This is a genomic window from Mixta sp. Marseille-Q2659 (assembly GCF_940807255.1).
Lineage (GTDB): Bacteria > Pseudomonadota > Gammaproteobacteria > Enterobacterales > Enterobacteriaceae > Mixta.
Genome location: NZ_CALNWY010000001.1, coordinates 172529 through 287871 on the forward strand (window position 1 = coordinate 172529; position 115343 = coordinate 287871).

The following is a 115343-nucleotide window of genomic DNA, read 5'->3' on the forward strand; positions in this document are numbered from 1 at the left end:
ACGGTAATGTGAACTTCGCTTTCCGTTTCGGCCTGCGAAGAGGCGATAGAGTAAAGACGCGGCGTCAGCGGACGCAGCAGCGACAGCAGCTGTTCTGGATTCAGTTCGCCCGGCGCCTGACGCGCCATATCCACAATCGGCACCGTCTGCGCGTAATGCTGCAGCTGAGCTTTATCCGCCGCCAGCGCCAGCAGTTTCTCGTTGCGTACCAGTTTGGCGTACTGCTCAACGATCTGCGGCGTATTGACCGTCAGTTCGAAATGCTGCTGCAGCGCCTGCGCAAGCGGCAGGCTTTCGCCTTTCACTTCGACGATTTCGTCGCCGCGTAGCCAGAGCAGCTCGGTCAGCTCTTTCACCAGCGCCGGATCGTTTTCATACCAGACGCCAAGCGCGTCGCCAGGCTGATAACGCAGCCCGGCATCGCCTAAGTCGATTTCGATATGGCGCACATCTTTATCTGAGTTGCGACCGGTAATTTTTTGATTGACCGACAGCGTTGCCACCAGCGGCTCATCACGGGTGTAAGGCGTGGTAAAAACTTCATTAACGGTGCCGGTGGCGGTCGCCGCTGCCTGTGCTGGCGTTTCAGCCGGCACGCGCTTTTGCAGCAGCTCGACCACCGCCTTGCGCCACTGTTCGGCGGCGGCGGCGAACTCCACGTCGGCATCGACGCGTTCAAGCAGACGTTCAGCGCCCAGCTCCGCCAGACGGCTATCAAAATCTTTCCCAGCCTTGCTGAAAAATTCGTACGAGGTGTCGCCCAGGCCAAACACGGCAAACGCCGTATCTTTCAGCTGCGGTGCCTTTTTCGACATCAGGTATTTATGCAGCGCGACCGCCTCTTCCGGCGGATCGCCCTCGCCCTGCGTCGACGTTACGATCAGCAGCAGCTTTTCCTGGGCGATTTGTTTGAATTTGTAATCGCCGGCGTTGACCAGTTTGACGTTCAGCTTTGCCGCCAGCAGATCGTCACGCAGCTGTTCCGCGACCCGCCGCGCGTTGCCGGTTTGCGAAGCGGAAAGCAGCGTAATGACTGGCGCTTCGGCCACCGGCGCGGCGGCGCTCTGTACGGTTGCAGCGGCACCTGGCGACTGGTTAACCACTCCCCAAAAATAGCCGGAGATCCATGCCAGCTGCGTCGTTGATAAATCGTGGGTTGCCGCCTGCAAGCGGGCGAGCTGCTCCGGGTTAAGTGGGAGCAAAGAACCTGGGGGTGCCTGAGTCGTCATTGCCTTGATAATTCCAGTATCAGTGGTGCCAAACCGTTCAGAGACGGAAGATAGCGTAGAGGTTACCGAGTCGCATGTTAACCGGTAAATAAGGGTTCGAAATAATAAATAACCAAAATGACTAAACGCTTTTAATGGTAAAGCTTAACGCTTTAACTGTTTTTAAAATTTACTATTTATTAAACAGTTGCGTAAGTTTCGAGGCGTTAAAATAAACGAAAAGCGCGCCAGGCGGGGAAACGGATGCGAAATTTCTGTTTTTCCGGTAGACTTCGCCGGTTTTTGCAACAACTGAGATACCGATTATGGCAACTACGCTTTTTAAAGATTTCCAGTTCGAAGCCGCACACCGTCTGCCGCACGTGCCTGAAGGCCATAAGTGTGGTCGTCTGCACGGTCACTCATTCCTGGTGCGTCTTGAAATCACCGGCGATGTCGCCCCTCATACCGGCTGGATTATGGATTTCGCCGAGCTGAAGGCCGCGTTTAAACCGGTATACGATCGCCTCGATCACTATTATCTGAATGATATACCAGGCCTGGAAAATCCGACCAGCGAAGTACTGGCCGCATGGATTTGGCAGCAGATGAAGCCGGTTGTGCCGCTTCTGAGCGCGGTAATGATCAAAGAAACCTGCACCGCCGGCTGCGTTTACCGCGGCGAAACACCTTCCGCTTAACGCTCTTTGCGCCCCAGCCAGCGCTCTTTTTGCAGGGCGCTATTGATTGCAATATTCAGTACCGGCGAAGGGGGAAGCCAGTTGGCTTTGCCCAACGCCTGCATGTCAGCCAGCAGCGGATTATCTTTTTCACAGACATAATCCGCCAGCAACTCACCGGCAATCGTCTGTTTGGAAATGCCCGCGCCATTACAGCCGCCAGCGGTATAAAGAAACTTATTTATTTTCCCCCACTGCGGCGCGCCGTTGCGGGTGACGCTGATGGTGCCTGACCAGCAGTGGCTGAACGGCACATCTGCCAGCTGCGGATAGATTCTGTGAAAGAGCTGACGATGCAGCTGCGCCGCCTTTTGCGTCTGACGCGCGCTAACGCCGCCGCGCAACGCGGGGATCACATGCTGGCGAAACAGAAAACGGCGATCCGCCGTGAACCTGAGCGTAGCGCCCGCTATCGCATTGACCGGCGTTAAACCCCAACTTGCCATCGAGGGCAGCCGGGCCAGCTGTTGTTCGGTGAGCGGCGGCGTCAGGCTGGCAAAGGTCGCCATCGCGGCCTGCCTGCGTATGCCTGGCAGCAGAGCGTTCGAGAGCGCGTTAGTCGCCAGCATGACTTTTGGCGCCCGCACCATGCCCGCCGGCGTATAAACCGTGGCGTGACGGTCGTAATCAATTGCCAGTGCCGGGCTGTGATAGTAAAGGCTGACGTTTTCCGGCAGCGATTCTGCCAGGCCCGCCATCAGCAAAGCGGGATTCACTAATATCGTATCCGGCGTAAAGATAGCTTTGTGGTAAAAAGACGTACCCAGCCGCTCCTGAAGCGCTGCGTTGTCCAGCAGCTGATAGGGCTCTTCCATCTGATCCAGGCTGGTGCAGTAGGCTTGCAGAATTTTTTCCTGCCCGCTCGCCACCTGACAATGATATTTTCCGGCGACTTCCCAGCCGCAGCGAATCTGAAACGCATCGACGACGTTTTCCAGGTGCTGTATGCCAGCCTGCAGCAACTTTCGCCAGGCGTGCGCTTTTTCCAGCTCCGCCGTGGAACTGCCGATATTGTGCGGCAGGCCGATAATAAAGCCGGAGTTTCTGGCAGAAGCGTTGTCCCAGGCCGTGCCAGCTTCCAGTATCACAATTTTCAGCGCGGGATTATTAGCCGCCAGTCGCCGGGCAAAAGCCAGCCCGGCATAGCCTGCGCCAATCACGATCCAGTCGGCGTCGAGCGCGGTGGTGAGAGCGGGAAAAGCGGCGGGTTGCGGATGCTGGCTGAGCCAGCCGGATATATTTTGATTGAGCGGGAGATCTATCATAACCCTTCCTTTGGTGTGGTCACTCCGAAAGCAGAAGTGTATCACCTGTCGGCAAAGGCGTCGTTAGCGACTGACAGGCCGCAAATTATTCTGACCGGCGCGTGATGCCCTGCCAGGTGTCATTAACCGGCAGAGTATTCCGCAGAGAGAATCAGGCAATATTAAGATATTTGTGCGTCTGCATAGAGAGACGCCAGTTACGGGCGATGCAGGTGGCGATGCAAAGCCGGGTTGCATCCTCTTTCTGGCTGATCGGCTGCAGTGCAATAATGCGCGCTTTATCATCCTGCAAACGGGCCAGCAGTTCGTCCAGCGCATCAATATCACGCTGACGGGCAACCGGATGCTTAATCTCGTCGGCCCGTACCAGCGCCTGATCCAGCACATCATAGCCGCCGCGCATATTGACTTTGGGCGACACCGTTACCCAGGTTTCCGCCGTGCAACGCACCGGATGCGTTCCGCTGGTTTCAATCTGACAGCTGAAGCCCGCCTGCTGTAGCGCGGCGGTCAGCGGTGTAAGATCGTGAATGCAGGGCTCGCCGCCGGTGATTACCACGTGACGCGCGGTCCACTGCTGCTGTTCGATGGTCTGCAATAACGCTGCCGCATCCGCAGCGCCCCAGGCATCGCTTTCGACCGTTTTAAGCAGAATATCGCCCAGCGCGGTTTCCCGATCGGCCAGTTTGTCCCAGGTATGTTTGGTATCGCACCAGCTACAGCCCACCGGGCAGCCCTGCAGGCGGATAAAGATTGCCGGAACGCCGGTGTAATAACCTTCGCCCTGCAACGTCTGGAACATTTCATTAATCGGGTACTGCATGATGGTCTCGCGCTGGAAAAACAAGGGCGCAAATTATGGCAGATTGCTGACCGCACGCCAAACCAGATGGTGAAAAAAAGCCCGGATGCTTTAGCTTCAGATGCGGTAATAGCAGGAGGGAACGAGCTTCGCTTGTTATGTATGCTGACATTACGGCGATCTTCGTCAGAATGTAAAAAGCCCCGCCGAAGCGGGGCTTTTTTGCATAGCGGCGAACCTTGTCGCCGCCTGCCGGTCAATTACTGACCTTTAACTTCTTTCAGACCGTTGAACGGTGCTTTAGAACCCAGCGCTTCTTCGATACGAATCAGCTGGTTGTATTTAGCAACGCGGTCAGAACGGCTCATAGAACCAGTTTTGATCTGGCCAGCTGCAGTACCTACCGCCGTCAGCGATGGTTGCATCTTCAGTTTCGCCAGAACGGTGAGAGATAACGGCAGTGTAGCCCGCATCTTTTGCCATCTTGATTGCAGCCAGCGTTTCGCTCAGAGAGCCGATCTGGTTGAATTTGATCAGGATGGAGTTAGCGATACCTTTTTCGATACCTTCTTTCAGGATTTTGGTGTTGGTTACGAACAGGTCGTCACCAACCAGCTGGATTTTGTCGCCCAGCACTTTAGTCTGGTAAGCAAAGCCTTCCCAGTCAGATTCGTCCAGACCGTCTTCGATAGAAACGATCGGGTACTGTTTGGTCAGCTCTTCCAGGAAGTGAGTGAACTCTTCAGAAGTGAACGCTTTGTTGCCTTCGCCAGCCAGAACGTATTTGCCGTCTTTGTAGAATTCAGACGCTGCGCAGTCCATCGCCAGAGTGATGTCTTTGCCCAGTTCGTAGCCAGCTGCTTTTACCGCTTCTGCGATAACAGCCAGCGCTTCGGCGTTGGAACCCAGGTTCGGCGCATAACCACCTTCGTCACCTACCGCGGTGTTCATGCCTTTCGCTTTCAGCACTTTCGCCAGGTGATGGAACACTTCAGAACCCATACGGATCGCTTCTTTCACCGTCTTCGCGCCAACCGGCTGGATCATGAATTCCTGGATGTCGACGTTGTTGTCGGCGTGTTCACCACCATTGATGATGTTCATCATCGGCAGCGGCATAGAGAATTTGCCCGGCGTACCGTTCAGTTCAGCAATGTGTTCGTACAGCGGCATGCCTTTGGCAGCAGCGGCAGCTTTGGCGCTCGCCAGAGAAACGGCCAGAATCGCGTTAGCACCGAAGTTAGATTTGTTTTCGGTACCGTCCAGATCGATCATGATCTTGTCGATGTTCGCCTGATCTTTGGCGTCTTTACCCAGGATAGCTTCTGCAATCGGGCCGTTAACCGCTGCAACTGCTTTGGTTACGCCTTTACCCAGGAAACGAGATTTGTCACCGTCACGCAGTTCCAGCGCTTCGCGAGAGCCGGTAGAAGCGCCTGACGGCGCGGCAGCCATACCTACAAAACCGCCTTCCAGATGAACTTCAGCTTCAACAGTCGGGTTACCACGTGAGTCGATGATTTCACGACCGATGACTTTAACGATTTTGGACATTAGTTTTTCCTCAGTACAAGTTAAGCTAAAACTCAGACAAACAGCGCGCGGAAAGTTCGCGCGCTGTTATAAAAACTCTTACTTCACTTGATGCTTCTGGTACTCGCTCGCCGCCTTAACGAAACCAGCAAAGAGCGGGTGACCATCGCGGGGCGTTGAGGTGAATTCCGGGTGGAACTGACACGCAACAAACCACGGGTGGTTCGGATTTTCAATAATCTCAACCAGCTGATTATCCCCTGAGCGGCCCGCCACGCGCAGACCCGCCGCTTCGATAGGTTTCAGCAACATATTGTTGACTTCATAGCGATGGCGATGACGTTCAACGATGGTGTCAGAGCCGTACAGCTGGCGAACCAGGCTGTTTTCGGTCAGCTGGCACTGCTGGCTGCCGAGGCGCATGGTGCCGCCCAGATCGCTCTGTTCGCTACGCACTTCAACGTTACCATTTTCATCACGCCATTCGGTGATTAACGCCACCACCGGATATTTACAGTCTGGCACAAATTCAGTGGAGTTGGCATCAGCCATACCCGCAACGTTACGGGCGAATTCCATCAGCGCAACCTGCATTCCCAGGCAGATCCCTAAATAAGGGATGTTGTTTTCACGCGCATACTGTGCGGTGAGAATTTTGCCTTCGATACCGCGCGGACCAAAGCCGCCAGGCACCAGGATTGCATCCAGATCTTTCAGCACTTCAACACCGCGCGATTCCACATCCTGCGAGTCGATCAGCTTGATGTTTACCGTTACGCGATTTTTCAGGCCGCCGTGTTTCAGCGCTTCGATTACTGATTTGTAAGCGTCCGGCAGTTCGACATATTTGCCGACCATACCGATGGTCACTTCTCCGCCCGGATTCGACTCTTCGTAAATCACCTGCTCCCATTCAGAGAGGTTGGCTTCCGGGACGTTCAGGCTGAATCGTTTACAAATATAATCGTCCAGCCCCTGAGATTTCAACAGGCCAGGAATTTTATAGATGGAATCAACGTCTTTCAGAGAAATAACCGCTTTTTCCGGCACGTTACAGAACAGCGCGATTTTTGCACGTTCGTTGGCCGGTACAGCGCGATCGGAGCGGCAGATCAGCACGTCAGGCTGGATGCCGATAGAGAGCAACTCTTTAACGGAGTGCTGCGTCGGCTTAGTTTTCACTTCACCCGCCGCTGCCATGTAAGGCACTAACGTCAGGTGCATGTAGAGGGTATGCTCGCGTCCCACATCAACCGCCATCTGACGGATTGCTTCCAGGAAAGGCAGGGATTCGATATCGCCAACGGTACCGCCGATTTCGACCAGCACCACATCATGGCCTTCGCCGCCTTCGATGATGCGCTCTTTGATAGCGTTAGTAATGTGCGGAATAACCTGAATGGTGGCGCCAAGGTAATCACCACGACGCTCTTTGCGCAGCACCTCAGAATAGATGCGGCCAGTGGTAAAGTTATTGCGACGCGTCATCCGGGTACGAATAAAGCGTTCATAGTGACCTAAATCGAGATCGGTTTCGGCGCCGTCGTCGGTAACAAATACTTCACCGTGCTGCGTCGGGCTCATGGTACCTGGATCGACGTTAATATACGGGTCCAGTTTCATGATGGTCACGTTCAGGCCACGCGCCTCAAGAATGGCTGCGAGGGAGGCTGCGGCAATGCCTTTACCCAGAGAGGATACGACCCCGCCGGTCACAAAAATATAGTTCGTTGTCATGCTGAACCTGAGAGTTGAGGTTTAAAGACGGTGGAATAACCAGGACGGGAAAACAGTATACCTGATTCACCTCTTACCCACAATTGATCATTGCCGCCATCGCTGCTACCCGGTGACGGCCTACCTTAACCGGGTGATAAAGGGAAAGGGTTGATTTGGGTCATAGGCGACGCAAATTATTCGTAAAAGCTGAAACGAGTAAGCTTAGAGAAGTAGCCAGGCTTGTTTTTTAAACTTACAAACCGGCACTTAAGTCAGGGAAGCGGGGGAAAGGCCGCTTAATAAAGCCTCCGCGTCAGGAATGACAGGGAGGCTCCAGGGATGAATTGACGACGTCTTTATGAAGCGGCCTTTTCACCCACTTTTACCTGTTGCCAGGCGGCTTCCATCTGCTCCAGCGAGGCATCGCTCATATTCATGCCCTGGGCGGCGATAATCTGCTCTACCTGACGAAAGCGGCGTTCGAACTTCAGGTTGGCCTTCTGCAATGCCGTTTCCGCCTTCGTCCCTAAATGCCGCGCCAGATTAACAGTGGCGAACAGCAGATCGCCTACCTCTTCCTCCAGCTTCGCCTCATCGATTACCGCCTGCTGCGCTTCGTGCATCACCTCATCGATCTCTTCATGCACTTTATCGACCACTGGCCCCAGCGTCGTCCAGTCAAAACCCACGCTGTGACAACGCTTCTGAATTTTTTGCGCGCGCATCAGCGCAGGCAATGCCTGAGGAATATCGTCCAGCGCAGAGTGCTGCGACTTCTCAGCGCGCTCCTGCTGCTTAATCTGCTCCCAGTTCTGCAACACCTCTTCGCTATCTTTAACCTGCACGTCGGCGAAAATATGCGGATGGCGACGTTCCAGCTTATCGGCAATACCATGACAAATATCGTCAAAGGTAAACCGCCCCTCCTCGCGCGCCATCTGCGCGTAAAAAACGACCTGAAACAGCAGATCGCCTAACTCCCCACGCAGATCGTCATAATCTTCGCGCTGAATGGCATCGATCACCTCATAGGTCTCTTCCAGCGTATAAGGGGCGATAGTGGCGTAAGTTTGTTGACGATCCCAGGGGCAGCCGTGCTGCGGATCGCGCAGGGTCTGCATAATAGTCAGCAGACGATCAAGAGCAGTCATAACGATACCTTCATGAAAAGCGAGACCGGCATGGCGCATAAACGGCCATGCCGATTCAGAGAATTAGTGCAGACGCCGGGCGTCGATAATATCAGGAACCTGATTAAGGCGTGCCAGCACGCGTCCCAGCACCTGCTGATTGTAAATCTCAATATCCATATCAATGGTGGCCAGCTGCTTACGCGTATCGCTGCGGCTTGATACGCCAAGGACATTAACCTTCTCATTAGCAAGAATGGTGGTAATGTCGCGCAGCAGCCCGCTGCGATCGTTGGCGGTCACACGCACCACCAGCGAGTAACCGCTGGAGTAGCTCTCGCCCCACACCGCATCCACGATACGCTCCGGCGCATGCGACATCAGTTCCGCCAGCTGATCGCAGTCGGCGCGGTGAATAGAAATGCCACGCCCCTGAGTAATAAAGCCGACAATATCGTCGCCGGGAATCGGCTGACAGCAGCGAGCGATATGGTGCATTAAATTGCCGACGCCTTCGACCACCACGCGCCCGCTCTCTTTGCCAGAACGCTGCGGCGTATGGCTTTTCTGCGTCAGCTGACGCAGCGCCTCGCGATCTTCTTCCTCCGCGCTTGGCTTATTCAGCTTCGCCTGCAGGAAGTTCACCATTTGATTCAGGCGAATATCGCCGCCGCCAATGGCTGCCAGCAGCTCATCCAGCGTGCCGACGTTATAACGCGGCAGCAGCAGCTTCTCCGCCTCTTTCAGACTGATATCCAGCTGATTTAGCTCGTTATCCAGAATCTGGCGGCCTGCGATAATATTCTTATCGCGATCCTGCTTACGGAACCAGGCGTGGATTTTGGAGCGGCCACGGCTGGTGGTCACATAGCCGAGATTAGGATTCAGCCAGTCACGGCTGGGATTCGGCTGCTTCTGCGTAATGATTTCAATCTGATCGCCCATCTGCAGCTGATAGGTGAACGGCACAATGCGTCCGCCGATTTTCGCGCCGATGCAGCGATGACCAATATCGCTGTGAATATGGTAGGCAAAATCAAGCGGCGTCGAACCGGCAGGCAGATCGACCACGTCGCCTTTCGGCGTAAAGACATAGACGCGATCGTCAAAGACCTGGCTGCGTACCTCTTCCAGCAGCTCGCCGGTATCGGCCATCTCCTCCTGCCAGGCGATCAGCTTACGCAGCCAGGCGATGCGTTCTTCATGGCCCTGCGCGCCGCGCGCCTGTCCACCGGAGCCTTCCTTATATTTCCAGTGAGCGGCCACGCCCAGCTCGGCATCTTCATGCATCTGACGCGTGCGGATCTGTATCTCAACGGTTTTGCCGCCGGGGCCCAGCACGACCGTATGGATCGACTGATAGCCGTTGGGTTTCGGGTTCGCCACATAATCATCAAACTCATCCGGCAGATGGCGATACAGCGTATGCACAATGCCCAGCGCGCCGTAACAGTCCTGCAGTCGTTCCGCGACAATACGCACCGCGCGCACGTCAAACAGCTCATCAAACGCCAGCGATTTTTTCTGCATCTTGCGCCAGATGCTGTAGATATGTTTCGGGCGCCCGTAAACCTCCGCCTTGACGCCTTCGCGCGCCATCTCGGTACGCAGGCTCTCCACAAAGGTTTCAATATACTGCTCGCGGTCGATGCGGCGCTCATGCAGCAGTTTTGCGATGCGCTTATATTCTTCCGGGCGAAGATAGCGGAAGCAGAAATCTTCCAGCTCCCACTTAAGCTGACCGATACCAAGGCGGTTAGCTAACGGCGCGTAGATATTGGTACACTCTTTCGCCGCCAGCACGCGCTCGTCTTCCGGCGCATCCTTCATTTCGCGCAGATGCGCAATACGCTCGGCCAGCTTGATGACCACGCAGCGGAAATCTTCCACCATCGCCAGCAGCATACGGCGCACGTTATCGACCTGCTCAGAAGCCATGGAGTCGTTATGGATCGCCTTCAGCTGGCGAATCGCATCCATATCGCGCACGCCATGCACCAGCGAAACGATCGCTTTACCAAAGGTTTCTTCCAGCTTTTCTTCGGAAACGACATTGGCATCCGCCAGCGGAAAAACCAGCGCGGCGCGCAATGTGTCATTGTCCATGCTGAGCATCGACAGAATTTCGACCATCTCGATACCGCGCCACAGCAGCAGCGCCTGATCGGGATGCGATTGGGTGACCGCTTCACAATATCGCCAGGTATCGGCCAGTCGTTCACTTGATTGCGGGTTCACGATCCCCAAACTGGTGATCCATTGATCGAGCGCGAACTCACCCGCCGTATTCAAATGTGCGCTTCTTACCGCAACCATAACCTCTCCTGGCAACCTGTAAAGATACTTATGTTTTACTGAATAGCACCATGGATTCAAGATGACCGGTATGCGGGAACATATCGAGCATCGCGACCTTTGCTAACTGGTAACCGGCCGACAGCAGTATCTGGCTGTCGCGGGCAAGTGTAGTCGGGTTACAGGAAACGTAAACAATACGTTGCGGAGCAAGTTTAGCGATATGTTGCATCACGCCGCCTGCGCCCGCTCGTGCCGGATCCAGCAACACCTTATCAAACCCTTGCGCCGCCCAGGGCTGGCGCGTCACATCTTCTTCCAGGTTCTCATGAAAAAAGGTGACATTTTCAAGACCATTCAGCTTGGCATTATACGCACCTTGTGCAGTTAAAGCTGCTACGCCCTCCACACCGACAACATTTAAAACACTTTTCGCCAGGGGGAGCGTAAAATTTCCCATACCGCAAAACAGATCCAGCACGCGATCGGTCGGCTGCGGATCGAGCCATTCCAGCGCCTTCGCTACCATTTTTTGGTTTACCGCATCGTTCACCTGGATGAAATCACGCGGGCTGAAAGTTAACTTTAACTGATGTGACTGATAGTAAGGCGGCTCGCCGGTCACCTGCTCAAGCTGCTCGCTGTCGGGCGCTAAAAAGAGCGCCAGCCGATGCTCATGCGAAAAACGTTCCAGCTTTTGCCGATCGCCGTCGCTCAATGCATCAAGATGGCGCAAAACCAGCACCGGACCATTATCCGCCTGCACCAGCTCGACATGTCCGAGACGCCGCACCGTCTGTAACGAGGAGAGACAGGCTTTGAGCGGTGCCAGTAACGCATCAAGTTCGGGCTTTAAAATGGGGCAATGATCGATGGAAACCAGCTCGTTAGAGGCGGTTTTACGAAAACCCATCTGCAGCGTCTGCGTTTTCGGCTGATAGTGCAGACCCAGCCGTGCGCGGCGGCGATAGCCATAAGCGTTATCGCCGATGATTTCATCAACCGTCGCCTGCTGACCGGTTTCCCGCGTCAGCAAGTGAGCCAGCGCCCTGGCCTTGCTCTGCTGCTGCAGCGCCTGCGATGCATGCTGCTGCTGACAGCCGCCACACACCGTAAAATAAGGGCAGCGCGGCGTTACCCGTTCCGGGCTGGATTGTAAAATTCGTCGGGCGCGGCCGCGCGCGTACTGGCGCTTATCTTCCTGTAGCTCAACCTCAACCTGCTCGCCCGGCAAAGCGCCACTGACAAATAGCGTCTTGCCCTGGTGACGTGCTACGCCCTGGCCAAAAGCATCCAGATCATGAATAGTGACCGTAATTGTTTGTCGGGTCGTCACACGCCGTTTTGCGGAGTAGAATTGCGCCATAGTGGAATAGAATCTCTGAATAATTGCTATGCGAAGTGACGCCGGTTTACAGCGTTACCGCCCGGCGCGATTGTCTCATACCGGACTACCATGACCAAATACAGCCTGCGGGCAAGGATGATGATTTTAATACTGGCACCGACCCTGTTGATTGGTTTGCTGCTCAGTACTTTTTTTGTTGTACATCGCTATAACGAGCTACAGCGACAGCTGGTGGATGCCGGCGCGAATATTATCGAGCCGCTGGCGGTCTCCAGCGAATATGGTATGACCTTTCACAGCCGCGAATCGGTGCGGCAGCTGGTGAGCCTGCTGCATCGACGTCATTCTGACATCGTGCGCGCGATTACGGTTTTTGATGATAAAAACCAGATCTTTGTCACCTCGAACTATCACCTGAACCAGAATCTGTTACGCCTGCCCAGTATCGATAAAATGCCCAGCCTGACGGTGATTGAACGTCACGGCAATGTCATGGTGCTGCGCACGCCGATTGTTTCCGAAAGCTATTACCCGGATGAATCGCCAGGAGGTAAAGCCAAGCCGACCGGCAATCCGCTCGGCTATGTGGCGATTGAACTGGATTTGCAGTCGGTCAGGCTCCAGCAATATAAAGAGGTCTTTGTCTCCACGCTGCTGCTGCTGTTTTGCCTCTGCATTGCCATGATGTTCGCCTATCGGCTAATGCGTGACGTCACCGGACCGATTCGCAACATGGTCAGCACCGTAGACCGCATTCGACGCGGCCAGCTCGACAGCCGCGTTGAGGGCTATATGCTTGGCGAGCTGGATATGCTGAAGAACGGCATTAACGCCATGGCGATGTCTCTGACGGCTTACCATGAAGAGATGCAGCAGAATATCGATCAGGCGACCTCCGACCTGCGCGAAACGCTGGAGCAGATGGAAATACAGAACGTAGAGCTGGATCTGGCCAAACGCCGCGCGCAGGAGGCGGCGCGCATTAAGTCTGAATTCCTGGCCAATATGTCGCACGAACTACGCACGCCGCTTAATGGCGTAATCGGCTTTACGCGTCAGACGCTTAAAACGCCGCTCACCTCAACCCAGCGCGACTACCTGCATACCATTGAGCGATCGGCCAATAATCTGCTCAGTATTATCAATGATGTACTGGATTTCTCGAAGCTGGAAGCCGGTAAGCTGGTGCTGGAATCGATTCCGTTCCCGCTGCGCGCGACGCTGGATGAAACCCTGGTGCTGCTGGCGCCTTCCGCGCACGATAAAGGGCTGGAGCTGACGATTAACGTACAGGGCGAAGTGCCGGATAACGTGATTGGCGATCCGCTGCGCCTGCAACAGATTTTAACCAACCTGATCGGCAACGCGGTGAAATTCACCGAGCGCGGCAATATCGATATTCGCGTGGAAAAACGCGGCATAAGCAACAGCAGCGTCGAAATTGAGGTGCAGGTTCACGATACCGGGATCGGCATTGCGGAAAAACAGCAGTCGCAGCTGTTCCAGGCCTTCCGTCAGGCCGACGCCAGTATTTCCCGCCGCCACGGCGGCACCGGCCTGGGGCTGGTAATCACCCAGAAACTGGTAAAAGAGATGGGCGGCACCATCGCTTTCCATAGCCGCCTGGGACAGGGTTCAACCTTCTGGTTCCATATCAGTCTGGCGCTAAATCCGAATGCGGCCAGCGATCCGCGCGCGCTGGATGGGCTACGCGGCAAGCGTATTGCCTATGTCGAAGCCAACCCGGCGGCGGCGCAGGCCACGCTGGATATTTTGAGTTCGATGCCTCTGAAGGTGAGCTACAGTCTGACATTCGAAGGCATAACCGAGGCGCATTACGATATGTTGCTGGTCGGCCTGCCGGTTAACCTCAGCACCGACAATGTACTGTCGCAGGCGTTTATCAACAGCCTGACGACGCGCGCTGACAGCGTGATCCTTGCTCTGCCCAGCCAGATGCTGCTGCAGGCGGAACTGCTGAAAACGCGCGGCATTGCAGCCTGTCTGAGCAAGCCGGTAACGCGCACGCGGCTGCTGCCAGTGCTGCTCGATTTGCACGCGCGCAAACTATACGATCTGCCCAGCCGCGCCCGATTGCCGCTTTCGGTAATGGCGGTAGATGACAATCCGGCCAACCTGAAGCTGATTGGCGCCCTGCTGGAGGAGCAGGTTGAAAATATTGTGCTGTGCGACAGCGGCGAAAAAGCAATCGCCGTCGCGCGTGAGCAGGCGCTGGACATTATCTTAATGGATATTCAGATGCCGGAAATCGACGGCATTCGCGCCAGCGAACAGATCCGGGAACTGCCTCAGCATACCAATACGCCAATTATCGCCGTTACCGCGCATGCTATTGACGGCGAACGCGAACACTTAATTAAGGCGGGCATGAATGATTACCTTGCCAAGCCGATTGATGAGGTGAAACTCAGCCATTTGCTGGCGCGTTATTCGCCGACGCTTCCAGCCTCTGCACCGGAAACGCCGACCATTTCCCCTTCACTTGACTGGCAGCTCGCGCTACGTCAGGCGGCAAATAAGCCCGACCTGGCGCGCGATTTGCTAAGAATGCTGCTGGATTTTCTGCCTGAAGTCCGGGAAAAAGTCGAACAGAGCCTGGCGGAAAACCGGCAGAACGGCCTGCGGGAGATCATTCATAAGCTGCACGGCAGCGCCAGCTACAGCGGTGTGCCGCGTATGAAGCAGCTCTGTCTCCAGATTGAACACAACCTGCGGCTGGATGGCGATGTCACCGCTCTGGAGCCTGAACTGCTGGAACTGTTGGATGAAATGGATAATGTGGCGCGGGAAGCGCGCCACCTGTTGAGTCAGGAGTGATTAAAGGCCTGGCCAATTTTCAGGGTTGCGGCGATATTGCGTGCCGTCATACGTACGTTTTGCGCCGCGTTATCCAGCGCCTCCTCCAGCGTACAAATGGAATAAAGCACGCTGTACACCGCATCGATGCCGTGCTGATGCACGACGCCAACGTCCGCCGTCAGGCTGCCGGCAATCCCGATTACCGGTTTGTTATAGCGCCTGGCGACGTTCGCCACGCCAATCGGCACTTTACCGTGAATGGTTTGGCTGTCGATACGCCCTTCGCCGGTAATCACCAGCGTGGCGTCTTTTACCAGTTCGTCCAGCCCTAACGCTTCGGTGACAATTTCGATACCACGGCGCAGTTCTGCCTGACAAAAGGCGTGCAACGCCGCGCCCATGCCGCCTGCCGCACCGCCACCGGGAATATGCAGCACATCAATATCCAGATCGCGCTGAATAATGGTCGCGTAATGGGCCAGCGCGTTATCGAGCTGGGTCACTAACGCTGGCGTCGCCCCTTTTTGCGGACCGAAAACGGCCGAGGCGCCTTCATTGCCGGTCAGTGGATTCGTCACATCGCAGGCGACTTCAAAGCGACACTGGCGTAGACGTGGATCGAGCTGGCTAATATCGATTCGCGTCAGTGACGCCAACGCGCCGCCGCCGTAGCCGATCTGCTCGCCCTGCGCATCTAACAGCCGCGCACCCAGCGCCTGAACCATACCGGCGCCGCCGTCATTGGTCGCACTGCCGCCGATGCCGATAATAAAATGTTGAACGCCGCGATCCAGCGCATTGCCAATCAGTTCGCCGGTGCCCCAGGAAGTAGTAATCAATGGATCGCGCTGCGACGGTGGCACCAGTTCCAGCCCGCTGGCGGCGGCCATTTCAATAAATGCGCAGCTTTCATCGCCGGACAAACCATAAAATGCCTCAACCGGCTCGCCCAGCGGCCCGGTAACCCGTAACCTGACGATTTTTCCCTGCGTCGCCGCCACCATCGCCTCGACGGTGCCTTCGCCGCCATCCGCCACTGGCAGCTTGACATACTCCGCATCGGGAAAGATTGCACGAAAGCCGTTTTCAATCTCCGAAGCGACCTGCAGGGCGGACAAACTCTCTTTATACGAATCCGGTGCAATAACGATTTTCATAAATAGTCCGAGCGCTGTTGAGCTGGCCGCAGCCAGAAAACGAAGCCGGTCAGCCTGACCGGCTCAATAACCGGAGCGGCTGACTAGCGTGAAACTTCAACCTTCGCTAATTTTTCATAATAGCAGGCCAGCGCGCTGTGGTCGGATGTGCCCATGCCATCAGCTTTCAGCGCCTGCATCATTTCCATTACAGCAGCTGTGAGCGGCAGCTGCGCGCCAACGCCGTGCGACGTATCCAGCGCATTGCTGAGATCTTTGATATGCAGATCGATGCGGAAACCCGGCTTAAAGTTGCGGTCCATTACCATTGGCGCTTTAGCATCCAGCGCCGTGCTGCCCGCCAGGCCGCCGCGGATTGCCTGATAAACCAGATCCGGGTTAACGCCCGCTTTAGTGGCCAGCGTTAACGCTTCGGACATTGCCGCAATGTTCAGCGCTACGATCACCTGATTCGCCAGCTTGGTCACGTTACCTGCGCCGATCTCGCCGGTATGCACCACCGAACCAGCCATCGCTTTCATCAGATCGTAATATTTATCGAATACCGCTTTATCGCCGCCGACCATCACTGAAAGCGTACCGTCGATTGCTTTTGGCTCGCCACCGCTGACCGGCGCATCGAGCATTTTGACCCCTTTTTCCGTCAGCGCCTGATGGATTTCACGGCTGGCCAGCGGAGCAATAGAACTCATATCGATCAGCACCGTGCCCGGTTTCGCGCCTTCGATAATGCCGTTTTCGCCCAGCGCCACTTCTTTAACGTGCGGCGAGTTCGGCAGCATGGTAATGATCACGTCGCACTGTTCGGCGACCTCTTTCGGCGTTTTCGCCGTGGTAGCACCCAGCTCAACCAGTTCCGCTTCGTTCTGCGCGTTGAAATCGCGTACCACCAGCGAATAGCCCGCTTTCAGCAGGTTTTTACTCATCGGTTTGCCCATGATGCCCAGGCCAATAAATCCAACTTTCATGTCATTCCCCTTGTTAAGCTATTTTTTGAAACGATCGCACAGCGCCTGCGTCGCGTTACGGAAAACGCCCAGGTCACTGCCTACGGCGACGAAGGTTGCGCCCCACTCCAGGTAGCGACGTGCGTCGGCTTCTACCGGCGCGAGAATGCCGCTCGGCTTGCCCGCCGCTTTCGCGCGCGCAAAGATATGCTGGATCACTTTCAATACTTCAGGATGGGCAGGCTGCCCCAGATAACCGAGCGCGGCAGAGAGATCGCCCGGCCCAACGAAAATACCGTCAACGCCATCCACCTGAGCGATGCTGTCAAGATTGTCGACGCCCTGCTGGCTTTCAATCTGCACCAGCACGCTGACGTTGTTATTGATGTCGAGGTTATAATCCGGCACCGTGCCGTACATATTGCTGCGGTGCGATACCGACACGCCGCGGATCCCGGCTGGCGGATAGCGCGTTGAGGCGACGGCCTGCATGGCTTCTTCTTCGCTTTCCACAAAGGGGATCAGGAAGTTATAAAAACCGATATCCAGCAGGCGTTTGATGATGATCGGCTCATTGCAGGGTGGCCGAACCACTGCGGCGCTGGGGCTACCTTTCAGCGCCATCAACTGCGGCACGAAGGTGGTAATGTCGTTCGGCGCATGTTCGCCATCCAGTACCAGCCAGTCAAAACCCGCCAGGCCCAGCACCTCGGTGGTAATAGGGTTCGCCAGCGAACACCAGCTGCCGATCAGCGTTTCACCACTTAGCAGACGCTGACGAAAACGATTGGGATAGGACATTCTGTTTCCTCTCGGTTAAGCGCGCTTAGCGCACCAGGCACGGACGTTTGTTATTGAAGGTCCAGTCGGGGATCAGGAACTGCATTGCCTGCGCATCATCGCGCGCGCCCAGTCCGTGCTGCTGATAAAGTTCGTTGGCCTTCATCACCTGATCCATATCCAGCTCGACGCCCAGACCCGGCTTCTGCGGCACCTGCACCATGCCGCCTTTAATTTCCAGCGGCTCTTTCGTCAGGCGCTGATTGCCTTCCTGCCAGATCCAGTGGGTATCGATAGCGGTAATATTGCCAGGCGCGGCGGCGGCAACATGGGTAAACATCGCCAGCGAAATATCGAAATGGTTATTAGAATGGGAGCCCCAGGTCAGGCCAAATTCATGACACATCTGCGCGACGCGCACCGAACCCTGCATGGTCCAGAAGTGCGGATCGGCCAGCGGAATATCGACTGACTGCAGCGACAAGGTATGCCCCATCTGGCGCCAGTCGGTGGCGATCATATTGGTGGCGGTCGGCAAGCCGGTGGCGCGGCGGAACTCCGCCATCACTTCACGACCGGAGTAGCCTTGTTCGGCGCCACAGGGATCTTCGGCATAGGCCAGCACGTTGCGCAGCTGTTTGCCCAGCTTAATCGCCTCTTCCAGCGACCAGGCGCCGTTGGGATCGAGCGTAATGCGCGCATCCGGGAAACGCTGCGCCAGCGCGGTGACCGCTTCCGCTTCTTCGCTGCCGGCCAGTACGCCGCCCTTCAGTTTAAAATCGTTAAAGCCATATTTTTCATAGGCAGCTTCAGCCAGGCGCACCACGGTTTCAGGCGTCAGGGCCTCTTCATGGCGCAGGCGATACCAGTCGCAGCTGGCGTCCGGTTCGCTCTGGTAAGGCAGCGATGTTTTGCGACGGTCGCCAACGTAAAACAGATAGCCTAACATTTCGACACGATCGCGCTGCTGCCCTTCCCCCAGCAGACTGGCGACGTTAACGCCAAGGAACTGTCCCAGCAGATCGAGCAGCGCGGCCTCAATGCCGGTCACCACGTGAATAGTGGTGCGCAGGTCGAAGGTTTGCGTTCCGCGTCCGGCAGCATCGCGATCGGCAAAGGTGGTGAGCACCAGATTGAGCAGATTTTTATATTCGCCCAGCGTGTGGCCGATAATCAGCGCGGCTGCCTCTTCCAGCGTCTGACGAATTTTCTCCCCGCCCGGAATTTCACCGACGCCGGTATGGCCCGCGTTATCTTTGATGATCACAATGTTGCGGGTAAAAAACGGCGCGTGTGCCCCGCTCAGATTGAGCAGCATACTGTCGTAACCGGCAACCGGGATGACTTGCATTGCGGTAATTTTCGGCGTGGCGTTCTGTTGGCTCATGGTCGGTTCCTTATGCTTTTCTGCGCCCGAAAACCGGGCGTTTACGATCAAATGTCCAGCCGGGGATGAGATACTGCATTGCGGTAGCATCGTTACGTGCGCCGCCCGGCAAGGTTTTATAAAGTTCATGCGCCTGCTGCAGGCGATCCCAGTCCAGTTCGATGCCCAGTCCCGGCTTATCAGGCACGGCTATCTTGCCCTGGCGAATTTGCAGCGGTTCTTTTGTCAGAGATTGATCGCCTTCCTGCCAGATCCAGTGGGTATCAATGGCGGTCGGCTTGCCCGGCGCGGCGGCGCCGACGTGGGTAAACATCGCCAGCGAAATATCGAAGTGGTTATTGGAGTGACAGCCCCAGGTCAGGCCCCAGTCATCGCAGAGCTGGGCAACGCGCACCGCGCCGCTCAGCGTCCAGAAATGGGGATCGGCCAGCGGAATATCGACGGCGTTCAGCATGACTGCGTGCTGCATTTCACGCCAGTTGGTGGCGATCATATTAGTCGCGACCGGCAGGCCTGTGGCGCGACGAAACTCCGCCATCACCTCTCGTCCTGAATAGCCCTGTTCAGCACCGCAGGGATCTTCCGCGTAGCTCAGCACATCCTGCATGCCTTTACAGAGCGCGATTGCTTCGTCCAGCAGCCAGGCGCCGTTGGGATCGACGGTTATGCGCGCGTCGGGGAAGCGTTTTTTCAGCGCGCGCGCGGTTTCGATCTCATCTTCGCCCGGCAGCACGCCACCCTTCAGCTTGAAATCTTTAAAGCCGTAGCGATCCTGCGCGGCTTCCGCCAGGCGCACCACCGAGTCACTGTCCAGCGCCTGCTGATGACGCAGGTGATACCAGTCGTGCGTCGCCTGCGCGCCGCTGAGATAAGGCAGGTCGGTTTTCTGACGATCGCCGATATAAAACAGATAGCCCAGCACTGTGACTTCATCGCGCTGTTTGCCCGGACCAAGCAGCTCGGCCACCGGCACGTTCAGACACTGTCCCAGCAGATCGAGCAGTGCGGCCTCCAGCGCGGCAACCGCATTAACCCGCAATTCAAAGGTCCAGGCGCCTTTGCCGAAGGTATCGAAATCGGCATGCTGGTTGCCTTTATGCACCTGTTGCACCAGCCGATTCATACGGCCCACTTCCTGACCGATGACCTGTGGAATCGCTTCAATCAAGGTCTGCAGAATAGTTTCGCCGCCTGGCGCTTCGCCTAAGCCGGTATGACCAGCGTTATCGGTCAGCACCACGATATTGCGCGTGAAGTAAGCGCTGTGCGCGCCGCCGATATTAAGCAACATGCTGTCATAGCCAGCGACCGGAATAACTTTCATATCGGTAATGATGGGCGTTTGGGTACTCATCGCGGCTCCTTATACGGACTTTTTCAGTTCGATACGTTTGATGTCGCCCACCAGCACCAGATAGCTGAGGACAGCGACCAGGGCGTGAATACCAACGTAGATCAGCGCGCCGTTATAAGAGCCGGTGACCGCGATGATGTAGCCGATGGCGATCGGCGTCACGATGCCGGAAATATTACCGAACATGTTGAACAGACCACCGCTCAGGCCGCTGATCTCTTTCGGCGCGGTATCCGCCATCACTGCCCAGCCCAGCGCACCGATGCCTTTACCAAAGAAAGCGGTCGCCATAAAGAACACCACCACCCATTCGGTTTCAACGTAGTTACAGGTCACCATGGAAATGGAGAGCAGCATGCCGAGAACGATTGGCGTTTTACGGGCGATATTCAGTGAACCAGTTTTGCGCATCAGCCAGTCGGAAATGACGCCGCCAAGCACGCCGCCGAGGAAGCCGCAGATTGCGGGAATCGAAGCGATAAACCCCGCCTTCAGAATCGACATGCCACGCGCCTGCACCAGATAAACCGGGAACCAGGTAATAAAGAAGTAGGTTAAGGCGTTAATGCAGTACTGACCGAGGTAGATGCCAAGCATCATGCGCGAGGTGATCAGCTGGCGGATTTGACCCCATTTTTCCCGACCGCTGACTTTGGATTTCTCCTTTTTCGCATCCATATTGATCAGCGCGCCGCCCTGCTCCATATACTCCAGCTCGGCCCGGTTAACGCCCGGATGATCGTTAGGATCGTGGATCACTTTCAGCCAGATGAAACTGAGGATAATGCCCAGCCCGCCCATAAACCAGAAAACATGCGCCCAGCCGACCTGCGCCGTCAGCCAGCCCATAATCGGTGCGAAAATCACGGTCGCGAAATATTGCGCCGAGTTAAAAATCGCCACGGCGGTGCCGCGCTCTTGCGCCGGGAACCAGGCAGCGACGATCCGGCTATTGCCCGGGAAGGAAGGCGCTTCCGCCAGCCCGACCAGGAAGCGCAGCATGAACAGCGCCACGATCACGGTAAAGCCTTCGAAAATATCTACAAAGCCCTGCAACAGCGTAAACAGCGACCAAATAAAGATGCTCCAGAAGTAGACGCGCTTTGAACCGAAGCGGTCAAGCAGCCAGCCGCCGGGGATTTGGCCGATAACATAAGCCCATGAAAATGCAGAGAAGATATAGCCCATGCCGACTGGATCGAGGCCAATGTCTTTGGCCATCTGGGAACCGGCAATAGAAAGCGTGGCGCGGTCGCCATAGTTAAACGAGGTGACGATAAACAGCATCACGACGATCCAGTATCGTGCGTTAGTTCTTTTTTCCACGGCGCTCTCCGCCTGGCTGTATGAATTCATGATGCACTCCTGAAATATAGCGTTACGCTACTTTCCACTCTGACTGCATACACATCGCGTTGAGTATCAGAATGTGGTTGGGTTAAACACGGCGATTGTTATTCGTTAGCAAAAACATCTGTTACGCAGCGCGGCTGGCTCACCTGTCGTCAAACTTGAGGAAAAAGTATATGGAGCGCACCGGGGCAATTCACTGGAAGAAAGCCCTATATTTGACGGGTTATAGCGTATAGTTTGTGGCATTTGCATAATTGGCTGCGGCACGGCTCACGGAATTGTTTTTTTCAGGCCGATCGGCCGTGGATGCAGGCCGCAAGGGATGCAGTTTGTGAGAGGCTTCACTTGCGTTTGTTACGAAGCCTGAAAATAGCGGTAACGGAGGGCGCAAAATCGGACATCTGCATAATGCTCCTACCAATGACGCTCTTTATACTTTTTACAGCAAAAACTTAAAGACGCGGTTTTCACCAGCGCCGTCCCCTTTTCCAACTTTTTCCGTTTACTGGAAGCCAAAGCAATGAAAATGATCGTAGAGACGCCGCGCTATATTCGGGTACACGAGGACGATAATGTCGCCATCGTGGTAAATGATAATGGCCTGCCTGCGGGCACCGTTTTTCCCTGTGGGCTGCGTCTGACTGAGCATGTGCCCCAGGGCCACAAAGTCGCGCTTAGCGCTATTGCGCGCGGCGAAACCATTCGCCGCTATGGCGAAGTGATCGGTTACGCGCTGCGCGATATTGCGCAGGGAAGCTGGATTGAAGAGTCGCTGGTAGCATTGCCCGAAGCGCCGCCGCTGGAAAGCCTGCCGCTGGCAACGCGCGTGCCGCAAGCGCTGCCGCCGCTGGAAGGCTATACCTTTGAAGGCTATCGCAACGCCGACGGCAGCGTGGGAACGCGCAATCTGCTGGGGATTACCACCAGCGTTCACTGCGTGGCAGGCGTGGTGGATTACGTAGTGAATATTATTGAGCGCGAACTTTTACCGCGTTATCCCAACGTTGACGGCGTGGTGGCGCTGAATCACCTGTACGGCTGCGGCGTCGCAATTAACGCGCCTGCGGCAATTATCCCGATTCGTACTATTCATAATCTGGCGCTGAACGCCAACTTCGGTGGCGAGGTAATGGTTGTCAGCCTGGGCTGCGAGAAACTTCAGCCGGAGCGGCTGCTGGCAGCCAACGGTGACGATGTGCAGGCGATCTCGGTTGGCGATGAAGATATTGTGCGTTTGCAGGATGAGCGCCATGTCGGCTTTGAAGCGATGGTGCAGGAGATTTTGCGGGTAGCAGATCGCCATTTGCAGCGCCTCAACCAGCGCCAGCGTGAGACCTGCCCGGCCTCTGAGCTGATTGTCGGCATGCAGTGCGGCGGCAGCGATGCCTTCAGCGGAGTCACGGCCAATCCGGCGGTAGGCTTTGCATCTGATTTGCTGGTGCGCTGCGGCGCCACGGTGATGTTCTCTGAAGTGACCGAAGTGCGCGATGCGATCCATCTGTTAACGCCGCGCGTGGTAGATGAAGCAACCGGTAAACGGCTGCTGGAAGAGATGGCCTGGTATGATGAATATTTAAGCCAGGGGAAAACCGATCGCAGCGCCAATCCCTCGCCGGGCAATAAAAAAGGCGGGCTGGCCAACGTGGTGGAAAAAGCGCTGGGCTCCATCGCCAAATCGGGACGCAGCGCCATTGTTGAGGTGCTGTCGCCCGGTCAGCGCCCTACCAAACGTGGACTGATTTATGCTGCCACGCCCGCCAGTGATTTTGTCTGCGGCACCCAACAAATGGCCTCCGGTATTACCTTACAGGTGTTTACTACCGGACGCGGTACGCCCTACGGGCTGGCCGCCATTCCCGTCATCAAAATGGCGACGCGCACCGCGCTGGCAAACCGCTGGCACGATTTGATGGATATTAATGCGGGAACCATAGCGACCGGCGAAGAAACTATTGAGCAGGTAGGCTGGCGCCTGTTTGAGTTGATTCTGGATATCGCCAGCGGACGCCAGCAAACCTGGTCCGATCGTTGGGGAATTCGCAATGCACTGGCGGTGTTTAATCCGGCTCCGGTAACCTGACGCTCTCTACCGGAGCGGGAAGAGTTACAGCAGTTTGCCCCAGTTTTCTACCCAGGGCGAGGTGACGCTTTCCGGCTCCGGTGATTCCATCGCATCCACCAGCAGCACCTCGCCGATGCGCGTGGCGCCCTGCTCCTGTAGCTGAGCGTCAAAAGTTTTTCCGGCGCCGCAAAAGTGGTCGTAACTGCTGTCGCCCAGCGCGATAACGCCATAGCGCAGCTGAGGCTGGTGGCCCAGCTTGTCCTTAACATCGTGATAAAGCCCGGCGATGCTGTCGGGAAAATTTCCCTGCCCGGTGGTCGAGGTAACGATCAGCGCAACCTTGTCACTGTACTGCTGCCAGTCGCTGAAGCTCGGATCTTCAAAAATCGCTACCTGATGCCCCTGCTCCTGCAGGATCGGCTCAGCCTCTTCTGCAACCAGCAACGCGTTGCCATAAACCGTTCCGACGAAAATGCCTATCTGCGCCATAACCTTCTCCCTTATTGTGGTTCCCTATCCTCGCCTGGCGACGGATCAAACTCAACCCTGGGAAGCTCAGGGAGATAGTGCTGCCAGCCGAACTGCTGCATCAGGCACTGCCAGTGTTGATCGAGCCCGGCGCGGATCACCAAAGGCTCGCCGGTGACCGGATGATTTAACGCCAGGCTGCTGGCATGCAACATTAAGCGATCGCAGCCGAAATGCTGAGCCACGCCCCGATTCTGACGCAGATCGCCATGCGTGGTATCGCCAATAATCGGGTGGCGTAAGTGGGAAAGATGACGGCGCAATTGATGCTTGCGTCCGGTCGCGGGCTGTAACTCTATCAGGCTGTAACGTGAGGTGGGATAGCGACCAATGGCTACCGGCTGTTCGGTAATCGCCAAACCGCGCCAGTCGGTAACCGCAGGCTGCGGTCCTTTATCGGGCGAGGCATACTTATCAGCAATTTTATCCAGCTCTTCGGTTAGCGGGTAATCAAGCCGTTCCGCTCCCTGCAGCCAGCCGCGCACGACGGCATGATAGGTTTTCGCCATTTGATGCTGCTCAAACTGCTGCGACAGCAGGCGGCCTACCTCGCTGGAAAGCCCCATCAGCAGCACGCCGGAAGTAGGGCGATCGAGCCGGTGCGCGGTAAAGACATGCTGTCCAATCTGATCGCGCACCGTTTGCATGACCACTACTTTTTCTTTGCGATCCAGCCAGCTGCGATGGACCAGCCAGCCGGCCGGTTTGTTGACCGCAACCAGCCATTCGTCCTGATAGATAATGTCCAGCATCAGCGATCCGTTACGGTAAAAAGCGCGTCGAGCGACGCAAGGTGAAGCAGCAACTCGCGACGGCCCGGCGTTTCTGCCGCCAGCGCCACTTCATAATAGGGCGCAATGGCAAAGTTTTGCGGCAGCGCGGCGGCGGCATCGAGCAATGCGTGCATGCGGGGAATCAACACCCACTGCAACCACTCAAGCGGCTGCATGGTATCAAGAAAAAAGGGTTGCTCACTTTCAAAGGCGGCAGCAGCAGGCGCTTCGCTTTGCCATAGCGCATGTGTTTTTAACAAGGCTTCTACCGCCAGCAACCCCTGGCGAACCTGATGTTCACGCTGCATGGGCATCCTCACAACGGGTGAAATTTTAAGGGTGGCAAGCATAGCATTCGTGGGCGTACGGAAAAAAGCGCGGCATAAAAAAAGGGGACACTGTATTACAGTGTCCCCGGTTCGTTTGCAGCTATCCTGCTACTTTATTGCTCCCTGCTCATCCTTGAAAACTTTTCCTTGCTGTCTTCCTGACATTAACGCCTTCGTGGCGAAACTCCTTTGGCATCCCTTGCCCACCAGTTATCCTGTCTGGCTCTCATTCTCCGTCCTGGAGGTGTCCTTTTCTTCCATCCTGGAATTTACCGCTTCATCCTGAAGCTTTTCCTTAAAACGCATTGTCCTGTGCGAGCCAATCTTCCTGATGAACGCCTTCCATGACGTTATCCATTCCACGGCTTCCCTTTCGACGACATGCAGTTTGCCTGAGTTAGCGAAGGAAACAAGCTACCTTTTCCTTTAACAATTCGCACTGGTATAAATCTGAAAAGGGCTAATTCACTAAGTTTATGATTTACATTATTTTCACAAAATGAAGTGCTTTTTTTCTGCGTTTAATTCTGGCGATCTCTCACAGTCTATGTAAGAGATCTCTCACAGATTCGCAGGGCAATTGCTTAAAAAGAACTAATAACCGGTTGTAATCCATTGAGAAATATCCGAATGTCAGCGGCCAAAATTTCGCGTTCAGGCGTCCCGAGCTTTTCACGGATAACTTCCCCGGTCAAATTACATACAGAAATCACGTCTAAATCAGTTTCTGTCGTCGCGATAAATAATGTCGGCGTTTGTTTTAAACGCCTTTTCATCACTAAATGACCAATCAGGTTTTCCTGAACTCGCACAAAATCCGCTTCGCTCCACACCTGAAGCAAGGTGAGGGATTGTTGTTCAAAGTTCGCCTGCATATCTCCTGCATATTGCGTCGTATAATAGCTAACGATCGCAGGCTGCAGCTCCAGCTCCAGCGCCCGTTCCACCGCGGCAAGATGCGGTTCTGCGTCAAACGGCTGCGGCTGCCACAAAACGGCGTCGCCGCGATTTTCTACCGCACAGGGCGATGGGATGCCATACAGTTCTTCGCTGGCGGGCAAGTGGCCGTGCAGCTGCTGCCAGTGCTGGCAATAACGCTGGGTAAAATCCTGTAACGCGGCGGCAATATGATCATTCATTTTTTTTACTCCAGGCTGCTGAGTTACACTGACAGCCTTTATTTATTGTTTCTTTTTCGCAGGAAAAGACGCTACTCGCCTCTCCGGGCGGGTTTGAGGTTACGCTATGTCTTCTTATGAACAACATCAAGCGCTTGCCGGCCTGACGCTGGGCAAGCCGACCGCTTATCAGGATCGGTATGAGCCAGCGTTGCTGCAGGCCGTCCCGCGTTCACTTAACCGTGAGCCTTTAGGCCTTTATCCAAACAATCTGCCCTTTCACGGCGCCGATATCTGGACATTGTATGAACTCTCCTGGCTAAACGCTAAAGGCGTGCCGCAGGTAGCAGTCGGCGAAGTCGTGCTGCGCGCGGACAGTATTAACCTGATCGAATCAAAGAGTTTCAAGCTCTATCTTAACAGCTTCAATCAAACTCGTTTCGCCGACTGGGGCGAAGTGCGTCAAACGCTGGAGCGTGATCTTAGCGCCTGCGCGCAGGGCGACGTGAGCGTTGCGCTGTTTCGCCTTCAGGAAGTGGAAGGTCAGCCAATTGGCCAATTTGACGGCAGCTGTATAGATGAGCAGGACATCAGCATCGACGATTATCAATTTAATGCAGATTATCTGGCTGACGCAGCGGGCGAAGAGATAGTGGAAGAGACGCTGGTAAGCCATCTGCTTAAATCCAACTGTCTGATTACCCATCAGCCGGATTGGGGTTCCGTGCAAATTCGCTATCGCGGGCCGCGCATCAACCGGGAGGCCCTGCTACGTTACCTGGTCTCTTTCCGTCATCACAATGAATTTCATGAGCAGTGCGTAGAGCGTATTTTCAACGATCTGATGCGCTTCTGCCAGCCGGAAACCCTGTCAGTTTATGCGCGCTATACGCGACGCGGCGGGTTGGATATTAATCCCTGGCGCAGCAATGGCGATTTTTCACCCAGCCATTCACGTCTGGTACGCCAGTAAATTGCGTGGTGCCTCGCAGGACAACGTTCTGTTACAGGAATCGGTTGAGAAACCACAACGGAGAAGGCTACTCTGAGAAGCAGCGGTGGCGAGACACCACCGCTCAGGGATTTTCTCGTCATCGCGCAATCGGTAACGGCGCGGTGTCATTCGTCACCCTGGCGGGTGTAAAGGAGTTCACTTGATTACACATATCAGCCCACTTGGCTCGATGGATTTGCTTTCGCAGCTGGAAGTCGACATGCTGAAGCGCACGGCCAGCAGTGACCTTTACCAGCTGTTTCGTAACTGTTCTCTTGCCGTACTCAACTCTGGCAGCCAGACCGACAGCAGCCATGAACTGCTCTCCCGTTTTGAAAACTTTGATATTAACGTGCTGCGCCGTGAGCGCGGCGTGAAGCTGGAACTGATTAACCCTCCAGAGGAAGCCTTTGTTGACGGACGCATTATCCGTTCTTTGCAGGCTAACCTGTTCGCCGTTCTGCGTGACATTCTGTTCGTAACGGGTCAGCTGGCAGCTGCAAGCCGTGTCCAACAACCCGAACTACATAACTCCACGCATATTACCAATCAGGTATTTTCTATCCTGCGTAACGCCCGCGCGCTGCACGTCGGCGAATATCCCAATATGGTGGTGTGCTGGGGCGGCCACTCTATTAACGCCACGGAATATCAATACTGTCGCAACGTCGGCACGCAGCTTGGTCTGCGTGAACTGAATATCTGTACCGGCTGCGGGCCGGGCGTGATGGAAGCGCCGATGAAAGGCGCCGCCGTCGGTCATGCGCAGCAGCGCTATCGCGAAGGCCGTTTTATTGGCTTGACTGAGCCGTCGATCATTGCCGCTGAGCCGCCTAACCCACTGGTCAATGAGCTGATTATCATGCCGGACATTGAAAAACGTCTGGAAGCCTTTGTCCGTATCGCGCACGGCATTATCATTTTTCCTGGCGGCGTGGGCACGGCGGAAGAGCTGCTTTATCTGCTGGGCATTCTGATGAATCCGGAAAATAACGATCAGGTGCTGCCGCTAATCCTGACCGGCCCGAAAGAGAGCGCTGACTATTTCCGCGTGCTGGATGAATTTATCGTTAATACCGTGGGCGAGCAGGCGCGTCGCTTCTACACCATCATTATTGATGATGCGGCAGAAGTTGCGCGCCAGATGAAAAAAGCGATGCCGCAGGTTAAAGAAAACCGTCGTGAAAGCGGCGATGCCTACAGCTTTAACTGGTCGCTGCGCATTGAGCCGGATCTGCAGGTGCCCTTCCTGCCCACCCATGAAAATATGGCTAACCTCAATCTCTACCCTAATCAGTCGCCGGAGAAACTGGCGGCGGCGTTGCGGCGCGCGTTCTCCGGCATCGTGGCAGGCAACGTGAAAGAGATGGGAATCCGCGAAATTCGTCAAAAAGGTGTCTATAAGCTGCACGGCGATCCAGCCATTATGCATCGCATGGACGACCTGCTGCAGGGCTTTGTGGCTCAGCACCGCATGAAACTGCCGGGTACGGCGTATATTCCGTGCTACGAAATCATTAAATAACATCTCTACGGGCGGCATGACGCTGCCCGTCCTTAACTATGACTATTCATTTATTAATTGTTGATGCGCTGAATCTTATTCGCCGCGTTCATGCCGTGCAGGGAACGCCTTGTCAGGATCGCTGCGTAGCGGCATTACATCAGCTGCTGGCCCATACTCAGCCTACTCATGCCGTTGCGGTATTTGATGACGAACTACGCCGCGAAAGCTGGCGCCATCAGCTATTGCCGGAATATAAGGCGGGACGTCCGCCAATGCCGGAGGATTTGCAGCAGGAAATGCCGCTGTTGCAGACGGCCTTTCAGCAGGCGGGTGTGGCCTGTTGGTCTGCACAGGGCGATGAGGCTGACGATCTGGCCGCAACCCTGGCGGTAAAAGTGGCGCGAAGCGGTCACCAGGCCACGATTGTTTCTACAGATAAAGGTTATTGCCAGCTGTTAGCGCCTGAAATACGCATCCGGGATTATTTTCAGAAACGCTGGTTGGATTTGCCTTTTATTGAGCAGGAATTTGGCGTCCAGCCTGACAGGTTGCCTGATTTTTGGGGGCTGGCAGGAATTAGCAGCAGCAAAATACCCGGCGTCAGCGGAATTGGCCCCAAAAGCGCCAGTCAACTGTTACAGCAGTTCGGATCGCTGGAAGCGCTTTATCAACACTTAGATGCCGTGCCGGATAAGTGGCGAAAAAAATTAACAGAGCAGAGAGATATGGCTTTTATCAGCCAGCGCGTGGCCACATTGCGCACCGATCTTCACCTTAATGGCAATCTGAAAGATTTAAGGCTGCACCGATAACAGGTAATAAGCAATCCTGTTTAAAGCAACTTAATAGTTTGGTTGCGAATTATTTTTAATTCTGTTGAGCAAAAAAATGCTGGCCTTTACGGCCAGCATTGCTTAATCCTTCAGATATGGCTTATTTAGCTACCGGACCGCAGCCGCCAATGATTTTAGAGATAGAGATAGCCGGATGCAGCAGGTAATCGTAATCACAGTTTTTCTCTTTATTATAAACGCTACCGGTACAGCCAGTTAGCGTTGCCAGCACCGCTGTCAGAATTGCAACTTTCATCGTTTTTTTCATTATGAGTTCCTTTTAAAATAATATTCCATAAAAAACACGGTAATGCTGCCAACTTACTGATTTAGTGTATGATGGTGATTTTAAGGTGCTTGCGTGGCTTCCATTTCCATCAGATGTCCTTCCTGCTCCGCTACTGAAGGCGTGGTGCGTAACGGCAAAAGCACTGCCGGACATCAGCGCTATCTCTGCTCTCATTGCCGTAAAACATGGCAACTACAGTTCACTTACACCGCCTCTCAGCCCGGTACGCACCAGAAAATCATTGATATGGCCATGAATGGCGTCGGATGTCGCGCCAGTGCACGCATTATGGGCGTTGGCCTCAACACGGTTTTACGTCACTTAAAAAACTCAGGCCGCAGTCGGTAACCTCGCGCATACAACCGGGCAGTGATGTGATTGTCTGCGCTGAAATGGACGAACAGTGGGGCTACGTCGGTGCTAAATCACGTCAGCGCTGGCTGTTTTACGCGTATGACAGGATACGGAGGACGGTTGTGGCGCACGTCTTCGGTGAACGCACTCTGGCCACACTGGAGCGTCTTCTGAGCCTGCTGTCGGCCTTTGAGGTCGTGGTATGGATGACGGATGGCTGGCCGCTGTACGAATCACGCCTGAAGGGAAAGCTGCACGTTATCAGCAAGCGTTACACTCAGCGCATTGAGCGACATAACCTGAATCTGAGACAACATCTGGCAAGGCTGGGACGGAAGTCACTGTCGTTCTCAAAATCGGTGGAGCTGCATGACAAGGTCATCGGGCATTATCTGAACATAAAACACTATCAGTAAGTTGGAGTCATTACCGAAAATAAAGAGCTGGACGAATTTTTCTGACCGTAATGTTAAGATGTGAAAACATAACAGGATGAAATTAATAAGTCCTATAGACCGCTTAAAATATTAATGGTCAGGAAAGGTGAATAAGTGTATCAGAATAATAAACTCAGCAGCATTAATATTCATTCTTGCTCATTGAATATAAGTGTTAACAGGTAATGCCGGACTGGCGGCAATGCTTTGTCTGCCGTTTGGCGCAATACAGGCAGAGCAGAGACAGCCGGACGGCAGGCGTAAAAAAGCCTCCCGCAGGAGGCTATTAACTTTTACTCCGGTGCATCGCCGCTGCCCTGCTGCGATGGCCATTTCCAGTTGCGTACCTCCGGCACATCCTCGCCATGTTCGCGCACGTAGCGGTGATGTTCCGCAATCTTCTCGGCCAAATCATCGAGAATCGCATCCGCTTTGCCCGCCAGCGCCGGCACGCGCTGAATGGCATCCTGCGCCAGATGATAGCGATCCAGCTCGTTCATTACTGTCATATCAAACGGCGTGGTGGTGGTGCCTTCTTCCATAAAGCCATGAACATGGAAATTAACGTGGTTATTACGCTGATAGCTCAGGCGATGGATTAGCGTAGGGTAACCGTGGAAGGCGAAAATCACCGGTTTATCGCGCGTAAAGATGCGATCAAATTCCGCCTCCTCCATGCCGTGCGGGTGCTGCTCTTTGGTTTGCAGCGCCATTAAATCCACCACGTTGACCACGCGAATGCGCAGCTCCGGCAGATAGGCTTTCAGTAGATCCACCGCCGCCAGGGTTTCCATCGTCGGCACATCGCCTGCGCAGGCCATTACCACGTCCGGCTCGCCGCCATCCTGCTCGGTACCAGCCCATTCCCAAATGCCTAAGCCTGCCTCGCAGTGCTTAATCGCCTGATCCATTGTCAGCCACTGCGGCTCCGGCTGTTTGCCCGCCACAATCACGTTAATGCGATCCCAGGTTTTCAGGCAGTGATCGCCGACCCACAGCAGCGTATTGGCATCGGGCGGCAGATAAATGCGCACAATATCGGCCTTTTTATTGGCAACGTGGCCCATAAAGCCGGGATCCTGATGGCTGTAACCGTTGTGGTCCTGACGCCAGACGTGCGATGAAAGCAGATAATTCAGCGAAGAGACCGGCTTACGCCACGGCAGCTTGCGCGTCACCTTCAGCCATTTGGCGTGCTGGTTGAACATCGAATCGACAATATGAATAAAGGCTTCGTAGCAGTTAAACAGCCCGTGTCGGCCGGTAAGCAGGTAACCTTCCAGCCAGCCCTGACACTGATGCTCGCTCAGGATCTCCATCACCCGGCCATCGTGAGCTAACTGTTCATCATAAGGCGCGATCTCCTCCATCCAGGTGCGGTTGGTGACATCAAAAACATCGCTCAGGCGGTTGGAGGCGGTTTCATCCGGGCCGAACAGGCGGAAGTTATCTTTATTACGCTGGAAGATGCCGCTCAAATATTTGCCCAGCACCTCGGTGGACTGCACCTGCGGCTCGCCCGGCGTGGTGACTTCTACGGCGTAATCGCGGATATCGGGCGTATCCAGCTCGCGCCGCAGCAGGCCGCCGTTAGCGTAAGGCGAGGCGCCCATCCGCTTGTCGCCCTGCGGAGCCAGCGCCTTCAGCTCTGGCTTCAGTCGGCCCTGTTCATCAAACAGATCGTCCGGCTGATAGCTGCGCATCCAGTTTTCCAGAATCTGGCGATGCTCATCATTTTCTCGGCAGGAGGAGACCGGCACCTGATGCGCGCGCCAGAATCCTTCCACTTTTTTGCCGTCTACCGTTTTCGGGCCGGTCCAGCCTTTCGGGCTGCGCAAAATAATCATCGGCCAGCGCGGAATCGCGTCCTGGGCTTCGCCACGGCGCGCGCGCTGCTGATAGTCGCGGATTTTATCGAAGGCGTTATCCAGCGCGTCAGCCATCTGCTGATGCATTTTTTCCGGCTCGTCGCCGCAGACAAACAGCGGATCGTAGCCGTAGCCGCTAAACAGCTGCTGGAGATCCTCGTCGCTGCTGCGTCCAAGCAACGTTGGGTTGGCGATTTTATAGCCGTTCAGATGCAGAATCGGCAGCACCGCGCCGTCGCGGGCGGCGTTAAGGAATTTGCTGCCGTGCCAGCTGGAAGAGAGCGGGCCGGTTTCCGCCTCGCCGTCGCCAATCACGCAGGCGGCAATCAGATCGGGATAATCAAACACCGCGCCAAAGGCGTGCGACAGCGAATAGCCCAGCTCGCCGCCTTCGTTAATAGAGCCAGGGGTTTCCGGTGCGGCGTGGCTGGGGATGCCGCCTGGGAAAGAGAACTGCTTAAACAGCCGCTGCATACCGGTTTCGTCTTCGCTGATCTCCGGGTAGATTTCGCTGTAGCTGCCTTCCAGCCAGGTATTTGCCACCATACCCGGCCCGCCGTGGCCAGGCCCGCAGATATAGATCATATTCAGGTCGCGGTGGCGAATAATGCGGTTAAGGTGCGCATAGATAAAATTCAGACCGGGCGTGGTGCCCCAGTGTCCCAGCAGGCGTGGTTTAATATGTTCGGGCTGTAGCGGCTCGCGCAGCAGGGGATTGTTCATTAAATAAATCTGTCCGACAGACAGGTAGTTCGCGGCGCGCCAGTAGCGATCGAGCAGCGTCAGTTCTTCGTTGGATCCAGTTAGTGCATGCGTCATGCTTTCCTCCGGTGACGGCAATCACAAATACGGACATGGAGCGCTTTACCAGACCGTAATGAAATTCAATACTCTTTAACCCTAATAGAAGAAATCTTAATCAGCCAAAAAACAGGCGTTTTGGTTGTTCCGGCAAGGAGCTGTTCGTTGTTTTCTGACTCTCATCTTTGGCTGACCACGCTGGTGGTCACGGTCACCATTCTGCTGTGGGCCAGCGCGCGCCTGCCAGAATTCATCACCGCGCTGCTGTTTTTCGCCGCCGCCATGCTGCTGCATATCGCGCCGGCCGCCAGCGTCTTTGGCGGCTTCGCCTCATCTGCTTTCTGGCTGGTGCTGAGCGGTTTTATTCTCGGCGTGGCGATCCGCAAAGTGGGGCTGGCCGACCGGCTGGCGCATCTGCTGGCGCCAGTGCTGTCTGGCAGCTGGCCGCGGATGGTGGCGGGCGTAATTATCATCAGCTATCTGCTGGCGTTTGTGATGCCGTCCAATATGGGGCGCATTGCGCTGCTGATGCCGATCGTCGGCGCGCTGGCGCAGCGGGCGGGCATTAAAGAGGGCAGCCGCGGCTGGATCGGATTAGCGCTGGCGGTCGGCTTCGGCACCTTTCAGCTTTCCGCCAGCATTCTGCCTGCCAACGTGCCGAACCTGGTGCTGACCGGCGCGGCGGAAACCGCTTATCACCTGCATCCCGGCTATATGCCTTGGCTGTTTTTACAGGCGCCGGTGGTGGGATTGCTGAAAGGCGTGGTGCTGACGCTGGCTATTTGCTGGCTGTTTCCGGCGCGGCCTGACGCGGTTGCACGCGGCGCGGCGCTGCCGTCGCTCAGTCGCGAAGAGTGGCGGCTGCTGATCCTGCTGTTGCTGACGCTGCTGCTGTGGATGACCGACAGCCAGCACGGCATTTCGCCCGCCTGGATTGGCCTTTGCGCCGCCTGTTTTTGTCTGTTGCCGTGTGTCGGCTTTGTTTCCAGCGACGCCTTCGCCACCGGAGTTAATTTCCGTACCTGCTTATATGTCGCGGCGATTCTGGGCGTGACGGCGGTGGTGGTGGATTCCGGCCTCGGCAAGATGATTGCGGAGGGATTGTTGCGTATTACGCCGCTCGATCCCGCCACGCCGTTTACCAACTTTATTTCGCTGAGCGCCATCACGACCGCGCTGAATTTTGTGGTGACGGCGAACGGCGTGCCGGCGATGTTTACGCCGATGGCGCAAAGTTTTGCCACGGCGTCCGGCTTTCCCGTCGCCAGCGTGGTGATGTTGCAGGTGCTGGCTTACGCCACGCCGCTGCTGCCGTATCAGGCGTCGCCGATTGTGCTGGCGATGGGGCTGGGACGGGTGCCAGCGCGTGAGGGAATGAAGCTCTGCCTGCTGGTGGCGCTGGTCAGCGTGCTGCTGCTGTTGCCGCTCTATTACGGCTGGTTTCTGCTGCTGGGCTGGCTGTAGCGGAGGAACCGACGGCAGGAGGATGGGGATTTTCGGCGGCTGGCTTTGTTAAAAAGGTGATGGTGCTGGCGGCGTGAATAAAAAAATGGGCGGCACAGGCCGCCCGTGAGCGCTGAGGCGAGACGCCTTACAGCCTCAGCTTATTTACCCACAACCGCCGCGGTCTGTGCGGACTCATCGTTAGCGGCAATCGGCGTCATCGGCGTGTAATCCAGCTGCAGGATACGGCTGGTCTCCGCCAGCACCTGCTCGGTGGCACTGATATTGCCGTTCAGCTTCTGGCCGTAAGAAGGCACCAGCTCTTTCAGCTTCGCCTGCCATTCCGGCGTAGCGATTTTATCCTTAAAGACTTTCTGCAACAGATTCATGACGATCGGTGCCGCGGTAGAGGCGCCCGGCGAGGCGCCCAGCAGCGCGGAAACCGTACCATCCTGCGAGGCGACCACTTCGGTGCCCAGGCGCAGTACGCCGCCTTTCTGCGCATCTTTCTTGATGATCTGTACGCGCTGGCCCGCCTGAATCAGGTGCCAGTCTTCTTTCTTCGCCTGCGGGAAATAAGCTTTCAGCGCCGCATGACGATCGTCGTCGTTCAGCATCAGTTGGCCGATAAGGTATTTCACCAGATCAACGTTATCCATACCGACATGCACCATCGGCATTAAATTGCTGGTGGTGATGGAGCCGAACATATCCCACAGGGAGCCGTTTTTCAGGTATTTGGTGGAGAAGGTGGCGAACGGGCCAAACAGCAGCACCTGCTTGCCGTCCAGCACGCGCGTATCCAGGTGCGGCACCGACATCGGCGGCGCGCCAACGGAGGCTTTGCCGTAAACTTTCGCCAGATGGCGTTTCACCACTTCCTGATTTTCCGTCACCAGGAAGGAGCCGCCAACCGGGAAGCCCGCATAGTTTTTCGCTTCCGGGATACCGGTTTTTTGCAGTAGCGGCAGCGCCGCGCCGCCAGCACCGATAAAGACATACTTCGCCTTAATCACCTTTTGCGCGCCGTTATTTTTCATATCGGCGACAGTGACGTTCCAGCTGCCATCGTCGTTACGCTGAATATCGCGCACTTCATGACCGGTGCGCAGCGTGAAGTTCGGTTTTTTCGCCAGTGAAGCCACCAGCTGGCGCGTAATTTCGCCGAAGTTAACGTCAGTACCGATATTGATGCGCGTTGCGGCAACTTTCTGCTGCGGATCGCGGCCCTCCATCATCAGCGGCGCCCATTCGGCGATCAGCGCACGATCTTCTGAATATTCCATGCCGCGGAACAGCGTGCTTTTTTGCAGCGCCTCAAAACGCTTACGCAGGAAGTTGATATTGTCGTCGCCCCAGACAAGGCTCATATGCGGGGTGGGATTGATAAAGCTGCGCGGGTTTTGTAATACGCCTTTCTGTACCAGAGCGGCCCAGAACTGGCGAGAAATCTGAAAAGATTCGTTAATGTCGACCGCTTTGCTGATGTCGACAGAACCCTCTTTTTCTGGCGTATAGTTCATTTCCGCCAGCGCCGAGTGGCCAGTACCGGCATTATTCCAGCCGTTTGAACTCTCTTCTGCCACTTGATCCAGACGCTCTACCATTTCAATAGACCAGTCTGGCTCTAACTCCTGAAGATAAGTACCCAACGTGGCACTCATAATTCCTCCGCCGATAAGCAACACATCGACGTCTTTTTTCTCTCCTGCTACTGCATGCTTACTTAAGCCGAAAGCATTCATACACAGCGACAGAAGTAATGCTGTTTTGCGCATGAGGCAACCTCTCCGTCTGTTGATATTTCAACAGCTGATTGCAGGTGAAAGAGACCAGCTTCTGATGGCCGGATTAGGCTCTTACCTAAACCAAAAACTAACTCACCGGGTAACCACACAGAATATGTTGGTTAACTGCACGTTATACGTGCGACGAGAAATATAACATTCTCGCAATAAAATTGAATAATTTGTTTAAACTTTCAAAAGTGGTTAAGTTTTGCGCAGGCTGAAGCGATTAGGCTCACGCTTTTGAAGCAAGGAAATGTTAAATCTGGAACAGAAGGCAGCGGAAAAGGGCTGGCAGGTAAGCGTTCCCTCACATTTGCTGCAAGGGAACGGTAAACAGCGGGGAAATTAAAGCAGGTGCAGCTTTTTAACCTGGATCAGCACGCTGTTGCCATGACGCAGTAGCGTGCCGTTAACGGAAATCAGATCGTCCGGCTTTACTTCCTGTCCCTGCCAGACATCGGGGTTGATTTGTAGCTGCGCCGTACCTGCCTGGTCACGCAGTTCCCAGGTATTTTTACCGGTTTGCCGCAGAAGATTGCCCTGTAACGTTACCCAGGTTCCGGTAGAAAGATGAGCCAACTGGTTAGTAGCGGAAAGCTGTTGGTTATCCGTCACGGCGCGATAGCCATCTTTCTGATCTTTCGGCGGCGGTGCTTTGCCATCCGGGTTAAAGCCGCCATCGGCGGCCAGCGCGGGAGTAGCCAGCAACGCGGCCAGACACAGCGTCAGGATTTTATTCATGACATCCTCCTGCTTAACGCCGAATTACGGCTTTTCCACCTGTTCCACGTCAACCCAGCGGCGTTCGCCATCCTGACGTACGCGACCGTTCATGCGCACCTGATCTGTGGCATCGTAGGTTTTACCGTCGAAGGCTTTTTGTGGGATCACCACATCGATGAGGTCCTGAGTCTGATCGCGCAGCTGATAATGATTATCGCCTTTCTGCTTGATGATATAACCTTCCAGCGTTACCCAGGCGCCTTCGCGCATGGTTTTCACCAGCTTAATCGGAGCGGAGGTCGTATCTTCAGTACCTTTATAGCCGCTATCCTGCTTGGCAGGTGGCTGCTCACCGCTTTTATAGCCGCCAGCATCCTCAGCGAAGGCCGGCAGAGCAAACAGGGCGATCAGCGCGGCAATAGTCAATTTTTTAGCCATACATTCTCCTTAATAACTGTCCATTCGGGCCAGGCGAAAAACGCCTTTTCAGCTTATAAGCCTGGCACAGTCTGGTGAAGTCGGGAGAAAACGAGAGCCGGCGCCGTTGATAACGCACAGTTTTAAGATAATCGGCAGCAAAGCGGTAACGCTGTCCGCTTCGGCAACGACGCGCTTCAGCTGTCAGACCTGGCCGAAACGGCGCCAGAGAAAACGCAGCACAAAAAATTCAATGGTACCCAGCAGCAGAAACCACAGACACAGCACAATGGTATAGAGCTGATTAAGATCGCTGAAGTGAAACAGCGCCATCAGCCGGGCGGCCAGCTGTGGGCCGAGCGCCGGTGCGGGCAGCAGCAGCGCAGAGAGAAAGCCCAGCAGTAAAATGCTCATGGGCGCGAGCCAGTTTTCAAAAGTGGATTTCATCAGATTCAGGGCGTTAAAGAAAAGAGAGCGTTATTGTCCGTGAATCAGGAAATGGGTTCAATGCTGGCGCGGTAAAGCGCAGTTTGTGCAAGGGCCAACCGGGATAGCTTTTTCACGTCATTACGGCTCGCTTTTGTAGCGTCAGGTCGGTGTGACAAACTCATTCGCATATAAATCAATGTGATCCTTTCTTAAAAACTGTCTGAAACTGCAGGAATGCCTGCCTTGTTTAGGTTTTGTTTAAGTTTGGCTTTGCATAATCGCGCCAAATTTTGTGATCTGCTTCAAAAAACGTTGCTGCAAAAAACGGCTGTCGTTATAATTTTCGTTGTTTTTTTCAACAAAAGTTAAGCAGGTTACTCGTCATGAAAAAGTTCTTTCGGTATGTGTTCCGCACTTATGTGGAAACCTACAAGCATGTACCGCCAGGCGCGCGTTACTAACAGCAGCGCCGATCAGAAACCCTCGATAACTGCGGTCAGGGAACGACCGGTAGTTATCACATCTCTCCCGTTGTGCCTTTCCATCTTATAAATCTCCGCCCATTGGCGCTTTTTCCCATCTCGTCACTCTCTTTTTTTCCTAAATAGCGATAGTTGATAGCTGTCGCACACTTTTACCGGTCCTCTTTATCAGGCCGTCCGGCAGACAAGGCGAAGCGCCATTTAACGCCTAAACTTAGCGGGTACCCCTAACCTGAGAGCAACTGATGAAGAGAGCAACCCGGCGGCGCGGGCCAAATCACCGCGCACTTCTTCTCGGTATGGCCGCAGCAGTGGCTGGTTCGGCCCTGTTGGTGAAACAGTGGCGCAAATGGCAACAAACGCCGCCGGTCGGTATTCACAGCCATCAGGCTGGCCTGGCAGGTTACTATCAACAAATTGGGCCGTGGCGCATATTTACGCGGGCAACGCCGGAAACCCGCCCTGGATTGCCGGTGGTGCTGCTGCATGGCCTGGTGCTTTCAGGACGTGCGATGGAAGATTTGGCGCTGGCGCTCGGCTGGGAATATCGCGTGCTGGTGCCCGATCTGCCGGGTTTTGGCGGCAGCGCTTTTCCTGCCTCGCAACCGGTGCTGAGCGTTGAGCAGCAGGCGGAAGCGCTGTGGATGTGGATGCAGCAAAACCAGCTTTCCCGCGCTATTTTCGTCGGCACGTCATTTGGTTGCCAGGTGCTGGCGGCGCTGGCGGTTTCGCATCCTGAAGCCGTGGCCGGACTGGTGTTGCAGGGGCCGACGGTCGATCGCCATAACCGCACGCTGCCGCGCCAGATCTGGCGTGACTGGCGTAACCGCCGCCGCGAAGCGCATCGCTCGCCCGCCGCGCTCAGCCGTATTGATTACGCCAAAGCGGGCGTCTGGCGCATTATTGGCACCGTGCGCGCCATGATGCGCGATCGCATTGAACAACGTCTGCCGCATATTAAAGCGCCCACGCTGGTGGTGCGCGGCTCATACGATGTGGTGACGCCTGCGCGCTGGGCAGCGGAGATGGTGGCGCTGCTGCCGCGTGGCGAACTGCTGACGCTGCCGCAGGGTACCCACACGCTGCATTATGTCTATCCGTGGAGCTATGGCCGTGCGATTCGGCCCTTTATCGCTCGCGTGCAGAAGGAGCAGGAAAACCATGAGTAAACCACCAAAAGGTATTGCCCGCTTTGATTCTTCCGCCGCGATGGTCATGGCGCTCAGTAACGCGCTTCATCAGCGTCCTTTTGACAGCGCCAGCCAGGTATCAGGGGTGGATCGCGTGTTGCCTGCGCTTAGTTTGCTGCCTGAACGGATGCGTGAATGGGGACATGCGATCGGTGGCATGGCGGAAGGGATTTCGCTAAGCCAGGTACAGCAGTTGGATATTGAAGGTATCGCGCGTTGGGTAGCGAGCCAGTATCCGCAACAGCAGTATCAGGCGGCGTTTGTCGGTTCGACCAACGGCGCGATGGTGCATCTGGCGGCGGCGATGGGCGTGCCCTGGCTACCGCAAACCTTTTTGTGTCCGGTACGTTCGCTGCGCAACGATCCTGACGATGCGCAAAAAGGGCTGGCCGATGGTAAGCCGATCACCGATGCGCTGCTGGCCGCTTCGCCGCATCTGGCAGTGCATCAGATGCAGGATCCTAATCAGGATCGGCTGATGCTCGAGCAGATGTCCTATTTTCGCCTGAAGCACCGCAAGCTGCCGCTGGAGTACAACGAGTTTTTACTCAGCGCGTTGCCGCCGGGCAGCACGCTGATCGTCAATAACTGTACGCAGCAGTGGCCGGTCACGCGCACCAGCGACCGCTCGTTTTATCAGTTCGGCGCGTTAGGTGGCGCAACGGAGCAGGAATATTTTAACGGTGGGCCGCGGGTAATGGAGTTTCTGGCGCGCCACGGCATTGAGCAAGAGCAGTGGACGCCGCCGCCAACGGATGCCACCGTGCCAGAGGCGGAATGGGGTTTTGATGCGCATCTGATGGGCGAGCTAAAAAAACTGGCGAATACGCAGGGCTGGAAGCTGGTGGAATTACGTTATGAAAACCCGGAAGCGCTAAGTTTTGTGACGGCGGAGATTTATCGTGACTGGTATCTTTCTGCTGGCGTGATTGGCTCGCGGCTGGTGGTGGATAATTTTCTGCTGATGGATCCCTGGACTACCATGCAGCAGCATGCGATCCCCTTCTGGCTCTCTTTCTGTACCGAGCCGTCGGCGCACGCTTTGCAACGCTACCTTGACCGCCAGCCGCCGTTCCGCAATATCGATCTGCTGCTGTTTTCACACGGTACGGAGAGTATTGGCATGGCACCGATTGAGTGCTGGCAGCAGCTGCTTAATTACGCGATCGATGAAGGCGCTTTTGTTGGCGTCGATCCTGAGCGTTTCCCGCGTGATTTTAATTCGCTGGCGCGCTTCGATACGGAGTTGCAGCAGCGTGCGCCGCTGTTGCCGCCGCCAGCACCGCTTACGACTGAGAAATTTTTGATGGGCATTCAGCGCTACGGCCATAAGTTTCAGGTGGAGTGTTTACCGCACTGACGGCGCGAAACGTGAAAACTGCAGGGATCGAAAGGTATCAAAACGGCAGAAAAACACGATTGTGTCTGGACAGGGAAGTTGTGATTTTTGAAAAGAAGAAACGGGGCGCAGTTTGTTGCCTGAGAAGAAAACAGAGAACCAACCCATAGAGAAAGGTCAGGCCGGGCGGCCTGACCGTTTAATTCTTACTGCGTTTGCTCAGCGATAAGCGTTAATTTCTCATCGGTGGCTTTCTCTTCGTTCAGCGTTTCTTCCAGCAGACGCGCCGCTTCTTTATAGCCCAGCTTGATCGCCATTGCACGCAGCGTGCCATAGGTGGCGATTTCGTAGTGTTCTACTTTCTGTGCCGCACCAATCAGACCAGCATCGCGCACGACGCCTTTTTCCACAGAATCGATGATTTCCTGTGCTTCTTCTACCAGGCCTTCCAGCGCATGGCATTTCATACGTTTAATACGTACTTCCGGCGTGGCTTCCACCAGCTGATCAAGACGTTCGATTTGGCCCTGGGTTTCTTCCAAATGAGTTTTGAACGCTTCGATAAGTTTTTCGTCGCTGGCGGCACGCGCCATTTTTGGCAGCGCACGGCTAATTTGTTTCTCAGCGCTATAAACATCAGAGAGATCGTGAATAAACAGGTCTTCCAGCGTTTTAATACTCATAGTTATCTCCATAACCAAAGGATACAATTTATATTTCAGGGTGAATTGCCCCGTTAATTTCAGTATAGCCTGGAATAAACAAATGCAACGGCAAGAAACGGAGATTAGGATTCGTCCTGCTATTGCCGCTTCGCTTGTTTTAAATAACGTATGCTGCTTTCTTAATATAAATTGAAAAATGAATTTTTTATTAAAAGAAGAAACAACAGGGAATAAAAGGAAGGGAAAAAGGGCTGCCCGCAATACGCGCTGGCATATTGCGGGCTAAGCTAATTCATGCAGGCGGAACCCGCGTTACAAATTAGCTGCGACGGCTGTTCTGGCCGCCTTTTTTGCCTGCTTCTGAGGCTTTTTCACGGTCATTTTTAAAGTTGCCGCCGCTCTGCTGGCCGCCTTTTTTACCGGCTTCAGAGGCTTTCTGACGATCTTCCGCGAAATTACCTGAACCACCACGATGCTGAGTCATATTATTTCTCCTCGTGTGAGTTTACAGAATACATATATTTATCAGTGAGCCGATAAATATATGCGCATCCAACGTGTTTAAATCTAGCGGCTGGGGATGATATTGCAAGGAAACGGCAGATAAAAGTTTTTCTTATGACCGCAAAATAAGCGTTAAGTGCGCGCCACCAAACGGGTAAATGGAAATGTTATATTTTATTAATGAGCCTGAAAATAAACCGATGGCGCTGCGCTTGTTATTCTTCAAGGCGAAAACCTTTCCCGGAATATGGATTAAACAAGGTTTTTTCGGACCAGCAGAAAAGATAAGTTTCAACAGATCCGACCTCTGTAAAAAGAGAGGCCGTTTCGTTTTGTTTGGTCTTTAATTACTTAGCAACCTAATTTATACGGAGGAGATGACTGATGCAGACAACATGGTTACGATCCCGTGAGCTTCCCCAGTTGGGACCTTTTATCGTGTTGAAGAAAGGCAAAGTGGCGTGGTTGTTATTCCGTAACGGCGGCGCGATTTCGCGTTCAGCGCAGTGGCTGCGGCGTCATTGTCATACCTTCGAGCCGGTTGGCGCGTCCCGCGCCCGGTAATTCCTCAGGCGCCGCCTCGCGCGGCGCCTGGCATTATGCGCCGCGTAACGTGGTCAGGAAATGATGTTTTACCGCTTCCGCGTCCACCTCCAGGCAGATCCGCTGTTCCGTGCAATCGGCAAAGGCGTTATGGCGAGAGGCCAGATTCGTGAGCTGGCGCTGGGTTTGTCCGCTGGCGATGCCTTCCGTGATCACCCGCAGCGGCGAACGCACGCAACCAAACCAGGCGGGATTGACCAGCCAGCTAATCGTCAGCGTGTCGTGTAACGCCATCCCCTCAAAACGTTCTTTCTTCAGGCTGTAATCGAGGTAGCTACGCGAAATGGCTTCCAGCACTGGCTGCTGCAGCGCGCGTATCGCCTCGCCGCCGATTAAAACCTGATGCGTGACGTCCAGCGGCATTAATACAATCGGCAGCGCCGAACTAAGAACCTGATCGGCCGCGTGCGGATCCTTCCAGATATTAAATTCACTGAACGGCGTCACATTGCCGGCATGACCCTGGGTGCCGAACGCGCCGCCCATAATCACGATTTCTTTAACCCGTGCGATGATTTCCGGCGCCTGATTGATGGCGCTGGCGATATTGGTTAGCGGGCCGATAGCGACCAGGGTGATTTCGCCGGGATGGGCATTAACGCTGCGAATAATAAAATCGACGGCGTTGTCCGCCTCGCCGTTAAAAGGATTGGCAAACACGCCGCCGAGTCCATCGGAGCCATGTACCAGCGCGGCGGGCGAAGTGGGCGCCTGCGCCAGTGGCCTTGAGCAGCCGCGAAAGATGGGCGCGTCGATCTGCATTTTCTGGCAAAACAGACGCGCATTTTTTACCGCTTGCTCCACCGTTACGTTGCCGAAAACGGTGGTAATACCCAACAGCCGCTGCGTTCTGGCGGCGTAGGCCAGTGCAAAGGCGTCATCTACGCCAATATCAGTATCCAGAATAATATTTCGCACCCGCTTTTCTCCGCGCCAGTTCTGTAGCGCTTCAGCATCGGCGATAATTCACGCAGCGGCAAGGGCCGTTAAAAATATTTCAGCCAGCGAATGTCGCGCCGCTGCTGCTTCAAACGAGCAAAAGCGCGCACCGGCCACCAGAGCAGCAGCGCCAGTACCAGCGTACAAAGCCAGAGCTGCCAGACGGCATCGAAGCCGAACCAGTCGCCCTGATTTTTGCCCCAGCGCGCCACCGCAACCAGATAAAGCGCTTTCAATACATAAAGGTGCAGCAGATAGAAAAACATCGGCGCGCTGCCGAACACCGCCAGCCAGGCGATCAACGCGCTTTTGCCTTCAAACCGCTCGAACAGCGCCAGCAATGCGAGGCCAACAGCCAGCGTCAGGCAGATAAACAACAGGGAAGGCGGATATTTGGTGATATTAAAAAACGCCATCGCGCTTTCGCCCAGCGTATTGCCTGGCTGCCAGGGCTTTTCGCCATAGCCGTTGAGCAGGCGCAGCACTACAAACAGCCCCAGCAGTGCGGCGGAAGTGCCCAGCAAAATATTGCGTCTCGCCGCGCCCGACCAGGCTGGCTGCCAGAGCTGGCCCGCGCTGTAGCCCAGCGCAATCACGCCGATCCACGGCAATACCGGATAAGAGGTGCGCATGCGCAGGGAATCGCCGATCTCAATCCAGCCGCGATCGTGCAGGATGGCCCACGGCAGATGCCACGGCGAACCGGGCGCGGCATGCAGGTTATCCAGCAGATTATGGCCTGCCACCAGCACCACGCCGAGCGTTACGATGGCCCACAGCGGCAGCCAAAGCAGCGCGCCGAGCGCCAGCATACTCAGGCCGATCGCCCAAATGACCTGTAGATAAAGCACTTCCGGCGGGAAGCTAAAGGTCCAGGCGAAGTTAACCAGCGTCAGTTCCAGCGCAACCAGCACTAAACCGCGCTTGATTAAAAACAGCGACACCGCGCGGCGGCTCAGCTTCTTTTGTTGATAAAGCGCGGCGGAAAGCCCGGTGAGGAAAACAAAAACCGGCGCGCAGAGATGCGCCAGCGAACGGCTGATAAACAGCGCCGGATCGGTGTTCGCCACATCGATCGGATCGCCAAGCTGTTTATGGAGATAAAAGGTTTCACGGACATGATCCAGCAACATTAACAGGATCACCAGACCACGCAGCGCATCAATACCCTGCAGACGTTGAACAAGCTTATCGGACATTTCCTTTTCCCAAAGGTATAAAAAGAAATGTTATATCATAACAAATAAGGCTGGCTCAAGACTGGGCGGTTGGCGAACGCTACGGTACTGGTGTCCAAATGAAAGACCTGTAACAAAAAGGCTCCTGCTCAGAAAGCACTAAAAAACGCCCGATAATTTTAAATGGCGTTTTTTAGGGTTGCTGTACCTGAGAAGGGTTTAGCGTGACGCCAGTTCCCGGAAAAAGGCCGGATTTGCCTGAATGGTGGCCAGGACTTTCGCTGCCAGACCCGTTGGGTTGCGCCTTTTGCTTTCCCAGCTTTTAATCATATCAACGCTGGTTCCCAGCGCTTGCGCTGCAACCTGCTATTGTCTGGCGTTAGCGCGGCCGCTACACTAGCCGCCGGGTGATGGCGTTCCACCTTTCCCAACCGCTTCTCTTCTTTTGAGAGCTGATGACGCCTGACACGACGCTTTCTTTCGGGGAAGGTGTACGCATGTCAGGATGTCTGCTTCTCCTTCGTGCGACACACCTTTGTGCATCAACATCAACACGGATACGACAATGTTGAAATCAATGCTGGCAGTCATGCTGGGTGGCGCCGCAGGCTGTACGCTGCGCTGGCTTATCTCTTTACGCTTTAACGCGCTGTTTCCCAATCTGCCGCCGGGCACGCTGCTGGTTAATCTGGCCGGCGGCTTTATCATCGGTATGGCGACCGCCTGGTTTATGAAAAATCCGCAGCTTTCCCCGGAGTGGAAACTGCTGATCGTGACCGGTTTATGCGGCGGCCTGACCACCTTTTCCACCTTCTCCGCTGAAATCATGCTGCTGATGCAGAGCGGTAAATACCTGTGGGCGATGGGCCACGTGATGATTCACGTCATTGGCTCGCTACTGATGACCTTTGCCGGGTTTGCGCTGGTCAATCTGCTGGGCTGAGCCGAATACCTTCTACAGTTAAACAGGGCGGCGCGATCGACCGCGCCGGACGTCCCGTTAAACAAGGAGAAAAGATGACACTTAACCGTACATTTTTAAATTTGGTATTGCTGGACGGCGAGCCGCTGACGCTGCTGCAGGCGGCGAAGCAGGCCGGTTTTGATGAGGTGGAAATCTGGCAGGAGAACGTCGAGGCAGCGGAGGGCGGTGCGGCGGCCGTACGCGCTCAGGCGCAGCAGTTGGGGCTGGGTTTTACCAACTGCCAGGTGCTGCGCGATTTTGCGGGCGCGCCGCTCAGTTTGCGTAAGGAAAAACGTCAGCAGGCGCAGCAGTTCTTCCGGCTGGCGCAGGCGCTTGGCTGCCAGACGGTGCAGGCGCCCGCCTGTACGCGAGACGATTGCCAGGCGGAGCTGATTGATGAGGACTTACGCTGGCTTTCTACCGAGGCGGCGCGCCATGATTTACGCGTTATGTATGAGCCGATGGCCTGGAGCAGCATTGATAATCGCCTGCTGCCGACCTGGCAGCGGCTGCAGCGGCTCGATCTGCCTAACGTCGGGCTGGTGGTGGATCTGTTTCATATCGCCGCGCGCGGCGATGACGCCAGCGTACTGGAAAACATCCCGCCAGAGCGGATTTACGAAGTACAGCTGTGCGATATGGCCGAAGCGGTGACGCCGGAGAATATGGCGCGGCTGCTCGATACCGCGCGTCATCATCGGCTGCTGCCCGGCGATGGCATATTGCCGGTAGCGGAGTATGTTTCCGTTCTGAAGCGTCAGGGCTATCGCGGTCCGGTAGGCATCGAAGTGTTTAACGATGAACTGAAACAGCAGTCGCCGCAGATCGCTGCAGAGCAGGCATTTGCCGCGCTGCGCCGTTGCTGGGTATAAGCGGCGGTTATGCGCCGTCGCCGTTAAAGCAGCGGCTGATAAAATTGACCGCGCGCTGGGCGCCGGAGCCGGAAATAGTATGGCCGACGCCCATCTCATACAACGTTTCCACCGGCACGCCCGCCGCCTTCAGCCGCAGCGCGGCGGATTCGGTCTCCTCCCACGGGATAACCGGATCGGCTCTGCCGTGAACCAACAGCACCGGCGCATGGGGCACCGGCATTAACGGATCGGGCGTCGCCAGACGACCGGAAAAGGCTACCACGCCCGCCAGCGGCCAGCGACCGGAAGCCAGCGCATCCAGCGCCATAATCGATCCCTGTGAAAACCCGACCAGCAGCACCTTTTCCGGCTGCGTGATTTGATGCGCGCTCAGCAGGCCATGCAGCATTTTATCGAAGGCGGCGCGCGCCTCTTTAACCCGTTCGGCACGGTTTTGCGCCGTTACGCCGTCAAGACTGAACCACTGAAAGCCAGGGCCGTGATCGAAACGAAAGGGCGCATCGGGCGCGGCGAATGCGGTTGCGGGCAACAGCGGCGCCCAGTGCGGGCCAAGTCCGGCCAAATCGTCGCCATTACTGCCAACGCCGTGCAGAAAAATCACCAGTTTTTTTGTCATCGTTGCCTCCACGCTGAAAGTTTTAGCATGCGCTTTTAGATTCCGCAGTTAAACCCCCGTGGCAATATGCACTAAGCTCAGTAGTCTGTCGGTTAAAAAGTGAGCGTGCGTATGCTGTTTCGCCGTTTCGAACGTTATATCAATATTTTCCAGGATGCACCCGGCGACGCCCCGCCGGATACGGTCGGGGCCTTCTATCGTTATTTTCTCCGGCAGGTATGGCGCAGTTTCGCGGCGCTGCTGGCTGTTGGCCTGATTGCCTCGCTGATTGAGGTGGCGCTCTATCGCTATCTGAGCCAGCTTATTGATATGGTCAACGCCTCAACGCCTGCCAACTTTTTCCAGGAACACTGGGGGGCGCTGCTGTGGATGGCGGCGGTGGCGATGGTACTGCGACCCTTGTTTATCGGGCTGCACGATCTGCTGATTCACCAAAGCATCGGCCCCAGCCTGGGCAGCCTGATTTTGTGGCAAAACCACAGCTATGTTTTGCGCCAGAGCCTGAAGTTTTTCCAGAACGATTTTTCCGGACGTATCGCCCAGCGGATTATGCAGACCGGTAATGCGCTGCGCGATTCGGCAGTACAGATTGTCGATGCCATCTGGCACGTCTCGATTTATGCCATTACTTCGCTGGTGCTGTTTGCCGAGGCGGACTGGCGTCTGATGCTGCCCCTGATTATCTGGATCGTCGCTTACGCCGCCACGCTGCGCTTCTTTGTGCCGCGCATTAAGGCGCGCTCGGTGATCTCCTCTGAGGCGCGCTCGAAGCTGATGGGCTGCATCGTTGATGGCTACACCAACATCACCACGCTGAAGCTGTTTGCCCATACCGATCTGGAGCAGCGCTACGCGCAGGAGGCGATCGGTGAGCAAACCGAGAAAACCCAGCGCGCCAGCCGCATGCTGACCAGTATGGACGTCACGCTCTCTACGCTGAATGGTCTGCTGATTGGCAGCACCTGTGGACTGGCGCTGTGGCTGTGGAGCGAGTCGCTGATTACCGTCGGCGCGATTGCGCTGGTCACCGGCCTGGTGATCCGTATTGTGAATATGTCCGGCTGGATTATGTGGGTGGTCAACGGCATTTTTGACAACATCGGGACGGTGCAGGATGGATTAAGCACCATCGCCCAGCCGCTGAGCGTTACCGATGCGCCAAACGCGCAGCCGCTGCGCGTCAACCAGGGCGCGATTCGCTTTGAGCATGTGCGCTTTGATTACGGTGGCGGCCGCCAGGTGATTAACGACCTCAACCTGGAGATTAAACCCGGCGAGAAAATTGGGCTGATCGGTCCGTCGGGCGCCGGGAAATCAACGCTGGTCAACCTGTTACTGCGGCTGTATGACCTGAACGGCGGCAGCATCAGCATTGACGGGCAGAATATTAATCAGGTAACCCAGACCAGCCTGCGCGCGCAGATCGGCATGATTACCCAGGACACCTCGCTGCTGCACCGTTCCATTCGTGACAATCTGCTGTATGGCCGCCCGGATGCGACAGAGGAGGAGCTGTGGACGGCGATCCGCCGCGCGCGCGCCGACGAGTTTATTCCACTGCTCTCCGATAATCAGGGGCGCACCGGACTTGATGCGCACCTCGGCGAGCGCGGCGTAAAGCTTTCCGGCGGTCAGCGTCAACGCATCGCCATTGCCCGCGTGCTGCTGAAAGATGCGCCGATTTTGATTATGGATGAGGCCACCTCGGCGCTGGATTCAGAAGTGGAGGCGGCGATTCAGGAGAGCCTGGATACCCTGATGGAAGGCAAAACGGTGATCGCCATTGCCCACCGGCTTTCCACCATCGCCCGCCTGGATCGACTGGTGGTGTTGCAGCAGGGCAAAATTATCGAAATCGGCAATCATCAACAGCTGCTGGCACATAACGGCCTGTATGCGCGCCTCTGGCGTCACCAGACCGGCAACTTCGTCGGCGATCATTAAGCCTGTTCTCCCCGGCGGTAGGGCAGCGCACGGCGCGCTTCCTCCGCCCATTGCTGAATACCCGCCCGTTCCTGCTGTAAAAAATCGCCGACCGCCTCGCGCAATCCCTCATGGCGCAGATAGTGCCAGGAGTGCGTGATAATCGGTTCGAAGCCGCGCACCAGCTTGTGTTCACCCTGCGCGCCCGCGTCGAAATGGCGCAGGCCGTGGGCGATGGCGAACTCCATGCCCTGCCAGAAACAGGTTTCAAAGTGCAAACGGTCGAACTCCGCCAGGCAGCCCCAGTAACGACCATAAAGCGTATCGTCACTGACCAGACTGAAGGCCATCGCCACCGGCTGCGCTTCGCGCTGGGCGAAAACCACGCGGATCGCGTCGGGCATCCGCTCCGCCAGCAGGCTGAAAAAATCCCGCGTCAAATAGGGCAGCTGGCCGCGCACCGCATAGGTATTGGCGTAGCAGGTATAAACAAAATCCCACTGCGCTTCGCTCAGTTCGCCGCCGCTCAGCCAGTGAAAAGTGATGCCATTGGCGGCGACCTGCTCGCGCTCCTTGCGGATCTGTTTGCGCTTGCGCGACATCAGCGTATCCAAAAAGTCCTGAAAATCGCGGTAGCCGGGATTGTGCCAGTGATACTGACAGCCGAGGCGCGGCAGCCAGCCGGATTGCGTGGCCAGCAGGTCATCGCTGTGCCGATCGGTAAAATTGATATGCGCGCCGGAAAGCCCACGCTGCGCCAGCGCGTCAGGCAAGGCCCCAAGCAACGCCTTCAGCGCTGAGGTTTCGCCCAGCAGGCGCGGCCCGCTGACCGGCGTAAACGGCACCGCGCCCAGCCATTTGGGGTAATAGCGGATACCGGCGCGATGGCAGGCATCCGCCCAGCTGTGATCGAACACATATTCGCCCCAGGAGTGATTTTTCAGGTAGCCTGGCAGCGCGGCGCGCAAGTGTCCCTGTTCCTGCCAGACCAGATGCTGCGGCTGCCAGCCGCTTTCTGCGCCAACGCTGCCGCTCTCTTCCAGCGAGTGCAGAAAAGCGTGACGTAAAAAAGGCGCCTTATCCGGCAGCAGCGCATCCCAGTCGGCGGCGGAGACGGCGGCAAGCGAAGAGAGAAAGGAGAGCGACATCAACAAACTCCGGCAAAGAGCGGGCGCGCTAATTTGCCCGCCCGCGAGTGAAATTTCACCTTAGCATATTCTTCCGGCGCGGCGGGCTAGTCGCTGTCTTCGCGCATATTTAATGCCAGCGCGCTGGCAGGATCGAACAGCGACAGGCTTTCGATCTGATCGAGCAGGATCACTTTGCGGAAATCGAGCGCTGACTGCGGCTCGGAGGTCAACGTAATGTCATGTCTGGCGTACCAGGCGCTGTAATTATGTTCCACCACCAGATCGAGGGAGTTCTTGTCGCGATAGCCGCTCAGCATCGGAATCAACACCAGGTTATTGGCATCGGAGCTGTCAAATGAGGAGGACATAATCATCCCGATATAGATGCGGTGCGAGGTAAGGGTAATCCAGGCCAGATCGCCGCTTTCCATACATTGATAAAGCAGATGCTCCACGCCGTTGGCGCGCGTCAGTGAGTTATAGAGTTCACGCCGACCACGACCATCAAGACGCGCACTGCCCGCCCAGTTAGAACGATAGAGGCAAAACAGCACGGCAAAGGTCAACATAATAACGACCGGCGCCTGAATGCCGAGGAAGCTCCAGTTCATAAATTCAATATGGTAACGATGATGCTCGGTACCGAAATATTGCGGCAGCTCGTTCATGACTGCTGAAGCGCCCAATAATGTCAGCCAGACAAGCGCCGTGGCAATCACGCCCTGAATAACGAAAATACAGCCGTAAAGCGCGACCAGGAAATAAACGTCCCAGCCAAAAGTGCGTTTGAATTTAAAGCGAGTGGAGAGATCGCGGCTGCTGTACCAGTAGCCGCACACCATCAGCACCATAAATATCGCGGTTCCCATCTTATGCCCTCTTTAGCGCATCGACATGGCGGGCAAAATCGTTCTGCACCTCCCTGCTGTGAATATTGACCATCGCGCTGCCATTTTCATCGATAACGATACGATCGCCATCTTCAATGGAATCCTGCACATCATCTTGTGACATTACCTGTAAGAGCTTTTCCGGGCTGGTGAACAATGAACGAATCAGTTTTAACATCACTTTCCTCCTTTGCCAGTAAGTGTAGGAAGGGATGGCGGCTTTGGGGGAAGATCTGTCTGAATCAGAGAACGAAACGGTAAAAAAGACGGGGTCGCGTGGCGAGGGTAGCATTGGGTGTATAACTGCGCCCTTTGGTCAGGGAGCGGAGTTCGGCGCAGGCCTTAAAGGTTACAGGAGTGGTAACAGAGGCGCTGATTCTGGTTACAGAGCCCGGTGCTGGAAGTAGACGGCGGCTTCTACATCGTTTCGGATGCTCTATTTTGTTGGTCCCTGGTATCCGGCTTCTTTTTGGTGACGGATTGTAATGATCACTACTCGATCTGTTTCCCGATCGTGTCGATAGAGCATCACATAACCACTATCACCAAACCGATGACCCGTTCCTGATATTCCAGCGGGAGATACGGGACTGGACGGCCTCTTCGTATTTACTACCACGCTGGTAAACGACCAACTGCTATTGTTACCGCCGCTTTCCTCGCCATTTTTATACTTTTTTTACACCGCGCCCCGCGAATTTAACGCCAATTTTATACGCCGATATCTACCCTTGCGGCTAACTGAAATGCGCCGTGGAGGTGGCTGTGAGTATGGGAATTGTGGCCGGTATCGTGCTGCTGTTTTTACTGTTGGGCTATTTGTTTTACGCCCTGATCAATGCGGAGGCTTTCTGATGATCGCCTCCGCATTTTTACTGGTCGCCAGCTATCTGGTGGTGTTACTGCTGCTGGCGCATCCGCTTGGCAAAGCGCTGGCAGGCATGGTGCGCGACAGGCCGTTGTTGCCCGCGCTGGAGGATATTCTGTGGCGCGTCGGCGGCGTGGATAAAAAAAGCATGGGCTGGCTGCACTATCTGCTGGCGATATTGCTGTTTAACGCGCTGGGTTTGCTGTTGCTAATGGTGATTCTGATGACGCAGCAGGCGCTGCCGCTCAATCCGCAGCAGCTGCCTAACCTGAGCTGGCATCTGGCGCTGAACACCGCCGTCAGCTTTGTTACCAACACCAACTGGCAATCCTACGCCGGCGAAACCACCCTGAGCAATCTCAGCCAGATGGTGTGCCTGACGGTACAGAACTTCCTGTCGGCGGCAACCGGCATCGCCGTAGCGTTCGCCTTAATACGCGGTTTCGCCAGTAAATCGCTGGCGACGCTCGGCAATGCCTGGCGCGATCTGGCGCGCATCACACTGTTTGTGCTGCTACCGCTGAGCCTGATTATCGCGCTGCTGCTGGTGAGCCAGGGTGTGGTGCAGACGCTGAGCGCCAGCGTCGATCTGCAAACGCTGGAAGGCGCAAAGCAGACGCTGGCGCTGGGCCCGGTCGCCTCGCAGGAAGCGATTAAAATGCTCGGCACCAACGGCGGCGGCTTCTTTAACGTTAACTCCGCGCATCCGTTTGAAAACCCCACCGCCATCAGCAACTTCATCGAAATGCTGGCGATTTTCCTGATCCCCGCCGCGCTCTGCTTCACCTTTGGCGAAGTGGTCAGCGATCGGCGTCAGGGACACGCGCTGCTCTGGAGCATGACCATCATGTTTGTTGCCGCGGTTGCGGTGGTGATGTGGGCTGAACTGCGCGGCAACCCGCACTTTCTTACGCTCGGCGCCGACAGCGCCATCAATATGGAAGGCAAAGAGACGCGCTTCGGCATTCTGAATTCCAGCCTGTTCGCGGTGATAACCACGGCGGCCTCCTGCGGCGCGGTAAACGCCATGCACGACTCCTTTACTGCGTTGGGCGGCATGATCCCGATGTGGCTGATGCAGCTGGGCGAAGTGGTGTTCGGCGGCGTCGGCGCAGGGCTGTATGGGATGCTGCTGTTTGTGGTGCTGGCGGTGTTTATTGCCGGGCTGATGATTGGCCGCACGCCCGAATACCTCGGCAAAAAAATCGACGTGCGCGAAATGAAGCTGACCGCGCTGGCGATTCTGGTGACGCCGATGCTGGTGCTGCTCGGCAGCGCGCTGGCGATGATGACCGACGCCGGACGCGCAGGCATGGCGAATCCGGGCACGCACGGCTTCAGCGAAGTGCTGTACGCCGTCTCCTCGGCAGCCAACAACAATGGCAGCGCCTTCGCCGGACTGAGCGCCAATACGCCGTTCTGGAACCTGCTGCTGGCGTTTTGCATGTTGGTCGGGCGCTTCGGCATCATCATTCCGGTGATGGCGATTGCCGGTTCGCTGGCGGCCAAGCGCATCCAGCCGGTCAGCAGCGGCACCTTGCCGACGCACGGCCCGCTGTTTGTCTGCCTGCTGATCGGCACCGTGTTGCTGGTCGGTGCGCTGACCTTTATTCCTGCGCTGGCACTGGGGCCGGTGGCAGAACATTTACAACTGATTTCGCGTTAACGGGCGGAGAAGCTGATGAGTCGTCAACAACAGGCGCTGTTTGATGCAGCGCTGATGCGCGCCGCAATCGTCGATGCGGTCAAAAAACTGCATCCGCGCGTGCAGTTTCGTAATCCGGTGATGTTTTTGGTGTATCTCGGCAGCGTGCTGACCACGCTGCTGGCGGCGGCGATGGTCGCCGGACAGGCAGAGGGCGACGCAGGCTTTACCGGCGCGATCGCGCTGTGGCTCTGGTTTACCGTGCTGTTTGCCAACTTTGCCGAGGCGCTGGCGGAAGGGCGCAGCAAGGCGCAGGCCAACAGTCTGAAAGGGGTGAAAAAAACCAGCTTCGCGAAAAAGCTCCCGGCGGCGCGTCACGATGCGGCCTGGCAACAGGTGGCGGCGGAAACGCTACGCAAGGGAGACTGGGTGCTGGTGGAAGCGGGCGATATTATCCCGTGCGACGGCGAGGTGGTGGAAGGCGGTGCGTCGGTGGATGAAAGCGCGATAACCGGCGAATCGGCGCCGGTTATCCGTGAATCGGGCGGCGACTTCGCCTCCGTCACCGGCGGCACGCGCATCCTCTCCGACTGGCTGGTGATCCAGTGCAGCGTCAATCCGGGCGAAACCTTTCTCGATCGAATGATCGCGATGGTGGAAGGGGCGAAGCGCCGTAAAACGCCGAATGAAATCGCGCTGAGCATTCTGCTGATCTCGCTGACCATCGTCTTTCTGCTGGCGACCGCCACGCTGTGGCCATTCTCCGCCTGGGGCGGCCATGCGGTCAGCGTCACGGTGCTGGTGGCGCTGCTGGTCTGCCTGATCCCGACCACCATCGGCGGGCTGCTCTCCGCCATTGGCGTAGCGGGCATGAGCCGGATGCTGGGCGCAAACGTGATCGCCACCAGCGGACGCGCTGTCGAGGCGGCGGGTGATGTGGACGTGCTGCTGTTGGATAAAACCGGCACCATTACGCTCGGCAACCGCCAGGCGACCCGCTTTATGCCCGCGCCGGGCGTCAGCGAACAGCAGCTGGCAGATGCGGCGCAGCTCGCGTCGCTGGCGGACGAAACGCCGGAAGGGCGTAGCATCGTGGTGCTGGCGAAGCAGAAATTCAATTTGCGCGAGCGCGACCTGCAAAGCATGGATGCCACCTTTATTCCCTTCTCGGCGCAAACGCGCATGAGCGGCGTCAATGTGCAGGATCGCAGCATTCGCAAAGGGGCGGTGGACGCGGTGCGCAAGCATATCGCCGCCAATCACGGCGTGTTCCCGCCGCAGGTGGAGGCACTGGTGGAAGAGGTGGCGCGCAGCGGCGGCACGCCGCTGGTGGTCGCGGAAAACGAACGGGTGATGGGCGTGGTGGCGCTGAAGGATATTGTGAAGGGCGGCATCCGCGAACGCTTCGCCGAACTGCGCAAAATGGGCATCAAGACCGTGATGATCACCGGCGACAACCCGTTAACTGCGGCGGCGATTGCGGCAGAGGCGGGCGTGGACGATTTTCTTTCTGAGGCGACGCCGGAAGCGAAGCTGGCGCTGATCCGCCAGTATCAGGCGGAAGGCCGACTGGTGGCGATGACCGGCGACGGCACCAACGACGCGCCCGCGCTGGCGCAGGCGGACGTCGCGGTAGCGATGAACTCCGGTACCCAGGCGGCGAAAGAGGCGGGCAACATGGTCGATCTCGACTCTAACCCGACCAAGCTGCTGGAAGTGGTGCATATCGGCAAACAGATGCTGATGACGCGCGGCTCGCTGACCACTTTCAGTATCGCTAACGACGTGGCGAAATATTTCGCCATCATTCCGGCAGCTTTTGCCGCTACCTACCCGCAGCTCAACATGCTCAACGTGATGCAGCTCCATTCGCCCAACTCCGCCATTCTGTCGGCGGTGATTTTTAACGCGCTGGTGATTGTGTTTCTGATCCCGCTGGCGTTGAAAGGCGTCAGCTATCGCCCGCTGGCGGCGGCGGCGCTGCTGCGTCGTAACCTGTGGCTCTACGGCGTGGGCGGCCTGCTGGTGCCTTTCGTCGGCATTAAGCTGATTGATATTGCGCTCACCCTGTTGGGCTGGGCCTGAGGAGAATGCTATGACGCTTTTACGTCCTGCTCTGACACTGTTTATTCTGCTGGCGCTGCTGACCGGCGGCGTTTATCCGCTGGTCACAACGCAGCTGGCTCAGCGAATTTTTCCGGCGCAGGCCAACGGTTCACTACTGCCGGAGGAGAGCAGCGTGCGCGGTTCGGCGCTGATCGGCCAGGTCTTTACGCGGATGGATTATTTCTGGGGCCGCCCGTCGGCAACGGCGGAAACGCCTTATAACGCGGCGGCCTCGTCGGGCAGCAACCTGGCCGCCAGCAATCCGGCGCTGGACAAGGCGGTGAGCGAACGGGTCGCGATGCTGCGCGCCGCGAACCCGCAGGCCAGCAGCGCGGTGCCGGTCGATCTGGTTACCGCCTCCGCCAGCGGGCTGGACCCGCAAATTTCGCCCGCCGCCGCCGAATGGCAGGCGGCACGCGTGGCGCAGGCGCGCCAGCTGCCGCTCGACACCGTGCAGCGGCTGATTGCCGAAAATACCGATCGTCCGCTGCTGAAATTTCTTGGCGAGCCGGGGGTGAATGTGGTGAAACTAAATATGGCCCTGGATGCGCTGACTACCGCGCGCTGATCGCACCTCTACCTGTTGGAAAGTCATGAACGACGAGAGAGTCCGCCCCGATCCTGACGCCCTGCTGCTGCAGGAGACGCATCGCGGCAAGCTAAAAATCTACTTTGGCGCCTGCGCGGGCGTGGGCAAAACCTTTGCCATGCTGCAGGAGGCGCGGCGGCTGCGCGCTCAGGGGCTGGATGTGCTGGTGGGCATTGTCGAAACGCACGGGCGCGAGGAGACGGCGCGGCTGCTGGAGGGATTAGCGATCCTGCCGCGTCGGGCCACTGGCCGCTCGCGCTATGAGGAGTTCGATCTCGATGCGGCGCTGGCGCGGCGTCCGGCAGTGATCCTGATGGACGAGCTGGCGCACAGCAACGTGCCCGGCTCGCGTCATCCCAAACGCTGGCAGGATATTGATGAGCTGCTGGAAGCGGGCATTGATGTGATGACCACCGTGAACGTTCAGCATCTGGAAAGCCTGAACGACGTGGTGGGCGGCATTACCGGCATTCAGGTGCGCGAGACGGTACCCGATCCCTTTTTCGATAAGGCCGATGAAGTGGTGCTGGTGGATTTGCCGCCGGACGATCTGCGTCAGCGCCTGAAAGAGGGCAAAGTTTACGTTGGCGATCGCGCGGAGCGGGCGATTGAGAACTTTTTTCGCAAAGGCAATCTGTTCGCGCTGCGCGAGCTGGCGCTGCGGCGCACCGCCGATCGGGTGGACGATCAGATGCGCGCCTGGCGCGATGTGCAGGGACGGGAAAAGGTCTGGCATACGCGCGATGCCATTCTGCTCTGCATCGGCGACCATACCGGCAGCGAAAAGCTGGTGCGTACCGCCGCGCGGCTGGCCTCACGGCTCGGCAGCGTCTGGCATGCGGTTTATGTGGAGACGCCGCGGCTTTATCGTCTTTCCGAAGCGCGGCGGCGCGGCATTCTCGCCACGCTGCGGCTGGCGCAGGAGCTGGGCGCGGAAACGGCGGCCCTGACAGAGGGCGACGAAGCACAGGCAGTGCTGCGTTACGCACGCGAGCATAATCTCGGCAAAATTGTGATCGGTCGGCGTCCGACGCGGCGCTGGCGGCGCGACAGCTTTGCCGATCGCCTCGGCAAGCTGGGGCCGGATCTTGATTTAGTGGTGGTGGCGCTGGATGAGACGCCGCGCGAGGCGCCCGGCCAGCTTAATGACACGCGCAGCGTTGGCGAAAAGTGGGCGACACAGCTGCGCGGCATGGCGGCGGCGCTGGTGCTGTGCGGCCTGATTACCGCCATCGGCCAGTTCTGGCTGACCGGCTTCGATACCGCCAACGGCGTAATGATTTACCTGCTGGGCGTGGTGATTATCGCGCTGCGCTATGGCCGCTGGCCGTCGGTGGCGGCGACGGTGATGAACATTCTCGCCTTCGACCTGTTCTTTGTCGCGCCGACCGGCACCATGGCGGTCTCCGATTTACAGTATCTGGTGACCTTTGCGGTGATGCTGGCGGTGGGCGTGATCGTCGGCAACCTGACGGCGGGCGTGCGCTACCAGGCGCGGGTGGCGCGCCACCGCGAACAGCGGGCGCGCTATCTGTATGAAATGGCGCGATCGCTAAGCAGCGCGCTGCGCTATGAGGATATTGCCGCCGCCGGACAGCGCAGCCTGCACGCCACGCTGCAGGCGCGTAGCGCGTTACTGTTGCCGAACCAAAACGGCGAGCTGGCGGTGGTCGGCAGCAGCAGCCTGACGCTGCCGCCCGACGACGCTATCGCCCGCTGGAGCTTCAGCAAAGGGCAGCCCGCCGGGGCCGGAACCGATACGCTGCCCGCCATGCCCTGGCAGATGCTGGTATTGAAAACCCATGACAAAAACTGGGGCTTGCTGGTGATTGAGCCGGATAATCTGCGTCAGTTAATGATCCCGGAACAGCAGCGGCTGCTGGAAACCTACAGCGTCCTGTTGGCGAACGCGCTGGAACGTGTCGCGCTGGCGCGCAGCGAGGCGGCCTCGCGGCTGGCGGCGGAGCGTGAACAGTTGCGTAACGCGCTGCTGTCGGCGCTGTCGCACGATCTACGCACGCCGCTGACGGTGCTGTTCGGCCAGGCGGAAATGCTGATGCTCGATCTCGCCGGAGAGAACTCGAAATTCGCGCCACAGGCCAGTCAGATCCGCGAGCAAACCCTCAGCACCATTCGGCTGGTGAGCAATATGCTCGATATGGCGCGCATCCAGTCGGGCGGCCTGAACCTGCAACAGGAGTGGCTGGCGCTGGAGGAAATTGTCGGCAGCGCGTTAACGCAGCTGGCGACGCTATTGCCGCACGATAATGTTCAGCTGGCGCTGCCGGATCGGCTGATCTGGCTGCACGGCGACAGCACGCTGCTGGAGCGGGTGTTTATCAATCTGCTGGAAAACAGTGTGAAATATGCTGGCGCGCAGACGCCGCGCGGCATTCGTGCTGAGGAACAACACGGTCGACTGGAGATTGAGGTTTGGGACAGCGGGCCGGGCATTCCCGCCGGCGAGGAGGAGAAGATCTTCGACAAGTTTTTCCGGGGCGATAAAGAGTCCGCGGTACCCGGCGTCGGGCTGGGCTGGCGATCTGCAAAGCGATTATTGAAATGCACCACGGTGAAATCAGCGCGCACCCACGGTCAGCGGGCGGCGTCAGCTTCCTGATTTCACTGCCGCAAACGGCACCGCCCGCGCTGCCTGATAGTGTCAACGAAGCGTTGAAATAACTTCACAAACCTTCGGTTATACTTAGCCTCTTTGTTAATTAAATCGACTGGATGTTATGGAACGCTTTACTGAAAATTTGATGTACGCTTCGCGCTGGCTGCTGGCGCCGGTCTATATCGGCCTGTCGCTGGGATTGCTGGCGCTGACCATTAAGTTTTTCCAGGAAATCATTCATCTGCTGCCCAATATTCTGGAGATTGCAGAGAACGACCTGATCCTGATGCTGCTGTCGCTGGTGGATATGACGCTGGTTGGCGGCCTGCTGGTGATGGTGATGCTCTCCGGCTACGAGAACTTCGTTTCTAAACTGGATATTGACGATCATAAAGAGAAGCTGAGCTGGTTAGGCAAAATGGACTCCGGCTCGCTGAAAAACAAAGTGGCGGCCTCGATTGTAGCGATTTCATCGATTCACCTGCTGCGGGTGTTTATGGAAGCGCGCCATGTCGCTAACGATAAGCTGATGTGGTACGTGATTATCCATCTGACCTTCGTGTTCTCGGCCTTTGTGATGGGCTGGCTCGACGCGCTGTCGCGGCAGGAGAAAAAACAGTAACTGTCTGGCGGCCCGTCGCTGAACGAAAAACCCCCGCGTTTAATATTGTGACTGCGGGTTACTGAACGTTATAAGGTCAGCGGAGTGAAACAGAGACACGACGGTGAAAAGCCATGCTCACCGGCATGGCTTTTTTATTGCCTGACAGACAGTTGTCGCTTTGCGCTCCCCTTCGCTAAACCGCTTTCCGTGCGCGCCCGCGTTTCGGTCAATACGGTTTTCCCCGCCGCCGTCATGGATATATGCCAGGCTTAATCCATTCAGATTGCAACTATCACGGGAGAAATATGGATTTCCTTGCCTGGACCGCCATCTGCGGCGGGTTATTACTGATTATGTCGTTAGCCTCGGGCTGGATACATCGCGGCCCGGTGACGACCTTTGGCCTGTTTTTGTTGATTGGCATTCTTTTTGGCCCCTGGGCACTCAATTTTATCTCTCTCGATCTGCTAAGCCATCCCGAACTGACCGCGCATATTACAGAAATTACCATGGCGGCCTCGCTGTTTATTACCGGCCTGAAGCTGCGTCTGCCGCTAAAATTCGCCAGCTGGCGCGATGGCCTGCTGTTAGCGTTTCCGGCAATGCTGCTGACGGTGCTGGGTATGATGGTGGTGGTTCATCTGATTACCGGTTTTTCCTGGCCGCTGTCGCTGGCCTTCGCCGCCATCGTTGCGCCGACCGATCCGGTGCTGGCGAGTCTGATCTCCGTCAGCCATGCGGGCGATGATGATGCGCTGCGCGTGGCGCTCTCCAGCGAGGCGGGCATGAACGACGGCTCGGCGCTGCCGTTGCTGATGCTGGCGTTGCTGCTGTTTCACAACACCGAACCACTCTCCGCCGATCTGTTCGGTCACTGGCTGGCGAAAGATGTGCTGTGGGCCATCGGTATGGGCACGCTGATTGGTTATAGCTTTGGCCGTCTGATCGGCATTATAGCGACCAAGCTGCGTAGCGTGAACAACGATAATGCCCCGAACGATTTTCTGGCGCTGGCGCTGATCGCCATCGCCTATGCTTCCGCGCAGGCCGTCGAGGCGTCGGGCTTTCTGGCAACCTTCGCGGCGGGCATCGGGCTACGCCGCGCCGAAATTTATGTGGTGCGCACCTATCCGCCGGAGCAGCAATCAGAAGACGAACGCCTGGCACCCGCAGAGGCGCTGGTAAACCCTAACCAGCGTCATAAGCAGGAAAATTACGGCCCGGCGCACACGGTCGGGCTGGTGGTCGGCGATGCGCTGTCGTTTGGCGATACGGTCGAGCGCCTGCTGGCGGCGCTGATGGTGGTGGTGTTGGGCGTCACGCTGGCGCTGCACTGGAACAGCACCGGCCTGCTGCTGGCCGCCATTCTGTTTCTGGTGATCCGCCCGCTGGCGGTGTGGATTGCAACCATTAAAACCGGCATTCCTTTCTGGCGGCGTATGCTTATCGGCTGGTTGGGCATTCGCGGCATCGGCAGTCTTAACTATGCCGCCTACGCCTTGATGCATGGCATGTCCGGGGCGCAGGCCAATGCGATGGCGAATATGGCGTTAACACTGGTGATGGCGAGCGTAATCGTCCACGGCATCACGGTCACGCCGCTGCTTAAACGTCGTCAGGCGTGGCAACAGGCGCGGCAAGAGGAGGAAGAGAAAAAGCGGCGAGAGGAACAGGAAGCACAGCGGCGCCAGCAATCAGCGAAGGCAAAATAGCTTGACGGAAATCACATTTTTCGCGCTAAGATAGGCGTCACGGCGCTGTTCAGCGTCGGTCTTGCAAGGCAGCTTCCAGCATTGTTATCGATCCGCGTTATTCAGCGCGGATTGCGCTGCCCGTTGTCCTGTTACTCGCGGGTTTTAACGTTAAAGTTTGACGGAATTGAGCATGATTAGTCGTCGGCGTTTTCTTCTGGGAGCCGGTGCCGGTTTGTTTTCGATAAAAACCGGCAACCTGTTCGCCCGACAGAACGTAATCCCGCTGTGGCCTGACGCGCCGCCGGGCGGCGGCGGCCCAACGGGCGCGCTGCATATTAACAAGTCTGGCTCCTGGTCTAATATCGTCTGTCCCTCGATTCAACGCTTTCAGCCGGAATCGCCTAACGGCGAAGCGGTGCTGATCGCTGCGGGCGGCGGCTATAACTGGATTGGCATGGGACGCGAAGCCTGGCCGGTGGCGCACTGGCTGAACAGTTTCGGCTATACCGCCTATGTGCTGAGCTACCGGCTGCCGGGCGAGAAGTGGCATGCGGGCGCGCTGGCGGCGTTGCAGGATGCGCAGCGCGCGATTCGGCTGGTGCGGGCGATGGAAGGGCGCGTACATGCGCTGGGCTTTTCTGCTGGCGCGCATCTGCTCGGCATGGCGGCGGCGCGATCGGGATTTGCCAGCTATCCGCCGCAGGATGAACTGGACGCTACCGCGCCGGTCATCGACAGCATTGGCCTGATCTATCCGGTGATTACGCTGGAAGCGCCTTATAACCACACCACGACCCATCGCATTCTGACCGGCAGGCACGCCACGCCGCAGGAAGAGGCGGAGTGGTCGATTGAAAATTATGTTACCGCCGCCTATCCGCCGACCTTTTTGGCGCAGGCCGAGGACGATCGCGTTTCGCCGCCGCAAAACTCAACCATTATGCGCGAGGCCTGTCGTCGGGTAGGCGTGCCGGTGGAATGGGTGCAGATCAGTGGCGGCGGCCACGGTTTTGGTTTGGGGAAAGCGGGAACGCCAGCGGCAATCTGGGACCAGGCGTATGTTAGCTGGCTGCAGTCGCGCCGCCATCAACGCCGACCGCTGCGCACTGAAATGATTTAAGCACGCCTGCGTGATATGTACGTACTGAGATAATTTAAATATACACGGCGCAATAAGTACGCGTACTAAAATGAGTTACCTCTTCCCGGCGCGACAACGCGCGCCGGGCGTGTCGTTTATTTCATGGCGAAATCGATCACCATACGACCGACAATCTTACCTTCTTCCATTTCGTGCAGAATATCGTTGATCTCTTCGATGGCGCGGCGCTGTACCTTCGGTACCACTTTGCCTTCGGCGGCGAACTGGAACGCCTCGGCCAGATCTTCACGCGTCCCGACCAGTGAACCGACCACCTCAATGCCATCCAGCACCAGACGTGGAATATTCAGGCTCATCGACTCCGGCGGCAGGCCGACGGCGACGATACGGCCACCGGCGCGCATGGCGTCCACTGCCGAGTTAAAGGCTGCTTTCGCCACGGCGGTCACCACCGCAGCATGGGCGCCGCCGACGCGTTCCTGAATGATTTTCGCCGCGTCTTCGTTGCGCGAATTGATCACCATATCGGCGCCCAGCTCTTTGGCAAATGCCAGCTGGTTGTCATTAATATCCACGGCGATAACTTTGGCGTTAAAGACGTTTTTCGCATACTGCAGCGCCAGGTTGCCGAGGCCGCCAAGGCCGTAAATCACGATCCATTTGCCCGGACGAATGCCGGAAATTTTCACCGCTTTATAGGTGGTGACGCCCGCGCAGGTGACGCTGCTGGCCGCCGCCGGATCGAGTCCATCCGGGACTTTTACCGCATAATCGGCCACTACGATGCACTCTTCCGCCATGCCGCCATCCACGCTGTAGCCTGCATTTTTCACCTCGCGGCAGAGCGTTTCGTTGCCGCTGTTGCAGTATTCGCAGTGGCCGCAGCCCTGATAAAACCAGGCCACGCTGGCGCGGTCGCCCGGCTTCAGCGAGGTAACGCCAGGGCCGACCTCTTCCACGATGCCGATGCCTTCATGGCCCAGCGTTATGCCGGTGGTATCGCCAAAATCCCCGTTTTTTACGTGCAGATCGGTATGGCAAACGCCGCAGCACTCCATTTTCAGGCGCGCTTCGCCATGCTGCAGCGCGCGCAGCGTTTTCTCTACCACATCCACGCGATGATCTTTGGTGACAACAGCTGCTTTCATGTTGGTCTCTCCTTTGATGGGATAACAATAAATCCTGCGTTCGGCTGAACAGAAAATGGTTTTTCACAGGCGCAAAACGCTCGCTGCATAGTGTCTTATGCTAACCATTTAGAGGTAGTTTTGGGAAGCTGATGAGCAGAAGTGTGACAACGATCGTCGGTGTACTACGCTTAACATTAACGGCCAGCGCAGCGCGGGAAAGGAGCCAGAATCGTCGCGCTTCTCTCTGAAACCTCTCTTACTGCGGTTTCGCCCGCCATTCAGATAAGGAAACATCGTCTGTGGAAAATATGACGTATCAATCGCCCGCTCGTCAGCAAGGTTACGCCGGACTGGGCGACTATGCCGCGATAGGTGAAGGCCGATCGGTAGCGTTGATTGCGCCTGACGGCGCCATCGACTGGTGGTGCGCGCCCAATCTCGATTCGCCGCCGCTGTTCGATCGCCTGCTTGATGCCGACACGGGCGGCTTTTTTCAGGTCGTGCCCGCCGGTGAATGGCGGATGCAGCGCAGCTATCGTGAAAACAGCAATGTGCTGGAGACGCGTTATCAAACCGAAGCAGGCGAAGTGCTGATCACGGAATCGCTGAACAGTACGCTGGCCGGACGATTGCCGTGGAATGAGCTGGCGCGGCGTGTGGAAGGCGTCAGCGGCGAAGTGAAGATGCAGGTGGTTTTCCAGCCGGGTACGCGGGCGGAAACCCGTTCACCCTGGCAGAAACAGATTAACGGCCATCCGGTTTATCACGTGGGCGAGCTGATGGCGATGCTGCGCCTGACCGACGATGTGCAGATTAACGAATGCGAAGATGAACGCTTTACCGCGACCTTTACCGCCACGCCGGGCTCGCGCACGCTGGTGGCGCTGGTGACCACTGAACGCGAGCCGCTGGCGATCCCGCCGCCGGAAAAGATTGATGAGCGCATTGAAACCAGTCATACCGCATGGCGCGACTGGGCGGATGGGCTAAGCTGGAACGGGCCTTACGACAGCCACGTGCGGCGATCGGCGCTGGCGCTGAAGTTTCTCTGGTATTCGCCGACCGGCGCGCTGGCCGCCGCCGCCACCACTTCGCTGCCGGAGAAGCTCGGCAACGATAAAAACTACGACTACCGCTACGCCTGGATCCGCGACGCCTGCTTAATCATTAAAGCCTTTGTTTACCTGGGCTCAATGGAGGATTGCAAAGCGGCGTTTTCCTGGCTGTCGCACACTATCCGACAGCACGATAGCGGGCTGCGCGCCTGCTATACGCTGGAAGGCGGCCAGGTGCCGGAAGAGCGTTATCCGCCGCTGGCGGGCTATCAGGGAACGCAGCCGGTGCGCGTCGGCAATAACGCGCGTGAACAGGTTCAGCTCAGCATGTATGGCGATATGCTGGCGACGGCGCGGTTGTTTATCGAGGCTGGACATGTTCTGGATCTTTCGACATCGCGTCTGTTGGGCAAGCTTGCCAATCACTGTGCTGATAGCTGGCGGCAAAAGGATTCCGGTATCTGGGAACTGCCGGAAGAACAGCACTATACCCATTCCAAAATGGCCTGCTGGCTGGCGCTCGATCAGGCGGTGGCGCTGGCGCAGGATAGCCATATCGAACCGACCTGGATGAAGCGCTGGGAGCGTGAGCGGGATCGCATCCGCGACTGGATCGAAACGCACTGCTGGTCGGAACAGCGTCAGGCCTATACCTTTTATGCCGGTACCGATCGCCTGGATGCGGCGGTAGCGCTGACGCACTATTACGGCAGCAAGGTCAACCCGCAGCGGATGCTGTCAACGCTGACGCAGATACGCGAGGAGCTGGGCCACGGCGGCGTGATGCTGTACCGCTATTCAAACATCGAGCAAGAGGAAGCGACCTTTGTCGCCTGTTCATTCTGGCTGGTGGAGGCGCTGGCGGAGCTGGGCGAGCGCGAGGCGGCGCTGCGGATAATGGATGAGATTCTGGAGCAGCTGTGCCAGCGCGGCAATGTGGAGATCTTTAATGAGATGTTCGATACCCGCACGCAAAGCTGGCTGGGCAATATGCCGCAGGGGTTGAGTCATCTGTCGCTGGTTTGCGCCGCCAATGCGCTGGCGGACGACAATCCGGGTCATCGCGTATAGCCCGTTCTTATTTGAAGGCTGGCGCCGTACCTGAAATTTTCGCACGGCACCAGTCTGAGCCAGTAAACGATGCCGTTATCCCTTAACCTGAAGCGCAACCAGCTTAGTTATAAACCAGCACAAAGGTGGCCATACTGTTGGCCGTACCGGCCGAGACGCGATCTTCCGTCTGCACGTACTGCGCCTGAAATTTGATATTTTCGACGTGGTCGGTGTTGTTCGCCGTGATTTGCTTCAGCACGGGCAAATCACTGACCTCGTTAATTTTTACCTCTTTTCCGGCGGGGGCCGCCGCCGAGCCGTTGTCGCCGTAGCTCAGCTTCACGCCTACGCCGCTGGCCGCATTGGCCTCCTGGGTTAACGCCAGCGTATCGCCGCTGCCGGTATCGGCGGCAACGCCGAAAAAGCCAATCCTGACATCCGTTGCGGCAGAACAGGTAACCGGTATATCAAATGTCTGCATGTTGCCTGCGGTCAGGGATTTGCCTCTGAATTCAGAACGGCTGACGGTTCCCAAATTGACGTTAATGTCCGATTTAGTCACCTGACAGCTGCCGCTGGCGCCAATATTGACGTTCAACGCGGCCAGATCGAGCATCACAGACGATTTGTTTCCGCTGCCTGTATCGATATAGAGCATACCGACTTGCGGCTGCGGTCCTGCGTAGGCGTGGTTGTTGCTGATCAGCGAGACCTGGCCGGTTTTATAAAACGTGATGTAAGGCTTTACGATAATTTCCTTTTCAGTCAGCAGATCAGGGATCTCCTCGCTATCGCATACCGTTACGGATTCGCTGCCGTCAGGGGCGTTGTTGCCGTTAATGTAGCGAACAGCGCCGCCCGCGCACTGGAAGCCGAGCGAATAGCCGATCCCGTCAATTTTTGTGGCGAACACATGATGGCCATTAATACTGATGCCGCCGCCTGATTTGTCGCGCTGTTGATAAACAATGCGTTTCCGGGCCGTTTTTGGCGGCTGCAAATCGCAGTTAAAGCGGATCCCGCTGCCGTTATCCGGCATCTGATTGGTCATTTGGGTATTCACTGGCAGCGTGGGCAGATAGGTAATGTTATTTATGTTGATGGTCATTTGTGCCGTGCTGGCATTGCAGGTTTCCGCCCAGCTGCTTTGGCACCAGCATCCCGTCAGAATTAAAAGCAAAACATATACCGCGTGCAAAACGTTACGCATACAGATCTCTTAATTTACTGGCAGATCCCGTCGATGATTTTTACCGGGTTCTGCTGTTGATTAGCGGGAATATGGAAATGCACCACGCATTTCCGCGAAATATTGTCGCTGTCCCAGCTGGCTTCGAGTGCGCCCTGTTGTGGGACGCCGCTCAAATAGGCCTGGCCCTCATCGGCCACCATGGCGCTGGAGGTGGCGCCATTCTGATCCTGACCAATAAGGCGCACGCTGGCGCCGAAAGGTAACGGCCCTTCGTGATTACGCAGGGTGAACAGCACCCGATTACCGATATGCGTTTGATAATCGGCTTCCACCACCGCACCGCCGCCGGGAATGACGGCTTCTGCCTCCAGATCAATATCTGTATCGTTGCTCATCGTTTCCGTATCAAGATTGATAAAGTTTTTACGATAGGCGGTCAGGTTGGGAACGACGGCATAACCGCGCCAGTCGGTGTGGACATTGCTGCCGTTCTGCACGGTTACATTCGCAGCGCCCGGCGCGCGGACAATAGCGAAGGTGTCGCCGGTGGACTGGCCCAGCGTGACGCCGTGCGGATGCGCCACCACCGAACCTGAAGCGCCCCAGGTGATTTGGTTGTTGATTTTATCCTGGCGGTAGCCGAGCTGCGCCGTGCCGTAGCCGCCGTGATAATCCAGCGAGACGCCGCTGTTGGCACCTTGCCCTTTATTATCATAACCCTGCTGAAAGCTGTAATAGAGGTTATGGCTATCCAGAACCGATCCGTAGAGCGAAACCTGTTGGGAGGTATAACCGTTACTGTCAGAGACCGTGCTGTAGCTGACGGAATGATCCGGCAGCCAGCGGCTCAGCGGAATGGAGATATTGAACGAAATGGAGCGATCCATATTATTTCGCGTTGAAGATTTGGTTAAGTAGTAGCCTACGCCCCAACTGATCCCTTTCCAGCCGCTATAGAGACCGAAATGCGCCGTTTCGTCGCGCCCGCCGGCATGCCAGTATTCCTGCGAATAGTATGAGACGGCGAGGCTGGCGGCATCGCCCAGCGTTTGTGAAACCGACAACTCCTCACGGCTACGTTTGTTCTGTATCAGGCCATAATGACTCTCCAGCGCGTTGGCTTCGCTGAAGTCGTAATAGCCGCTGGAGGAGTAGCGATAGCTGGCCAGGCTGAAGGTGGTGCCCGTCTGGTTAAAATCCTTTTGGTACTTGACCCGCAGTGCGTGCCCGCTGTAACGCTTATGGGAAGGCGTGGTGGTTTTTGACAGCGTCGCATCGATGCCAAGCGCTCCTAATTCGCCAAAACCGCGTCCAATACCTGCCGCGCCGGATTGATAATTTTCCGCCAGCTGCAGGCCGCCAGAAAACGTAAAGGCGCGGGGCAGGCCATAAAGCAGCGTTGCCTGCACAAACTGCGGCGTGCGCGTCTGTTGGACGCCTGAACGATAGCGCCCCGCACTGATGCTGAACTTGCTGCGCCCTTCGCGCAGCATAAAAGGAACGGCGGAGTAGGGCTGGGTAAAGATACGTACGTTGCCGTTACTCTCTTTAACTTTCACCTCAAGATCGCCGCTTTGCGCGGTAGGATAGAGATCTCTTAAGACAAACGGCCCCGGCGCAACGTAGGTTTCATAGATGACATAGCCGTGCTGCGAAACGGTCACTTTGGCATTGCTGTGCGCCATGCCGCGTATCACCGGCGCAAAGCCCCGCATACTGTCTGGCAGCATCTCCTCTTCCGATTTCAGCTGGATGCCGCGAAACTGGATGCTGTCGAAAATATCGCCACTGGTATAGATGTCGCCAATTTGCAGCACGCTTTGCAAGGGTTTCACATCATGCTGTAGCCAGGTGGTTTGCGACTGCCAGCGACTGTTTTGGTTATAGGTCATGGACGAAACGTTACGTAAACGCCAGCCTACCAGGTTAATCCCACTACGTAAATTCAGATAGTTAGAGTGGGTTTCTCCTTCTTCGCCGCGAGATTGCGATCCGCTAAGGCTGTAATTGACGAAGGCGGCTGGAATGCCGTCATCCCAGAGCGACGGATCGACGTAGCCACGGCTTTTTACATTCATCGCCGCCTGCGGAATGCTCAAATATAACCGCTGTTCCTGAAAATTAAATTGCGTGCTGGCATCGGGAATATAGCGACCAATGCGGGTGATCTTCTCACCTTCGCGCAGTTTGCTCAGGGAAGAAAAGGCGCTGACGTTAACGCCATATTGCGCAAGCTGTGCGACGGTCAATTGCGGTTGCAGCGTACCGCGATCGTCAACGAAAGCGATCGTTTCCTGCGCAACCGGCTGGTTGTTCACGATGATGCTAACCGGATAGGTGCCCGGCAGCTGGCCGCCCGCTTTGGAGAAATAACTCAGGTTGACCGTTTTTTGCTGTGGATTGGCGAACTCCAGCGCCGCCGGATCGAAATAGTCGTCAGCCAGCGACAGCGAACTGTGGCACAGCAGAAAAAGCGCCGTGGGAATGGTCGCCAGCCATACGGCGGTGCCCGACGGAAGCAGACAAAGCGTTCTCGCCCGCGCGCGTGCTGGAGTTATTTTTTTCACGATCGCGTCACTGGAAAGGTTTACTGCTGGGCGTAATCAGTGACGCCGCCAAGATCGTTAATAGCGCGCCATTTAATGGTGCCTGCCGTGGTAACCGGCCACGATTTGGTTTCCCCTGGGTCGATCATGCCCGGTTCGTGAATCTCTTTACCGGCCACGCTGATGGAGAAAAAGGAGACGTAATAGGGCGTTGGGTTTTGCGCGATTAACTGATTGCCGACAACGCGAAATTTCAATTTCTTCCAGGCATCGTCAGGATCACCCACCAGCCCACTGGGCCGATAGAAAATTTTAAATTGAGATTTGATATTAATTTGTAATTTATTTGTTTCTTCTTTACGCGTTGGCGCAATACTTTTCACATTTAGCCAAAAAACCGATTCACGATCTTTAGGCAATGCCGCGCCGATAAAATTAATGCGCAGAATATTTTTCTGACCGGCATCGAGACGAAACAGCGGCGGCGTAACAATAAATGGCACCCGGCTTTTATCGGCTTTTGAATAATTCTCTACCCACGACTGAATAAGATAGGGCGTATGGGAATCTTCATTGGTAACTGAAATCGAGGCTTCGCGCTTCCCTTCCTGATAAATGACGCGGGTTCCACCCACAATAACGCCAGCCTGGACCGAGGTTGATAACATTAAAAATGCAATAGCAATGCCAGTAATGAAATGTTTCATAAGCAGCAACCATCAGGTAGGGAAATAACGTTGGGAAAAGGAGCAGGGAAATCCCTGCTCTTTTATGACTTAGTTGTAAATCATATTGAAGTTGGCAACGGCATTCGCTTCGCCGACACCGACGCTGTCGGTAGTCGCTTTATAATTCGCGTAGAAGGTCAGATCGGCGCTGCCGGTCTCATCATCATGACCCCGATCGACCGGATACTGCCGGGTTATCTCGCCGACTTCAATTGGTGTGGTTTGATCGCTTTCCAGTAACTGAATAGCTACGCCGCTAGCCGCGCCTTCACCGGAGTTGATTGCCAACAGCCCTTGATCGGTGGCGTCATGGTTGCCATCAAAGAGTACCGCAACGCTTTTAACGGAGTCGGGGCAATCTTTCACTTTGATATGGAACGGTGTTTTGGTGGTTTCTGTGCCCGGCCCGTTAAAGTAGCTGCTTGCCCATTTACCCAGATCGACTTCCTGATTGGCGCTGTTGGTATCGATGTTACAAGAGGTATCGGTGATGGAACCGGTAAAATTGACGTGTCCGCCGGTGCCTTGCGTACCGGCTTCAGAGCCAGGGTTTACGGTAACGCCTGAGGGGCCTGAGATGGCCGCATTAGAAGCCATGACGGATAAAACTAAAGCCATCATACGGAATGGTGTTTTCATTGCTACTCTCTTTTTCAGTTTGTTTCTGTAACGGTTCAGGCAACAGGCCTAAAAAAAACGGACGCACCGCTACCGCCAGTTTCTCTCCCTGCTAAAGTGATGTAGTTCCGTCTAAAAATATAGAATGCGTTATTCGCTCATTGTTGTTTATGCATGAGTCATAGTTAACAACTGTCGAATATTTACTGGGCGTTGATGGGGGCGTATAAATAATTACAGGCAGATATTAATCATTGAAAAATAATATGCAATACCCAGGAGAAGATAAAAGCATTTAATCAACCAATTGTGAAAAAGGATAATTTATTTTAAATGCATTATTTAAAGGTGAGTTATATTGAGTTTGATAAGTGGTGCGGAAATTTGACTTAAGTTTTAACTTTTAATTTATTATTTTAACCTTATGGGTATAATTTAATTAATTATTAACCTGTATTGCCGTGGGGCGATAATGATTTAATTATCGATAGAAATTAACAGGTAATACGGCAGGGATAATTACCTGCGTGATTAACTTAAGTGTTTGCCTGGATGAGAGAAATCCGAAACCGGGCGCAAGAAATAGTTAATAACCTAAAAAAATCAGGGTTATTTCCTGAGATGAATTTCTGGCAGATATAAAAAAGCTGGCTGAATAAATATATATTCAGCCAGCTAATATGTTTCCAGAAAATCCAGAGATAATATCGCCAGGCGATATTATCATCTCATAGTGACGAACTCTTCCGCTGCGGTTGGGTGAATCGCCACGGTATTATCAAAGTCCTTCTTGGTGGCGCCCATTTTCAGCGCTACCGCAAAGCCTTGCAGCATCTCATCCATGCCGAAGCCGATACCGTGAATACCGACGATTTTTTCCTCTTTGCCAACGCAGACCAGCTTCATACGGCACGGCTGGCGATGCTGCGTCACGGCGGTATACATCGCGGTAAAAGACGACTTATAAACTTTCACCGCGTCGTCGCCGTACTGCGCGCGCGCCTGCGGCTCGCTCAGGCCAACGGTGCCGATTGGCGGATGGCTGAAGACCACGGTCGGAATATTGCTGTAGTCCAGATGTTCTTCCGGCTTGTTGTTAAACAGGCGTTCGGAGAGGCGACGGCCTGCGGCCACTGCGACCGGCGTCAGCTCAACCGCGCCGGTGTTGTCGCCCACGGCGTAGATACCGGCCACGCTGGTGTTCTGGAACTTATCAACCTGAATGTAGCCTTTCTCAGTCAGCGCTACGCCGGTTACGCCCAGGTTCAGGTTGTCCGTCGCCGGTTCGCGACCAATCGCCCAGATCAGGCAGTCAACGGTCTGCTCTTTGCCATTTTCCAGCTGCAGCGTCAGGCTGCCGTCGCTGTTTTTCACCACCGCTTTCGGCACGGACTGCGTGTGCAGCGTCGGGCCTTCGGCATTCATCACTTCAACCAGCGTTTCGCTCAGTAACGGATCGAACTGGCGCAGCGGGGCATCTTTACGCACGAACAGATGGGTTTCCGATCCCAGCGCATTCAGCACGCCAGCGATTTCCACTGCAATGTAACCCGCGCCGACAACCGCCGTACGTTTCGGCAGCGCGTCCAGCGCAAAAAAGCCGTCGGAGTCGATACCATATTCGGCGCCCGGAATGCCCGGATGTACCGGACGTCCGCCGGTGGCGATCAGAATATGATCGGCGGTGATTTTCTCGCCGTTAACTTCCACGGTATGGGCATCAACAAAGCGGGCAAAGCCTTTGATCACGTCAACATTGTTTTTGCCCAGTACGGTTTCGTAAGAGGTATGAATACGATCGATATAGGCGGTGCGGTTTTTCACCATGGTCTGCCAGCTGAACTGGTTAACGGTGGTGTCAAAACCATAATCGGGGCCGTAATTATGGATCGCTTCAGCAACCTGAGCAGCATGCCACATCACTTTTTTCGGCACGCAGCCGACGTTAACGCAGGTGCCGCCCAGCTCTTTCGCTTCGATCAGGGCGCATTTCTGGCCGTACATCGCCGCACGGTTGATGGATGCGATACCGCCGCTGCCGCCGCCAATAGCGAGATAATCATAATGTCGGGTCATTGAGCGAACTCCAAAAGTAAGAAAAGAAAACTGGCGTAAGTGTACCGTTACTCGGAGATTTCCCGCAAAGTTTGCGCCTATGATTGTAACAGGAGCCGTCTTTTTGGCCGATTGAGATGCCGTCTGTGGTTGTTAAGCGTGCCGCGCCCGGCCTCATCTCATACTGATGCTGCCCGTTAGCCTTTTACGCAGACCACCTGGCGCAGCGTATGCACAATTTCCACCAGCGACGACTGCGCCGCCATCACCGCATCAATGTCTTTATAAGCCATCGGAATCTCATCGATCACATCGCTGTCTTTGCGGCACTCTACGTGCGCCGTGGCGCGCTTTTGATCGGCGACGGTAAAGCGTTTTTTCGCGGCGGCGCGGCTCATGGTACGGCCTGCGCCGTGACTGCAGGAGCAGAAGCTCTCTTCATTACCCAGTCCACGTACGATAAAACTTTTCGCGCCCATCGAGCCGGGAATGATCCCCATTTCGCCGCGCTGCGCCGAGACCGCGCCTTTGCGTGTGACCAGTACCTGCTCGCCAAAGTGGCGCTCGCGCTGAACATAGTTATGATGGCAGTTAACCGCCTCCGCTGTAGCGCTGAAGGGCTTGCTGATCTCCTGCGACAGCGCCGCCAGCACATGCTGCATCATGATTTCGCGATTATGGCGCGCATAATCCTGTGCCCAGCCGACCGCCTCCATATAGTCGTTAAAGTGGCGGCTGCCTTCTTCAAAATAGGCCAGATCGCGATCCGGCAGATTCGCGATATGCTGGCGCATATCCTGCTGCGCCAGGTTGATAAATAGCGTACCGATGGCGTTGCCGACACCGCGCGATCCGCTGTGCAACATCACCCAAACGCGATCCGCTTCATCAAGGCACAGCTCGATAAAATGGTTGCCGGTGCCGAGCGTGCCAAGATGGGCATAGTTGTTGGTTTTCAACAGCGCCGGATATTTATCGGTAATCCGTTTGAAGCCCGATTGCAGCGTGGCCCAGTGCTGCTTTACCTTATCCGACGCTCGCTGCCAGGCACCCTTGTCATTGCCGGAGCGGTTGCTGGTGCGTCCGTGCGGCACCGCGCGTTCAATGGCGCTGCGGATGTTGTGCAGGTTATCCGGCAGATCGCGGGCCGTCAGCGATGTGCGCACCGCGATCATGCCACAGCCGATATCAACGCCGACCGACGCCGGAATAATCGCGCCGCGCGTTGGGATCACGCTGCCGATGGTGGATCCTTTGCCTAAATGCACATCCGGCATCACCGCCAGATGTTTAAAAATAAAGGGCATTTTAGCGGTATTCAGCAGCTGGTGTTGTGCTTCCGGCTCAACCGGTACGCCGTGAGTCCACATCTTTATCGGCGCGCTGTTGGGCGCGGACAGCAGTTGCCAGGGCGATTTCATCGGGCGTTTCCTCTACTCTGTTTCGGCCAGCTTTCATCGGAAAAGGCGGCCAGTCGCTGTAACCGGACTGACGGCGCGTATCCATTAAGTATACTGGCAGAAGCCAGAGCGCGGCGTTTCAACAACAGCGGCCCGGCTGAGCAGCCGAAAGGCGATTTAACTTAAACAAGAGTAATGCTATGCAACTGACTTTTCTCGGTACCTGCGCCGGAACGCCAAGCCTGCAACGTAATGTCAGCGCCATTGCGCTGACGCTCTCCCGGCGGGGCAACTACTGGCTTTTTGACTGCGGCGAGGCTACGCAGCATCAGTTTATGCGCAGCGCGCTGAAGCCCGGCAAGCTGGAAAAAATCTTTATTACCCATCTGCACGGCGATCATATTTTCGGCCTGCCAGGGCTGCTGACCAGCCGCTCAATGGGCGGCATCAGCGAGCCGTTGACGATCTACGGCCCAACGGGACTGAAAACGTTTGTCGAGACGACGCTGAGCCTGAGCGGCTCCTTTGTGACCTATCCGCTGGAGATTATTGAAATCGAGGCGGGCGAGGTGTTCGACGATGGCAAAATCAGCGTGACCGCGTATCCGTTAAATCACGTTTTGCCGTGCTTCGGCTATCGCATTGAAGAGCATGATAAACCCGGCTTTCTTGATGCAGCACGCCTTAAGGCGGAGAACGTACCGCGTGGCCCGTGGTTTCAGCAGTTGAAGCAGGGCGCAACCGTCACGCTGGAAGATGGGCGGGTGATTAACGGCAGCGACTATCTTGGCCCGGCCACACCGGGGAAAAAGCTGGCGATTTTTGGCGATACCGCGCCAACGCCGACGGCGCTGGCGCTGGCGGCAGAGGTGGATGTGATGGTGCATGAAACTACGCTGGAGGCGGCGATGGAGGAGAAGGCCAACGGTCGCGGCCATTCCACGACTGTGCAGGCGGCCACCGTAGCTAAAGCGGCACGCGCGAAACGCTTAATCGCCACGCACTTTAGTTCGCGTTATCGCTTTGAGGATATGCCGCGCCTGCTGGCTGAGTGTCAGGCGATATTTCCTGCCACCGAGCTGGCGCGGGATTTCGCTACCTTTGATATTTAAAAACGGGCAGCTTTGCCCGTTAGCTTATTCCGGTACGATCCAGTTGACGCTGGTGTGGCCGGTGCCAGCCGGCACCAGCACGCGGTGCAGCCAGGGCAGCAGGTCGCGCATCTGCTGTTCCAGTTTCCACGGCGGGTTAATGACGATCATGCCGGATCCGGTCATGCCGAAACGATCGCTGTCGGGCAGTACTGACAGCTCGATTTGCAGAATACGGCGGATGCCGGTGGCTTCCAGATCGTTAATCATGCGCTTAATCTGCTGGCGCAGCACCACCGGATACCAGAGCGCGAACACACCGGTTCCGAAACGGCGATAACCTTCCTGAATGCCTTTTACCACCGCCTGATAATCGCTTTTCATCTCATAAGGCGGATCGATCAGAATCAGACCACGACGCGAAGGCGGCGGCAGTTTTGCTTTTAGCTGTTGATAACCGTCGGCGCGCGCCAGGCGGGCACGGCTGTCTTTCTGAAACTCGCTGCGCAACAGCGGAAAATCGCTGGAATGCAGCTCCGTCAGCTCCAGCTTATCGTCTTCACGCAGCAGGTGACGGGCGATCAGCGGCGAGCCTGGATAATAGCGCAGATTCGGGCCGTGATTCAGTGCCTTAACGCAGCTGATATAGGGCGCCAGCTCTGCCGGCAGATCGTCCTGCTGCCAGACGCGGGCGATCCCTTCCAGATATTCACCGGTACGCTCCGCATGTTCGCCGCTCAGCAAATAACGGCCTGCGCCAGCATGCGTATCCAGGTAAAGAAAGGGTTTTTCTTTCTCTTTTAGCGCGGTGATGATCAGGCTTTGTACGGTGTGCTTCAGCACATCCGCATGGTTGCCAGCGTGAAAACTGTGACGGTAACTAAGCATATAAACAATGTATCCGGTGATGCCTGATGAAATGAGGCCGGGGCAGGAACGCCCCGGCGGAAACTGTCGCTAGTATAGCTGGACGCCGCTGAAAATACCCGATTAGCGTTGCAGCACCGGATAAGTGAATAGCAGCAGATGCGTCAGGTTAAAGGCGAAATGGATTAGCGTGGCAACCCACAGCCGTCCGCTCCATTGCCAGGCGAGACCGTAAACCAGTCCGGCCAGCGTAGCGAAGAAGATCAGCAGCGGGCCGCCCGCGAAGTGCGCCAGGCCGAAAAGCAGGGCGGCGATCGCAAGGCCAGGCCAGCGTCCCAGCCACTGGCTCAGCCGCTGCTGAAGCCAGGCGCGAAACAGCGCTTCTTCCGCCAGCGAAACGAAAAACAGGTTCGCCAGCATAAACTCGCCCAGCCAGGCGGGTGCGTGCGGCTCGATGCGCAGCCCGCCCGCCAGCGTTGCCAGCAGCAACAGCGCCGGAATCGCGGCGATTAATGCAGGCCAGGCCAGTTTTGAGCGCGGCGGCGAAGCGGGCGCCTGCACCAGCGTCGGCAGGCAGGCCAGCAAGATGAAAGGCACCAGCGCTTTATCCAGGTTGTAGTAGAAGGTAAACGGCGCGCTGAGCGGGCCTGCCTGCTCTTTGATTACAATTGGCAGGTTATGAAAGCCGGGCGCGAGGTGCAGCGTTAACGCCACGGCGCCAGCAACCAGCACCGCTTCCAGCAGCGGCATCAGGCGAGCATGATGCGCGTAATGGCTGCGCATCAGCGCCGCCAGCGCCAGCACGGCTAACAGTAATAAACCGGGCCACAATAGCGTCTGTTGCCAGAGCGCCAGCGCGAGAGCGACCAGTAATAACGGTTTCGCCGCCGGTCGGAAAAAGAGCAGCGACAGCAGCGCTGCCGCCAGTAAATACCACATAATGTTTTCTTCCTTAAACCTCAGAAATCAACAGGCTGCGGATCATAGCAAACCCGTCAAAGCAGATCAGTATCGCGAAAGCGCTGTGCGTCCCCATTGATTTTCGGGCTGCTTAACCGCATGTTAGTGAGATTGCGCCCGTGCGCGCCCACATCAAACTTAAAGGACTGCGCGATGACCAATCCATTATTAACGCCATTTACTCTTCCTCCTTTCTCCGCCATTCAGCCGGAACACGTGGTGCCCGCCGTTGAGCAGGCGTTGAAGGCGTGTCGTGAGACGGTAGAAAAGGTGGTGGCGCAGGGCGCCCCTCACAGCTGGGACAATCTGTGCCAGCCACTGGCGGAGGTGGACGATCGCCTGGGCCGTATTTTCTCGCCGGTCAGCCACCTGAACTCGGTAAAAAACAGCCCGGAACTGCGTCAGGCTTATGAGCAGACGCTGCCGTTGCTGTCGGAATACAGTACCTGGGTGGGCCAGCATGAAGGGCTGTATCAGGCCTATCGCAACCTGAAAGAGGGCGATAATTACGCGCAGCTGAGCCTGGCGCAGAAAAAAGCAGTGGATAACGCGCTGCGTGATTTCGAGCTATCGGGCATCGGCCTGCCGAAAGAAAAACAGCAGCGCTACGGTGAAATCGCCGCGCGCCTGTCTGAGCTGGGCTCAACCTACAGCAACAACGTGCTGGACGCCACCATGGGCTGGAGCAAGCTGATCGCCGACGAAAACGAGCTGGCCGGTATGCCGGAAAGCGCGCTGGCGGCGGCAAAAGCTCAGGCGGAAGCCAAAGGTCAGGAAGGCTGGCTGTTAACGCTGGATATTCCCAGCTATCTGCCGGTAATGACCTACTGCGATAACCAGGCGCTGCGCGAAGAGATGTATCGTGCTTACTCAACGCGCGCCTCCGATCAGGGACCGAACGCCGGTAAATGGGATAACGGCCCGATCATGGCCGAGGAGCTGGCGCTGCGTCATGAGCTGGCGCAACTACTGGGCTTCGATTCGTATGCCCATAAATCGCTGGCGACCAAAATGGCGCAAAGCCCGTCTCAGGTGATCGACTTCCTGACCGATCTGGCGCAGCGCGCCCGTCCGCAGGCGGAAAAAGAGCTGGAGCGTTTGCGCGCCTTTGCCAAACAGCAGCACGGCGTGGATGAGCTGCAGCCCTGGGATATTACTTACTACGGCGAAAAGCAGAAGCAGCATCTGTACGCCATCAGCGATGAGCAGCTGCGCCCATACTTCCCGGAAGAGCGCGCGGTTAACGGCCTGTTTGAAGTAGTAAAACGCATTTACGGCATCAGCGCCAAAGAGCGGAAAGATGTTGATGTCTGGCATCCCGAGGTGCGCTTCTTCGATCTGTATGACGAAAGCGGCGAACTGCGCGGCAGCTTCTATCTGGATCTTTACGCGCGTGAAAACAAACGCGGCGGCGCCTGGATGGATGACTGCGTCGGCATGATGCGCAAAGCGGACGGCAGCCTGCAAAAACCGGTCGCCTACCTGACCTGTAACTTTAACCGTCCGGTGAACGGCAAACCGGCGCTGTTTACCCATGACGAAGTGACCACGCTGTTCCATGAATTCGGTCACGGCCTGCATCATATGCTGACGCGCGTCGATGTTCCGGGCGTATCCGGCATCAGCGGTGTGCCGTGGGATGCGGTCGAGCTGCCGAGTCAGTTTATGGAAAACTGGTGCTGGGAGCCGGAAGCGCTGGCGTTTATCTCTGGTCACTACGAGACCGGCGAGCCGCTACCGCAGGAGCTGCTGGATAAAATGCTGGCGGCGAAAAACTATCAGGCGGCGTTGTTTATCCTGCGTCAGCTGGAGTTTGGCCTGTTCGATTTCCGTCTGCACACCGAGTTCGATCCTGCCAAAGGCGCGCAGATTCTGGAACCCTCGCCGAGGTGAAAAAGCTGGTCGCCGTGGTGCCGAGTCCGTCCTGGGGCCGTTTTCCGCACGCCTTCAGCCATATTTTCGCGGGCGGCTATGCGGCGGGCTACTACAGCTATCTGTGGGCCGATGTGCTGGCAGCGGATGCGTACTCCCGCTTTGAAGAGGAAGGGATTTTCAACCGCGAAACCGGGCAGTCCTTCCTCGATAACATCCTGACGCGCGGCGGTTCCGAAGAGCCGATGGAGCTGTTTAAACGCTTCCGTGGCCGTGAGCCGCAGCTGGATGCGATGCTGGAACACTACGGTATTCAGGGATAACGGCAGGCGTGAAAATAGCGTTAGTTGATGAATCAGGCACCGGAGACGGTGCCTTATCTGTTTTAGCCGCCCGCTGGGGGCTGGAGCAAAATGAACAGTCGGTGATGGCGCTGGTGATGACGCCAACGCATCTGGAATTGCGTAAGCGCGATGAGCCGAAGCTGGGCGGAATCTGGGTCGATTTTGTTGGCGGCGCGATGGCGCACCGGCGTCGTTTCGGCGGCGGGCGCGGCGAAGCGGTAGCCAAAGCGGTCGGCATTAAGAGCGGTTATCTGCCTGACGTGGTGGATGCAACCGCCGGGCTGGGGCGCGATGCCTTTGTACTGGCGGCGATTGGCTGCCGCGTACGGATGCTGGAACGGCACCCGGTGGTGGCGGCACTGCTGGATGACGGACTGCAGCGCGGCTATCAGGATGCGGAGATTGGCGGCTGGCTACGTGAACGTCTGACGCTGCTGCACGCCTCCAGCCTGACGGCGCTGGAGTCGATTGCGCCCGCGCCGGACGTGGTTTATCTCGATCCGATGTATCCGCATCGTCAGAAAAGCGCGCTGGTTAAGAAAGAGATGCGGGTGTTTCAGTCGCTGGTGGGCGCGGATATGGATGCGGACGGGCTGCTGCTGCCTGCGCGCAGACTGGCGAAAAAACGGGTGGTGGTGAAGCGCCCGGACTATGCGCCGCCGCTGGCGGATGTGGCGACGCAGTCAGCGGTCACAACCAAAAGCCATCGCTTCGATATCTATCCGCCGCTGTCGGCCTGAGAGCATAAATGTCATATTTGCCAGGGGAAACCGTCTTCCAACGTGCCCTGGCAAAATAGCTCTCCATTTAAAGTCAACCGACTGAAAACTCTACTCTTACCCTGGCAACAGTTTCCCAGCCCAAAGAGCAACTAGCTGAAGAACGTCACTCTTTATTCTGACAAACGGACTCTCAACGTAAAGCGCAGGGTGTGCAGGCAGAAGAGTAAAGCGGCCCGCGCCAGGGATGGCGCGGGCCGAGCTGCCAGGGATGGCATGTTTTGCGTCTTTACGATCGGCCTGCACTCCCTGCGCAGGCACCGTGTTGTTAACTCAGAACTTGCTGACAACGCCTGACGCCTTTGCCTGCACGTCCGGCGCTTTTAGCGTTTCCTGTTGCCGCTTTTAGCTTTTTCCGTTGCCCGCAACCCGGCACGTTCTAAGCTGACCAGCGCTTTGCGTCAGACGTTACTCTTCATCCTCATCGCGCAGCGGCACAATCAGCATATCGATATGCACCGTATTGATTAGCTGGCGAGCTGACGACATCAGCTTGCTCCAGAAATCCTGATGATGACCGCACACCACCAAATCCACGTCATACTTCTTAATCGCTTCAACCAGCACCTGTGCCAGGTCGCCGCTGCCGCTCAGCGTTTCGCTAACCGGATAGCCCGCGCCCTGCGACAGTTCGGTCAGCGCATGGTGCGTTTCCTCGGAAATGCGCTTCTGCATATCGCCGAGGTTAACGTCAATCAGGCCGGTATAGAGATCGGAATAATTCACGTCGACATGAATCAACGAAATTTTGGCATCGTAAGGACGCGCCAGCGAAACCGCTTTTTCAACCAGCAGTTTACTTTCCGGCGAAAGATCAACGGCAATCAGAATATGTTTATAAGCCATGACGGAACTCCTTCCATGTGTCACACAGTGTCAGTATAGCGCCAGTTGTTAACAAATGGGCCTCCGGCAAGCCCGCTTTGCGAGCCGGATCAAGGAGTGTTTTACCCGCTTTTCGTCCGTAATGAAAATTGAAGCTGGAAAAAATTTAAACACATCTCCTACACTAAATCGTAACGATCCCGCTTTGACGGGACGCCGCCCGTTTTTATGCAAAAATAATTCAGACCGGTTCTGTAGTGGTGAGCGAGCCATCGTGGGGCGCATTCAGCGTAACCCCGCCGGGCGCGCTGCTGCGGCCGTCAGCCGGGAGGAGACATATGATTAGCACCATCGCGCTTTTCTGGGCTTTATGTGTGGTTTGTTTGGTAAATATGGCGCGTTATTTTTCATCGCTGCGGGCGTTATTGATCGTGCTACGCGGATGCGATCCCTTGCTCTATCAATATGTCGACGGCGCTGGATTTTTTACTGCGCACGGCCAGCCGAGTAAACAGGTCAGGCTGGTTCGCTATATCTGGAAACGGTACTACCTGGATCATCATGACGAGGAATTTATCCGCCGCTGTGAGCGTGTGCGCGGACAGTTTGTTCTGACCAGCGCGTTATGTGGCATGGTGGTAATCAGTCTGGTGGGGCTGGCGATCTGGCATTAAGCGCTAAAAAAACGGGCCGGTATTACCCGGCCCGTAGCGACATCAGATCAGCTGTAGCGCTACCCAGTAGAGGCAGCCGGAGAGCAGAATGGAAATCGGCAGCGTAAAGATCCAGGCCAGCGCGATGCTTTTAATCGTGCGGCTCTGAACGCCGCCGCCATCGACCAGCATGGTGCCGGCCACCGATGACGACAGGATATGCGTCGTGGAAACCGGCATGCCGGTATAGCTGGCAACGCCAATCGATACGGCAGCAGTGACCTGCGCCGACATGCCCTGCGCATAGGTCATGCCTTTCTTACCGATCTTCTCGCCGATAGTAGTAGCGACACGACGCCAGCCCACCATGGTACCGAGCGACAGCGCCAGCGCCACGGCAATGATAATCCAGACCGGCGCATACTCGACGGTATTCAGCAGATCGCTTTTCAGCTCGCCGAGGAAACGCTTATCTTCATTGCTGGTATCCGGCATTTTGGCCGCTTTCTCAGCGGTGTCGGAGATGCAGAGCAGCAAACGACGCAGGTGGCTGCGCTGTTCCACGCTCAGCGCGTCGTAACCGGAAAGGTTATTCAGCATCTGCTGCGCATGGTTAATGGCGATTAGCGCGCGCGAACTGTCGCAGTGAAACTCTTTCGGCGCGGAAGCCACTTCATCCGGCGTCGGCAGCGCCGGTGGTGCCAGCTCAACCACCTGCTGTAGCGTCTTACCATGCTGGCTGTAATACTGCTCCAGATGGTTAACCGCATCACGCGTACGGGTAATGTCGTAGCCGGAGGCGTTCATATTAATCACGAAGCCTGCGGGCGCGACGCCGATCAGCACCAGCATAATCAGACCGATGCCTTTCTGGCCATCGTTCGCACCGTGGGAATAGCTAACGCCGATAGCGGAAACAATCAGCGCGATACGCGTCCAGAACGGCGGCTTTTTCTTGCCGTCTTCTTTTTCACGATCGGCAGGCGTCATATGAATACGACGGCGCTTTTTGGTGCCGCTCCAGTAGCGACGCAGCAGGAAGATCAAGCCGCCCGCGACCACCAGGCCGATAATCGGCGACAGAATCAGCGAAGCGAAGATGCTGATCATTTTCGGGATATTGAGCGCATCGACGACAGAGGTGCCGTTAACCAAAGCATTGGTCAGGCCGATACCGATAATCGCGCCGATAAGCGTATGGGAGCTGGACGCGGGTAAACCAAAATACCAGGTTCCCAGGTTCCAGATAATAGCGGCGAGCAGCATGGAGAAGACCATGGCTAACCCGTGCGCCGATCCGACATTCAACAGCAGGTCGGTAGGAAGCAAATGGACAATGGCATAAGCAACGCTTAAACCACCTAACAGCACACCAAAAAAGTTAAACACCCCGGCCATCACGACGGCCAGTTGCGCACGCATCGCACGCGTATAAATCACGGTTGCTACCGCATTCGCCGTATCGTGGAAGCCGTTAATCGCTTCGTAGAACAGGACAAATAGCAGAGCAAGTACTAATAACAGGCCGGTATGAAAGTCGAGACCAGCAAACAGATGTAGCATAAGCGTTACGCCATTTTCGGGGACATGAACGCGGCGCATTATCAGCGACAAACCGCGCCGGGGGAAAGAAAAATATAGACTTTTTTTGCCTTAAAAGTGTAAAACGCGCGTCATCAGACAGGAAAAAAGCCAATAAATCCGTTAGTTACATTATGTTACTTTCCCACTAATCTTGTTACGCTGGCTTGCCTCTGAACGCCCTGGTACAATCGCGGTTTTTGCCCCGTCGGCAGGAGTGAGCAGTGGAAAAGTATGACGTTATCATTATTGGCGCAGGCGCCGCCGGGCTGTTTTGCGCGGCTCAGGCTGGTCAACGCGGAAAACGCGTTCTGCTGCTGGATAACGGCAAGAAACCGGGCCGCAAAATCCTGATGTCCGGCGGCGGGCGCTGTAACTTCACCAATCTTTATACCGAACCGGCAGCTTACCTTTCGCATAATCCGCATTTTTGTAAGTCGGCGCTGGCGCGCTATACCCAGTGGGACTTCATCGGGCTGGTCAATCAGTATGGCATCGCGTATCACGAGAAAACCCTCGGCCAGCTGTTTTGTGATGAGTCGGCGCAGCAAATTGTCGATCTGCTGATGGCGGAGTGTGAGAAAGGGCAGGTAACGCTGCGGCTGCGCAGCGAAGTGCTGGCGGTCAGTCGTGAAGAGGCGGGCTGGCTGGTAAAACTGAACGGCGCAGAGGTGCTGGCGGAAAAACTGGTTATCGCCAGCGGTGGACTATCGATGCCGGGCCTGGGCGCATCGCCGTTCGGCTATCGCCTGGCGGAACAGTTTGGCCTGCGGGTTTATCCGACGCGTGCGGCGCTGGTGCCCTTTACGCTGCATAAGCCGCTGCTGGAACAGCTGCAAACGCTGTCCGGCGTTTCGCTGCCAACGGTAATTGAAGCGGAGAACGGTAAGCGCTTCAAAGAGGCGATGCTGTTTACCCATCGTGGCTTGTCCGGGCCGTCGGTGCTGCAAATCTCCAGCTACTGGCAACCGGGCGAGTTTGTCACCATCGACCTGTCGCCGGAGTTGGATCTGGAAGCCTTTATTAATGAAGAGCGCCAGGCTCGCCCGAACCAGAGCCTGAAAAATACCCTGGCGAAGCCGCTGCCGAAACGGCTGGTGGAGGTGCTGCAGGCCTTAGGTCTGGTGCCGGAAGTGACGCTCAAACAGCTTAACAGCAAGCAGCAGCGCGAGCTGACCGACACGCTGCATCGCTGGCGCGTACAGCCCAACGGCACCGAAGGTTACCGCACCGCGGAAGTCACGCTGGGCGGCGTCGATACCACGCAGCTTTCGTCAAAAACGATGGAAGCGCGCGATGTGCCCGGCCTCTATTTTATCGGCGAAGTGGTGGACGTGACCGGCTGGCTGGGCGGCTATAACTTCCAGTGGGCCTGGAGTTCCGCCTGGGCCTGTGCGCAGGCGCTCTAAACCTTTCAGGGCGAGCCCTCTCTCGCCTTGTTAATGCCGCCAAACCTTCTCGTTGTGCATGATAAAAACGCGCCGTACGCTGATTGCCGGTGAAAGTATTCTGCCGCCTGTTGGCGGTACGCACTTTTTTTCTTCTACGCTTTCTGTTTACCAACGGACTGAAGGAGAAACACCATGACAATCAAAGGTATTGAACATATCGGCCTGACCGTGTCCGATCTTAACGCTGCGGAGCAGTTCTTTATTAAGGCGCTGGATGCCAGCGTGTTGTATCGCATCGTACCGTCGGACAAGCCAGAAAAGGCGATTGATGGGGATAGCATGACGCCGGTAAATGGGTTTCCGCCGGAAATGAAAGTGGTTGGATTGAGCATGCTGCGTTTGCAGAATGGCTGTAACGTTGAGCTGTTTCAGCTGCAGCCGGAGATTGCGCCGCACAGCGATTCTATTGGTCAGCCCGGCATCACCCATTTTTCAGTGTATGTCGATGATATTCACCAGGCTGGTGAAAGAATGAAGCAACACGGCGCAGAGATGTTCGACGGGCCGAATGATTGTTTCGCTCAGGAAGAAGGCAAGGGAAACCAGACCTGGTTTTGCCGTACTCCATTTGGCGTGCTGATTGAGCTGATCACGTTGCCGTCCGCCATTCGTTATGATGCTGGCGCGTCGGCCACGCGCTGGTTGCCGCACGATTAAGCTAGCGCTTGCCAGAGCGAGGCTGGTCATTGTAACTACGCAGAGAATAAAAAGCAGACTCCGTTACGGCGCACGCTGGCGGAGCCTGAAAAGGTCAGTCTGGCCGATTACGTCAGCGCCAGTCATCGTCCGCGTTCAGCTAAGGCGTTAGCTTTCCGCACAAACCAAAACGGGATGGTCATCGTTCATAAAAATATAATCCCCGCTGCCATTATGATAAATAGCGTATTGAGCAGGCTGGTTAGCCTTAATATAAAAACCATCAATCAGACGTGAAAGCGCCCGATCGTCGGTTTCATCAAACGCTGCGGGAATAATCGCTATTGAAGTTAATAAATATTTGTCTTTGTTCACCTGAAAGTCGAACAGCACTTTCCAGCTTAATACTTTATGATGGCCCGCTTCATTAATAAATTCGCCGTTGAGCATTACAAAGCCGGACGTATCATCAAAATGAAAGCGCATCAGCATATTCGCCCTGACGCCGTCGTTATGAGCGTGATATTGCGTCAGGCAGGAAAAGTGACGCTTATCTCTGGTTAATGAGGAGTAAATTACGCCGGCGCTGATAACGGACAGCGGTAATGCTGCCAACTTACTGATTTAGTGTATGATGGTGATTTTAAGGTGCTTGCGTGGCTTCCATTTCCATCAGATGTCCTTCCTGCTCCGCTACTGAAGGCGTGGTGCGTAACGGCAAAAGCACTGCCGGACATCAGCGCTATCTCTGCTCTCATTGCCGTAAAACATGGCAACTACAGTTCACTTACACCGCCTCTCAGCCCGGTACGCACCAGAAAATCATTGATATGGCCATGAATGGCGTCGGATGTCGCGCCAGTGCACGCATTATGGGCGTTGGCCTCAACACGGTTTTACGTCACTTAAAAAACTCAGGCCGCAGTCGGTAACCTCGCGCATACAACCGGGCAGTGATGTGATTGTCTGCGCTGAAATGGACGAACAGTGGGGCTACGTCGGTGCTAAATCACGTCAGCGCTGGCTGTTTTACGCGTATGACAGGATACGGAGGACGGTTGTGGCGCACGTCTTCGGTGAACGCACTCTGGCCACACTGGAGCGTCTTCTGAGCCTGCTGTCGGCCTTTGAGGTCGTGGTATGGATGACGGATGGCTGGCCGCTGTACGAATCACACCTGAAGGGAAAGCTGCACGTTATCAGCAAGCGTTACACTCAGCGCATTGAGCGACATAACCTGAATCTGAGACAACATCTGGCAAGGCTGGGACGGAAGTCACTGTCGTTCTCAAAATCGGTGGAGCTGCATGACAAGGTCATCGGGCATTATCTGAACATAAAACACTATCAGTAAGTTGGAGTCATTACCCAAAAAAGCACCTTTTCTCGGCTTTTTACTTGCGCAATCCCGGTCAGATACTAAATTTTAATTAATAAATTCCCTGGTGTTGGCGCAGATGCGCACCCCGCATTACGCGGGTTTTTTTTACATTGCCCCCATCAGGAGATCCTCATCTCATTTGTTCCCCAGCCTGGAGAAAGGCAATGAAAGCATTGACTTATCATGGCCCTCATCGCGTCAAAGTTGATAACGTTCCCGATCCGGGACTGGAAGCAGCCGACGACATTATCCTGCGTGTCACCGCTACGGCGATTTGCGGTTCCGATCTGCACCTTTATCGCGGCAAAATTCCCGGTACGTCTCACGGCGATATTTTTGGTCATGAGTTTATGGGAGAAGTGGTGGAAGCGGGACGGGACGTCACCGCCGTACAGAAGGGCGACCGCGTGGTCATTCCTTTTGTTATCGCCTGCGGCGACTGCTTTTTCTGCCGCCTGCAGGAGTATGCCGCCTGCGAAACCACCAACCCCGGACGCGGCGCTATTTTGAATAAAAAGCAGATTACCTCGCCCGCCGCGCTGTTTGGCTTCAGCAAGCTGTATGGCGGCGTGCCGGGCGGTCAGGCGGAATATGTGCGCGTGCCGAAAGCTAACACTGGGCCGTTTAAGGTGCCGCAGGTGCTGGCCGATGATCAGGTTCTGTTTCTGTCCGATATTCTGCCCACTGCGTGGCAGGCGGTAAAAAATGCACAGGTGACGAAAGGCAGCAGTCTGGCGATTTTCGGCGCCGGTCCGGTGGGTTTGTTAACCGCTGCCTGCGCACGTCTGCAAGGGGCAGAAAAAATCTTTATGGTTGATCACCATCCCTACCGCCTGGCGTTTGCCCAGGAGCGTTACGACGTGATCCCGATTAACTTTGATGAAAATGACGATCCAGCCGCTTTTATTATTGAAAATACCGCCAATCACCGCGGCGTCGATGCGGTAATTGACGCGGTAGGCTTTGAGGCGAAAGGCAGCTTAACCGAAACCGTGATGACTAACCTGAAGCTGGAAGGCAGCAGCGGTAAAGCCCTGCGACAGTGTATTGCAGCCGTGCGGCGCGGCGGGATCGTCAGCGTGCCTGGCGTTTACGCCGGATTTATTCACGGTTTCCTGTTCGGCGACGCCTTTGATAAGGGGCTGACTTTCCGTATGGGCCAGACGCACGTTCAGGCTTATCTGCCGGAATTATTGAATTTAATCGAGCAGGGCTTAATCCGGCCGGAAGAGATCGTTACGCATCATATGCCGCTGGATCAGGCGGAAGAGGCCTATAAGATTTTTGAAAAGCGCGAGGAGGAGTGCCGCAAGGTGATCCTGGTGCCTGGCCTTACCGAAACGCTGCGTCACGTTTAATCGTTGCCGCCCAGGAAGAATAGGGATGCGCCACAGCAGTGGCGCGCCTTAATCCCTTACTATCGCTTTTCGCTTACTCCTTTGTCTCTTTCAGCAGCGCCGTCAGGCGAGTTAGCGCAAACAGCGCCGCCTGGTTAATGACGGATTCGCTGTCGCCGGTAAAGTGCTTCAGTTCCGCCCGGACGGTGCCGTCCGGCAAACCCCAGCCAAACCAGATCGTGCCTGCCGGCGTACCGTCAGGGCCATCGTCAGGACCGGCATAGCCGGTTACCGACAGACTTACCGCTTCGCCCGACTGCGCTTTAGCGCCCGCCGCCATCTCTCGCGCCGTTGGCTGGCTGACGGCGGTAAATTTTTCCAGCGTCCGTTGATCTACGTCCAGCAAACGCATTTTGGCCTCATTGGTATAGGTGACAAAGCCGCTACTGAAATAATCGGCGCTGCTGCTGGCGGAACACATCGACATGCTGACCAGACCACCGGTACAGGATTCCGCCGTCGCCAGCTTCACCCTGGCGGAGGTCAGCCATTCTCCCAGTTCGGAAGCCGCCTGGCGCAATTGCTCATTCATTATTCTTCTCCTTGTTCTGGTTAATAAGTTAAGTGTAGAAGAACTGCTTAATTCCGGCGGCAATAAATCGATAAAATGAATCAGCTATTTTTTGTTCTGAACCCCGTTTCGCTTACCTGCTGAATTAAGAAAATTTCTTTTTTAAATTTCTGCATAAAATAAATGACAGGGCTGTTGTAATATTTTTTTCGGCGGGTTAATAAAATAATAACTTTCGATAAGGTTGTTAATTTAATACCGATGCTACGTTTTTAGGGATGCCTTTCACTATTTTTCTGTGCAATGAAATGCGGGTGGGTATTTATTTTCGGTGCGCATTGCGGGAATGAATTATTTCAATTGCAGAAGAGCATGACGCTTAAGGAGAAACGGATGTCAGTAAAGGTTCCTGGTAATGCTGCCAACTTACTGATTTAGTGTATGATGGTGATTTTAAGGTGCTTGCGTGGCTTCCATTTCCATCAGATGTCCTTCCTGCTCCGCTACTGAAGGCGTGGTGCGTAACGGCAAAAGCACTGCCGGACATCAGCGCTATCTCTGCTCTCATTGCCGTAAAACATGGCAACTACAGTTCACTTACACCGCCTCTCAGCCCGGTACGCACCAGAAAATCATTGATATGGCCATGAATGGCGTCGGATGTCGCGCCAGTGCACGCATTATGGGCGTTGGCCTCAACACGGTTTTACGTCACTTAAAAAACTCAGGCCGCAGTCGGTAACCTCGCGCATACAACCGGGCAGTGATGTGATTGTCTGCGCTGAAATGGACGAACAGTGGGGCTACGTCGGTGCTAAATCACGTCAGCGCTGGCTGTTTTACGCGTATGACAGGATACGGAGGACGGTTGTGGCGCACGTCTTCGGTGAACGCACTCTGGCCACACTGGAGCGTCTTCTGAGCCTGCTGTCGGCCTTTGAGGTCGTGGTATGGATGACGGATGGCTGGCCGCTGTACGAATCACACCTGAAGGGAAAGCTGCACGTTATCAGCAAGCGTTACACTCAGCGCATTGAGCGACATAACCTGAATCTGAGACAACATCTGGCAAGGCTGGGACGGAAGTCACTGTCGTTCTCAAAATCGGTGGAGCTGCATGACAAGGTCATCGGGCATTATCTGAACATAAAACACTATCAGTAAGTTGGAGTCATTACCAAGGTTCCTTTATTGAAACTCACGCCTTTAACCTGTTTTATACGGCGGCTGGTTACCTTGGCCGGCACGCTGTCGCTAACTCTGGCGTTCTTCAGCCCGGCAGCCTGCGCTGCCGATATTCTGGAGGCGATTACCGTAAAGAAGGGCAGCACGCTGACGCTAAACGATGGCGATACTATTACGGTTACGGGCGGCGAAAATAATCTTTGCGCCATTTGTAACAGCATAAACGACAGCGATAGCACGCCGGCGTTGGGAAAAACGTAACTATTCATGTTGATGGCCCGCTTGCTGGCGGCATTATGCTGAAAGGTAATAATGCCGTTTTAAATGCGCAACAGTTAACGGTGGAAATTAATGGTCGTTATGGCATTGAAGTGGATGCAAACAACGCCAGTCTGGATTTAGGCAGCGGCAGTAAAATAGCCTTAACCAGTAATTCAATGATGGCGAATGGGATCTATCAGAGCCATGCCACGTCGTTACGTGCTGCTGCGCTGACCATTATTACGCAAGGTTTAGGCAGCGGCCTTTATATTACCGATACGGGAACGTGGGCGGATCTTGGCACAAATTCGCTGATTCAAACGCAGGGGGAACAGGCGACCGGCATCTATATTTTTGGCCGTGATAGCGGTACGGAGAAAGCGCCCGCCAGCCTGAAGGCGAACCGTCTTGCGAGCAATACGACGGGTGATTATGCCTACGGCATTAATATCCAACCTGATTCTGAGGTTGATTTAGGCCAACAAAGCGCCATCGAAACGCATGGCGAAGGGGCCGTCTGCATCTGGGCGCTGGGCGGCGGCTATGTGCAGGGCGATAACCTCTCCATTACCGGGAATGACGGCAGCATAGGCGTCTATGCTATGACCGCCAGCGACATTGATTTAACCGGAAAGACCGTTATTAACATGGCTTCGCCGCTGGAGACGGCTATCGGTACGCAACATAACGAAGGCTATCGCGCCAGCCGTATCAACCTGAGCGGCCAGGCGGATATTTTTGGCAGCTTGCCGCCGTCGCAGAGGAACCCGCGCCGACGCCACCGGAATCCGCACCGGTGATCGAACCGGAGCCGGAGGAAAAGCCCGTGCCGACACCGCCAGAATCGGCACCGGTAACCGAGCCAGAGACGGTGGAGAAGCCAGCCTCCGTACCGGAAACATCGCTAAAGCCTGCGCCCGCTAAACCGGAGATCTCCAGCAGCGCCGATGCTGGCGCTAACTTCCTCAACATCAACTATCTGATTAACTATGCGGAAACCCAGACGCTGCTTCAGCGCTTTGGCGATCTGCGGCAGAAAAACAGCCTCGGCGATGGCTGGATCCGCGGCATCGGCGGACGCGTTGACGATTTCGCCAGCGGCAAGCTGAGCCGCTTCAGCCTGAGCTATTCCGGCATGCAGTTTGGCGTGGATAAACAGATCGTGCCGGAGACGCCGGTATTGCTGGGCGCGTTTATGGGCATCACCCACGGCAACGCGCATTATGCTTCCGGCAGCGGCGATCTAAACGCCAGCCATGTGGGTTTATATATCAGCGCGCAAATCGCCGGCCATCATGTTGTCTATCTTGAAGGCGACACCAGCACCGGCCAGCAATTTAACCAGCGCCAGTTTAACGCGGGTTATCGCTTTAGCTTTTGATTCAGCGTCTTTACCTGCTTTTACCTGAATAAGGCTTCCGGCCAGCCCGTTTATGCTTATATTTTGCCGTACTGGTTGTTTCTTGCCGCTTCCGGCGGCTTACATTCCACAGGAGCAAAATAATGAACAAGCTAACGTCCATGGCCGGCGCGATTGCACTGATGCTGGCGGCGGGCAACGCTGCCGCCGCCTCGTATGGCGAGCAGCTGGAAGGCTTTCCGATGCCTTATCCGCTACAGCATTTCTCCTTTTCCTCTCAGCAGCAACCGCTCAGCATGGGCTATATGGATGTTAAGCCCGTCGGCAACGCCAATGGTCACGTAGTGGTGCTGATGCACGGCAAAAACTTCTGCGGCGCTACCTGGGAAAGCACCATCCGCGCGCTGAGCCAGCAGGGTTATCGGGTTATCGCGCCGGATCAGATTGGCTTCTGTACCTCGACCAAACCGGCAAACTACCAGTACAGCTTCCAGCAGTTGGCTAACAATACGCATCAGCTACTGCAAAGCCTCGGCGTGAATAAAGCCATTATCATCGGCCACTCGACCGGCGGCATGCTGGCGACGCGCTACGCGCTGATGTATCCGCAGCAGACGGAAAAGCTGGTGATGGTCAACCCGATCGGCCTGGAAGACTGGAAAGCGAAGGGTGCGCCCTGGCGTTCGGTCGATCAATGGTACGAGCGCGAGCTGAAGCTGTCGGCGGAAGGCATTAAAAAGTATGAGCAGCAAACCTACTATTCGGGTCAGTGGAAGCCGGAATATGACAAGTGGGTGGATATGCTGGCCGGGCTGAACAGCGGGCCGGGACATAAAAAAGTCGCCTGGAACTCGGCGCTGATCTACGACATGATCTTTACCCAGCCGGTTTACTATGAGTTGTCGGAACTGCGCGTGCCTACCACGCTGTTTATCGGCACCGCGGATACCACCGCCATCGGCAGCGACATCGCCTCGCCGGAGGTGAAAGCGAAGCTGGGTCACTATGAAGTTCTGGGTAAAGATGCGGCCAAACGCATTCCTGGCGCCCGGCTGGTCGAGTTTGACGGCATGGGACACGCGCCGCAAATGGAGGAGCCGGAGAAATTCAATCAGGCGTTGATTGACGACCTGGCTACGTTAAACTGATCGTTCCCCGTACTGAAAGGCGAGAAAACGTCGTTTGACTGATCGTTTTCCGTTCTGAAGAACAAGGAAATGTCATTTAACGGCACGCTTCTCATTCAGAAAGGCGGAAAACTCTCTCGCCGCCATCATGCTTAACGGCCGCGCTGCCGTTAAGCATTCAGGTTTAGGCTATCGGTTAATTCCATGATAAATGCAGGAAAATTTTTTGATGGCCACAACGATCTGTTGCTGCGCCTGTGGGTCAATCATGCCGACGATCCGGTAACGCCGTTTTTTGCCGGTCGGGAGCAGGGCCATCTCGACTTCCCGCGTATGCGCCAGGGCGGTTTTGCCGGCGGCCTGTTTGCGGTGTTTGTACCGCCGGTCGCCTGGGTCGCGGGTGAGCGCAAACTGGAAGTCTCCAGCCTTGAGGCGCAGCACGACGCGCTGGCGATCGCCGAGGCGCAAATCGCCATTCTGCACCGGCTGGCGGACGAATCGGCCGGACGCGCGCGCGTCTGCCGTACGGCCACGGATATTGAACAGTGCCTGCAACAGGATGTGCTGGCGCTGGTGATGCATATTGAGGGCGCTGAGATGCTCGATGCGGAGCTGACGCTGCTGGATCGCTTTTATCAGCAGGGGTTACGCAGCATAGGCCCGTTCTGGAATCTGCCGAACCGCTTCGGCGTCGGCGTCAACGGCAGCTTTCCCGGCTCACCCGATACTGGCGACGGCATGACGGCGGCGGGCAAGGCGCTGATCCGCGCCTGTAATGAAAAGCGGCTGCTGATCGATCTCTCGCATATGAATGAAAAAAGCTTCTGGCAAACCGCAGAGCTAAGCGATGCACCGCTGGTCGCCACCCATTCCAACGCCCATGCGCTGTGCGCTCAGCCGCGCAATCTGACCAATGCGCAGCTGGACGCCATCGCCGCCAGCGACGGCTTTGTTGGCGTCAACTTCGGCAACGCCTTTTTACGTGCCGACGGCCAGCGCAACGCCGACACATCCCTTAACGAGATTGTTAAACATTTGTGTTTCCTGCTTGATAAATTAGGCGAGGAGCGAGTTGGTTTCGGATCCGACTTTGATGGCATCAGCGTGCCGGAGAGTTTAGGAGACGTAACGGGCATGCCCGCGCTGTTCGCGGCGTTGGCCGCAGCGGGCATTGACGATGCGCTGCAGGAGAAGCTCGCCTGGCGCAACTGGCTGCGGGTGCTGAAGCGCACGTGGGGTCAATAGAAAAGTTGCGATCCAGGTCACATTAGAGCAACATCTGCGCTGCCAAATTTTCATATTTGACAAGTTGCGGGTTGCCTGCCGCAATTAATGGTGACAATCCGTCGTTTTCACACCAAGAGGAGAAGCCCTATGTCCGCATGGATCAAACCTGCATTTGAAGATATTCGTCTGGGTCTGGAAGTTACGCTGTACATTTCCAACCGTTAATCCCTGTGCCCGCGTGCTTCGCGGGCCTGTTTCCTTCCTTTCCCGGTTATCACATGCAGATCAAAGTTCTCGGCTCCGCAGCTGGCGGAGGGTTCCCGCAATGGAACTGTAACTGTAAAAACTGCCAGGGCGTGCGTAACGGCACCATGAAAACCTCCCGGCGCACACAATCCTCCATCGCCATCAGCGATAACGGCAAAGATTGGGTGCTGTGCAATGTATCGCCCGATATTTGCCATCAGCTGCTGGCTTCGCCTGAATTGAATAATCCCGACGTGCTGCGCGGCACCGGCATTGGCGCCATTATCCTCACCGACAGCCAAATCGATCACAGCGCGGGCTTACTCAATTTACGTGAAGGCTGTCCGCACCACGTCTGGTGTACGCATGAGGTTCATCAGGATCTCACCACCGGCTTCCCGGTCTTTACCATGCTCTCTCACTGGAATGGTGGCCTGATCCACCACAAGATTGTGCCGGAAGAGAGTTTTAGCGTCAGCGTTTGCCAGAGCCTGCGCTTTACCGCCATTCCGCTGCTCAGCAACGCGCCGCCTTATTCGCAGTACCGCAACCGTCCGCTGCCGGGCCACAACGTGGCGCTGTTCGTTGAAGACGGTAACAGCGGTAAAAGCCTGCTTTATGCGCCGGGGCTGGGCGAGCCGGACAGCGCGTTAATGCCGTGGCTGCAAAAGGCGGACTGCTTGCTGATCGACGGCACGCTGTGGCGCGATAACGAACTGGCGGCGACCGGCGTCGGCCAGAATACCGGAAAAGATATGGGCCACCTGGCGCTTGCCGAAGAGCAAGGCCTGGCCGCGCTGCTGGCGGGCTTACCGGCGGAGCGCAAAATTTTGATTCATATTAACAACACCAATCCCATCCTGGATGAAGAGTCCGCCGAGCGCCAAAGCCTGACGCGAGAGGGCATCGAAGTGAGCTGGGATGGCATGTTAATCGAGGTATAACCATGACGCAGGCACAGCCGCTTTCACCGCAGGCTTTTGAACAGGCGCTACGCGCCAAAGGCGCTTACTACCATATTCATCATCCGTATCACATTGCGATGCACAACGGCCGTGCGACGCGTGAACAGATTCAGGGCTGGGTCGCTAACCGCTTCTATTATCAGACCAATATTCCGCTGAAGGATGCCGCCATTATGGCGAACTGTCCGCATCCGGAGGTGCGCCGCAAATGGGTGCGGCGCATTCTCGATCACGACGGCTTCGGCGGCAGCGAAGGCGGCATTGAAGCCTGGCTGCGGCTGGGCGAGGCAGTTGGTCTGAAGCGCGAAGTGGTCGAGTCGGAAGCGCTGGTGCTGCCGGGCGTGCGCTTCGCCGTTGACGCCTACGTTAACTTCGCCCGTCGCGCCAACTGGCAGGAAGCGGCCTGTAGTTCGCTTACCGAACTGTTTGCGCCGCAGATCCACCAGGCGCGCCTCGACAGCTGGCCGCAGCACTATCCGTGGATCGAGGCGGAAGGCTACGACTATTTCCGCAGCCGCCTGAGCCAGGCGAACCGCGATGTGGAACATGGGCTGCAGCTGGCGCTGGAATATTGCGACACGGTAGAGAAGCAGCAGCGCATGCTGGAGATCCTGCAGTTTAAACTGGACATCCTGTGGAGCATGCTCGATTCAATGACAATGGCTTACGAGCTGAAACGTCCGCCTTATCACACGGTAACGGCGGATCTCGCCTGGCATAAAACGAGACTGGTGTAATGGAAATCAACGCTTCACAAACTCCGCAGTTCCGCCGGGGCTTTCGCCTGCAGTGGGAAGAGGCGCAAAACTGCCACGTAATGCTGTACCCGGAAGGCATGGCAAAACTGAACGGCAGCGCGGCGGAGATCCTGCTGCTGGTAGACGGCAAGCGCACGCTGGGCGAGATTATCGCCGAGCTGAATATGCGCTTTCCCGGCGTGCCCGATCTGGGTAACGACGTAACCGAATTTTTTGGCCAGGCCTATGAACAGAAGTGGATTATCTTCCGTGACTGAACGGAAACCGGCGGTCAATCCGCCGCTGTGGCTGCTGGCGGAGCTGACCTATCGTTGCCCGCTGCAGTGTCCTTATTGCTCCAACCCGCTCGACTTTGCCCAGCAGGATAAAGAGTTGACCACCGAACAGTGGATCGAGGTCTTTCGCCAGGCGCGTGCGATGGGCAGCGTGCAGATTGGCTTCTCCGGCGGCGAGCCGCTGGTGCGCAAAGATCTGCCGGAGCTGATCGCTGCGGCGCGCAATCTGGGCTTTTATACCAACCTGATTACCTCCGGCATCGGCCTGACCGAGAAGAAGCTGGACAGCTTCGCCGAGGCCGGACTGGATCATATCCAGATCAGCTTCCAGGCGAGCGATGAAACGCTGAACGCGGCGCTGGCCGGTTCGGAAAAAGCGTTTCGCCAGAAGCTGGAGATGGCGCGGGCGGTGAAAAAGCACGGCTATCCGATGGTGCTGAACTTTGTGCTGCATCGCCACAATATCGACCAGATCGACCGCATTATCGAACTCTGCATCGAACTGGAAGCGGACGACGTTGAGCTGGCGACCTGTCAGTTCTACGGCTGGGCGCAGCTGAACCGCGAAGGCCTGCTGCCGACGCGCGACCAGATCGAGCGCGCCGAGCAGGTGGTGAAGCAGTACCGCGAACGCATGGCGGAAAGCGGCAACCTGACCAACCTGCTGTTTGTCACGCCCGATTACTATGAAGAGCGACCGAAAGGCTGCATGGGCGGCTGGGGCGCGATTTTCCTCAGCGTAACGCCAGAAGGCACCGCGCTGCCGTGCCATAGTGCGCGCCAGCTGCCGGTAGAGTTCCCGTCGGTGCTGGAACATGACTTGCAGCATATCTGGTATGAATCTTTCGGTTTTAACCGCTATCGCGGCTTTGACTGGATGCCGGAACCCTGCCGCTCCTGTGATGAAAAAGAGAAGGATTTCGGCGGCTGTCGCTGTCAGGCCTTTATGCTAACCGGCAATGCGGACAACGCCGATCCGGTCTGCGCCAAATCGCCGCATCATGGCAAAATCCTGGCGGCGCGTGAGCAGGCCAACTGTACGCAAATGCAGATCGGTCAGCTTCAGTTCCGTAACCGCGTAAACTCCCAGCTGATTTTCAAGGCGAATGCCTGATGTCGCAGGCGGCCACGTTACGGCTGGATAACGGCCTGACGGTGCGGCTGCGGCATGATGCGCAGGCGCAGGAGGCCGCCGCGCTGTTGCAGGTTGCCTGCGGCAGCGACGATGAGCCCGCTTGCTGGCCCGGCCTGGCGCACCTGCTTGAGCATCTGCTGTTTACCGGCAGCGTCCGCTATACCGGCACGCAGCGGCTAATGAGCTGGGTGCCCGCGCAGGGCGGACGTCTTAACGCCACCACGCATACCGATCGCACCGCCTTTTTCTTCAGCCTGCCCGCCAGCGAGCTGGAGGCAGGGCTGGCGCGGCTGGTGGATATGCTGGCGGCCCCGCTGTTTACGCCGGAAGCCGTTGCGCAGGAAGTGGAGGTGATTGACGCCGAATACCACCTGCTGCAGCACGATGCGCAGACGCTACGCGGCGTGGCGCAGCGGCATTTTTTTCACGGCCCGCTGGCGATGCAGCGTTTTCACGTCGGCAGCCGCGCCAGCTTTGGCGCGGATCTTTCCCGGCTGCGTCTGGCGCTACAGGATTTCCATCGCCAGCGCTATGAAGCTGGCGCGATGACGCTCTGGCTTTCCGGCCCGCAATCAACAGAGGAATTGGCTTCAATCGCTAAGCGCTGCGGCGCGCTATTGCCGTCTTGCGCATTCTCTTCTGAGCCTGTGTTGCCGCCCGTCCGCCTGTCGGCGCGCGGCGATGCGATCGTGCGTCTTTCCGGTGCCACGCAGTTAACGCTGACTTTTGCGCTTAATCGCTGGCGGGAGAGCGATGCGGGCTGCTGCGCGCTGCTTCAGCAACTGCTGCTGGATGAGGCGGAAGGCAGTCTGCTGGCCTGGTTGCGCGCCCGCGAAATCTGCGACGGCGTCAGTGTGCAGGAGGTCTGGCGCGGCGGCGGCGCGGCGCTGCTGGCGATCGGTTTTCTTCCGGTGCAGTCACGTCCTGAACTGACCGCGCTGCTGGAAAAGGCGCTGCGTCAGTGGTTTTCCAGGCTTGCGCTCTTAACCGCTGAACAGCTTACGCATTACCTGCAGCTGGCGCAGCGCCAGTTTGCGGCTAAAAGCGCGCTTGACCGCTTACGCGAACAGGCTTTCGGCTTTGCGCCGCCGGAAGCGCTGGATATAACGGCATGGCGGTGCTGGCTGGCGCAGCTTCAGGCGGCAGACGTCAGCCGCATTTGGTTTGATGAAACGGCCTGCGGCGATACGGTCACCTCGGCAGGCTTTCAGTTTATCAGCGCGCCTTTTACTGGTGCGGCAACGGCGGCAGGGTCAGCCACCTCTGCCGATCTCGCGCCTCTGCCACTACGCTTCTGGCCGTTTCCGCCGCTGCCTGAACCGTCGGACTTACCCGACACGTCGGTGCCGTTGCTGCATTTGTCGGGCCATCAGCCCGCGGTATTGATCCTGCGTCCCACGCTGGATGCGCCGATTAGCGATACGCTGGGTTACGCATTACAAGCGGCGCTGCGAGCGCTGTCAGCCAGCCTGGCGCATCAGGGCGGAATATTAAACGTAGCGCAGCAGCAGGGGATCTGGCAGATCCAGCTGAGCGGCAAGCCAGAGGTGATGCGATCGGCGCTGGCGGCCACGATCGCGCGGCTGCAGACGTTAACCTCTTTAGAGCAGGGCGCGCGCGCCTGGCTGCGGCAACAGCAAAAAGATCTGGGCGAGATCCCGGTGCGTCGTCTGCTTAATCAGCTACCGCGCTGGCTGTTGGCGCTATCGCCTGAGTGCGATGCGCTGAATAAAATAAGCTGGCAGGCGGCGCTGGTGGGCGGTAATGCGGCGCTGCATCAGCAGCTGGCCCGGCTACTGAGCCGGTTGCCGGGTTGCGTGCAGGCGACAACGGGCTGGCAGCGTTACGATCCTCTGGCGGCGCAGCGGCATTGCCTCAGCCAGGTGGCGGGCGATACGGCGCTGCTGCTGTTTTGTCCGCTGACGCAGCCCGATCTGGAAGCTCAGCTGGCGTGGCGTCTGCTGGCGCTGATTTATCAGCCCGCGTTTTTCCAGCGCCTGCGCGTTGAGCAGCAGGTAGGCTATGTAGTGAGCAGTAGCTTCCATCAGGTTGCCGATCGCACGGGCGTGCTGTTCGCCTTGCAGTCACCGCAGCTGTCGGCGGACGCGCTGTTGCAGCATATTCAGGATTTTCTGGCGGCGATGGAAGGTGAGATCGGCAACATAACCGCGGATGAACTGGCGGAGAAGCGCGAGCGGTTATGGCAGCGGCTACAACCGGAGGGCGAGGTGTCAGAACAGGCGCGTCAGACGCTGGCTTTTCCCGATCTCGCCTCGCCAGCCGCCTTTGCTCAACTACAGCAACTGGATGTTACCAGGCTGCTGGCCTGGCATCGCACGCTCTGTAATCCTGCGCACTGGTGGCAGTGCGCGACGGAAAACGCAGCAGCGGTTTAACGCTGCTGACGACGCGCTTTTTTATGCTGATACATAATGCTGTCGCTTTGATTTAACAGCGCGGTTAACGGCTGCGGCTGTGCCGGATCAAACTCCACCATGCCCACCGAAAAATCGAGGCGGTAGCGGCGATCCAGCGGCTGCATATAGCGGTTCAGCTCAAGGCGAAACGCATCCAGCCGTTCATTTGCCTGCTGCTGATCCATATCGATAAACAGCACCACAAACTCATCGCCGCCCAGACGCGCAAACAGCGCCGACTGACGAAAGCTGATTTTCAGGGCATCGGCAAAATCCATCAGCGCACGATCGCCTTCACGATGACCAAAGTTGTCGTTGATTTCTTTAAACTTATCCAGGTCGAAAAAGGCCAGGCAGGCGAAGCAGTGGCGCAGCGTACACTCCTTCAGCAGCATCTGTCCCAGCGTCATAAAGCCCCGGCGGTTAGAGATCTGCGTCAGCTCATCGGAGGTGGCCGCCTGGAAATTCACCAGCTCCGCCTCCGCCATCGAAGCGAGATCGCGCAGAGCATGTGCATCATCGGCGTCAAAGACGCGGGCCTGGCTGTCAAGAATACAGAGCGTGCCGACTTTCGCCCCGTTTGGCGCGCGCAGCGGACAGCCGGCATAAAAACGAATATGCGGCTCGCCGGTTACCAGCGGATTATCGTAAAAACGCGGATCTTCACAGGCATCTTCCACCACCATCACATCATCTTGCAGAATCGCGTGGCCGCAGAAAGAGATGTCGCGCGTCGTGTGGCTGGCAGTTATGCCGTCACCCGACTTAAACCATTGATGCTCCGCATCCAGCAGGCTTACTACCGATGCCGAGACGTTAAACAGACGTTTTGCCAGGCGCGTCAGACGGTCGAAACGCTCCTCGGCAGGTGTATTTAATATTTTTAGCGCATGAAGCTCGCTCAGGCGCTGAGACTCATCTGCAGGGATTTTTGGTGTTTTCATAAAGGGGCCTTTCAAATTTTATAGTTATTTACTGTCCGTGACAGTATCGGTCAGAAAAGGCGCAACTTAAGCGGGAAAGCGCGCTGACCACTAACAACAATAAAAAACGTTAAGGGTTACCTTAGTTTGTGGGACGGGAAGAGTAAAATCTGAGGGAAAAATAAAGGTAAGTAAAAAATGCAGGCAGCCGCCAGGCTGCCTGTTGGCCATTACAGCAGGTTACGCTCCGCCAGATCGAGCGCGAAATAGCTGAAAATAATATCCGCGCCGGCACGCTTAATAGCGCCGAGACTCTCAAGGATCACCGCATCTTCATTGATCGCGCCTGCCTGAGCGGCAAACTTGATCATCGCGTATTCGCCGCTGACCTGATACGCCGCCAGCGGCAGCTCGGTGCGCTGGCGAATATCGCGCAAAATATCAAGATAGGCGCCCGCCGGTTTCACCATTAGCGAATCTGCACCTTCAGCTGCATCGATTAATGATTCACGGATCGCTTCGCGACGGTTCATCGGGTTCATCTGGTAGGTTTTACGATCGCCTTTCAACGCGGTGCCGGCGGCTTCGCGGAACGGGCCGTAGAACGATGAAGCGAATTTGGTGGAGTAGGACATAATCGCGGTGTCGGTAAAGCCCGCTTCATCCAGCGCCCGGCGGATCGCCGCCACCTGGCCATCCATCGCCGCCGAAGGCGCGATAAAGTCTGCACCCGCCTGCGCCGCGACCACCGCCTGCTTGCCAAGGTTAATCAGCGTGGCATCGTTGTCCACGCCGTGATCGCACAGGACGCCGCAGTGGCCGTGCGAAGTGTATTCGCAGAAGCAGGTATCGGACATCACGATCATTTCCGGCACCGCATCTTTGCAGATGCGCGACATACGCGCCACCAGACCATTTTCCTGCCAGGCATCGCTGCCGGTGGCGTCGGTATGATGGGAAATGCCGAATGTCATCACTGAGCGAATGCCCGCTTTGGCAATACGTTCAATTTCATACGCCAGACGTTTTTCTGGAATGCGCATCACGCCCGGCATCGCTTCGATAGCTTTGTAATCATCCACGCCTTCTTCCACAAAGATCGGCAGGGCCAGATCGTTGCGGCTCAGGGAGGTTTCCTGGAACATATCGCGCAGCGCGGCGCTTTTACGTAATCTGCGGGGACGATTAATCAGGGAAATATCAGACATAGTTATTTGCTGTACAGGTGAAAAAGTCATCATAGTGTACGCGCTTTTATATTTACGGGCGAAACTTCCTGTGCTGACTTTTATCGCGCCATTAATGTTATGGTGGCCTGCAGGCTTATATTTAACAGCCAGGTAACATTGTGCCGCTTAATATTCCACCCGGATCTGAAGGATGATTTTTAATATAAAAAATCATTATTTTTAAGGGCGCTTGAAAAGCCCGCGAGCGCACATAAATAACGCATCGGGAAGGCTGCTTCCCCACATGTTTAAGCTTTTGATGGCTCAAGACGAGATTTCAGGAGGTTATCATGGCATTCAAATCACTCTCACTGTTCCCCGATGTGACAGACAGTCTGTTCTCCGATCGTTTTAACCGCATCGATCGACTGTTTAGCCAGCTGACCGGGGATGCGCCGCTGGCCACCGCACCCGCGTGCGATATTAAACGCCAGGACGAGAGCCATTATTCCATTACGCTCAGCGTGCCGGGCTGGAAAGAAGATGAGCTGGAAATTAGCGCGACGGGCGGCCAGCTGACCGTTAGCGGTAAACGCGCGGAAGAGCAGAACCAGCAGGATGAAAAAAGTGGCTGGCTGCATCGCGGCATCAGCCGACATAACTTCAGCGTCAGCTATTCGCTGCCGCAGCACGTTAAGGTGGAACGCGCGCGCCTGGAACATGGCCTGCTGGAGATCTCGTTGTATCAGGAGATTCCCGAGAGCGAAAAACCGCGCAAAATTGCGATTGAAAGCCAACAGCGGGTTATTGAACACAACGCCTGATAATCAGACCCCGGCCAGCGCCGGGGTTTTTTTATGGCCGCAGCGCCTGCATTCTTTCCAGCTCTTTGGCATCGTGGCTGCAAAACAGCGTGATATTTTCCTGCTGATTAAGCGATAGCGCCCGCAGCCGCTGCTGGTTTTCGCGCCGCGCCGCATTATCTGCCGCCATCATCCATTGATAGAAGCGTAGCCCCGGCGTACAGTGGCGCTGCGACTGATACATCTCTCCGCGATAAAACCAGGCATCGCCGCCGTGCAGCAGCCAGCCGTCGCGCTGCTGAATCGCAACGCCTGCGTGGCCCGGCGTATGGCCCGGCAGCGGGATCAGTAGAATTTCCGGCGGCAAACCGGCCAGCGCCTTAACGGCGGTAAATCCCTGCCAGCTCTCTCCCTGCGGCTGGTAAGCCTGCCACTGTGTATCACCAGGCCACTGCGCCGGACGATAGCGTCGCTGTTGCAGCCAGCTGTCGCGATGGCGAATGGTTTCCAGCTCCTGCTGCATCAGGTGAACGCGCGCGTGCGGGAAATCGGTTAAGCCGCCTGCGTGATCGAAATCGAGATGCGTCAGCACGATATGGCGTACGTCCTGCGCCTGAAAGCCGAGGCGCCGCACCTGCGCCAGCGCACTAAGGGCAGGCTGACGCTGAATATTGTTAAACACGCGGAAGAAGGGCGCGATACGCGAGCCGTGGCGCTGAAGATCCTGTTCGCCAAAGCCGGTATCCACTAATACCAGGCCGTCGCGATCGGTTTCGATAAGTAAGCAGTGACAAACCAGATGGGCGTGCAGCCCTTTGCTAAAACCATCATAGAGCGCGCCGCCGAAAGGGCACATTGAACCACAGCTCAGGTGGTGAATCCGCATAGCCTTCCTCCTTAAGGTAAAGCTTAAGTGTGGGCGCGAATGCGGCAGCAAGCCAAACGGCAGCCCACTGGCAGGATAATAAAAAGCGGCGGCTCAGGTGCCGCTGCGCCTGTTTTACCCCTGAATTGCTCCTACACTTAGGGGGCTTGGGCGATCAACAGGAGAGCCCGCCAGATTAGTACACGTAGACCAGGAGGTAATGTGAAAGCTCTCGTTTGGCATGATGTGGGCGATATTCGCCTGGATGACGTACCGGAACCGCGCATTGAGCAGCCGGATGATGCGGTAATCAGGCTGACCGCATCGGCAATCTGCGGTACGGATTTACATTTTATTCGTGGCACGTTCAGTAATATGCAGCAAGGCACCATCCTGGGCCACGAGGGTGTCGGGATTGTTGAAGCGCTGGGCGATAACGTACGTAATTTTGATATTGGCGATCGGGTGGTGGTCTGTTCCACCGTTTCCTGTGGCTATTGTCAGCCCTGCCGCGACGGTAATACCGCGCAGTGCGATAATGCTAATCCGAATGGCCCTGAAGCGGGAACCTGCTTCTTTGGCGGCCCGCAAGCGACCGGTCCGGTAAATGGTTTACAGGCGGAAAAAGCGCGGATTCCTTTTGCGGCCAATACGCTAATAAAAGTACCGCCTGAGGTTAGCGACGATCAGGCTATTCTGATTAGCGATATATTTCCTACCGCCTGGTTTGGTGCAGAAATAGCAAATATTCAGCGCGGTAATATCGTAACGGTATTCGGTGCCGGGCCGGTTGGACAGTTTGTCGTTGCCAGTGCCTTATTAATGGGCGCAGCGCGCGTAATCATGGTTGACTGTCATGAGGATCGGCTGGCGATGGCGCGCCGTCAGGGCGCATTCACCGTTAACTTTGAAGAAGAAGATCCGGTGGCGATGATTAAAAAACTGACCGGTGGCGTTGGCGCTGATTGCGCTATTGATGCCGTAGGCGTGGACAGCCAACACGCCCACTATGGGCCGGCTGCTGCGCAGGCCAGCCAGCAGAGCGAGAAGTTTCGTCAGGAAGTTGAGGAGGTTGCCCCGGATAATGCCGCGCATCAACATGTTCATAATGGCAACTGGGTGCCGGGCGATGCACCTACACAGGCGCTGGAGTGGGCAATTGCTTCCCTGAAAAAAGCCGGAACGTTGAGCATTATTGGCGTTTACCCACCGCAGGCAGAAACGTTCCCGATAGGTAAGGCAATGAATAAAAACCTGACCATGAAAATGGGGAACTGTAACCATCATTCCATCATCCCGCATTTACTGGAGCTGGTGCGTATGGGCGCTATCGATCCGGTCGAGATACTTACGCAGGTTGAGCCGCTTAGCGATGTTGTCTCTGCTTACCAGGCCTTCGATAAGCGCGAGCCGGGTTGGATAAAAACCGAATTGAAACCACAAAGTTAAGCAGAACTGGCAGGTATGATTGCCCAGAAAAAAGCCCCTTATAGCAGGGGCTTTATTTAGAGAACATTCTGCAGGTTAAGTATCACATCACCTTTGTTGGTGAGGATCATTAACAGCACCGTTACTCGTTAATGCGCGGATGCTGTTGGATCAGGTTCTTACGTTTTTCCTCCAGCTTCGCAATCTCTTCGGTAATATCTTCAATTTTCTGTTCGATATTATCGTGATGCTCCTGCAGGATTTCACGCGCTTCCTGAATATCAGAGGCCGCAGGCGTCGCGCCTTTCAGCGGCTTGTTGGCGGTTTCCTTCATCGTAATGCCGGTAATTAAGCCGATAATCGCGATAACCATCAGGTAGTAAGCAGGCATATAAAGATCGTTGCTGGCTTCTACCAGCCAGGCCGCTACGGTCGGCGTCAGACCCGCGATCAATACCGAAATATTGAAGGCGCTGGCCAGCGCGCTATAGCGAATATGAGTTGGGAACATCGCTGGCAGCGTTGAGGCCATAACGCCGGTAAAGCAGTTCAGGATCACCGCCAGCATCAGCAGACCGGCAAAAATCAGGCCCAGCACATTGCTGTTAATCAGCATAAAGGCCGGAATAGCCAACAGCAGCAGCGCAATACTGCCGACAATCACAAACGGACGACGACCGATGCGGTCGCTCAGCAAACCGATAATCGGCTGTACAAACAGCATGCCGATCATAATGGCGATAATGATCAGTACGCCGTGATCTTCCGGGTAGTGCAGGTTATGCGACAGATAGCTCGGCATATAGGTCAGCAGCATGTAATAGGTCACGTTGGTGGAGATCACCAGACCTACGCAGGCCAGCAGGCTTTTCCAGTGCTTGGTGGCAATTTCACGGAACGAGACTTTCGGCCCTTCGCGCAAACCTTCACGATCGCCCTGTTCCAGCTTCTCCACATGCTGTTGAAACGCTGGCGTCTCTTCCAGCGCGTGGCGCAGGTAGAGACCAATAATGCCCAGCGGCAGCGCCAGGAAGAACGGCAGACGCCAGCCCCATGACAGGAAGTTCTCTTCGCCGACAATGGTGGAAATCAGCACCACCAGACCCGCGCCCAGCACAAAGCCCGCAATGGAGCCGAAATCGAGCCAGCTACCCATAAAGCCGCGTTTGCGGTCAGGTGAATATTCCGCCACGAAGATCGACGCGCCGGTATATTCGCCGCCTACGGAGAAGCCCTGCGCCATTTTCGCCAGTAGCAGCAGTATCGGTGCCCAGATACCGATAGAGGCATACGAGGGGATCAGCCCGATACAGAAAGTACTGAGCGACATAATAATAATGGTGATGGAAAGAATTTTCTGACGCCCATACTTATCGCCCAGCATGCCGAAAAACAGCCCGCCCAGCGGTCGGATCAGAAAGGGAACGGAAAAGGTGGCCAGCGCGGCGATCATCTGGACGCCGGGATCGGCGCCGGGAAAGAAGACCTTACCTAAGGCATAGGCCACAAAGCCATAGACACCAAAATCGAACCACTCCATCGCATTGCCTAACGATGCCGCGGTAATCGCCTTACGTAAACGCGCATCATCGATGATGGTTACGTCACCAAGCGCAATAGGTTTGACACGCTTCCTACGTAGTTTCATATCATTCGCCCTGTGTTTGCTTATTAGTCTTAATATTCTCAACGGCGCGAACCGGAGGCTGAAACGTGTCAGATCGCGGCGTTGAGAAAATCGTTTCTCTGGCGCAAAGCCAGTTCAGTTAGTAATCAATCGCAATAATAACTTAACGCAATGATTACGTTCTGATTTCACAGTATATCGTCTGAAAGCGGAAAATGTCATATCTGCGCTGTCAGCATCGGCTATCGGCGTATAAAAAGTAACCATAAGCGAAGCAGGCAGCAGAGTCTGCTGTAACAAATTTATTACTTAAAACGTAGCAGTAAAAAACGGGGTTTTCCGCTGTGAAACGCGCGAAAAAAGAAAAATGCGAAGATGCGCCGGAAGACGGGATAAAGGAGGGCGATGCAGTGGACAAAAAGCGGGCGGCGGCTTCTGATAAGCCGCTGCCGTTCCAGATTAGTTACTCAGAAAAGAAGCACTGTTTTAACGCCAGCTCGACGCCGCGCAGCTCCGCCAGCCCTTTCAGGCGGCCAATGGCGGAATAGCCTGGATTTGTTTTCTTATGCAAGTCGTCCAGCATTTGGTGACCATGATCGGGACGCATCGGAATGGCGCGCGTGCTGCCAGCGCGACGGCGGCGCTGCTCCTCCTCCAGAATCACCTTAATTACGCCGACCATATCCACATCGCCAGCCAGATGCTCAGCTTCGTGAAAACTGTCGGGATTTTCTTCGCGCTGCGTGGCGCGCAGATGGATAAAATGAATGCGGTCGGCGTAGGTTTGCGCCATACGTACCAGGTTGTTATCGGCCCGCACGCCGTAAGAACCGGTACAGAACGTAAAGCCGTTATGCAGGCTGTTTACCGTCTCGGTTAACCACTGCATATCTTCTTCGGTAGAGATAATGCGCGGCAGGCCGAGGATCGGACGCGGCGGATCGTCAGGATGTACCGCCAGCATAATGCCGACCTCTTCCGCGACCGGCACAATGGCGCGCAGAAAAGTCGCCATATTTTCCCGCAGGCGCGCTTTATCAATGCCGTCATACTGCGAGAGCTGCGCCTGGAACTGCTCCAGCGTATAGCCTTCTTCCGCGCCGGGCAGCCCGGCAATAATGTTGCGCGTCAGCGTGGCGATCGCCTCCGGCGTCATGGCGGCAAAATAGTCTGCTGCCTGTCGCTGCTCCTCGTCGCTGTAGGTTTCACGCGCGCCGGGCCGCTGCAAAATATGCAACTCAAACGCGGCGAAGGCGACCGCGTCAAAACGCAGCGCCCGCGCGCCGTTAGGCAACTGCCAGCCTAAATCGGTACGCGTCCAGTCCAGCACCGGCATAAAGTTATAACAGACGGTATCGATACCGCAGGCGGCGAGATTACGCAGCGATTGCTGATAGTTAGCGATATAGCGCTGCCAGTCGCCGCGCTGGGTTTTTATCGCTTCGTGGACCGGAACGCTTTCCACCACCGACCAGTACAGCCCTTTTTCCGCCAGCAGCGCCTGCCGCGCTTTGATCTCGTCTGTGGTCCAGATTTCGCCATTAGGAATATGATGCAGCGCAGTCACAATACCGGTGGCGCCCGCCTGACGGGCATCATCGAGCGTGACGGGATCGTTAGGGCCATACCAGCGCCAGGTGTGTTCCATAAGGTCTCCTGTTTAAAATGGGGTTCAGAGCGGTTCGACCGTTCGGGTAAAAAAGGCCATTGGTCAGGCCGCTGGGCCAGAATAGGGAAGTTTTTGCTTAAAAAGAGTGATATCTATCGCATTATCGGGCGCGTCAGCCGATAAAACCGCGCGGGCGCGGCAAAATAGACGGCTGCCAGAGAGCGTAAACAGGTGAGCGTGATGACCCTTCCCCCCGTCAAAGCCGAGCGGCTTTATCGTCAAATTTCAACGCTGCTGAGCGCTGCGATAGCGCGCGGCGAATTTGCCCCTGGCAGCTTGCTGCCGCCGGAGCGCGAGCTGGCCAGACAGCTGAACGTCAGCCGTTCATCGGTGCGTGAAGCGTTGATCGCGCTGGAAGTGACCGGCTGGGTGGAAATCCGTAGCGGTAATGGCGTGCTGGTAGCGAATCCGTTGCCGAGCCAGCCGACCGAACCTGAAGATACGTTCAGCCTGCGCGATCTGATTAAAGCGCGTCAGGCCTTTGAAGCGATGACCGCTGAGCTGGCGGCGCGCTTCGGTACGGAAGCGCAGCGGCGCGAACTGCTGGAGGTAGCCGCTCAGCTGGCCGGGCATCCGATAAATGATGAAGGGTTTCTGCAACAGGATAAGCGCTTTCACCTGCTTATCAGCGAAATGACCGGCAACGAGGTGCTGCGCGAGATGATGGAGCAGCTATGGAACCGGCGTAAAAGTCAGCGCTTTGTGCGGTTAGAAAGCCACTTCGCCGATCGGGATTTCCCGCAGGCACTAAATCACGACCATCAGTTGATCGCCCGCGCCATTGCAGAACAGAATCCGCCGCTCGCGCGCGACAGCATGGCGCTGCATCTCCAGCGCGTCTACGACCATCTGTTTGAAACCTAACTTAGCGTTTTGTCGGCGGGATCGGCGGGCGGCCGTTGCCCAGTAAAATAGCCAGCTTGCTGCCGCCTGGCGTGGTTTCCATCAGGATTTTACAGACGCTGGTCAGCGGTACCGATAACAGCATGCCGACCGGGCCAAGTAGCCAGCCCCAGAAGATCAACGAAAGAAAGACCACCAGCGTTGATAAACCGAGGCCGCGCCCCATCACGCGCGGCTCCAGCATATTGCCGAACACCATATGGATGGCGCTGAACAGCGCGGCCACCAGCAGCGCATCGTAAAAATCGTTCAGCACCAGCGCCTGAATAAAAGGCGGAACGCCAGCAATAATAGGCCCGATATTGGGGATAAAGTTCAGTACAAAAGCGACCACGCCCCAGAACAGCGCAAACTTGACGTCCAGCAACAGCAGCGACAGCCAGACGGCCACGCCGGTAATCAGGCTAATCAGGGTTTTTAACGCCAGATAATGGGTGACGCCTTTCAGCGCCTTGTGCAGACCGGCGATGCGAATCTGAGGATTGACCAGCGCGTTGCGCAGTTTATAAGGCAGATGGCGTACTTCAAACAGCATAAAAATGACGGTCATGATCAGCAGGATAAAGTTGCTCATCGCGCCGGAAAACTGCGTCAGGACGGTGGTCGCCACATTCATAATAGCGTTGGGATCGAGTTGCTCAGCCAGCGCGCGCGTGGAAACCGGAATATTCAACCGGCCCGCATAATGCTGAATGATGGTCAGTTTTTGCTCAAGGATGGCGCGGATCTGCGGATAAACCAGGGAGAATTCATTTACCGAACTGGCCAGCATCGCCACCAGCATCAGAATAACCATCAGCACCACTACCATGACCAGCGTAATCGCCCAGGTACGACGGAGCCCGCGGCGCATCAAAATATTGACCAGCGGGTTAAGCACAATCGCCAGAAAGATAGCCAGTAAAAAGGGAACGATAATATCTGACGCCGCACGTATCCCTGCCAAAATAACCACCAGCGTTGCCATCTTCAGCAACATATTCTGTCCCATTTTTTCCTGTTGCGGCGCGATCATAGTTTCCCCGGTAAACAATCCTGGCACAGCAAGTGTAGACGTTAACGCGCCTAACGGACTGATAATTTGCGCTAACCTGCGTATAGTAATCGCTTAGCCTGTTAATGATTATCGGTAACGAGCCAACATTATGCCTGGACAGCCTGCGCCGGAAACGCCACAGAGCGCTTTCCGTCTGAATCAGCGAATTCTTTCCGTAGTGATTTTCAATTTCGCCAGTTACCTGACCATCGGATTGCCGCTGGCGGTCTTGCCTGGCTATGTTCATGACGTAATGGGCTACAGCGCGTTCTGGGCGGGCCTGGTGATCAGTCTGCAATATCTTTCTACGCTGCTCAGCCGACCACATGCGGGACGCTACGCCGATCTGTGGGGGCCGAAAAAAGTGGTGGTGTTTGGCCTGTGCGGCTGCCTGCTAAGTGGTGTCTGTTATGCGTTGGCCGCCCTGAGCTACAGCTGGCCGCTGATAAGCCTGGCGTTGCTCTGTATTGGACGGCTGGCGTTAGGCATCGGCCAAAGTTTTGCGGGAACCGGCTCTACGCTGTGGGGCGTCGGTGTTGTCGGCTCAGCGCATATAGGTCGGGTGATTTCGTGGAACGGGGTTTGTACCTATGGCGCGATGGCGCTGGGCGCGCCGCTCGGCGCACTGATTTATCATCTGGGCGGGATTCTGCTGCTGGCGGCGGTCATTGTGCTGATCACGCTCACTGCTGTTCTGCTGGCGCTGCCGCGTCCGGCGGTCAAAGGCAGTAAAGGCAAGCCGCTGCCGTTTCGCGCGGTGCTGGGAAAAATCTGGCCGTTTGGCCTGCTGCTGGCGATGGCGTCAGCGGGATTTGGCGTGATCGCCACCTTTATTACGCTGTTTTATCAGGCGAAAGGCTGGCCGGGCGCCGCGTTTTCGTTGACCTTATTCAGCCTGGCTTTTGTCGGCGCGCGGCTGCTGTTTCCCAACAGCATTAACCGCCACGGCGGCTTACGAGTAGCCATCATCTGCTTTAGCGTAGAGGCGCTGGGGCTGTTTATCGTCTGGCTCTCTTTTACGCCCTGGCTGGCGAATCTCGGTGCGCTGCTGACCGGCGCGGGCTTTTCACTGGTGTTTCCGGCGCTGGGCGTGGTGGCGGTCAAAGCGGTGCCTGCGCAAAATCAGGGCAGCGCGCTGGCGACCTTTACGGCATTTATGGATCTGGCGTTGGGGATTACCGGGCCGGTAGCCGGATTTATTATGAGTTACGCGGGCGTACCGGTTATCTATCTGCTGAGCGGCCTGCTGGTGTGTCTGGCGCTGTTGATGACCTGGCGAATGCAGCAACGTCAGCCCACTGACACGCAATAAAAAAGGCCTCGGAGCGAGGCCAGAAACAGCAAAGACACAAATAACAGATAACTTCGGTATAACGCTGCTGACATCAGGCCTGCAGCAGTTCAATACTTTGGCGGATTTCACGCTCAATATCCGCCTCGCGCCAGTTTGCTAACGTAGAGGCGAAAGGCTCAAACGCATAGACGCCGCGATAACCCATCTGCTCCAGACGCTGCACCTGCGCCACGCTGTTCAGCACGTCGTCGCGGCTGAGCATAATGCGTTCCTCATCGGTCAGCTCGGCGGTCGGGCGTGTATCCTCAACGCCGGAAAGGTGTACCAGCCCAATACGATCGATATCGATACCCGTAGCGAACTCCTGCTCGGCCTGTTCATACAAATGATGGTGGAAGGTATCGATCAGCACATGGAAGGGCACCTGCGCATCGCGAATCAGCGCTTGCGTTTGTACCGCAGAACGCAGCGAGCTTTGCGGGAAACCCAGCGGTTCGACTAATCCTTCGATGCCGTATTGCGCAAACAGCGGCGCCAGCTTTTGCATGGCGGCAATGGTTTTCTCCGCGGTAATCGGCTGGCCGTCGTTTAGCGGACACAGCACCAGCGCGCGCGCGCCGATCGCCTGCGCCTCTTTCAATAGCGCTTCTGCGCGCGCCAGCAGTTCATCATCCATGCGGTTAAAAGGATAGAGCGCATTGATGGTAATAATTTCCATGCCGTACTGCTGCGCCAGCGCTTTAACCTGCTCATGGCTCAGATTATCGGTTACCTTGCCGCTGGGCATGTCGTTGCGCAATTCCACCTTATGCAGGCCAAGCCGCTGAACCAGTTTGAAAAAAGATTCAATGCTAAGGTTGGGGGCGATTTTGCGATTAATACAGAAACGCGTGGGATCGATGGCCATGATTTGCTCCTGCAAAGATAAGGTAAAGCCGACAGCGCGACCTGTCGGCGGCTGGCACAAAGAGAATATTTATTTCAAAAATATAAAATAATGGAATGCTGGTTTTTGGATCTGTCTCGCAAAAATTTCATTTTTCATCTATGAAAGCAGCACCTGCCCTTTAACGTCCGCGCCGTTTTCACGCTTTGTTAATGGCTATTCATCAAGCAGTATCAGCTTGTCCCGCTGAAAATCCGCCGCCGCGTTTGCTAAAAAAATGCGATCCATCCCGCTAAAAATGAATCTTCCAATCTGAACTATTTGAAAAATTTATTTCAATATAATAGGGTCAACAGACTGAAACGGGGTACATCCCGCTCGCCGACGGTGCTGTAAAACTGACCGAGCGGTAGGGAACCAACACATCAATGAGGCTGAACATGAATATCGTTGGAAACTTTATTGGCGGCAAAATCACCCATAGCGCCAGCAATGAAACGATTCCGGTTTACGATCCTGCTACCGGCAAAGTGGTGCGCGAGCTGACGCAAAGCACGGCGGATGAGGTCGCGCAGGCGATTGAAGTTGCGCATAACGCCTTCCCGGAGTGGTCGAAAACGTCTCCGTTGCGTCGCGCGCGCATCATGTTCAACTTTAAGATGCTGCTGGAAAAGCACCGCGACGAGCTGGCAGAGCTGATTGTTAGTGAACACGGGAAAGTCTGGTCAGATGCGCAGGGCGAGCTGACGCGCGGCATGGAAGTGGTGGAGTTTGCCTGCGGCATTCCTCATCTGATTAAAGGCGAGTATTCGCCTAACGTCGGCACCGGCGTCGATAGCTATTCGCTGATGCAGCCGCTGGGCGTGGTGGCCGGCATTACTCCATTTAACTTCCCGGCGATGGTGCCGATGTGGATGTTCCCTATCGCGTTGGCCTGCGGCAATACCTTTGTGCTGAAGCCGCCTGCGCTGGATCCTTCCGCTGCTGTGCGCATGGCCGAACTGTTGAGCGAAGCCGGGCTGCCGGAGGGCGTCTTTAATGTGGTGCATTGTTCGAATGAAGATGCCGAACAGCTCTACACCGACAGCCGCGTACAGGCGGTAAGCTTTGTAGGATCCTCCGGCGTGGCGGAGCATATCTATAAAACCGCCAGCGCTTACGGTAAGCGTGTACAGGCATTCGGTGCGGCGAAAAACCACGCCATCGTGATGCCGGATGCCGATCTGGATGCCACAGTAAATGCCATTATGGGCGGCGCTTACGGTTCTGCGGGCGAACGCTGCATGGCGCTGCCGGTGGTGGTGGCGGTCGGCGATGATACGGCGGATAAGCTGATTGCGCGCCTGACGCCGCTGGTAAAAGCGCTACGCGTCGGGCCTGGTATCCAGAAAGGCGGCGAAGAAAACGAGATGGGGCCGGTGGTATCCGCTGCTCATCAGAAAAAGGTGCTGGGTTATATCGATAAGGGCGTAGAAGAAGGCGCGACGCTGGTGGTTGATGGTCGTAATTTCCAGGTGCCGGGCCACGCGGAAGGCTATTACGTCGGCGGCACGCTGTTTGATAAGGTCACTAACGATATGGTGATCTGGCGTGAAGAGATCTTTGGGCCGGTACTGGGCATTATGCGTGCGCCTGACTACCAGAGCGCGCTGGCGCTGGTTAACAGCCACGAGTTTGGCAACGGCAGCGCCATTTTCACCAGCAACGGCCATACCGCGCGCGATTTTGTACAGAACGTCGAGGCAGGGATGGTTGGCGTTAATGTGCCGGTGCCGGTACCGATGGCATTCCACAGCTTCGGCGGCTGGAAACGCTCTGTCTTTGGCGCGCTTAACGTACATGGGCCAGACGGCGTGCGTTTCTATACGCGCATGAAAACCGCCACGGCGCGCTGGCCGAGCGGTCAGCAAACGGTATCTGAATTTAGTATGCCGACGCTGGGCTAACCATCTTACAAGGAGGAGCGCATGTCTTTGCTTGCTAAACGACAGCAGCCGGACGCCAACGGGCGTATCCAGCACATCACGCCGGAAAGCGCTGGCTGGCGCTTTGTTGGCTTCGATGTTTATTTGCTGAAAAAGGGGCAAACCCTGACGCTGGAGAGCGAGGAGAAAGAACTTTGCCTGGTGCTGGTGGCCGGGCTGGCCTCGGTTAAAACGCGTAACGCGGAGTTTCCCGGCATTGGTCAACGTCAGTCGCCTTTTGAGCGCACACCGCCTTACTCGGTATATGTGCCGCATCACGATCGCGTTGAGGTGGTGGCTGATTCCGATCTGGAACTGGCGGTATGCAGCGCGCCGGGCCATGGCGACCTGCCAGCACGGTTGATCGCGCCGCATGATGTGGGCGTTGAACATCGCGGCAAGGGCCGTAACAAGCGTCTGGTTCATAACATTCTGCCGGATGATAAGCGCGCCGACAGCCTGCTGGTGGTGGAGGTTTATACCGACGAAGGCGATACCAGCTCGTATCCCAGCCATAAGCACGATCAGGAAAATTCACCGGACGAAACCTATCTGGAAGAAACCTACTATCATCGCTTTCAGCCGGAGCAGGGCTTTGCCATGCAGCGGGTTTATACCGACGACCGCTCACTGGATGAA

The 115343-nt window shown here is 56.1% G+C and carries 98 protein-coding genes, 5 pseudogenes and 1 riboswitch (2 of these 104 running past the window's edge); of the genes and pseudogenes, 49 read left to right on the top strand and 54 right to left on the bottom strand.

The features are described 5' to 3' along the window. On the bottom strand, positions 1-1229 hold the 5' portion of the coding sequence (cysJ, locus tag P3C52_RS00840; protein WP_275553341.1) for an NADPH-dependent assimilatory sulfite reductase flavoprotein subunit. The gene continues 586 nt to the left of window position 1, outside the view; 1229 of the gene's 1815 nt are visible here — the first part of the coding sequence; it begins with the start codon at positions 1227-1229; its stop codon lies off the left edge, out of view. Positions 1230-1534: 305 nt separating this feature from the next. Between cysJ and queD the strand changes: the two genes are divergently transcribed. Continuing rightward, the gene (gene queD, locus P3C52_RS00845) at positions 1535-1909 is read left to right on the top strand and encodes a 6-carboxytetrahydropterin synthase QueD (RefSeq protein WP_275553342.1); all 375 of its coding nucleotides are present in this window, start codon (positions 1535-1537) and stop codon (positions 1907-1909) included. On the opposite strand, the gene P3C52_RS00850 is transcribed toward queD, so the two are convergent. The 7 genes and pseudogenes from P3C52_RS00850 to rlmD form a co-directional block, all read right to left on the bottom strand. Further along, positions 1906-3213, bottom strand: a complete 1308-nt coding sequence (locus P3C52_RS00850) for an FAD-binding oxidoreductase (protein WP_275553343.1) — start codon at positions 3211-3213, stop codon at positions 1906-1908. The genes queD and P3C52_RS00850 overlap by 4 nt on opposite strands. 151 nt (positions 3214-3364) lie before the next feature. Further along, entirely contained in the window at positions 3365-4036 is a 672-nt protein-coding gene (gene queE, locus P3C52_RS00855; protein ID WP_275553344.1) for a 7-carboxy-7-deazaguanine synthase QueE, read from the bottom strand. 239 nt (positions 4037-4275) lie between these two features. Next, positions 4276-5569, bottom strand: a pseudogene (gene eno / locus P3C52_RS00860) (phosphopyruvate hydratase). Between the two features lie 78 nt (positions 5570-5647). After that, positions 5648-7285, bottom strand: a complete 1638-nt coding sequence (gene pyrG, locus P3C52_RS00865; protein WP_275553345.1) for a CTP synthase (glutamine hydrolyzing) — start codon at positions 7283-7285, stop codon at positions 5648-5650. Between the two features lie 338 nt (positions 7286-7623). Next, a complete protein-coding gene (gene mazG, locus P3C52_RS00870; protein WP_275553346.1) occupies positions 7624-8418 on the bottom strand; it encodes a nucleoside triphosphate pyrophosphohydrolase in 795 nt (264 codons plus the stop codon). 63 nt (positions 8419-8481) lie between these two features. After that, positions 8482-10713 (bottom strand): GTP diphosphokinase, encoded by a 2232-nt coding sequence (relA, locus tag P3C52_RS00875; RefSeq protein WP_275553347.1) that lies wholly within the window; start codon positions 10711-10713, stop codon positions 8482-8484. A gap of 28 nt (positions 10714-10741) precedes the next feature. Then, positions 10742-12058: a 23S rRNA (uracil(1939)-C(5))-methyltransferase RlmD gene (gene rlmD / locus P3C52_RS00880; protein WP_275553348.1), complete on the bottom strand. Its 1317-nt coding sequence runs from the start codon at positions 12056-12058 to the stop codon at positions 10742-10744. 90 nt (positions 12059-12148) lie between these two features. Here rlmD and barA point away from each other — a divergent pair, with 90 nt between their 5' ends. Beyond that, positions 12149-14878 carry a two-component sensor histidine kinase BarA gene (barA, locus tag P3C52_RS00885; RefSeq protein ID WP_275553349.1) on the top strand — a complete coding sequence of 910 codons (2730 nt, stop codon included), beginning with the start codon at positions 12149-12151 and terminating at the stop codon, positions 14876-14878. Here barA and P3C52_RS00890 read toward each other — a convergent pair. The 6 genes from P3C52_RS00890 to P3C52_RS00915 all read right to left on the bottom strand — a co-directional run bounded on the left by P3C52_RS00890 (position 14869) and on the right by P3C52_RS00915 (position 21841). Next, positions 14869-16017 (bottom strand): glycerate kinase, encoded by a 1149-nt coding sequence (locus P3C52_RS00890; protein WP_275553350.1) that lies wholly within the window; start codon positions 16015-16017, stop codon positions 14869-14871. The genes barA and P3C52_RS00890 overlap by 10 nt on opposite strands. A gap of 83 nt (positions 16018-16100) precedes the next feature. After that, positions 16101-16985: a 2-hydroxy-3-oxopropionate reductase gene (gene garR / locus P3C52_RS00895; protein ID WP_275553351.1), complete on the bottom strand. Its 885-nt coding sequence runs from the start codon at positions 16983-16985 to the stop codon at positions 16101-16103. Between the two features lie 18 nt (positions 16986-17003). Further along, positions 17004-17765, bottom strand: a complete 762-nt coding sequence (gene garL, locus P3C52_RS00900) for a 2-dehydro-3-deoxyglucarate aldolase (RefSeq protein ID WP_275553352.1) — start codon at positions 17763-17765, stop codon at positions 17004-17006. Between the two features lie 25 nt (positions 17766-17790). Next, entirely contained in the window at positions 17791-19131 is a 1341-nt protein-coding gene (gudD, locus tag P3C52_RS00905) for a glucarate dehydratase (protein ID WP_275553353.1), read from the bottom strand. Between the two features lie 10 nt (positions 19132-19141). Next, positions 19142-20485, bottom strand: a complete 1344-nt coding sequence (locus tag P3C52_RS00910; RefSeq protein ID WP_275553354.1) for an enolase C-terminal domain-like protein — start codon at positions 20483-20485, stop codon at positions 19142-19144. Between the two features lie 9 nt (positions 20486-20494). Beyond that, positions 20495-21841, bottom strand: a complete 1347-nt coding sequence (locus P3C52_RS00915) for an MFS transporter (RefSeq protein ID WP_275553355.1) — start codon at positions 21839-21841, stop codon at positions 20495-20497. 517 nt (positions 21842-22358) lie between these two features. Between P3C52_RS00915 and garD the strand changes: the two genes are divergently transcribed. Further along, on the top strand, positions 22359-23918 hold the full coding sequence (garD, locus tag P3C52_RS00920; protein ID WP_275553356.1) for a galactarate dehydratase: 1560 nt from the start codon (positions 22359-22361) through the stop codon (positions 23916-23918). Positions 23919-23942: 24 nt separating this feature from the next. On the opposite strand, the gene P3C52_RS00925 is transcribed toward garD, so the two are convergent. From P3C52_RS00925 to syd, 4 genes are all read right to left on the bottom strand, one after another. Next, positions 23943-24389 carry a flavodoxin gene (locus tag P3C52_RS00925; protein WP_275553357.1) on the bottom strand — a complete coding sequence of 149 codons (447 nt, stop codon included), beginning with the start codon at positions 24387-24389 and terminating at the stop codon, positions 23943-23945. An 11-nt stretch (positions 24390-24400) separates the two neighbouring features. After that, positions 24401-25180 carry a tRNA pseudouridine(65) synthase TruC gene (truC, locus tag P3C52_RS00930; RefSeq protein WP_275553358.1) on the bottom strand — a complete coding sequence of 260 codons (780 nt, stop codon included), beginning with the start codon at positions 25178-25180 and terminating at the stop codon, positions 24401-24403. Then, positions 25180-25509, bottom strand: a complete 330-nt coding sequence (locus tag P3C52_RS00935) for a YqcC family protein (protein WP_275553359.1) — start codon at positions 25507-25509, stop codon at positions 25180-25182. The genes truC and P3C52_RS00935 overlap by 1 nt, the downstream gene beginning before the upstream one ends. Before the next feature lie 605 nt (positions 25510-26114). Continuing rightward, positions 26115-26669 (bottom strand): SecY-interacting protein, encoded by a 555-nt coding sequence (syd, locus tag P3C52_RS00940; RefSeq protein ID WP_275553360.1) that lies wholly within the window; start codon positions 26667-26669, stop codon positions 26115-26117. A 106-nt stretch (positions 26670-26775) separates the two neighbouring features. Here syd and queF point away from each other — a divergent pair, with 106 nt between their 5' ends. The 3 genes from queF to xni all read left to right on the top strand — a co-directional run bounded on the left by queF (position 26776) and on the right by xni (position 29961). After that, the gene (queF, locus tag P3C52_RS00945) at positions 26776-27621 is read left to right on the top strand and encodes an NADPH-dependent 7-cyano-7-deazaguanine reductase QueF (RefSeq protein WP_275553361.1); all 846 of its coding nucleotides are present in this window, start codon (positions 26776-26778) and stop codon (positions 27619-27621) included. 181 nt (positions 27622-27802) lie between these two features. Then, entirely contained in the window at positions 27803-29167 is a 1365-nt protein-coding gene (gene ppnN, locus P3C52_RS00950; protein WP_275553362.1) for a nucleotide 5'-monophosphate nucleosidase PpnN, read from the top strand. Positions 29168-29205: 38 nt separating this feature from the next. Continuing rightward, positions 29206-29961 carry a flap endonuclease Xni gene (gene xni, locus P3C52_RS00955; RefSeq protein WP_275553363.1) on the top strand — a complete coding sequence of 252 codons (756 nt, stop codon included), beginning with the start codon at positions 29206-29208 and terminating at the stop codon, positions 29959-29961. A 121-nt stretch (positions 29962-30082) separates the two neighbouring features. Here the strand turns inward: xni and P3C52_RS00960 are convergent, their stop codons facing one another. Further along, positions 30083-30250: a YhfL family protein gene (locus P3C52_RS00960; protein ID WP_275553364.1), complete on the bottom strand. Its 168-nt coding sequence runs from the start codon at positions 30248-30250 to the stop codon at positions 30083-30085. Between the two features lie 93 nt (positions 30251-30343). On the opposite strand from P3C52_RS00960, the gene P3C52_RS00965 reads away from it, so the two are divergent. Continuing rightward, positions 30344-31041, top strand: a protein-coding gene (locus tag P3C52_RS00965; protein WP_094106546.1) for an IS1 family transposase whose coding sequence is annotated in 2 segments (ribosomal slippage) — positions 30344-30593 and positions 30593-31041 — 699 coding nt in all. Because the reading frame shifts where the segments join, the coding sequence is not laid out codon by codon here. Positions 31042-31355: 314 nt separating this feature from the next. On the opposite strand, the gene P3C52_RS00970 is transcribed toward P3C52_RS00965, so the two are convergent. Continuing rightward, positions 31356-33749, bottom strand: a complete 2394-nt coding sequence (locus P3C52_RS00970) for a phosphoketolase family protein (protein ID WP_275553365.1) — start codon at positions 33747-33749, stop codon at positions 31356-31358. Between the two features lie 147 nt (positions 33750-33896). Here P3C52_RS00970 and P3C52_RS00975 point away from each other — a divergent pair, with 147 nt between their 5' ends. Then, positions 33897-35195: an SLC13 family permease gene (locus P3C52_RS00975; RefSeq protein WP_275553366.1), complete on the top strand. Its 1299-nt coding sequence runs from the start codon at positions 33897-33899 to the stop codon at positions 35193-35195. A 140-nt stretch (positions 35196-35335) separates the two neighbouring features. Here P3C52_RS00975 and mqo read toward each other — a convergent pair whose 3' ends face one another. The 4 genes from mqo to P3C52_RS00995 form a co-directional block, all read right to left on the bottom strand. Beyond that, positions 35336-36952, bottom strand: coding sequence for a malate dehydrogenase (quinone) (mqo, locus tag P3C52_RS00980; RefSeq protein WP_275553367.1), 1617 nt, complete (start codon positions 36950-36952; stop codon positions 35336-35338). 357 nt (positions 36953-37309) lie between these two features. Beyond that, on the bottom strand, positions 37310-37705 hold the full coding sequence (locus tag P3C52_RS00985) for a NirD/YgiW/YdeI family stress tolerance protein (RefSeq protein WP_275553368.1): 396 nt from the start codon (positions 37703-37705) through the stop codon (positions 37310-37312). 24 nt (positions 37706-37729) lie between these two features. Then, positions 37730-38125 (bottom strand): NirD/YgiW/YdeI family stress tolerance protein, encoded by a 396-nt coding sequence (locus tag P3C52_RS00990; protein WP_275553369.1) that lies wholly within the window; start codon positions 38123-38125, stop codon positions 37730-37732. Positions 38126-38308: 183 nt separating this feature from the next. Beyond that, entirely contained in the window at positions 38309-38551 is a 243-nt protein-coding gene (locus P3C52_RS00995; RefSeq protein ID WP_275553370.1) for a DUF1158 family protein, read from the bottom strand. Positions 38552-39314: 763 nt separating this feature from the next. Here P3C52_RS00995 and P3C52_RS01000 point away from each other — a divergent pair. Then, positions 39315-40184: an alpha/beta hydrolase gene (locus P3C52_RS01000; protein WP_343252001.1), complete on the top strand. Its 870-nt coding sequence runs from the start codon at positions 39315-39317 to the stop codon at positions 40182-40184. Beyond that, positions 40177-41565: a hypothetical protein gene (locus P3C52_RS01005; protein ID WP_275553372.1), complete on the top strand. Its 1389-nt coding sequence runs from the start codon at positions 40177-40179 to the stop codon at positions 41563-41565. Before P3C52_RS01000 ends, P3C52_RS01005 begins: the two co-directional genes overlap by 8 nt. Positions 41566-41750: 185 nt before the next feature. On the opposite strand, the gene P3C52_RS01010 is transcribed toward P3C52_RS01005, so the two are convergent. Together P3C52_RS01010 and P3C52_RS01015 are read right to left on the bottom strand one after the other, a co-directional pair. After that, a complete protein-coding gene (locus P3C52_RS01010; protein WP_275553373.1) occupies positions 41751-42227 on the bottom strand; it encodes a ferritin-like domain-containing protein in 477 nt (158 codons plus the stop codon). Between the two features lie 301 nt (positions 42228-42528). After that, positions 42529-42693: a general stress protein gene (locus tag P3C52_RS01015; RefSeq protein ID WP_038629516.1), complete on the bottom strand. Its 165-nt coding sequence runs from the start codon at positions 42691-42693 to the stop codon at positions 42529-42531. Between the two features lie 404 nt (positions 42694-43097). On the opposite strand from P3C52_RS01015, the gene P3C52_RS01020 reads away from it, so the two are divergent. Continuing rightward, on the top strand, positions 43098-43277 hold the full coding sequence (locus tag P3C52_RS01020; RefSeq protein ID WP_275553374.1) for a hypothetical protein: 180 nt from the start codon (positions 43098-43100) through the stop codon (positions 43275-43277). A gap of 33 nt (positions 43278-43310) precedes the next feature. On the opposite strand, the gene P3C52_RS01025 is transcribed toward P3C52_RS01020, so the two are convergent. From P3C52_RS01025 to nadS, 3 genes and pseudogenes are all read right to left on the bottom strand, one after another. Then, positions 43311-44234 carry a nucleoside hydrolase gene (locus tag P3C52_RS01025; RefSeq protein WP_275553375.1) on the bottom strand — a complete coding sequence of 308 codons (924 nt, stop codon included), beginning with the start codon at positions 44232-44234 and terminating at the stop codon, positions 43311-43313. Between the two features lie 68 nt (positions 44235-44302). Next, positions 44303-45454, bottom strand: coding sequence for a DUF1624 domain-containing protein (locus tag P3C52_RS01030; RefSeq protein ID WP_275553376.1), 1152 nt, complete (start codon positions 45452-45454; stop codon positions 44303-44305). Positions 45455-45652: 198 nt separating this feature from the next. Next, positions 45653-45790: pseudogene (nadS, locus tag P3C52_RS01035) on the bottom strand (NadS family protein); the annotation flags it as partial. Positions 45791-45830: 40 nt separating this feature from the next. Then, positions 45831-45905: riboswitch (Fluoride riboswitch) on the top strand. A gap of 93 nt (positions 45906-45998) precedes the next feature. Between nadS and crcB the strand changes: the two are divergent. Both crcB and P3C52_RS01045 read left to right on the top strand, forming a co-directional pair. Continuing rightward, entirely contained in the window at positions 45999-46376 is a 378-nt protein-coding gene (crcB, locus tag P3C52_RS01040; RefSeq protein ID WP_275553377.1) for a fluoride efflux transporter CrcB, read from the top strand. Positions 46377-46450: 74 nt separating this feature from the next. Beyond that, complete coding sequence (locus P3C52_RS01045; protein WP_275553378.1) at positions 46451-47269, top strand: sugar phosphate isomerase/epimerase family protein; 819 nt, start codon at positions 46451-46453, stop codon at positions 47267-47269. Between the two features lie 7 nt (positions 47270-47276). Here the strand turns inward: P3C52_RS01045 and P3C52_RS01050 are convergent, their stop codons facing one another. Beyond that, entirely contained in the window at positions 47277-47888 is a 612-nt protein-coding gene (locus P3C52_RS01050) for a prolyl oligopeptidase family serine peptidase (RefSeq protein ID WP_275553379.1), read from the bottom strand. A 111-nt stretch (positions 47889-47999) separates the two neighbouring features. Here P3C52_RS01050 and P3C52_RS01055 point away from each other — a divergent pair, with 111 nt between their 5' ends. Beyond that, on the top strand, positions 48000-49832 hold the full coding sequence (locus P3C52_RS01055) for an ABC transporter ATP-binding protein (RefSeq protein ID WP_275553380.1): 1833 nt from the start codon (positions 48000-48002) through the stop codon (positions 49830-49832). Here the strand turns inward: P3C52_RS01055 and P3C52_RS01060 are convergent. The 4 genes and pseudogenes from P3C52_RS01060 to P3C52_RS01075 all read right to left on the bottom strand — a co-directional run. Next, positions 49829-50959: a GNAT family N-acetyltransferase gene (locus P3C52_RS01060; RefSeq protein ID WP_275553381.1), complete on the bottom strand. Its 1131-nt coding sequence runs from the start codon at positions 50957-50959 to the stop codon at positions 49829-49831. The two genes, P3C52_RS01055 and P3C52_RS01060, sit on opposite strands and share 4 nt — an antisense overlap. An 86-nt stretch (positions 50960-51045) precedes the next feature. Then, a complete protein-coding gene (locus P3C52_RS01065) occupies positions 51046-51810 on the bottom strand; it encodes a hypothetical protein (RefSeq protein ID WP_275553382.1) in 765 nt (254 codons plus the stop codon). A 1-nt stretch (position 51811) separates the two neighbouring features. After that, complete coding sequence (locus P3C52_RS01070; RefSeq protein WP_275553383.1) at positions 51812-52009, bottom strand: hypothetical protein; 198 nt, start codon at positions 52007-52009, stop codon at positions 51812-51814. A gap of 258 nt (positions 52010-52267) precedes the next feature. Then, positions 52268-52431: pseudogene (locus tag P3C52_RS01075) on the bottom strand (type II toxin-antitoxin system RelE/ParE family toxin); the annotation flags it as partial. 165 nt (positions 52432-52596) lie between these two features. Between P3C52_RS01075 and kdpF the strand changes: the two are divergent. From kdpF to P3C52_RS01115, 8 genes and pseudogenes are all read left to right on the top strand, one after another. After that, positions 52597-52686, top strand: a complete 90-nt coding sequence (kdpF, locus tag P3C52_RS01080) for a K(+)-transporting ATPase subunit F (protein WP_275553384.1) — start codon at positions 52597-52599, stop codon at positions 52684-52686. Next, the gene (gene kdpA / locus P3C52_RS01085; protein WP_275553385.1) at positions 52686-54365 is read left to right on the top strand and encodes a potassium-transporting ATPase subunit KdpA; all 1680 of its coding nucleotides are present in this window, start codon (positions 52686-52688) and stop codon (positions 54363-54365) included. The genes kdpF and kdpA overlap by 1 nt, the downstream gene beginning before the upstream one ends. Before the next feature lie 15 nt (positions 54366-54380). Beyond that, a complete protein-coding gene (kdpB, locus tag P3C52_RS01090; RefSeq protein WP_275553386.1) occupies positions 54381-56429 on the top strand; it encodes a potassium-transporting ATPase subunit KdpB in 2049 nt (682 codons plus the stop codon). Between the two features lie 10 nt (positions 56430-56439). Next, positions 56440-57018 (top strand): potassium-transporting ATPase subunit KdpC, encoded by a 579-nt coding sequence (gene kdpC, locus P3C52_RS01095; RefSeq protein ID WP_275553387.1) that lies wholly within the window; start codon positions 56440-56442, stop codon positions 57016-57018. Positions 57019-57043: 25 nt separating this feature from the next. Beyond that, positions 57044-59721 (top strand): annotated as a pseudogene (gene kdpD, locus P3C52_RS01100) (two-component system sensor histidine kinase KdpD). 56 nt (positions 59722-59777) lie between these two features. Further along, the gene (locus tag P3C52_RS01105; protein WP_275553388.1) at positions 59778-60278 is read left to right on the top strand and encodes a TIGR00645 family protein; all 501 of its coding nucleotides are present in this window, start codon (positions 59778-59780) and stop codon (positions 60276-60278) included. Between the two features lie 287 nt (positions 60279-60565). Next, positions 60566-61972, top strand: a complete 1407-nt coding sequence (locus P3C52_RS01110; RefSeq protein ID WP_275553389.1) for a cation:proton antiporter — start codon at positions 60566-60568, stop codon at positions 61970-61972. 172 nt (positions 61973-62144) lie between these two features. Next, complete coding sequence (locus tag P3C52_RS01115) at positions 62145-63074, top strand: alpha/beta hydrolase (protein ID WP_275553390.1); 930 nt, start codon at positions 62145-62147, stop codon at positions 63072-63074. 116 nt (positions 63075-63190) lie between these two features. Here the strand turns inward: P3C52_RS01115 and adhP are convergent, their stop codons facing one another. Continuing rightward, positions 63191-64204: an alcohol dehydrogenase AdhP gene (gene adhP / locus P3C52_RS01120; protein ID WP_275553391.1), complete on the bottom strand. Its 1014-nt coding sequence runs from the start codon at positions 64202-64204 to the stop codon at positions 63191-63193. Positions 64205-64485: 281 nt separating this feature from the next. Between adhP and P3C52_RS01125 the strand changes: the two genes are divergently transcribed. After that, positions 64486-66312, top strand: a complete 1827-nt coding sequence (locus P3C52_RS01125; protein WP_275553392.1) for a glycoside hydrolase family 15 protein — start codon at positions 64486-64488, stop codon at positions 66310-66312. 103 nt (positions 66313-66415) lie between these two features. Here P3C52_RS01125 and P3C52_RS01130 read toward each other — a convergent pair whose 3' ends face one another. From P3C52_RS01130 to P3C52_RS01155, 6 genes are all read right to left on the bottom strand, one after another. Next, complete coding sequence (locus P3C52_RS01130; protein ID WP_275553393.1) at positions 66416-67402, bottom strand: fimbrial protein; 987 nt, start codon at positions 67400-67402, stop codon at positions 66416-66418. Positions 67403-67518: 116 nt separating this feature from the next. Then, the gene (locus P3C52_RS01135; RefSeq protein ID WP_275553394.1) at positions 67519-70053 is read right to left on the bottom strand and encodes a fimbria/pilus outer membrane usher protein; all 2535 of its coding nucleotides are present in this window, start codon (positions 70051-70053) and stop codon (positions 67519-67521) included. Positions 70054-70073: 20 nt separating this feature from the next. Further along, positions 70074-70739 (bottom strand): molecular chaperone, encoded by a 666-nt coding sequence (locus P3C52_RS01140; RefSeq protein ID WP_275553395.1) that lies wholly within the window; start codon positions 70737-70739, stop codon positions 70074-70076. A gap of 69 nt (positions 70740-70808) precedes the next feature. Further along, a complete protein-coding gene (locus P3C52_RS01145; RefSeq protein ID WP_275553396.1) occupies positions 70809-71399 on the bottom strand; it encodes a fimbrial protein in 591 nt (196 codons plus the stop codon). Positions 71400-72101: 702 nt separating this feature from the next. Then, complete coding sequence (gene gorA, locus P3C52_RS01150; RefSeq protein ID WP_275553397.1) at positions 72102-73454, bottom strand: glutathione-disulfide reductase; 1353 nt, start codon at positions 73452-73454, stop codon at positions 72102-72104. Between the two features lie 176 nt (positions 73455-73630). Beyond that, the gene (locus P3C52_RS01155) at positions 73631-74854 is read right to left on the bottom strand and encodes an RtcB family protein (RefSeq protein ID WP_275553398.1); all 1224 of its coding nucleotides are present in this window, start codon (positions 74852-74854) and stop codon (positions 73631-73633) included. Positions 74855-75033: 179 nt separating this feature from the next. On the opposite strand from P3C52_RS01155, the gene rnz reads away from it, so the two are divergent. Then, the gene (gene rnz / locus P3C52_RS01160; RefSeq protein WP_275553399.1) at positions 75034-75945 is read left to right on the top strand and encodes a ribonuclease Z; all 912 of its coding nucleotides are present in this window, start codon (positions 75034-75036) and stop codon (positions 75943-75945) included. A gap of 24 nt (positions 75946-75969) precedes the next feature. Here rnz and P3C52_RS01165 read toward each other — a convergent pair whose 3' ends face one another. After that, positions 75970-76812, bottom strand: coding sequence for a 23S rRNA (adenine(2030)-N(6))-methyltransferase RlmJ (locus tag P3C52_RS01165; protein WP_275553400.1), 843 nt, complete (start codon positions 76810-76812; stop codon positions 75970-75972). A gap of 102 nt (positions 76813-76914) precedes the next feature. Then, positions 76915-77730: a CPBP family intramembrane glutamic endopeptidase gene (locus P3C52_RS01170; RefSeq protein ID WP_275553401.1), complete on the bottom strand. Its 816-nt coding sequence runs from the start codon at positions 77728-77730 to the stop codon at positions 76915-76917. Positions 77731-77904: 174 nt separating this feature from the next. On the opposite strand from P3C52_RS01170, the pseudogene prlC reads away from it, so the two are divergent. Together prlC and rsmJ are read left to right on the top strand one after the other, a co-directional pair. After that, positions 77905-79946, top strand: a pseudogene (gene prlC / locus P3C52_RS01175) (oligopeptidase A). Between the two features lie 8 nt (positions 79947-79954). Beyond that, complete coding sequence (rsmJ, locus tag P3C52_RS01180) at positions 79955-80707, top strand: 16S rRNA (guanine(1516)-N(2))-methyltransferase RsmJ (protein ID WP_275553402.1); 753 nt, start codon at positions 79955-79957, stop codon at positions 80705-80707. A 447-nt stretch (positions 80708-81154) separates the two neighbouring features. Here rsmJ and uspA read toward each other — a convergent pair whose 3' ends face one another. Beyond that, positions 81155-81592, bottom strand: coding sequence for a universal stress protein UspA (uspA, locus tag P3C52_RS01185; RefSeq protein ID WP_085068757.1), 438 nt, complete (start codon positions 81590-81592; stop codon positions 81155-81157). Between the two features lie 317 nt (positions 81593-81909). On the opposite strand from uspA, the gene uspB reads away from it, so the two are divergent. After that, complete coding sequence (gene uspB, locus P3C52_RS01190; protein ID WP_275553403.1) at positions 81910-82245, top strand: universal stress protein UspB; 336 nt, start codon at positions 81910-81912, stop codon at positions 82243-82245. A gap of 42 nt (positions 82246-82287) precedes the next feature. Here uspB and pitA read toward each other — a convergent pair whose 3' ends face one another. Next, the gene (pitA, locus tag P3C52_RS01195; RefSeq protein ID WP_275553404.1) at positions 82288-83787 is read right to left on the bottom strand and encodes an inorganic phosphate transporter PitA; all 1500 of its coding nucleotides are present in this window, start codon (positions 83785-83787) and stop codon (positions 82288-82290) included. Between the two features lie 242 nt (positions 83788-84029). On the opposite strand from pitA, the gene P3C52_RS01200 reads away from it, so the two are divergent. Continuing rightward, positions 84030-85214, top strand: a complete 1185-nt coding sequence (locus P3C52_RS01200; RefSeq protein ID WP_275553405.1) for an NAD(P)/FAD-dependent oxidoreductase — start codon at positions 84030-84032, stop codon at positions 85212-85214. A gap of 174 nt (positions 85215-85388) precedes the next feature. After that, a complete protein-coding gene (locus tag P3C52_RS01205) occupies positions 85389-85913 on the top strand; it encodes a VOC family protein (RefSeq protein ID WP_275553406.1) in 525 nt (174 codons plus the stop codon). Positions 85914-86060: 147 nt separating this feature from the next. Here the strand turns inward: P3C52_RS01205 and P3C52_RS01210 are convergent, their stop codons facing one another. Then, on the bottom strand, positions 86061-86507 hold the full coding sequence (locus P3C52_RS01210; protein ID WP_275553407.1) for a hypothetical protein: 447 nt from the start codon (positions 86505-86507) through the stop codon (positions 86061-86063). A gap of 41 nt (positions 86508-86548) precedes the next feature. Here P3C52_RS01210 and P3C52_RS01215 point away from each other — a divergent pair. Continuing rightward, positions 86549-87246, top strand: a protein-coding gene (locus P3C52_RS01215) for an IS1 family transposase (protein WP_275553408.1) whose coding sequence is annotated in 2 segments (ribosomal slippage) — positions 86549-86798 and positions 86798-87246 — 699 coding nt in all. Because the reading frame shifts where the segments join, the coding sequence is not laid out codon by codon here. Positions 87247-87437: 191 nt separating this feature from the next. Further along, positions 87438-88631 (top strand): zinc-dependent alcohol dehydrogenase, encoded by a 1194-nt coding sequence (locus P3C52_RS01220; protein WP_275553409.1) that lies wholly within the window; start codon positions 87438-87440, stop codon positions 88629-88631. 73 nt (positions 88632-88704) lie between these two features. On the opposite strand, the gene P3C52_RS01225 is transcribed toward P3C52_RS01220, so the two are convergent. Continuing rightward, entirely contained in the window at positions 88705-89202 is a 498-nt protein-coding gene (locus tag P3C52_RS01225) for a CinA family protein (RefSeq protein WP_275553410.1), read from the bottom strand. A gap of 445 nt (positions 89203-89647) precedes the next feature. Here P3C52_RS01225 and P3C52_RS01230 point away from each other — a divergent pair. The 12 genes from P3C52_RS01230 (at position 89648) to pqqF (ending at position 100116) form a co-directional block, all read left to right on the top strand. Continuing rightward, positions 89648-90345 (top strand): IS1 family transposase gene (locus P3C52_RS01230; protein ID WP_275553408.1). Its coding sequence is split into 2 segments (ribosomal slippage): positions 89648-89897 and positions 89897-90345, totalling 699 coding nucleotides; the frame shifts between segments, so codons are not numbered across the junction. 27 nt (positions 90346-90372) lie between these two features. Beyond that, complete coding sequence (locus tag P3C52_RS01235; protein WP_275553411.1) at positions 90373-90627, top strand: hypothetical protein; 255 nt, start codon at positions 90373-90375, stop codon at positions 90625-90627. A gap of 35 nt (positions 90628-90662) precedes the next feature. Further along, a complete protein-coding gene (locus P3C52_RS01240; protein WP_275553412.1) occupies positions 90663-91427 on the top strand; it encodes a hypothetical protein in 765 nt (254 codons plus the stop codon). Next, positions 91424-92008, top strand: a complete 585-nt coding sequence (locus tag P3C52_RS01245) for an autotransporter outer membrane beta-barrel domain-containing protein (protein WP_275553413.1) — start codon at positions 91424-91426, stop codon at positions 92006-92008. Before P3C52_RS01240 ends, P3C52_RS01245 begins: the two co-directional genes overlap by 4 nt. Before the next feature lie 122 nt (positions 92009-92130). Next, positions 92131-93135: an alpha/beta hydrolase gene (locus P3C52_RS01250; protein WP_275553414.1), complete on the top strand. Its 1005-nt coding sequence runs from the start codon at positions 92131-92133 to the stop codon at positions 93133-93135. Between the two features lie 183 nt (positions 93136-93318). Beyond that, positions 93319-94359, top strand: coding sequence for a dipeptidase (locus P3C52_RS01255; RefSeq protein ID WP_275553415.1), 1041 nt, complete (start codon positions 93319-93321; stop codon positions 94357-94359). Between the two features lie 129 nt (positions 94360-94488). Next, entirely contained in the window at positions 94489-94566 is a 78-nt protein-coding gene (pqqA, locus tag P3C52_RS01260; protein WP_275553536.1) for a pyrroloquinoline quinone precursor peptide PqqA, read from the top strand. A 53-nt stretch (positions 94567-94619) separates the two neighbouring features. Beyond that, positions 94620-95531: a pyrroloquinoline quinone biosynthesis protein PqqB gene (pqqB, locus tag P3C52_RS01265; protein ID WP_275553416.1), complete on the top strand. Its 912-nt coding sequence runs from the start codon at positions 94620-94622 to the stop codon at positions 95529-95531. A 2-nt stretch (positions 95532-95533) separates the two neighbouring features. Continuing rightward, on the top strand, positions 95534-96289 hold the full coding sequence (gene pqqC, locus P3C52_RS01270) for a pyrroloquinoline-quinone synthase PqqC (RefSeq protein ID WP_275553417.1): 756 nt from the start codon (positions 95534-95536) through the stop codon (positions 96287-96289). Continuing rightward, on the top strand, positions 96289-96567 hold the full coding sequence (gene pqqD / locus P3C52_RS01275) for a pyrroloquinoline quinone biosynthesis peptide chaperone PqqD (RefSeq protein ID WP_275553418.1): 279 nt from the start codon (positions 96289-96291) through the stop codon (positions 96565-96567). Before pqqC ends, pqqD begins: the two co-directional genes overlap by 1 nt. Continuing rightward, a complete protein-coding gene (pqqE, locus tag P3C52_RS01280; RefSeq protein ID WP_275553419.1) occupies positions 96536-97699 on the top strand; it encodes a pyrroloquinoline quinone biosynthesis protein PqqE in 1164 nt (387 codons plus the stop codon). The genes pqqD and pqqE overlap by 32 nt, the downstream gene beginning before the upstream one ends. Further along, the gene (gene pqqF / locus P3C52_RS01285; protein ID WP_275553420.1) at positions 97699-100116 is read left to right on the top strand and encodes a pyrroloquinoline quinone biosynthesis protein PqqF; all 2418 of its coding nucleotides are present in this window, start codon (positions 97699-97701) and stop codon (positions 100114-100116) included. Before pqqE ends, pqqF begins: the two co-directional genes overlap by 1 nt. On the opposite strand, the gene P3C52_RS01290 is transcribed toward pqqF, so the two are convergent. Together P3C52_RS01290 and hemB are read right to left on the bottom strand one after the other, a co-directional pair. Further along, the gene (locus tag P3C52_RS01290) at positions 100113-101081 is read right to left on the bottom strand and encodes a sensor domain-containing diguanylate cyclase (RefSeq protein WP_275553421.1); all 969 of its coding nucleotides are present in this window, start codon (positions 101079-101081) and stop codon (positions 100113-100115) included. The two genes, pqqF and P3C52_RS01290, sit on opposite strands and share 4 nt — an antisense overlap. A 209-nt stretch (positions 101082-101290) precedes the next feature. Then, positions 101291-102268 carry a porphobilinogen synthase gene (gene hemB / locus P3C52_RS01295; RefSeq protein WP_275553422.1) on the bottom strand — a complete coding sequence of 326 codons (978 nt, stop codon included), beginning with the start codon at positions 102266-102268 and terminating at the stop codon, positions 101291-101293. Positions 102269-102579: 311 nt separating this feature from the next. Between hemB and P3C52_RS01300 the strand changes: the two genes are divergently transcribed. Beyond that, positions 102580-103053, top strand: a complete 474-nt coding sequence (locus P3C52_RS01300) for an Hsp20 family protein (protein WP_275553423.1) — start codon at positions 102580-102582, stop codon at positions 103051-103053. Positions 103054-103084: 31 nt separating this feature from the next. On the opposite strand, the gene P3C52_RS01305 is transcribed toward P3C52_RS01300, so the two are convergent. Beyond that, positions 103085-103918, bottom strand: a complete 834-nt coding sequence (locus P3C52_RS01305) for an MBL fold metallo-hydrolase (RefSeq protein ID WP_275553424.1) — start codon at positions 103916-103918, stop codon at positions 103085-103087. 201 nt (positions 103919-104119) lie between these two features. On the opposite strand from P3C52_RS01305, the gene P3C52_RS01310 reads away from it, so the two are divergent. After that, the gene (locus P3C52_RS01310; protein ID WP_275553425.1) at positions 104120-105346 is read left to right on the top strand and encodes a zinc-dependent alcohol dehydrogenase; all 1227 of its coding nucleotides are present in this window, start codon (positions 104120-104122) and stop codon (positions 105344-105346) included. Positions 105347-105467: 121 nt separating this feature from the next. Here P3C52_RS01310 and proP read toward each other — a convergent pair whose 3' ends face one another. Both proP and uxuA read right to left on the bottom strand, forming a co-directional pair. Next, positions 105468-106973, bottom strand: a complete 1506-nt coding sequence (gene proP, locus P3C52_RS01315; protein ID WP_275553426.1) for a glycine betaine/L-proline transporter ProP — start codon at positions 106971-106973, stop codon at positions 105468-105470. 442 nt (positions 106974-107415) lie between these two features. Further along, on the bottom strand, positions 107416-108600 hold the full coding sequence (uxuA, locus tag P3C52_RS01320; RefSeq protein ID WP_275553427.1) for a mannonate dehydratase: 1185 nt from the start codon (positions 108598-108600) through the stop codon (positions 107416-107418). A 201-nt stretch (positions 108601-108801) separates the two neighbouring features. Between uxuA and P3C52_RS01325 the strand changes: the two genes are divergently transcribed. After that, positions 108802-109485, top strand: coding sequence for a FadR/GntR family transcriptional regulator (locus P3C52_RS01325; protein WP_275553428.1), 684 nt, complete (start codon positions 108802-108804; stop codon positions 109483-109485). Position 109486: 1 nt separating this feature from the next. On the opposite strand, the gene P3C52_RS01330 is transcribed toward P3C52_RS01325, so the two are convergent. After that, positions 109487-110539 (bottom strand): AI-2E family transporter, encoded by a 1053-nt coding sequence (locus tag P3C52_RS01330; protein WP_275553429.1) that lies wholly within the window; start codon positions 110537-110539, stop codon positions 109487-109489. 130 nt (positions 110540-110669) lie between these two features. On the opposite strand from P3C52_RS01330, the gene P3C52_RS01335 reads away from it, so the two are divergent. Continuing rightward, the gene (locus P3C52_RS01335) at positions 110670-111872 is read left to right on the top strand and encodes an MFS transporter (RefSeq protein ID WP_275553430.1); all 1203 of its coding nucleotides are present in this window, start codon (positions 110670-110672) and stop codon (positions 111870-111872) included. 73 nt (positions 111873-111945) lie between these two features. Here the strand turns inward: P3C52_RS01335 and P3C52_RS01340 are convergent, their stop codons facing one another. After that, positions 111946-112761: a TIM barrel protein gene (locus tag P3C52_RS01340; RefSeq protein ID WP_275553431.1), complete on the bottom strand. Its 816-nt coding sequence runs from the start codon at positions 112759-112761 to the stop codon at positions 111946-111948. A 419-nt stretch (positions 112762-113180) separates the two neighbouring features. On the opposite strand from P3C52_RS01340, the gene P3C52_RS01345 reads away from it, so the two are divergent. Together P3C52_RS01345 and iolB are read left to right on the top strand one after the other, a co-directional pair. Continuing rightward, positions 113181-114686: a CoA-acylating methylmalonate-semialdehyde dehydrogenase gene (locus tag P3C52_RS01345; RefSeq protein ID WP_275553432.1), complete on the top strand. Its 1506-nt coding sequence runs from the start codon at positions 113181-113183 to the stop codon at positions 114684-114686. A gap of 21 nt (positions 114687-114707) precedes the next feature. Beyond that, positions 114708-115343 carry the 5' portion of a 5-deoxy-glucuronate isomerase gene (iolB, locus tag P3C52_RS01350; protein WP_275553433.1) on the top strand. The gene runs 186 nt beyond the window's last position, so the window shows 636 of its 822 coding nt (coding positions 1-636); it begins with the start codon at positions 114708-114710; the stop codon falls past the right edge of the window.

What these genes read in the sequence shown, in the direction of transcription:
- queD (WP_275553342.1), top strand. Translation starts at nt 1,535, where the DNA reads ATGGCAACTACGCTTTTTAAAGATTTCCAGTTCGAAGCCGCACACCGT.
- P3C52_RS00850 (WP_275553343.1), bottom strand. Translation starts at nt 3,213, where the DNA reads ATGATAGATCTCCCGCTCAATCAAAATATATCCGGCTGGCTCAGCCAG.
- queE (WP_275553344.1), bottom strand. Translation starts at nt 4,036, where the DNA reads ATGCAGTACCCGATTAATGAAATGTTCCAGACGTTGCAGGGCGAAGGT.
- pyrG (WP_275553345.1), bottom strand. Translation starts at nt 7,285, where the DNA reads ATGACAACGAACTATATTTTTGTGACCGGCGGGGTCGTATCCTCTCTG.
- mazG (WP_275553346.1), bottom strand. Translation starts at nt 8,418, where the DNA reads ATGACTGCTCTTGATCGTCTGCTGACTATTATGCAGACCCTGCGCGAT.
- relA (WP_275553347.1), bottom strand. Translation starts at nt 10,713, where the DNA reads ATGGTTGCGGTAAGAAGCGCACATTTGAATACGGCGGGTGAGTTCGCG.
- rlmD (WP_275553348.1), bottom strand. Translation starts at nt 12,058, where the DNA reads ATGGCGCAATTCTACTCCGCAAAACGGCGTGTGACGACCCGACAAACA.
- barA (WP_275553349.1), top strand. Translation starts at nt 12,149, where the DNA reads ATGACCAAATACAGCCTGCGGGCAAGGATGATGATTTTAATACTGGCA.
- P3C52_RS00890 (WP_275553350.1), bottom strand. Translation starts at nt 16,017, where the DNA reads ATGAAAATCGTTATTGCACCGGATTCGTATAAAGAGAGTTTGTCCGCC.
- garR (WP_275553351.1), bottom strand. Translation starts at nt 16,985, where the DNA reads ATGAAAGTTGGATTTATTGGCCTGGGCATCATGGGCAAACCGATGAGT.
- garL (WP_275553352.1), bottom strand. Translation starts at nt 17,765, where the DNA reads ATGTCCTATCCCAATCGTTTTCGTCAGCGTCTGCTAAGTGGTGAAACG.
- gudD (WP_275553353.1), bottom strand. Translation starts at nt 19,131, where the DNA reads ATGAGCCAACAGAACGCCACGCCGAAAATTACCGCAATGCAAGTCATC.
- P3C52_RS00910 (WP_275553354.1), bottom strand. Translation starts at nt 20,485, where the DNA reads ATGAGTACCCAAACGCCCATCATTACCGATATGAAAGTTATTCCGGTC.
- P3C52_RS00915 (WP_275553355.1), bottom strand. Translation starts at nt 21,841, where the DNA reads ATGAATTCATACAGCCAGGCGGAGAGCGCCGTGGAAAAAAGAACTAAC.
- garD (WP_275553356.1), top strand. Translation starts at nt 22,359, where the DNA reads ATGAAAATGATCGTAGAGACGCCGCGCTATATTCGGGTACACGAGGAC.
- P3C52_RS00925 (WP_275553357.1), bottom strand. Translation starts at nt 24,389, where the DNA reads ATGGCGCAGATAGGCATTTTCGTCGGAACGGTTTATGGCAACGCGTTG.
- truC (WP_275553358.1), bottom strand. Translation starts at nt 25,180, where the DNA reads ATGCTGGACATTATCTATCAGGACGAATGGCTGGTTGCGGTCAACAAA.
- P3C52_RS00935 (WP_275553359.1), bottom strand. Translation starts at nt 25,509, where the DNA reads ATGCAGCGTGAACATCAGGTTCGCCAGGGGTTGCTGGCGGTAGAAGCC.
- syd (WP_275553360.1), bottom strand. Translation starts at nt 26,669, where the DNA reads ATGAATGATCATATTGCCGCCGCGTTACAGGATTTTACCCAGCGTTAT.
- queF (WP_275553361.1), top strand. Translation starts at nt 26,776, where the DNA reads ATGTCTTCTTATGAACAACATCAAGCGCTTGCCGGCCTGACGCTGGGC.
- xni (WP_275553363.1), top strand. Translation starts at nt 29,206, where the DNA reads ATGACTATTCATTTATTAATTGTTGATGCGCTGAATCTTATTCGCCGC.
- P3C52_RS00960 (WP_275553364.1), bottom strand. Translation starts at nt 30,250, where the DNA reads ATGAAAAAAACGATGAAAGTTGCAATTCTGACAGCGGTGCTGGCAACG.
- P3C52_RS00970 (WP_275553365.1), bottom strand. Translation starts at nt 33,749, where the DNA reads ATGACGCATGCACTAACTGGATCCAACGAAGAACTGACGCTGCTCGAT.
- mqo (WP_275553367.1), bottom strand. Translation starts at nt 36,952, where the DNA reads ATGCGCAAAACAGCATTACTTCTGTCGCTGTGTATGAATGCTTTCGGC.
- P3C52_RS00985 (WP_275553368.1), bottom strand. Translation starts at nt 37,705, where the DNA reads ATGAATAAAATCCTGACGCTGTGTCTGGCCGCGTTGCTGGCTACTCCC.
- P3C52_RS00990 (WP_275553369.1), bottom strand. Translation starts at nt 38,125, where the DNA reads ATGGCTAAAAAATTGACTATTGCCGCGCTGATCGCCCTGTTTGCTCTG.
- P3C52_RS00995 (WP_275553370.1), bottom strand. Translation starts at nt 38,551, where the DNA reads ATGAAATCCACTTTTGAAAACTGGCTCGCGCCCATGAGCATTTTACTG.
- P3C52_RS01000 (WP_343252001.1), top strand. Translation starts at nt 39,315, where the DNA reads ATGGCCGCAGCAGTGGCTGGTTCGGCCCTGTTGGTGAAACAGTGGCGC.
- P3C52_RS01005 (WP_275553372.1), top strand. Translation starts at nt 40,177, where the DNA reads ATGAGTAAACCACCAAAAGGTATTGCCCGCTTTGATTCTTCCGCCGCG.
- P3C52_RS01010 (WP_275553373.1), bottom strand. Translation starts at nt 42,227, where the DNA reads ATGAGTATTAAAACGCTGGAAGACCTGTTTATTCACGATCTCTCTGAT.
- P3C52_RS01015 (WP_038629516.1), bottom strand. Translation starts at nt 42,693, where the DNA reads ATGACTCAGCATCGTGGTGGTTCAGGTAATTTCGCGGAAGATCGTCAG.
- P3C52_RS01020 (WP_275553374.1), top strand. Translation starts at nt 43,098, where the DNA reads ATGCAGACAACATGGTTACGATCCCGTGAGCTTCCCCAGTTGGGACCT.
- P3C52_RS01030 (WP_275553376.1), bottom strand. Translation starts at nt 45,454, where the DNA reads ATGTCCGATAAGCTTGTTCAACGTCTGCAGGGTATTGATGCGCTGCGT.
- crcB (WP_275553377.1), top strand. Translation starts at nt 45,999, where the DNA reads ATGTTGAAATCAATGCTGGCAGTCATGCTGGGTGGCGCCGCAGGCTGT.
- P3C52_RS01045 (WP_275553378.1), top strand. Translation starts at nt 46,451, where the DNA reads ATGACACTTAACCGTACATTTTTAAATTTGGTATTGCTGGACGGCGAG.
- P3C52_RS01050 (WP_275553379.1), bottom strand. Translation starts at nt 47,888, where the DNA reads ATGACAAAAAAACTGGTGATTTTTCTGCACGGCGTTGGCAGTAATGGC.
- P3C52_RS01055 (WP_275553380.1), top strand. Translation starts at nt 48,000, where the DNA reads ATGCTGTTTCGCCGTTTCGAACGTTATATCAATATTTTCCAGGATGCA.
- P3C52_RS01060 (WP_275553381.1), bottom strand. Translation starts at nt 50,959, where the DNA reads ATGTCGCTCTCCTTTCTCTCTTCGCTTGCCGCCGTCTCCGCCGCCGAC.
- P3C52_RS01065 (WP_275553382.1), bottom strand. Translation starts at nt 51,810, where the DNA reads ATGGGAACCGCGATATTTATGGTGCTGATGGTGTGCGGCTACTGGTAC.
- P3C52_RS01070 (WP_275553383.1), bottom strand. Translation starts at nt 52,009, where the DNA reads ATGTTAAAACTGATTCGTTCATTGTTCACCAGCCCGGAAAAGCTCTTA.
- kdpA (WP_275553385.1), top strand. Translation starts at nt 52,686, where the DNA reads ATGATCGCCTCCGCATTTTTACTGGTCGCCAGCTATCTGGTGGTGTTA.
- kdpB (WP_275553386.1), top strand. Translation starts at nt 54,381, where the DNA reads ATGAGTCGTCAACAACAGGCGCTGTTTGATGCAGCGCTGATGCGCGCC.
- kdpC (WP_275553387.1), top strand. Translation starts at nt 56,440, where the DNA reads ATGACGCTTTTACGTCCTGCTCTGACACTGTTTATTCTGCTGGCGCTG.
- P3C52_RS01105 (WP_275553388.1), top strand. Translation starts at nt 59,778, where the DNA reads ATGGAACGCTTTACTGAAAATTTGATGTACGCTTCGCGCTGGCTGCTG.
- P3C52_RS01110 (WP_275553389.1), top strand. Translation starts at nt 60,566, where the DNA reads ATGGATTTCCTTGCCTGGACCGCCATCTGCGGCGGGTTATTACTGATT.
- P3C52_RS01115 (WP_275553390.1), top strand. Translation starts at nt 62,145, where the DNA reads ATGATTAGTCGTCGGCGTTTTCTTCTGGGAGCCGGTGCCGGTTTGTTT.
- adhP (WP_275553391.1), bottom strand. Translation starts at nt 64,204, where the DNA reads ATGAAAGCAGCTGTTGTCACCAAAGATCATCGCGTGGATGTGGTAGAG.
- P3C52_RS01130 (WP_275553393.1), bottom strand. Translation starts at nt 67,402, where the DNA reads ATGACCATCAACATAAATAACATTACCTATCTGCCCACGCTGCCAGTG.
- P3C52_RS01140 (WP_275553395.1), bottom strand. Translation starts at nt 70,739, where the DNA reads ATGAAACATTTCATTACTGGCATTGCTATTGCATTTTTAATGTTATCA.
- P3C52_RS01145 (WP_275553396.1), bottom strand. Translation starts at nt 71,399, where the DNA reads ATGAAAACACCATTCCGTATGATGGCTTTAGTTTTATCCGTCATGGCT.
- gorA (WP_275553397.1), bottom strand. Translation starts at nt 73,454, where the DNA reads ATGACCCGACATTATGATTATCTCGCTATTGGCGGCGGCAGCGGCGGT.
- P3C52_RS01155 (WP_275553398.1), bottom strand. Translation starts at nt 74,854, where the DNA reads ATGAAATCGCCCTGGCAACTGCTGTCCGCGCCCAACAGCGCGCCGATA.
- rnz (WP_275553399.1), top strand. Translation starts at nt 75,034, where the DNA reads ATGCAACTGACTTTTCTCGGTACCTGCGCCGGAACGCCAAGCCTGCAA.
- P3C52_RS01165 (WP_275553400.1), bottom strand. Translation starts at nt 76,812, where the DNA reads ATGCTTAGTTACCGTCACAGTTTTCACGCTGGCAACCATGCGGATGTG.
- P3C52_RS01170 (WP_275553401.1), bottom strand. Translation starts at nt 77,730, where the DNA reads ATGTGGTATTTACTGGCGGCAGCGCTGCTGTCGCTGCTCTTTTTCCGA.
- uspA (WP_085068757.1), bottom strand. Translation starts at nt 81,592, where the DNA reads ATGGCTTATAAACATATTCTGATTGCCGTTGATCTTTCGCCGGAAAGT.
- uspB (WP_275553403.1), top strand. Translation starts at nt 81,910, where the DNA reads ATGATTAGCACCATCGCGCTTTTCTGGGCTTTATGTGTGGTTTGTTTG.
- pitA (WP_275553404.1), bottom strand. Translation starts at nt 83,787, where the DNA reads ATGCTACATCTGTTTGCTGGTCTCGACTTTCATACCGGCCTGTTATTA.
- P3C52_RS01205 (WP_275553406.1), top strand. Translation starts at nt 85,389, where the DNA reads ATGACAATCAAAGGTATTGAACATATCGGCCTGACCGTGTCCGATCTT.
- P3C52_RS01220 (WP_275553409.1), top strand. Translation starts at nt 87,438, where the DNA reads ATGAAAGCATTGACTTATCATGGCCCTCATCGCGTCAAAGTTGATAAC.
- P3C52_RS01225 (WP_275553410.1), bottom strand. Translation starts at nt 89,202, where the DNA reads ATGAATGAGCAATTGCGCCAGGCGGCTTCCGAACTGGGAGAATGGCTG.
- P3C52_RS01240 (WP_275553412.1), top strand. Translation starts at nt 90,663, where the DNA reads ATGCTGAAAGGTAATAATGCCGTTTTAAATGCGCAACAGTTAACGGTG.
- P3C52_RS01250 (WP_275553414.1), top strand. Translation starts at nt 92,131, where the DNA reads ATGAACAAGCTAACGTCCATGGCCGGCGCGATTGCACTGATGCTGGCG.
- P3C52_RS01255 (WP_275553415.1), top strand. Translation starts at nt 93,319, where the DNA reads ATGATAAATGCAGGAAAATTTTTTGATGGCCACAACGATCTGTTGCTG.
- pqqA (WP_275553536.1), top strand. Translation starts at nt 94,489, where the DNA reads ATGTCCGCATGGATCAAACCTGCATTTGAAGATATTCGTCTGGGTCTG.
- pqqB (WP_275553416.1), top strand. Translation starts at nt 94,620, where the DNA reads ATGCAGATCAAAGTTCTCGGCTCCGCAGCTGGCGGAGGGTTCCCGCAA.
- pqqC (WP_275553417.1), top strand. Translation starts at nt 95,534, where the DNA reads ATGACGCAGGCACAGCCGCTTTCACCGCAGGCTTTTGAACAGGCGCTA.
- pqqD (WP_275553418.1), top strand. Translation starts at nt 96,289, where the DNA reads ATGGAAATCAACGCTTCACAAACTCCGCAGTTCCGCCGGGGCTTTCGC.
- pqqE (WP_275553419.1), top strand. Translation starts at nt 96,536, where the DNA reads ATGAACAGAAGTGGATTATCTTCCGTGACTGAACGGAAACCGGCGGTC.
- pqqF (WP_275553420.1), top strand. Translation starts at nt 97,699, where the DNA reads ATGTCGCAGGCGGCCACGTTACGGCTGGATAACGGCCTGACGGTGCGG.
- P3C52_RS01290 (WP_275553421.1), bottom strand. Translation starts at nt 101,081, where the DNA reads ATGAAAACACCAAAAATCCCTGCAGATGAGTCTCAGCGCCTGAGCGAG.
- hemB (WP_275553422.1), bottom strand. Translation starts at nt 102,268, where the DNA reads ATGTCTGATATTTCCCTGATTAATCGTCCCCGCAGATTACGTAAAAGC.
- P3C52_RS01300 (WP_275553423.1), top strand. Translation starts at nt 102,580, where the DNA reads ATGGCATTCAAATCACTCTCACTGTTCCCCGATGTGACAGACAGTCTG.
- P3C52_RS01305 (WP_275553424.1), bottom strand. Translation starts at nt 103,918, where the DNA reads ATGCGGATTCACCACCTGAGCTGTGGTTCAATGTGCCCTTTCGGCGGC.
- proP (WP_275553426.1), bottom strand. Translation starts at nt 106,973, where the DNA reads ATGAAACTACGTAGGAAGCGTGTCAAACCTATTGCGCTTGGTGACGTA.
- uxuA (WP_275553427.1), bottom strand. Translation starts at nt 108,600, where the DNA reads ATGGAACACACCTGGCGCTGGTATGGCCCTAACGATCCCGTCACGCTC.
- P3C52_RS01325 (WP_275553428.1), top strand. Translation starts at nt 108,802, where the DNA reads ATGACCCTTCCCCCCGTCAAAGCCGAGCGGCTTTATCGTCAAATTTCA.
- P3C52_RS01330 (WP_275553429.1), bottom strand. Translation starts at nt 110,539, where the DNA reads ATGATCGCGCCGCAACAGGAAAAAATGGGACAGAATATGTTGCTGAAG.
- P3C52_RS01335 (WP_275553430.1), top strand. Translation starts at nt 110,670, where the DNA reads ATGCCTGGACAGCCTGCGCCGGAAACGCCACAGAGCGCTTTCCGTCTG.
- P3C52_RS01340 (WP_275553431.1), bottom strand. Translation starts at nt 112,761, where the DNA reads ATGGCCATCGATCCCACGCGTTTCTGTATTAATCGCAAAATCGCCCCC.
- P3C52_RS01345 (WP_275553432.1), top strand. Translation starts at nt 113,181, where the DNA reads ATGAATATCGTTGGAAACTTTATTGGCGGCAAAATCACCCATAGCGCC.